This is a genomic window from Cupriavidus sp. 2TAF22, assembly GCF_052115045.1.
Lineage (GTDB): Bacteria > Pseudomonadota > Gammaproteobacteria > Burkholderiales > Burkholderiaceae > Cupriavidus.
In genome coordinates, this window is sequence record NZ_JBFRFX010000006.1 from 113,054 (window position 1) to 222,752 (window position 109,699).

114 protein-coding genes and 1 tRNA gene (2 of these 115 cut by a window edge) are annotated in these 109,699 nt (G+C 66.7%); 58 read left to right on the forward strand and 57 right to left on the reverse strand.

What is annotated here, in order from left to right:
* Window positions 1-123, forward strand: the end of a protein-coding gene (locus AB4Z48_RS09510; RefSeq protein ID WP_441613672.1) for a thiamine pyrophosphate-binding protein. It extends 1,503 nt beyond the left edge of the window; 123 of the gene's 1,626 nt are visible here — the last part of the coding sequence; the start codon falls outside the window, past its left edge; the stop codon is at window positions 121-123.
* A gap of 27 nt (window positions 124-150) precedes the next feature.
* Here the strand turns inward: AB4Z48_RS09510 and AB4Z48_RS09515 are convergent, their stop codons facing one another.
* Entirely contained in the window at window positions 151-921 is a 771-nt protein-coding gene (locus AB4Z48_RS09515) for a sulfite exporter TauE/SafE family protein (protein ID WP_441613673.1), read from the reverse strand.
* A 222-nt stretch (window positions 922-1,143) separates the two neighbouring features.
* On the opposite strand from AB4Z48_RS09515, the gene AB4Z48_RS09520 reads away from it, so the two are divergent.
* From AB4Z48_RS09520 to AB4Z48_RS09540, 5 genes are all read left to right on the forward strand, one after another.
* Window positions 1,144-2,094: a LysR family transcriptional regulator gene (locus tag AB4Z48_RS09520; protein WP_441613674.1), complete on the forward strand. Its 951-nt coding sequence runs from the start codon at window positions 1,144-1,146 to the stop codon at window positions 2,092-2,094.
* A gap of 163 nt (window positions 2,095-2,257) precedes the next feature.
* Window positions 2,258-3,241, forward strand: a complete 984-nt coding sequence (locus AB4Z48_RS09525) for a Bug family tripartite tricarboxylate transporter substrate binding protein (RefSeq protein WP_441613675.1) — start codon at window positions 2,258-2,260, stop codon at window positions 3,239-3,241.
* A gap of 37 nt (window positions 3,242-3,278) precedes the next feature.
* Entirely contained in the window at window positions 3,279-3,806 is a 528-nt protein-coding gene (locus AB4Z48_RS09530; protein ID WP_441613676.1) for an FAD-dependent oxidoreductase, read from the forward strand.
* Between the two features lie 38 nt (window positions 3,807-3,844).
* Window positions 3,845-4,303, forward strand: coding sequence for an FAD-dependent oxidoreductase (locus AB4Z48_RS09535; RefSeq protein ID WP_441613677.1), 459 nt, complete (start codon window positions 3,845-3,847; stop codon window positions 4,301-4,303).
* Window positions 4,304-4,595: 292 nt separating this feature from the next.
* A complete protein-coding gene (locus AB4Z48_RS09540) occupies window positions 4,596-4,808 on the forward strand; it encodes a hypothetical protein (RefSeq protein ID WP_441613678.1) in 213 nt (70 codons plus the stop codon).
* A 56-nt stretch (window positions 4,809-4,864) separates the two neighbouring features.
* Here the strand turns inward: AB4Z48_RS09540 and AB4Z48_RS09545 are convergent, their stop codons facing one another.
* Window positions 4,865-6,376, reverse strand: a complete 1,512-nt coding sequence (locus AB4Z48_RS09545; protein WP_441613679.1) for a class I adenylate-forming enzyme family protein — start codon at window positions 6,374-6,376, stop codon at window positions 4,865-4,867.
* Window positions 6,377-6,573: 197 nt separating this feature from the next.
* Here AB4Z48_RS09545 and AB4Z48_RS09550 point away from each other — a divergent pair, with 197 nt between their 5' ends.
* Window positions 6,574-7,257 (forward strand): Crp/Fnr family transcriptional regulator, encoded by a 684-nt coding sequence (locus AB4Z48_RS09550; RefSeq protein ID WP_441613680.1) that lies wholly within the window; start codon window positions 6,574-6,576, stop codon window positions 7,255-7,257.
* A gap of 33 nt (window positions 7,258-7,290) precedes the next feature.
* On the opposite strand, the gene AB4Z48_RS09555 is transcribed toward AB4Z48_RS09550, so the two are convergent.
* Complete coding sequence (locus tag AB4Z48_RS09555) at window positions 7,291-9,072, reverse strand: cytochrome c biogenesis protein DipZ (protein WP_441613822.1); 1,782 nt, start codon at window positions 9,070-9,072, stop codon at window positions 7,291-7,293.
* Window positions 9,073-9,318: 246 nt separating this feature from the next.
* On the opposite strand from AB4Z48_RS09555, the gene AB4Z48_RS09560 reads away from it, so the two are divergent.
* Both AB4Z48_RS09560 and AB4Z48_RS09565 read left to right on the forward strand, forming a co-directional pair.
* On the forward strand, window positions 9,319-10,062 hold the full coding sequence (locus AB4Z48_RS09560) for a response regulator (RefSeq protein WP_441613681.1): 744 nt from the start codon (window positions 9,319-9,321) through the stop codon (window positions 10,060-10,062).
* On the forward strand, window positions 10,059-11,390 hold the full coding sequence (locus AB4Z48_RS09565) for a sensor histidine kinase (protein WP_441613682.1): 1,332 nt from the start codon (window positions 10,059-10,061) through the stop codon (window positions 11,388-11,390). The genes AB4Z48_RS09560 and AB4Z48_RS09565 overlap by 4 nt, the downstream gene beginning before the upstream one ends.
* Before the next feature lie 38 nt (window positions 11,391-11,428).
* On the opposite strand, the gene AB4Z48_RS09570 is transcribed toward AB4Z48_RS09565, so the two are convergent.
* On the reverse strand, window positions 11,429-12,481 hold the full coding sequence (locus tag AB4Z48_RS09570; protein WP_441613683.1) for an alpha/beta fold hydrolase: 1,053 nt from the start codon (window positions 12,479-12,481) through the stop codon (window positions 11,429-11,431).
* 153 nt (window positions 12,482-12,634) lie between these two features.
* Window positions 12,635-13,198, reverse strand: coding sequence for a thioredoxin family protein (locus AB4Z48_RS09575; protein WP_441613684.1), 564 nt, complete (start codon window positions 13,196-13,198; stop codon window positions 12,635-12,637).
* Between the two features lie 442 nt (window positions 13,199-13,640).
* Here AB4Z48_RS09575 and AB4Z48_RS09580 point away from each other — a divergent pair, with 442 nt between their 5' ends.
* The 4 genes from AB4Z48_RS09580 (at window position 13,641) to AB4Z48_RS09595 (ending at window position 17,254) form a co-directional block, all read left to right on the forward strand.
* Complete coding sequence (locus AB4Z48_RS09580) at window positions 13,641-14,381, forward strand: response regulator (protein ID WP_441613685.1); 741 nt, start codon at window positions 13,641-13,643, stop codon at window positions 14,379-14,381.
* Window positions 14,378-15,694: an ATP-binding protein gene (locus AB4Z48_RS09585; protein WP_441613686.1), complete on the forward strand. Its 1,317-nt coding sequence runs from the start codon at window positions 14,378-14,380 to the stop codon at window positions 15,692-15,694. Before AB4Z48_RS09580 ends, AB4Z48_RS09585 begins: the two co-directional genes overlap by 4 nt.
* A gap of 414 nt (window positions 15,695-16,108) precedes the next feature.
* Window positions 16,109-16,702 carry a copper resistance protein CopQ gene (locus tag AB4Z48_RS09590; RefSeq protein ID WP_441613687.1) on the forward strand — a complete coding sequence of 198 codons (594 nt, stop codon included), beginning with the start codon at window positions 16,109-16,111 and terminating at the stop codon, window positions 16,700-16,702.
* 132 nt (window positions 16,703-16,834) lie between these two features.
* Window positions 16,835-17,254, forward strand: a complete 420-nt coding sequence (locus AB4Z48_RS09595) for an organic hydroperoxide resistance protein (protein WP_441613688.1) — start codon at window positions 16,835-16,837, stop codon at window positions 17,252-17,254.
* 130 nt (window positions 17,255-17,384) lie between these two features.
* Here AB4Z48_RS09595 and AB4Z48_RS09600 read toward each other — a convergent pair whose 3' ends face one another.
* Window positions 17,385-17,846 carry a MarR family winged helix-turn-helix transcriptional regulator gene (locus tag AB4Z48_RS09600; RefSeq protein WP_441613689.1) on the reverse strand — a complete coding sequence of 154 codons (462 nt, stop codon included), beginning with the start codon at window positions 17,844-17,846 and terminating at the stop codon, window positions 17,385-17,387.
* Between the two features lie 149 nt (window positions 17,847-17,995).
* Between AB4Z48_RS09600 and AB4Z48_RS09605 the strand changes: the two genes are divergently transcribed.
* Window positions 17,996-18,151 (forward strand): hypothetical protein, encoded by a 156-nt coding sequence (locus AB4Z48_RS09605; protein ID WP_441613690.1) that lies wholly within the window; start codon window positions 17,996-17,998, stop codon window positions 18,149-18,151.
* Here AB4Z48_RS09605 and AB4Z48_RS09610 read toward each other — a convergent pair.
* Complete coding sequence (locus tag AB4Z48_RS09610) at window positions 18,124-19,464, reverse strand: MFS transporter (RefSeq protein WP_441613691.1); 1,341 nt, start codon at window positions 19,462-19,464, stop codon at window positions 18,124-18,126. The genes AB4Z48_RS09605 and AB4Z48_RS09610 overlap by 28 nt on opposite strands.
* Before the next feature lie 284 nt (window positions 19,465-19,748).
* Between AB4Z48_RS09610 and AB4Z48_RS09615 the strand changes: the two genes are divergently transcribed.
* From AB4Z48_RS09615 to AB4Z48_RS09635, 5 genes are all read left to right on the forward strand, one after another.
* Complete coding sequence (locus tag AB4Z48_RS09615) at window positions 19,749-20,723, forward strand: chromate resistance protein ChrB domain-containing protein (RefSeq protein WP_441613692.1); 975 nt, start codon at window positions 19,749-19,751, stop codon at window positions 20,721-20,723.
* A gap of 40 nt (window positions 20,724-20,763) precedes the next feature.
* A complete protein-coding gene (locus tag AB4Z48_RS09620) occupies window positions 20,764-21,969 on the forward strand; it encodes a chromate transporter (RefSeq protein ID WP_441613693.1) in 1,206 nt (401 codons plus the stop codon).
* Between the two features lie 18 nt (window positions 21,970-21,987).
* Window positions 21,988-22,578 (forward strand): superoxide dismutase, encoded by a 591-nt coding sequence (locus tag AB4Z48_RS09625; RefSeq protein WP_441613694.1) that lies wholly within the window; start codon window positions 21,988-21,990, stop codon window positions 22,576-22,578.
* A 37-nt stretch (window positions 22,579-22,615) separates the two neighbouring features.
* Window positions 22,616-23,077: a chromate resistance protein ChrB domain-containing protein gene (locus AB4Z48_RS09630; protein ID WP_441613695.1), complete on the forward strand. Its 462-nt coding sequence runs from the start codon at window positions 22,616-22,618 to the stop codon at window positions 23,075-23,077.
* A 76-nt stretch (window positions 23,078-23,153) separates the two neighbouring features.
* Window positions 23,154-24,386, forward strand: coding sequence for an MFS transporter (locus AB4Z48_RS09635; protein ID WP_441613696.1), 1,233 nt, complete (start codon window positions 23,154-23,156; stop codon window positions 24,384-24,386).
* A 221-nt stretch (window positions 24,387-24,607) separates the two neighbouring features.
* On the opposite strand, the gene AB4Z48_RS09640 is transcribed toward AB4Z48_RS09635, so the two are convergent.
* Complete coding sequence (locus AB4Z48_RS09640; protein ID WP_441613697.1) at window positions 24,608-25,162, reverse strand: single-stranded DNA-binding protein; 555 nt, start codon at window positions 25,160-25,162, stop codon at window positions 24,608-24,610.
* Between the two features lie 205 nt (window positions 25,163-25,367).
* Window positions 25,368-26,636, reverse strand: a complete 1,269-nt coding sequence (locus tag AB4Z48_RS09645) for an MFS transporter (RefSeq protein WP_441613698.1) — start codon at window positions 26,634-26,636, stop codon at window positions 25,368-25,370.
* Window positions 26,637-26,974: 338 nt separating this feature from the next.
* Between AB4Z48_RS09645 and uvrA the strand changes: the two genes are divergently transcribed.
* The gene (gene uvrA / locus AB4Z48_RS09650) at window positions 26,975-29,836 is read left to right on the forward strand and encodes an excinuclease ABC subunit UvrA (RefSeq protein WP_441613699.1); all 2,862 of its coding nucleotides are present in this window, start codon (window positions 26,975-26,977) and stop codon (window positions 29,834-29,836) included.
* Window positions 29,837-29,967: 131 nt separating this feature from the next.
* Complete coding sequence (locus tag AB4Z48_RS09655; protein ID WP_441613700.1) at window positions 29,968-30,453, forward strand: adenosine-specific kinase; 486 nt, start codon at window positions 29,968-29,970, stop codon at window positions 30,451-30,453.
* Window positions 30,454-30,484: 31 nt separating this feature from the next.
* On the opposite strand, the gene AB4Z48_RS09660 is transcribed toward AB4Z48_RS09655, so the two are convergent.
* From AB4Z48_RS09660 to AB4Z48_RS09670, 3 genes are all read right to left on the reverse strand, one after another.
* A complete protein-coding gene (locus tag AB4Z48_RS09660; protein WP_441613701.1) occupies window positions 30,485-32,170 on the reverse strand; it encodes a Na/Pi cotransporter family protein in 1,686 nt (561 codons plus the stop codon).
* A gap of 271 nt (window positions 32,171-32,441) precedes the next feature.
* Complete coding sequence (locus tag AB4Z48_RS09665; RefSeq protein ID WP_441613702.1) at window positions 32,442-33,050, reverse strand: LysE family translocator; 609 nt, start codon at window positions 33,048-33,050, stop codon at window positions 32,442-32,444.
* A gap of 44 nt (window positions 33,051-33,094) precedes the next feature.
* Window positions 33,095-33,667 (reverse strand): adenine phosphoribosyltransferase, encoded by a 573-nt coding sequence (locus AB4Z48_RS09670; RefSeq protein WP_441613703.1) that lies wholly within the window; start codon window positions 33,665-33,667, stop codon window positions 33,095-33,097.
* 164 nt (window positions 33,668-33,831) lie between these two features.
* Here AB4Z48_RS09670 and AB4Z48_RS09675 point away from each other — a divergent pair, with 164 nt between their 5' ends.
* Window positions 33,832-34,410, forward strand: coding sequence for a DJ-1/PfpI family protein (locus tag AB4Z48_RS09675; RefSeq protein ID WP_441613704.1), 579 nt, complete (start codon window positions 33,832-33,834; stop codon window positions 34,408-34,410).
* Between the two features lie 57 nt (window positions 34,411-34,467).
* Window positions 34,468-34,860, forward strand: coding sequence for a ribbon-helix-helix domain-containing protein (locus tag AB4Z48_RS09680; protein WP_441613705.1), 393 nt, complete (start codon window positions 34,468-34,470; stop codon window positions 34,858-34,860).
* Between the two features lie 70 nt (window positions 34,861-34,930).
* On the opposite strand, the gene AB4Z48_RS09685 is transcribed toward AB4Z48_RS09680, so the two are convergent.
* Window positions 34,931-36,910, reverse strand: a complete 1,980-nt coding sequence (locus AB4Z48_RS09685) for a monovalent cation:proton antiporter-2 (CPA2) family protein (protein ID WP_441613706.1) — start codon at window positions 36,908-36,910, stop codon at window positions 34,931-34,933.
* A gap of 151 nt (window positions 36,911-37,061) precedes the next feature.
* Here AB4Z48_RS09685 and AB4Z48_RS09690 point away from each other — a divergent pair, with 151 nt between their 5' ends.
* The 11 genes from AB4Z48_RS09690 to AB4Z48_RS09740 all read left to right on the forward strand — a co-directional run bounded on the left by AB4Z48_RS09690 (window position 37,062) and on the right by AB4Z48_RS09740 (window position 46,136).
* On the forward strand, window positions 37,062-38,045 hold the full coding sequence (locus AB4Z48_RS09690; protein ID WP_441613707.1) for a KpsF/GutQ family sugar-phosphate isomerase: 984 nt from the start codon (window positions 37,062-37,064) through the stop codon (window positions 38,043-38,045).
* Window positions 38,046-38,060: 15 nt separating this feature from the next.
* Window positions 38,061-38,690 (forward strand): LPS export ABC transporter periplasmic protein LptC, encoded by a 630-nt coding sequence (gene lptC / locus AB4Z48_RS09695; protein WP_441613708.1) that lies wholly within the window; start codon window positions 38,061-38,063, stop codon window positions 38,688-38,690.
* 89 nt (window positions 38,691-38,779) lie between these two features.
* Window positions 38,780-39,424, forward strand: a complete 645-nt coding sequence (gene lptA / locus AB4Z48_RS09700; RefSeq protein WP_441613709.1) for a lipopolysaccharide transport periplasmic protein LptA — start codon at window positions 38,780-38,782, stop codon at window positions 39,422-39,424.
* Window positions 39,425-39,468: 44 nt separating this feature from the next.
* The gene (lptB, locus tag AB4Z48_RS09705; RefSeq protein ID WP_441613710.1) at window positions 39,469-40,254 is read left to right on the forward strand and encodes an LPS export ABC transporter ATP-binding protein; all 786 of its coding nucleotides are present in this window, start codon (window positions 39,469-39,471) and stop codon (window positions 40,252-40,254) included.
* Between the two features lie 147 nt (window positions 40,255-40,401).
* Window positions 40,402-41,877, forward strand: a complete 1,476-nt coding sequence (locus AB4Z48_RS09710; RefSeq protein ID WP_441613711.1) for an RNA polymerase factor sigma-54 — start codon at window positions 40,402-40,404, stop codon at window positions 41,875-41,877.
* Window positions 41,878-41,926: 49 nt separating this feature from the next.
* Window positions 41,927-42,277 carry a ribosome hibernation-promoting factor, HPF/YfiA family gene (hpf, locus tag AB4Z48_RS09715; RefSeq protein ID WP_441613712.1) on the forward strand — a complete coding sequence of 117 codons (351 nt, stop codon included), beginning with the start codon at window positions 41,927-41,929 and terminating at the stop codon, window positions 42,275-42,277.
* A 404-nt stretch (window positions 42,278-42,681) separates the two neighbouring features.
* Window positions 42,682-43,137 carry a PTS IIA-like nitrogen regulatory protein PtsN gene (gene ptsN, locus AB4Z48_RS09720; protein ID WP_441613713.1) on the forward strand — a complete coding sequence of 152 codons (456 nt, stop codon included), beginning with the start codon at window positions 42,682-42,684 and terminating at the stop codon, window positions 43,135-43,137.
* A gap of 77 nt (window positions 43,138-43,214) precedes the next feature.
* The gene (gene hprK, locus AB4Z48_RS09725; RefSeq protein ID WP_017230420.1) at window positions 43,215-44,186 is read left to right on the forward strand and encodes an HPr(Ser) kinase/phosphatase; all 972 of its coding nucleotides are present in this window, start codon (window positions 43,215-43,217) and stop codon (window positions 44,184-44,186) included.
* A 48-nt stretch (window positions 44,187-44,234) separates the two neighbouring features.
* Window positions 44,235-44,324, forward strand: coding sequence for a PsiF family protein (locus AB4Z48_RS09730; RefSeq protein WP_441613823.1), 90 nt, complete (start codon window positions 44,235-44,237; stop codon window positions 44,322-44,324).
* 124 nt (window positions 44,325-44,448) lie between these two features.
* Window positions 44,449-45,366 carry an RNase adapter RapZ gene (gene rapZ / locus AB4Z48_RS09735; protein ID WP_441613714.1) on the forward strand — a complete coding sequence of 306 codons (918 nt, stop codon included), beginning with the start codon at window positions 44,449-44,451 and terminating at the stop codon, window positions 45,364-45,366.
* 86 nt (window positions 45,367-45,452) lie between these two features.
* Window positions 45,453-46,136, forward strand: a complete 684-nt coding sequence (locus tag AB4Z48_RS09740) for an LON peptidase substrate-binding domain-containing protein (protein ID WP_441613715.1) — start codon at window positions 45,453-45,455, stop codon at window positions 46,134-46,136.
* 150 nt (window positions 46,137-46,286) lie between these two features.
* Here the strand turns inward: AB4Z48_RS09740 and mutY are convergent, their stop codons facing one another.
* The 3 genes from mutY to mutM all read right to left on the reverse strand — a co-directional run bounded on the left by mutY (window position 46,287) and on the right by mutM (window position 50,700).
* A complete protein-coding gene (gene mutY / locus AB4Z48_RS09745; RefSeq protein WP_441613716.1) occupies window positions 46,287-47,456 on the reverse strand; it encodes an A/G-specific adenine glycosylase in 1,170 nt (389 codons plus the stop codon).
* A 94-nt stretch (window positions 47,457-47,550) separates the two neighbouring features.
* On the reverse strand, window positions 47,551-49,494 hold the full coding sequence (locus AB4Z48_RS09750) for a dynamin family protein (RefSeq protein WP_441613717.1): 1,944 nt from the start codon (window positions 49,492-49,494) through the stop codon (window positions 47,551-47,553).
* A gap of 282 nt (window positions 49,495-49,776) precedes the next feature.
* Window positions 49,777-50,700 carry a bifunctional DNA-formamidopyrimidine glycosylase/DNA-(apurinic or apyrimidinic site) lyase gene (gene mutM, locus AB4Z48_RS09755; protein WP_441613718.1) on the reverse strand — a complete coding sequence of 308 codons (924 nt, stop codon included), beginning with the start codon at window positions 50,698-50,700 and terminating at the stop codon, window positions 49,777-49,779.
* A gap of 176 nt (window positions 50,701-50,876) precedes the next feature.
* Between mutM and AB4Z48_RS09760 the strand changes: the two genes are divergently transcribed.
* The 7 genes from AB4Z48_RS09760 to pth all read left to right on the forward strand — a co-directional run bounded on the left by AB4Z48_RS09760 (window position 50,877) and on the right by pth (window position 56,962).
* Entirely contained in the window at window positions 50,877-52,736 is a 1,860-nt protein-coding gene (locus AB4Z48_RS09760; protein ID WP_441613719.1) for a tetratricopeptide repeat protein, read from the forward strand.
* 114 nt (window positions 52,737-52,850) lie between these two features.
* Window positions 52,851-53,447, forward strand: a complete 597-nt coding sequence (lolB, locus tag AB4Z48_RS09765; RefSeq protein ID WP_441613720.1) for a lipoprotein insertase outer membrane protein LolB — start codon at window positions 52,851-52,853, stop codon at window positions 53,445-53,447.
* The gene (ispE, locus tag AB4Z48_RS09770) at window positions 53,444-54,322 is read left to right on the forward strand and encodes a 4-(cytidine 5'-diphospho)-2-C-methyl-D-erythritol kinase (protein WP_441613721.1); all 879 of its coding nucleotides are present in this window, start codon (window positions 53,444-53,446) and stop codon (window positions 54,320-54,322) included. The genes lolB and ispE overlap by 4 nt, the downstream gene beginning before the upstream one ends.
* A gap of 59 nt (window positions 54,323-54,381) precedes the next feature.
* Window positions 54,382-54,458, forward strand: a tRNA-Gln gene (locus tag AB4Z48_RS09775).
* 99 nt (window positions 54,459-54,557) lie between these two features.
* Window positions 54,558-55,511: a ribose-phosphate pyrophosphokinase gene (locus AB4Z48_RS09780; protein ID WP_441613722.1), complete on the forward strand. Its 954-nt coding sequence runs from the start codon at window positions 54,558-54,560 to the stop codon at window positions 55,509-55,511.
* Window positions 55,512-55,615: 104 nt separating this feature from the next.
* The gene (locus tag AB4Z48_RS09785; protein WP_441613723.1) at window positions 55,616-56,221 is read left to right on the forward strand and encodes a 50S ribosomal protein L25/general stress protein Ctc; all 606 of its coding nucleotides are present in this window, start codon (window positions 55,616-55,618) and stop codon (window positions 56,219-56,221) included.
* A 147-nt stretch (window positions 56,222-56,368) separates the two neighbouring features.
* Entirely contained in the window at window positions 56,369-56,962 is a 594-nt protein-coding gene (pth, locus tag AB4Z48_RS09790; protein ID WP_441613724.1) for an aminoacyl-tRNA hydrolase, read from the forward strand.
* Window positions 56,963-57,052: 90 nt separating this feature from the next.
* Here the strand turns inward: pth and AB4Z48_RS09795 are convergent, their stop codons facing one another.
* The 5 genes from AB4Z48_RS09795 to AB4Z48_RS09815 form a co-directional block, all read right to left on the reverse strand.
* Window positions 57,053-57,313: a YfhL family 4Fe-4S dicluster ferredoxin gene (locus AB4Z48_RS09795; protein ID WP_441613725.1), complete on the reverse strand. Its 261-nt coding sequence runs from the start codon at window positions 57,311-57,313 to the stop codon at window positions 57,053-57,055.
* A gap of 68 nt (window positions 57,314-57,381) precedes the next feature.
* Window positions 57,382-57,867, reverse strand: a complete 486-nt coding sequence (gene coaD / locus AB4Z48_RS09800; RefSeq protein WP_441613726.1) for a pantetheine-phosphate adenylyltransferase — start codon at window positions 57,865-57,867, stop codon at window positions 57,382-57,384.
* Between the two features lie 214 nt (window positions 57,868-58,081).
* Window positions 58,082-58,711 (reverse strand): 16S rRNA (guanine(966)-N(2))-methyltransferase RsmD, encoded by a 630-nt coding sequence (rsmD, locus tag AB4Z48_RS09805; RefSeq protein ID WP_441613727.1) that lies wholly within the window; start codon window positions 58,709-58,711, stop codon window positions 58,082-58,084.
* Between the two features lie 55 nt (window positions 58,712-58,766).
* Window positions 58,767-60,128, reverse strand: coding sequence for a M16 family metallopeptidase (locus AB4Z48_RS09810; RefSeq protein ID WP_441613728.1), 1,362 nt, complete (start codon window positions 60,126-60,128; stop codon window positions 58,767-58,769).
* A gap of 19 nt (window positions 60,129-60,147) precedes the next feature.
* On the reverse strand, window positions 60,148-61,674 hold the full coding sequence (locus tag AB4Z48_RS09815) for a M16 family metallopeptidase (RefSeq protein ID WP_441613729.1): 1,527 nt from the start codon (window positions 61,672-61,674) through the stop codon (window positions 60,148-60,150).
* Between the two features lie 60 nt (window positions 61,675-61,734).
* On the opposite strand from AB4Z48_RS09815, the gene ftsY reads away from it, so the two are divergent.
* Complete coding sequence (gene ftsY, locus AB4Z48_RS09820) at window positions 61,735-62,898, forward strand: signal recognition particle-docking protein FtsY (RefSeq protein WP_441613730.1); 1,164 nt, start codon at window positions 61,735-61,737, stop codon at window positions 62,896-62,898.
* Window positions 62,899-62,976: 78 nt separating this feature from the next.
* Here ftsY and maiA read toward each other — a convergent pair whose 3' ends face one another.
* Both maiA and AB4Z48_RS09830 read right to left on the reverse strand, forming a co-directional pair.
* Window positions 62,977-63,621: a maleylacetoacetate isomerase gene (gene maiA / locus AB4Z48_RS09825; protein ID WP_441613824.1), complete on the reverse strand. Its 645-nt coding sequence runs from the start codon at window positions 63,619-63,621 to the stop codon at window positions 62,977-62,979.
* 6 nt (window positions 63,622-63,627) lie between these two features.
* A complete protein-coding gene (locus AB4Z48_RS09830; protein ID WP_441613731.1) occupies window positions 63,628-64,329 on the reverse strand; it encodes a fumarylacetoacetate hydrolase family protein in 702 nt (233 codons plus the stop codon).
* A gap of 197 nt (window positions 64,330-64,526) precedes the next feature.
* Between AB4Z48_RS09830 and AB4Z48_RS09835 the strand changes: the two genes are divergently transcribed.
* From AB4Z48_RS09835 to ybiB, 5 genes are all read left to right on the forward strand, one after another.
* Window positions 64,527-65,174, forward strand: coding sequence for an ANTAR domain-containing response regulator (locus tag AB4Z48_RS09835; RefSeq protein WP_441613732.1), 648 nt, complete (start codon window positions 64,527-64,529; stop codon window positions 65,172-65,174).
* Between the two features lie 351 nt (window positions 65,175-65,525).
* A complete protein-coding gene (locus AB4Z48_RS09840; protein WP_441613733.1) occupies window positions 65,526-66,845 on the forward strand; it encodes a CmpA/NrtA family ABC transporter substrate-binding protein in 1,320 nt (439 codons plus the stop codon).
* A 62-nt stretch (window positions 66,846-66,907) separates the two neighbouring features.
* Window positions 66,908-67,846, forward strand: a complete 939-nt coding sequence (gene ntrB / locus AB4Z48_RS09845; protein WP_441613734.1) for a nitrate ABC transporter permease — start codon at window positions 66,908-66,910, stop codon at window positions 67,844-67,846.
* An 18-nt stretch (window positions 67,847-67,864) separates the two neighbouring features.
* Window positions 67,865-68,668 (forward strand): ABC transporter ATP-binding protein, encoded by an 804-nt coding sequence (locus AB4Z48_RS09850; protein WP_441613735.1) that lies wholly within the window; start codon window positions 67,865-67,867, stop codon window positions 68,666-68,668.
* A 104-nt stretch (window positions 68,669-68,772) separates the two neighbouring features.
* Window positions 68,773-69,786 carry a DNA-binding protein YbiB gene (ybiB, locus tag AB4Z48_RS09855; protein ID WP_441613736.1) on the forward strand — a complete coding sequence of 338 codons (1,014 nt, stop codon included), beginning with the start codon at window positions 68,773-68,775 and terminating at the stop codon, window positions 69,784-69,786.
* A 61-nt stretch (window positions 69,787-69,847) separates the two neighbouring features.
* Here ybiB and AB4Z48_RS09860 read toward each other — a convergent pair whose 3' ends face one another.
* On the reverse strand, window positions 69,848-70,726 hold the full coding sequence (locus tag AB4Z48_RS09860) for a pirin family protein (protein WP_441613737.1): 879 nt from the start codon (window positions 70,724-70,726) through the stop codon (window positions 69,848-69,850).
* Between the two features lie 355 nt (window positions 70,727-71,081).
* On the opposite strand from AB4Z48_RS09860, the gene rpoH reads away from it, so the two are divergent.
* Window positions 71,082-72,011: an RNA polymerase sigma factor RpoH gene (rpoH, locus tag AB4Z48_RS09865; protein ID WP_441613738.1), complete on the forward strand. Its 930-nt coding sequence runs from the start codon at window positions 71,082-71,084 to the stop codon at window positions 72,009-72,011.
* Between the two features lie 116 nt (window positions 72,012-72,127).
* Here rpoH and AB4Z48_RS09870 read toward each other — a convergent pair whose 3' ends face one another.
* The 5 genes from AB4Z48_RS09870 to AB4Z48_RS09890 all read right to left on the reverse strand — a co-directional run bounded on the left by AB4Z48_RS09870 (window position 72,128) and on the right by AB4Z48_RS09890 (window position 76,549).
* Window positions 72,128-72,754: an SCO family protein gene (locus AB4Z48_RS09870; RefSeq protein ID WP_441613739.1), complete on the reverse strand. Its 627-nt coding sequence runs from the start codon at window positions 72,752-72,754 to the stop codon at window positions 72,128-72,130.
* Window positions 72,755-72,935: 181 nt separating this feature from the next.
* Window positions 72,936-73,871, reverse strand: coding sequence for a heme o synthase (cyoE, locus tag AB4Z48_RS09875; RefSeq protein ID WP_441613740.1), 936 nt, complete (start codon window positions 73,869-73,871; stop codon window positions 72,936-72,938).
* A complete protein-coding gene (locus AB4Z48_RS09880; RefSeq protein WP_441613741.1) occupies window positions 73,868-74,971 on the reverse strand; it encodes a COX15/CtaA family protein in 1,104 nt (367 codons plus the stop codon). Before AB4Z48_RS09880 ends, cyoE begins: the two co-directional genes overlap by 4 nt.
* A 61-nt stretch (window positions 74,972-75,032) precedes the next feature.
* Window positions 75,033-75,689 (reverse strand): SCO family protein, encoded by a 657-nt coding sequence (locus tag AB4Z48_RS09885; RefSeq protein WP_441613742.1) that lies wholly within the window; start codon window positions 75,687-75,689, stop codon window positions 75,033-75,035.
* A 116-nt stretch (window positions 75,690-75,805) separates the two neighbouring features.
* Window positions 75,806-76,549 carry an SURF1 family protein gene (locus tag AB4Z48_RS09890; protein ID WP_441613743.1) on the reverse strand — a complete coding sequence of 248 codons (744 nt, stop codon included), beginning with the start codon at window positions 76,547-76,549 and terminating at the stop codon, window positions 75,806-75,808.
* Window positions 76,550-76,633: 84 nt separating this feature from the next.
* On the opposite strand from AB4Z48_RS09890, the gene AB4Z48_RS09895 reads away from it, so the two are divergent.
* On the forward strand, window positions 76,634-76,843 hold the full coding sequence (locus AB4Z48_RS09895) for a twin transmembrane helix small protein (RefSeq protein WP_441613744.1): 210 nt from the start codon (window positions 76,634-76,636) through the stop codon (window positions 76,841-76,843).
* 159 nt (window positions 76,844-77,002) lie between these two features.
* On the opposite strand, the gene AB4Z48_RS09900 is transcribed toward AB4Z48_RS09895, so the two are convergent.
* The 8 genes from AB4Z48_RS09900 to AB4Z48_RS09935 form a co-directional block, all read right to left on the reverse strand.
* Window positions 77,003-77,863, reverse strand: coding sequence for a cytochrome c oxidase subunit 3 (locus AB4Z48_RS09900; protein WP_441613745.1), 861 nt, complete (start codon window positions 77,861-77,863; stop codon window positions 77,003-77,005).
* A gap of 154 nt (window positions 77,864-78,017) precedes the next feature.
* Entirely contained in the window at window positions 78,018-78,230 is a 213-nt protein-coding gene (locus AB4Z48_RS09905) for a DUF2970 domain-containing protein (protein WP_441613746.1), read from the reverse strand.
* A 49-nt stretch (window positions 78,231-78,279) separates the two neighbouring features.
* On the reverse strand, window positions 78,280-78,891 hold the full coding sequence (locus tag AB4Z48_RS09910; RefSeq protein WP_441613747.1) for a cytochrome c oxidase assembly protein: 612 nt from the start codon (window positions 78,889-78,891) through the stop codon (window positions 78,280-78,282).
* A gap of 17 nt (window positions 78,892-78,908) precedes the next feature.
* Window positions 78,909-79,040 carry a cytochrome oxidase small assembly protein gene (locus AB4Z48_RS09915; RefSeq protein WP_441613748.1) on the reverse strand — a complete coding sequence of 44 codons (132 nt, stop codon included), beginning with the start codon at window positions 79,038-79,040 and terminating at the stop codon, window positions 78,909-78,911.
* Window positions 79,041-79,102: 62 nt separating this feature from the next.
* A complete protein-coding gene (ctaD, locus tag AB4Z48_RS09920; protein ID WP_441613749.1) occupies window positions 79,103-80,719 on the reverse strand; it encodes a cytochrome c oxidase subunit I in 1,617 nt (538 codons plus the stop codon).
* A 24-nt stretch (window positions 80,720-80,743) separates the two neighbouring features.
* Window positions 80,744-82,000 carry a cytochrome c oxidase subunit II gene (gene coxB / locus AB4Z48_RS09925; protein ID WP_441613750.1) on the reverse strand — a complete coding sequence of 419 codons (1,257 nt, stop codon included), beginning with the start codon at window positions 81,998-82,000 and terminating at the stop codon, window positions 80,744-80,746.
* Window positions 82,001-82,062: 62 nt separating this feature from the next.
* The gene (locus tag AB4Z48_RS09930; RefSeq protein WP_441613825.1) at window positions 82,063-82,572 is read right to left on the reverse strand and encodes a DUF2244 domain-containing protein; all 510 of its coding nucleotides are present in this window, start codon (window positions 82,570-82,572) and stop codon (window positions 82,063-82,065) included.
* A 242-nt stretch (window positions 82,573-82,814) separates the two neighbouring features.
* Window positions 82,815-83,759 carry a methyltransferase domain-containing protein gene (locus tag AB4Z48_RS09935; protein WP_441613751.1) on the reverse strand — a complete coding sequence of 315 codons (945 nt, stop codon included), beginning with the start codon at window positions 83,757-83,759 and terminating at the stop codon, window positions 82,815-82,817.
* Here AB4Z48_RS09935 and AB4Z48_RS09940 point away from each other — a divergent pair.
* Together AB4Z48_RS09940 and trmL are read left to right on the forward strand one after the other, a co-directional pair.
* Complete coding sequence (locus tag AB4Z48_RS09940; RefSeq protein WP_441613752.1) at window positions 83,748-84,623, forward strand: ComF family protein; 876 nt, start codon at window positions 83,748-83,750, stop codon at window positions 84,621-84,623. The two genes, AB4Z48_RS09935 and AB4Z48_RS09940, sit on opposite strands and share 12 nt — an antisense overlap.
* An 86-nt stretch (window positions 84,624-84,709) precedes the next feature.
* A complete protein-coding gene (trmL, locus tag AB4Z48_RS09945; RefSeq protein WP_441613753.1) occupies window positions 84,710-85,180 on the forward strand; it encodes a tRNA (uridine(34)/cytosine(34)/5-carboxymethylaminomethyluridine(34)-2'-O)-methyltransferase TrmL in 471 nt (156 codons plus the stop codon).
* A 12-nt stretch (window positions 85,181-85,192) separates the two neighbouring features.
* Here trmL and AB4Z48_RS09950 read toward each other — a convergent pair whose 3' ends face one another.
* The 5 genes from AB4Z48_RS09950 to AB4Z48_RS09970 form a co-directional block, all read right to left on the reverse strand.
* Window positions 85,193-86,191, reverse strand: a complete 999-nt coding sequence (locus AB4Z48_RS09950) for a Bug family tripartite tricarboxylate transporter substrate binding protein (RefSeq protein ID WP_441613754.1) — start codon at window positions 86,189-86,191, stop codon at window positions 85,193-85,195.
* A gap of 95 nt (window positions 86,192-86,286) precedes the next feature.
* Window positions 86,287-87,303, reverse strand: a complete 1,017-nt coding sequence (locus AB4Z48_RS09955; protein WP_441613755.1) for an NAD(P)H-dependent glycerol-3-phosphate dehydrogenase — start codon at window positions 87,301-87,303, stop codon at window positions 86,287-86,289.
* A gap of 133 nt (window positions 87,304-87,436) precedes the next feature.
* Entirely contained in the window at window positions 87,437-87,955 is a 519-nt protein-coding gene (gene secB / locus AB4Z48_RS09960) for a protein-export chaperone SecB (RefSeq protein ID WP_441613756.1), read from the reverse strand.
* A gap of 163 nt (window positions 87,956-88,118) precedes the next feature.
* Entirely contained in the window at window positions 88,119-88,376 is a 258-nt protein-coding gene (gene grxC, locus AB4Z48_RS09965) for a glutaredoxin 3 (RefSeq protein ID WP_441613757.1), read from the reverse strand.
* 100 nt (window positions 88,377-88,476) lie between these two features.
* On the reverse strand, window positions 88,477-88,890 hold the full coding sequence (locus AB4Z48_RS09970; protein WP_441613758.1) for a rhodanese-like domain-containing protein: 414 nt from the start codon (window positions 88,888-88,890) through the stop codon (window positions 88,477-88,479).
* Window positions 88,891-89,027: 137 nt separating this feature from the next.
* Between AB4Z48_RS09970 and gpmA the strand changes: the two genes are divergently transcribed.
* From gpmA to AB4Z48_RS09985, 3 genes are all read left to right on the forward strand, one after another.
* Window positions 89,028-89,774 (forward strand): 2,3-diphosphoglycerate-dependent phosphoglycerate mutase, encoded by a 747-nt coding sequence (gpmA, locus tag AB4Z48_RS09975; RefSeq protein WP_441613759.1) that lies wholly within the window; start codon window positions 89,028-89,030, stop codon window positions 89,772-89,774.
* Between the two features lie 162 nt (window positions 89,775-89,936).
* A complete protein-coding gene (locus AB4Z48_RS09980) occupies window positions 89,937-91,529 on the forward strand; it encodes a S41 family peptidase (protein ID WP_441613760.1) in 1,593 nt (530 codons plus the stop codon).
* 51 nt (window positions 91,530-91,580) lie between these two features.
* Window positions 91,581-92,351: a HesA/MoeB/ThiF family protein gene (locus AB4Z48_RS09985; protein WP_441613761.1), complete on the forward strand. Its 771-nt coding sequence runs from the start codon at window positions 91,581-91,583 to the stop codon at window positions 92,349-92,351.
* Between the two features lie 55 nt (window positions 92,352-92,406).
* Here AB4Z48_RS09985 and mnmH read toward each other — a convergent pair whose 3' ends face one another.
* The 11 genes from mnmH to AB4Z48_RS10040 form a co-directional block, all read right to left on the reverse strand.
* A complete protein-coding gene (gene mnmH, locus AB4Z48_RS09990; protein ID WP_441613762.1) occupies window positions 92,407-93,519 on the reverse strand; it encodes a tRNA 2-selenouridine(34) synthase MnmH in 1,113 nt (370 codons plus the stop codon).
* 268 nt (window positions 93,520-93,787) lie between these two features.
* Window positions 93,788-94,267, reverse strand: a complete 480-nt coding sequence (bfr, locus tag AB4Z48_RS09995; protein WP_441613763.1) for a bacterioferritin — start codon at window positions 94,265-94,267, stop codon at window positions 93,788-93,790.
* A gap of 111 nt (window positions 94,268-94,378) precedes the next feature.
* Window positions 94,379-94,675, reverse strand: a complete 297-nt coding sequence (locus tag AB4Z48_RS10000) for a (2Fe-2S)-binding protein (protein WP_441613764.1) — start codon at window positions 94,673-94,675, stop codon at window positions 94,379-94,381.
* 245 nt (window positions 94,676-94,920) lie between these two features.
* The gene (gene ptsP / locus AB4Z48_RS10005; RefSeq protein WP_441613765.1) at window positions 94,921-96,687 is read right to left on the reverse strand and encodes a phosphoenolpyruvate--protein phosphotransferase; all 1,767 of its coding nucleotides are present in this window, start codon (window positions 96,685-96,687) and stop codon (window positions 94,921-94,923) included.
* A gap of 136 nt (window positions 96,688-96,823) precedes the next feature.
* Window positions 96,824-97,093 (reverse strand): HPr family phosphocarrier protein, encoded by a 270-nt coding sequence (locus tag AB4Z48_RS10010; RefSeq protein WP_035861002.1) that lies wholly within the window; start codon window positions 97,091-97,093, stop codon window positions 96,824-96,826.
* Window positions 97,062-97,517: a PTS sugar transporter subunit IIA gene (locus AB4Z48_RS10015; RefSeq protein WP_441613766.1), complete on the reverse strand. Its 456-nt coding sequence runs from the start codon at window positions 97,515-97,517 to the stop codon at window positions 97,062-97,064. Before AB4Z48_RS10015 ends, AB4Z48_RS10010 begins: the two co-directional genes overlap by 32 nt.
* A gap of 80 nt (window positions 97,518-97,597) precedes the next feature.
* Window positions 97,598-98,551 (reverse strand): glutathione synthase, encoded by a 954-nt coding sequence (gene gshB / locus AB4Z48_RS10020; RefSeq protein ID WP_441613767.1) that lies wholly within the window; start codon window positions 98,549-98,551, stop codon window positions 97,598-97,600.
* Between the two features lie 75 nt (window positions 98,552-98,626).
* Window positions 98,627-99,922 (reverse strand): glutamate--cysteine ligase, encoded by a 1,296-nt coding sequence (gene gshA, locus AB4Z48_RS10025; protein WP_441613768.1) that lies wholly within the window; start codon window positions 99,920-99,922, stop codon window positions 98,627-98,629.
* 541 nt (window positions 99,923-100,463) lie between these two features.
* A complete protein-coding gene (locus AB4Z48_RS10030) occupies window positions 100,464-101,999 on the reverse strand; it encodes an ammonium transporter (protein WP_441613769.1) in 1,536 nt (511 codons plus the stop codon).
* 30 nt (window positions 102,000-102,029) lie between these two features.
* Window positions 102,030-102,368 carry a P-II family nitrogen regulator gene (locus AB4Z48_RS10035; RefSeq protein WP_006159494.1) on the reverse strand — a complete coding sequence of 113 codons (339 nt, stop codon included), beginning with the start codon at window positions 102,366-102,368 and terminating at the stop codon, window positions 102,030-102,032.
* 64 nt (window positions 102,369-102,432) lie between these two features.
* Window positions 102,433-103,233: a TorF family putative porin gene (locus tag AB4Z48_RS10040; RefSeq protein ID WP_441613770.1), complete on the reverse strand. Its 801-nt coding sequence runs from the start codon at window positions 103,231-103,233 to the stop codon at window positions 102,433-102,435.
* A gap of 373 nt (window positions 103,234-103,606) precedes the next feature.
* On the opposite strand from AB4Z48_RS10040, the gene AB4Z48_RS10045 reads away from it, so the two are divergent.
* Complete coding sequence (locus tag AB4Z48_RS10045) at window positions 103,607-103,870, forward strand: accessory factor UbiK family protein (RefSeq protein ID WP_441613771.1); 264 nt, start codon at window positions 103,607-103,609, stop codon at window positions 103,868-103,870.
* Between the two features lie 129 nt (window positions 103,871-103,999).
* Window positions 104,000-105,544 (forward strand): YifB family Mg chelatase-like AAA ATPase, encoded by a 1,545-nt coding sequence (locus tag AB4Z48_RS10050; protein WP_441613772.1) that lies wholly within the window; start codon window positions 104,000-104,002, stop codon window positions 105,542-105,544.
* A gap of 113 nt (window positions 105,545-105,657) precedes the next feature.
* Here AB4Z48_RS10050 and AB4Z48_RS10055 read toward each other — a convergent pair whose 3' ends face one another.
* From AB4Z48_RS10055 to AB4Z48_RS10070, 4 genes are all read right to left on the reverse strand, one after another.
* Window positions 105,658-106,476 (reverse strand): hypothetical protein, encoded by an 819-nt coding sequence (locus AB4Z48_RS10055; RefSeq protein ID WP_441613773.1) that lies wholly within the window; start codon window positions 106,474-106,476, stop codon window positions 105,658-105,660.
* A 384-nt stretch (window positions 106,477-106,860) separates the two neighbouring features.
* Window positions 106,861-107,028, reverse strand: coding sequence for a hypothetical protein (locus AB4Z48_RS10060; protein ID WP_441613774.1), 168 nt, complete (start codon window positions 107,026-107,028; stop codon window positions 106,861-106,863).
* Window positions 107,029-107,167: 139 nt separating this feature from the next.
* Window positions 107,168-107,824 (reverse strand): LysE family transporter, encoded by a 657-nt coding sequence (locus AB4Z48_RS10065; protein WP_441613775.1) that lies wholly within the window; start codon window positions 107,822-107,824, stop codon window positions 107,168-107,170.
* 106 nt (window positions 107,825-107,930) lie between these two features.
* Complete coding sequence (locus AB4Z48_RS10070; protein ID WP_441613776.1) at window positions 107,931-108,527, reverse strand: hypothetical protein; 597 nt, start codon at window positions 108,525-108,527, stop codon at window positions 107,931-107,933.
* A gap of 241 nt (window positions 108,528-108,768) precedes the next feature.
* Between AB4Z48_RS10070 and AB4Z48_RS10075 the strand changes: the two genes are divergently transcribed.
* Both AB4Z48_RS10075 and AB4Z48_RS10080 read left to right on the forward strand, forming a co-directional pair.
* Window positions 108,769-109,218: a thioredoxin fold domain-containing protein gene (locus AB4Z48_RS10075; RefSeq protein ID WP_441613777.1), complete on the forward strand. Its 450-nt coding sequence runs from the start codon at window positions 108,769-108,771 to the stop codon at window positions 109,216-109,218.
* A 134-nt stretch (window positions 109,219-109,352) separates the two neighbouring features.
* Window positions 109,353-109,699: the 5' portion of a TlpA disulfide reductase family protein gene (locus tag AB4Z48_RS10080; protein ID WP_441613778.1), read on the forward strand. The gene runs 193 nt beyond the window's last position; the window shows 347 of its 540 coding nt (coding positions 1-347); the start codon lies at window positions 109,353-109,355; the stop codon falls past the right edge of the window.

Consider the following 109,699-nt stretch of genomic DNA (forward strand, 5'->3'; position numbering starts at 1 on the left):
GAGCTTGTGCAGGCGCCGGACCAGCTCTTGCCTGCCGTGCGGCGCGCCATCGCATCGGGCCGTCCGGCCTGCGTCAACGTGCGGATGGAAGGCGTGGCGGCGCCCGTCGTGGCGCGCCGCTGAGCGACACGGCCGCGGCGCGCCCGGCGCTCAGCCCAGCGCGCTGCGATAGACCAGGCCGAGTCCGGCCATGACGAGGACGCCCCATACCGCGTGGATGACCTTCGCCGGCGCGATGCGCCGGTGCAGCCAGCCGCCGGCGAGATAGCCGGCGATCGCGCAAGGCATCAGCACGGCCGCCAGCACGAAGATGGCGGTATTGGCGTACAGTCCCGCCGCCGCGAACATCGCCAGCCTTGCGAAAGCGGTCAGCACGATCAGCGTGCTGGTGGTGGCCCTCAGCTGCCCGGGATCGCGCAGCCGGCCGGCCAGGTAGATGGTGTAGACGGGGCCGCCGGTGCCGAACAGCGCGGTCAGCACGCCGCCGGCGAGGCCGAACGGCACCGACAGCCGCGGATCCAGTTCACTGTAGCCGCGCTTGAACAGCAGGCTCCATGCGGAGTGCAGCAGCACGAACAGGCCAAGCACCAGCAGCAGCGGGCGTTCCGGCGCATGCATCAGCAATGCCAGGCCGCACGCCATGCCGGCCAGCACGCCCGGCACCAGCCGCCGCAACTCTGCCGTATTCACCTGCCGGCGGCTGCGCAGGCCCAGCAGCGTTCCGGCGACCAGATCGAAGAACAGGATCATCGGCACGGCCGTGCGCAACGGCACGATCTGGGTCAGCAGCGGCATGGCCATGATGGAAGAGCCGAACCCGGTGAGCCCGAATATCGTATAGGCCCAAATGACGATCGGCACCAGGCAGGCAAGCTGGAACAGCGACAGGTGCGTCTGCGACAGGAGGAATTCGGTCAGCAAGATGGGCAGCCGATGGGAAGGGGACGGGGGCGGGAGGGATCCGGCGCTGCGAAGCGTGCCCCATCATATGGGTCGCTCACCCTCACGTCAACCACATCATCTATATGACATGGGTGATTGGAGAAGCCTCGCGCGGTCGCCGGGGCCGGCGCCGCGCGGGCCTCGCCGCAAGGCGTGCACAATGCCGGCTGTTGCTTCGGGCACGGGAATCGGGAAAGGAACATGGAACTTCGACAGCTACGCTATTTCGTCCAGGTGGTGGAACTGGGCAGCATGGGCCAGGCGGCGCAGAAGCTGGGCGTGGTCACCTCCGCCCTGAGCCAGCAGATCAGCCGGCTGGAGAGCGAGCTGTCCACGCGGCTGCTGCAGCGCACCTCCAGTGGCACCGTGCCCACCGACGCGGGCCTGGCCTTCTGGCGCCAGGCGCAGCTGGCCATCCGCCATGCCGATGACGCCGTGCGCGCGGCCCAGCTCGCGCGCCTGTCCGGCCATGTGAGCGTGGGCATGGCGCCCAGCACGATCGCCGTGCTCGGGCTGCCCTTCATGCTGGCCATGCGCGAGCGCTATCCCGATATCCGCCTGCACCTGGTGGAGAACCTGTCCGGCAACCTGGCCGCGATGATCGGCGCGCGCCAGCTCGACCTGGCCGTGCTGTTCCAGATCGAGGGCAGCCAGCGCTGGAGCGTGACGCCGCTGCTCGAGGAACGCCTGTTCGTGATTGCGCGCACGGGCCAGGCCGGCATGCCCGCGGGCGCGCCGGTGGAGCTCGAACAGCTCGGCGCCCTGCCGCTGATCCTGCCAAGCAGCCCGCATGGCCTGCGCGCCCTGCTCAACAAGGCCTTCGCGCGCAGCCGGCACCAGCCCAATGTGGTGGCCGAGATCGACGGCCTGGCGATGCTGATGGACGCGGTGCGCGCCGGCCTGGGCGCCACCATCCAGCCCGGCGCGGCGGTGGCGCGGCTGCTCGGCGAGCCACTCGACATGATCGAGATCGCCGACGGCGGCGGCGCCAGTGGCACGAACGGCGCGGTGTGCCGGCCCAACATGCTGGTCAGCCTGTCCGACGACGAGCTATCCCCGGCCGGGCTGGCGGCGCGCACCGTGCTGGCCAGCGTGACCCGCACGCTGGTCAGGGAAGGCCGCTGGCCCGGCGCCACCCTTCACGAATCCTGAAGACCCCTTGCCGTAACGTGACTGGCGCCGCCTCGCCGCGCTTCGTACAGTCACGCCACCATCGCGCCGCGCCGGCGCATGCCCTGCATTGGCCCGGCGCCGCGCGCACGCGCGGCAGCCGGCCCGCGCGCCGACGACAAGAACCATCCCTCCAGGAGACACCATGCAGTCCACCGCCCGCCGCGCCGCGCTCGCCGGCATCCTCGGCACCATCCTCATGTCGGCAGGCGCCGCCTCCTTCGCGGCGGACCCGTGGCCCGCCAAGCCGGTCACGCTGGTGGTGCCCTTCGCCGCCGGCGGCACCACCGACATCATCGGCCGCACCATCGGCCAGAAGCTCGGCGAGGCGCTGCGCCAGCCGGTGGTGGTCGACAACCGGCCCGGCGCCGGCGGCACGCTCGGCGCCGGCATCGTGGCGCGCGCCCAGCCGGATGGCTACACCCTGCTGCTGGCCACCGTGGCGCACACCATGGCGCCCGGCATCTACAAGACCCTGCCCTACGACTTCACCAGGGACCTGGACCCGATCGGCCTGGCCGCGCTGACCCCCAACGTGCTGCTGGTCAACCAGTCCATCCCGGCGAAGACGGTGCCCGAACTGATCGCCTACATCAAGGCGCATCCCGGCAAGGTCAACTACGGCTCCGCCGGCACCGGCAGCACCGAGCACCTGTCCGGCGAGCTGTTCCGCTCGATGACCGGCACCGATATCGCCCACGTGCCCTACAAGGGCGGCGCGCCGATGATGACCGACCTGATCGCCGGCCAGATCCAGATGGCCATCGAGACCAGCCCGTCGGCCGCGCCCCATGTGCGCAGCGGCAAGGTCAAGGCGCTCGCCGTGACGACGGCCAGGCGCTCCGGCGCCTACCCCGGCGTGCCCACGCTGGACGAGAGCGGCGTGAAGGGCTTCGAGGTCACCACCTGGTACGCCGTGATGGCCCCGCACGGCACCCCGCCGGCCGTCGAGCAGCGCATCGGCGCCGAACTGGCGAAGGTGCTGAAACTGCCGGAAGTGCAGAAGCGCTTCGAGGAACAGGGCGTGACCGCCGGCGACATGACGCCCGCGCAGCTGGCCGGCTTCATTCGTGCGGAGACGAGCAAATGGACCAAGGTGGCCAAGGAGTCCGGCGCCAGCGCGGAGTGAGATGAACGCGGTGCGTCGCGGGCGGGGGCGGGGGCCAATGCTGTCCAACGCGCTGGCGCTGAAGAAGGCGCCCGCCGCGCTGGCGAACTTCGATGCCGCCGCGATGGCACGGCAACTCGGCGCGACGGTGCGCACGCACCAGGTGGTCGGGCGCATCCGTGCGGAGGCGCATGCCGTCGAATCGCACGGCACGGCGCTGGAATACAGCCGGCTGGTGCTGGCCGTGGGCGCCGATCCGCGCCGGCCGCCGCTGCGGGGCACGGGCRCCGCCGACGTGTTGTGCATCAACGACCTGCGCGACTACGCGCGCTTCCGCCTGGCGCTGGCGAACTGCCGCTCGGTCGCCATTCTCGGCGCCGGGCTGATCGGCTGCGAATTTGCCAACGACCTGGCCTCGGCCGGCTTCGTCGTGTCGCTGATCGACCCCGCCGCCGCGCCGCTGTCGCGGCTGCTGCCGCAAGCCGCCGGCCATGTCTACGCGCGCGGCCTGCACCGGCACGGCGTGCGCATGCTGCTCGGGCGCAGCGTCAGCACCATCGAGCACGAGGGCTGGGCTACCGCCTGACGCTGGCCGACGGCGGCACGCTCGATGCGGATCTCGTGGTGTCGGCCATCGGGCTGGCACCGCGCACCGCGCTGGCGCGCGCGGCGGGCATCGACACCGGCCAGGGCATCCGCACCGACGCCTGCTGCCGCACCAGCGCGCCAGATGTGTATGCCCTGGGCGATTGCGCCGAGATCGAAGGCAAGGTGCAGCCTTATGTGCTGCCGATCACGCACGCCGCGCGCGCGCTCGCGCGCACGCTGTGCGGCGAGCCGACGCCGGTGGTGTTCCCGGTGATGCCGGTCAGCGTGAAGACGCCCGCGGTGCCCGCCGTGGTGGCAGCGCCCCCGCCGGGCAGCGGCGACTGGCTGGTCGAACAGGCCGCCGGCCCGGTGGACGAATCACTGCGCGCGCTCTGCACCGATGCCGCGAGCGGCCAGCTCGTCGGCTTTTCGCTGCTGGGGAGCGCGGTGCAGGAACGGGCGGCCCTGACCAGGCGCATGGAGGCACGGAACTGAGCTGCCGGCATGCGCGGCGCATCGTCCGAAGGCTGTCAAGTCCGCGGTGCCGGGATCGGGTCTTTCCTGCCAGGCACGCACACCTGTGCAACCAGGCCCGCCAGGCATCGGGCGCCAGGCTGACGGCGCGCCGCCTGCTGGCGGCCGCCGCGCCGCCGTCCGGCGCGAGTGAGGCGGCGGCGCGACGGCCCGCACGATAAAGCCATGCCGTGCGGCGAAACACCTCTATACTGGATGAAATGCTGCACCACAGCATTTCCCGGCCCGCGTGGCCATCCAAACGGAGGCAGGCATGTCACTCTGCGATCTATGCATCACGCAAGTGGACCGACCCGGCCATTTCCCGCCACACCCCCGGCTGGCCAAGGTCACCATGCTGCGCGAAGCCATGCGCGGCACGGGCTTTGTCTACCGCTGCGAGGCGTGCGGGCAGACCCTCGTGTTGTCCGCCGCGAACGAAGACGCGCCGGACCGCTGGACGCTGCTCGATAGTCCGCAGCGCTGAGCCGGGCCAGCCACCGGCGCGCGTGCAGGCGCCCCGTGCCCGCACGCGCGCTGCGCTCAGCCGCGCAGCGCGCGCCGCAGGATCTTGCCCGACCCGGTCTTGGGCAGGTCGTCCACGAACGCCACCAGCCTTGGCACCTTGTAGGCGGCGAGCCGCGTGCGGCAAAACGCCAGCAAGGCCTCTTCCGTGACGACGTGCCCGCGGGCGGGAACGATGAATGCCTTGGCCAGCTCGCCCTTCAACGCGTCGGCCACACCGACCACCGCCGCCATCGCCACGGCGGGATGCTCGCACAGCACACTTTCGAGTTCGGCCGGATAGATATTGAAGCCACCGGTGATGATCATGTCCTTGAGGCGGTCGACCACGAAGATATAGCCGTCGCTGTCCATGTACGCGAGGTCGCCGGTATGCAGGAAACCCTCGGCGTCGATGGCCTGCGCCGTGGCATCCGGGCGGTTGAGATAGCCGTCCATCGTCAGCGGCCCCTTGAGCACCAGTTCGCCCACTTCATGCGGCGGCAGGACGGTGCCGGCGGCATCGGCGCGCACGATGCGCGCCTGCATGAAGGGCAGCGGGATGCCGATCGAGCCGAGCCGCCGCGGGCCGAGCAGGCAATGGGTGGTGCCCAGGCCGCCCAGCTCGGTCATTCCCCACAGCTCAAGCAGTGGTGCGCCGAAGCGCGCCTGCACTTGCTCCATCTTCGCCACCGGCATGGTCTGGCCGCCCACCGTGCAGCGCGTGAGCGAACTGATGTCGTAGTCGCCGAACTGCGGATAGTCCAGCAGGTACATGTACATCGTCGGCACGCCTTCGAAGAGGGTGGCGCGATGCGTGGCGATACTCTGCAGCACCACTTCCGGCCTGAACACGGCGTGCAGCACGAGCGTCATGCCATACGCCATCGCGCAGTTCATGACGATGTTGCCGTACACGTGCGACAAGGGCAGCGCGCTGACCACGGTATCCGCCTCGGTTCGCCCGTGCATGGTCGCGGTCATGGCGGTGTTCATCAGGATCGACCGGTGCGAGAGCACGGCGCCCTTGGGCTTGCCGGTGGTGCCCGAGGTGTAGCCGATCGTGCTGATCTCGCCGAGGCGGTCCTGGTCCAGGCGCAGGCCCGGGTCGGGCGGCGTGCCGGTCCAGTCGGCGAACGCTTCCATGCCTGCCGTGGTGCCCTGCAGCGAGACCAGTGCCGGGCAGGCCTCGCCCAGCGCCTCGCGCAGCGCCAGCAGCTTGTCGCCTTCCCCGAACACCACCGACGCGCCGCAGTCGCCCACCGCGTAGGCCGCCTCCGGCGCTGTCAGCATCAGGTTGAGCGGGTTGGCGATGCAGCCCGCCTTGAGGATGCCGTAGTAGGCCACGATCCATTGCGCGCAGTTGGGCGCGTAGAGCGAGATCGTGGTGCCATGGCCATGTCCGCGTTGCAGCAGGCGGGTGGCCACGCCGGACGACAGGCGGTCCAGTTCGGCAAAGGAATAGCGTTGCCCGTCGGCCACCAGCGCCGTCTTGTCGCCGAAGCGCGCGGCAGCCTGCGCGATCAGCGCGCCGAGTGAAGTCTCCATCATCGTCTCCGGTTGGCCGCGCGCGCGAATTCCCGCAGAATATGCGGCGGAACGCTTCGCGTCATGCCATGGCTGGCATTGCGCGCGTCTTCGATGGTTGCCACTCTAGGCATGGGCGCGGCGCAAGTCTGTCCCGTGCGCAACAATCCGCGGCAATCCCGCGCCGGAGCCGGCCGACACACAAGCCAACCCCGCAAGCCATGGACACGATCGACCAGTTGCTACTCACCGCGCCGTGGTTCGGGGCGCTCGACCCCGGGCTGCAAGCGCAGGTGCGCGCCGGAACCAGCCTGCGAGTGGTAGCGCCGGACGGCTACGTGTGCCGGCGCGGCGAGCCGAGCCATTGCTGGTTCGGCGTGGTGGACGGGCTGGTCAAGGTGTGCAATACGTCGAGCGAAGGCCGGCTGATGACGTTCGCCGGCATTCCGGCCGGCGCCTGGTTCGGCGAGGGCACGGTCATCAAGGCCGAAGCCTGGCACTACGACGCCGTCGCGCTGCGCACCTCGCGCGTGGCGTGCCTGCCCGCCGCGCTGTTCTTCAAGCTGCTTGACTGCAGCATCCCCTTCAACCGCTTCCTGCTCGAACACGTCAACGAACGGCTCGGCCAACTGATGGCCATGGTCGAGAACGACCGCCTTACCGAGCCCGTCCTGCGCGTCGCCAACTGCCTGCTGGCGATGTTCAATCCGCGCCTCTATCCCCTGGGCAAGGCCGAGATACCGCTGACGCAGGAAGAGATCGGCTATCTGTCCGGCGTCACGCGGCAAAAGGTCAATCTTGCCGTGCGCCGGATGGAGACGCATGGCCTGCTGGCGATCACCTACGGCCGCGTCACGGTGATCGATCTGCCCGGGCTGCGTGCCTTTGCCGCGCAGGCGGCCTGACCGGCGCCCGGCGACGCCTTCCGGGAAGGGCGGTCAGCCGAAGGTGAAGACGAAGGCCTGGACACCCGGGTCGAGGAAGCGGATCTCGAAGGTGCGTTCAGCGACCTCGCCCGACTGGCGCACGAGCTGGTAGAGGCGCGTCTGGGTGACGGTGCCGTTGCCCGCCGCGTCGATATCGGCACCGTGGCTTTCTGCCGGCGCCTTGCCGTCCACCTTCACCTGGAAGCGCACCGGCTTGCCGTCGGCGCCCGCGCCAAGGACCAGATGGAGATCGCGCGCGCGGAACCGGTAGGTGATGCCGCCATTCGCCCGGTTCAGCGTCGCCTGCTCGGCGCCCACCGTCCAGTTCCCGTCCAGCCCCCAGCGATTGAGGCGCGGAGCGCCGATGGTGTAGTTCCGCGCGACATCGCTCGTCAGTCCTTCGGGCGAGGCAAAGTTCGACGCCTGCTGATAGCCGATGTAGGTCTCGGCCGAGCGCACGTTGTCGAGGTCGGGTGCGGCCTGCGCACCCGTGGCGTCCGGCGTCACGGCAGGTGTCGCGGCCTTCGCGGCGCCCGCTTCGGCAAGCAAGTCCTGGATGACCTTCTCGGCCTTGTCGTAGTCGCCCTCGCCGAACTGGTGATAGCGGATCCGCCCCTTGGCATCGACGAAGTAGATGGCCGGCCAGTAGTGATTGTCGAATGCACGCCAGATCTTGAAGTCGCTGTCCACCGCGACGGGATAGCCGATACGGAAGCCATCGATCGCCTTGCGGATGTTTCCGGCGTTTCGTTCGAAGGCGAACTCGGGCGTGTGCACGCCGATCACGGTAAGGCCCTGGTCCTTGTACTTTTCCGCCCAGGCCCGCAGGTAGGGGATGGTGCGAATGCAGTTGATGCACGAGTAGGTCCAGAAATCGACCAGCACGACCCTGCCGCGCAGTTGCTCGCTCGTCAGCGGCGGCGAATTAAGCCACCCCACTGCGCCATCGAGCGACGGCAACGATCCCTCGACCGGCAAGCCGCTGCGAAACGCGGGGCGCGCGTCGGCGGCGACCCGCATGATGCCGTCGCGCACGCGCGCGGCCGTCCTGGTCGACGGCGGCTTTGCGTGCGCGGGGAAGGTATCGAGAAGCGCCTGCTCGAACCTGGCCGTGCCGGCGTTCGAAAACCGCGCAAGCAGCCCGGTATCCGCACCCAGCCCGATGGCTGCGACACCGCACAGGACCGCCGCGCCGAGGCCCCGGCGCACCCATTCGCCGGCACCCAGCGATTGCTTCATGGCGGTGAAGACCCGGCCGCCGATCAGCAGCGCAACCGCGAGCGACGTTGCCGCGCCCGCCGCATAGGCCACAAGCAGCAGCGTGGTCTTTGCGTTGGCGCCGTGCAGCGCCGCGCCGGTCAGCACCAGGCCGAGGATCGGCCCCGCGCAGGGCGCCCAGAGCAGGCCGGTGGCAATGCCGACCAGCAAGGCAGCGCCGGAGGTCGGCGCCTGCGACGTCCCGCCCGTCGATTTCATCAAGCGGTTGGCCAGCGCGACGACCGGCTGCGTCAGCGCGCCGGCAAGCCGTGGCGAGAGCAGCGTGACACCGGACACGGCCAGCAGCGCGAGCGCGGCGTAGCGTCCGTATTCGTTGGCCTGCACCACCCAGCCGCCGCCGACCGACGCCAGGGTGGCGACGAGGGCAAAGGTCATGGCCATGCCGGCGAGCATCGGCAGCGTGCTGCGCACGAAGGGCTGCTGCGCGCGCGCAAAGACGAACGGCAGCACCGGCAGGATGCACGGGCTGAGTATCGTCAGCACACCCCCGAGATAGGCAACGGCCAGAAGCGTAATCATGATCGTCCTTTTTGCGTGAATGCTGGGAGGCGCGGCTGTATCCCGGCCATGCATGTATGAAACACCACCGACATATCCCCGATGTATCGGGATCGGCCGCACGCGTATGGAAGTGTGCGCGGCGCCCCGGCAGATACATTGCGATACAAAGAGAAGCGCTTACAATCCCCGGAAACAGTCCGCGTTGACGCATTTCCCGGGCCGCTGCCAATCCGTATCCAATCCACGTCGAAGGTGCTTACGATGGACCCTCATATCGATCACATCCTGATCGTCGATGACGATCGCGAAATCCGGGAACTGGTCTCGACCTATCTCACCAAGAACGGGCTGCGCGTCACCGTCGCACCCGACGGCCGGCACATGCGGGCTTTCCTGGAGGCCAACACCGTCGATCTCATCGTGCTCGACCTGATGCTGCCCGGCGACGACGGCCTGGTCCTGTGTCGCGAACTGCGTGCCGGCAAGCACAAGGCGACTCCGGTGCTGATGCTGACGGCGCGCAGCGACGAGACCGATCGCATCGTCGGCCTGGAGATGGGCGCCGACGACTATCTGGCCAAGCCGTTCGCTGCGCGCGAGCTGCTGGCCCGCATCAAGGCCGTGCTGCGCCGCACCCGCATGCTGCCGCCGAACCTCCAGGTGAGCGAGGCCGGCCAGCTGCTGAGCTTCGGCACCTGGCAGCTCGACACCTCCGGCCGGCACCTGATCGACCAGGAAGGCACGGAGGTGGCGCTCAGCGGCGCCGAATACCGCCTGCTGCGCGTATTCGTCGATCATCCGCAGCGCGTGCTCAACCGGGACCAGCTCCTGAATCTCACGCAGGGGCGCGAAGCGGAACTGTTCGAGCGGTCCATCGACCTGCTGGTCAGCCGGCTGCGCCAGCGCCTTTGCGACGATGCGCGGGAGCCGGCCTACATCAAGACCGTGCGCAACGAGGGCTACGTCTTTTCCATGCCGGTCGAGATCACCGAGATCCGCCGATGAACGCCATCCCCGTGCCCCGGCGGTTCCTGCCCTGGCCCCGCACGCTGGCATCGCGGTTGTTCCTCATCCTTCTCGGCGGCCTGACGATTGCCTATGGCCTGTCCTTCGGCGTGGTGTTCCTGGAGCGCTACGTCACGGCCAGGGCGATGATGCTCGGCACGCTCGAGACCGACGTGGCGACCTCGATCGCCATTCTGGACCGCCTGCCGGCCAACGAGCGGGCAGACTGGCTGTCGCGGCTCAACCGCGGAACGTATCGATATGTGCTGGGCCCGGGCTTGCCCGGCGTCCCCGACCTCACCAGCCGGGGGGCCGACATTGCCGCGCGGATCCAGGACGCCGGCGGCCAGCGCTTTCCCGTCAAGGTCGAATCCATACCGGGCGACGGCAAGCGCCTGCAGGCCCACCTGACCCTGAGCGACGGCAATCCCCTGACGATCGACGTGCACCCCGCCGCCATGCCGCTGGCACAGTGGCTGCCCTATGTCCTGATCACGCAGCTCATTCTTCTGGTGCTTTGCTGCTGGTTCGCGGTGCGGCTGGCGATACGCCCGCTGGCGGACCTCGCCAATGCCGCCAATGCGCTCAACCCGAACAAGCAGGCACCGCGGCTGAGCGAAACGGGGCCAAGCGAAGTGGCGCATGCCGCCACGGCCTTCAACGCCATGCGGGACCGCATCGCCCACTATGTCGAGGAGCGGGTCCAGATCCTGGCGGCGATCTCGCATGACCTCCAGACCCCGATCACGCGCATGAAGCTGCGCGCCGAAATGGCGGAGGACTCCGTCGAAAAGGACAAGCTGGTTCAGGACCTGGCCGAGATCCAGCGACTCGTCCAGGAAGGCCTGGCCTATGCGCGCAGTACGCATGGCGATACCGAGAAGCCGTCCCGCATCGACATCGGGTCCTTCATGGAGAGCCTCGCCTACGACTACCAGGACACCGGCAAGGCCGTGACCATGGCGCAGAAGCTCGACGGCACCATCCTGACGCGTCCCCACGCCCTGCGCCGCATCCTCACCAATCTCATCGACAACGCCTTGAAGTTCGGCGGCTCCGCGGAGCTCTGCGCGCAGACAGATGCGCAAGGCTCGGTCATCATCAAGGTGATGGATCGCGGGCGCGGCATTCCCGAGGCGCAACTCGAGGCCGTCATGCAGCCCTTCTTCCGCCTGGAACAGTCGCGCAGCCGCGAGACCGGCGGGACCGGGCTCGGACTGGCCATCGCGCACCAGCTTGCGCTTGCGATCGGCGGCTCGCTCAAGCTGAGCAACCGCGAAGGCGGCGGGCTCTGCGCGGAAATCACCATCCCTTGCGCAACGCCTTGACCCGCGGCGCCGGGCCTCGCTGAAATGCCCGCGCCTGATCAGTACCGGTCGACTTCGACGACTGCCTCGGCGAAGGCCTGGGGCGCCTCTTGCGGCAGGTTGTGCCCGATGCCCTTGATGATCCGGTGCGTCCGTTTGCCGGTGAACATCTTCGCGTAGGCGGTACCGTCCGTAGCCGGCGCGACGCCGTCCGAATCGCCGTCCAGGGTGATCGTGGGCACGCCAATGGCGGGACCCGCCGCGAGCCGCTTTTCCAGCTCGTCGTATTGCGGATCGCCCTCGGCCAGGCTCAGCCGCCAGCGGTAGTTGTGGATCACGATGCTGATGTAGTCCGGGTTGTCGAAGGACGACGCGGCGCGATTGAACGTGGCATCGTCGAAATCCCACTTCGGCGAGTTGACCTTCCAGATGAGCTTGGCGAAGTCCTTGCGGTTTGCCTCGTAGCCGGCCTTGCCGCGCTCGGTGGCGAAGTAGAACTGGTACCACCATCCCCATTCGGCCTTCGGCGGCAGCGGCACCTTGTTGCGTTCGCGGTTGTTGATCAGGTAGCCGTTCACCGAGACCATGGCCTTGCAGCGCTCCGGCCAGAGCGCCGCGATGATGTTGGCCGTGCGCGCGCCCCAGTCATAGCCAGCGAGGATCGCGCGCTGGATCCCGAGGGCATCCATCAGGGCGATGATATCGAGCGCGACCACCGCCTGCTGGGCATTGCGCTGCGTCTGGGCGGAGAGGAAGCGCGTGGTGCCGTGCCCGCGCAGATGCGGCACGATCACCCGGTAGCCCGCCGATGCCAGCATGGGCGCCACGTCGACGAAGCTGTGGATGTCATAGGGCCAGCCGTGCAGGAGGATGACCACGGGGCCGTCGGCGGGGCCCGCTTCCGCGTAGCCGACATTCAGGACGCCGGCATCGATCTGCTTCAAGGCGCCGAACGATGTATTCGTACCCGGCTTGATGGCGGGCAGGCTTGCCGGTGCTGCCTTGCCGGCCTGCGCCCGGGCGGAGCCGGCCAGGCCGAACTGGGCGGCGGCGATAGTCATGGCCGCAGTCCCGAAGATGCGGCGGCGAAGGTGGTTGATTTCATCCGACATTCTCTCTCTCCCAATGGATTGCACTCGGACCGCAGAATAGGCATGCCGTGTATCCGGCATATTTCCGCGGCCCGGCGCGATTGCATGCGCATGTAGCTTTTGCGCCTCCGGATACATGGCGCTACAAAGGCCCAAGCCGACGGCACCGGCCGCTCATTGCGCGGCGCGCTCCTGCTTGCGCTCCGACAGCAGGCGCTCGATGGTCGCCTCCGTTTCCTTGTAGTTTCCTTCGCCGAAGTGCTGGTAGACGATCTTGCCGCTGGCGTCGATCAGGTAGAGGGCGGGCCAGTACTGGTTGCCGTACGCGCCCCAGGTTGCGTACGCGTTGTCCTGCGCGACCGGGTACTTGATGCCGAAGCGCTTGAGCGCGTCCTGTACGTTCGCGGTCGATCTTTCGGACGCGAACTCGGGCGTGTGCACGCCCACCACCACCAGCCCCTGGTCACGGTATTTTTCGTGCCACTGCTTGACGTACGGCAGCGTGTGAATGCAGTTGATGCAGCTGTAGGTCCAGAAGTCGACCAGCACGACCTTGCCGCGCAGCGAGGAAATGGACAGCGGCTCCGAGTTCAGCCATCGCTCGATGCCGGTGAACTCCGGCGCCATCCCGTGGCTGGCAGGCGCCGGGGTCGCCGTGTTGGCGTAGGTCGCGGCGAGCAGGGTGGCTGCGCCGAGAAGGGTGACTGCTGCGATACAGGCGCGGATTGCGTGGCGCATGGTTCAGGCTCCAGGGTTGGATGGGAAAATCGCCCGGTCTGCGAGGCAATGCATATCTGCCGGCACCGGCCGCCTGCATGGAAGCGGTAGACGCATTTCAACGCCCGCGCGTATCCCGCCTGTTTCGAAAACCGCCTGATTTGAAAAGTATCTTGTCTGGCGGCGGCCTGGATACACAGCGATACAAGGGGCCGCGCGACCCCACACATAATTGCCTCACCGCGCAAAAGCGCGCCTTCGCAACCTGTGAGGAGGACCATCGAATGACGCGTCCGTTGCTTGTCGTCGCCATGATCTTGTCCGCGTTCGTGTATGAGCTGCGCGGCTCCGTGACCTGCCGCTGGGGGCCTGCGAATCCGCCTGCCGTGCGGACCGTCGGCGCCCCCCGGCGCAAGACGCACTCCAGATGACCGGCCCCCCAACCTGCCCATGGAATGCGTAAATGATCCAGCCTGACCATATCCTCATCGTTGACGACGACCGCGAGATCCGTGAACTGGTCGCCACCTACCTGGAGCGCGGCGGGATGCGGGTCACCCTGGCTGAGAACGGCCTCCAGATGCGCTCGGCGCTCGAAACCGGCGCGGTGGACCTCGTCGTGCTGGACCTGATGCTTCCCGGCGAAGACGGGCTGACGCTATGCCGCGACCTGCGCGCCAGCGATCGCAGGAACATGCCGGTCTTGATGCTGACTGCCCGCAACGAGGAAACCGACCGCATCCTGGGCCTCGAGATGGGCGCCGACGACTACGTGGTGAAGCCGTTTGCGGCGCGCGAGTTGCTGGCCCGGATACGTTCGGTGCTGCGGCGCACGCGCATGCTGCCGCCCAACCTGCAGGTCACCGAAGCCGCTACCGTGCTGGCCTTCGGTACCTGGCGGCTGGACACGACCGCGCGGCACCTGCTCGACGAGAACGATGTCGTCGTTGCCCTCAGCGGCGCGGAGTACCGGCTGTTGCGCACCTTCCTGGATCATCCGCAGCGGGTGCTGAACCGCGACCAGTTGCTCAACCTCACGCAGGGCCGCGACGCCGAGCTGTTCGAGCGCTCCATCGACCTGATGGTAAGCCGGCTGCGCCAGCGCCTGCGCGACGACGCGCGCGAGCCCCGCTATATCAAGACAGTGCGCAACGAAGGCTATGTATTCGCCGCGACGGTGGCAATCCACGAGGAGCGCACATGAGCTTTGCCACCCACGCCTTGCGCATATGGCCGCGCACCTTGTTTGCACGCCTGATGGTCATCCTCGTGATCGGTCTCACGCTTGCGCAAGGGCTTTCCTTCGGGCTTGTCGTGATGGAGCGCAGGGAAGCCGCCGACAGGCTGATGCTGGACAACCTCGAACTCGACGTGGCGGGATCCGTCGCGGTCCTCGACCGGCTGCCGGCGGCGGAACGGCCGGCCTGGCTGGACCGCCTGCGGCGAGCGGCATATAGCTACAGGCTCGATCACGGAACGCCCGGCATGCCATTGCATTCGTCGGAATCGGCGCGGGCAGCCACGACCATCGCACAGGCGCTGGCGGGGCGCTACGAAGTGCAGGCAAACGCGCTGCCGGGCAAGCGCGAGCATCTCCAGGTGCACTTGCGGCTGAGCGACGGCAGCCCGCTCACCATCGATATCCTGCCGGCCCGCATGACGGTGTCGACATGGCTTCCGGTGCTGCTGTGCATCCAGCTCGCCCTGCTGGCGGGATGTGCGTGGATCGCCGTGCGCCTGGTCACGCGTCCGCTCAAGCAGCTGGCGAAAGCCGCCGAGATGCTGGGACCGGACCTGAAGGCCGAGCGGATCCCGGAACGCGGACCCGCCGAGATCGTGCACGCCGCCACAGCCTTCAACGCCATGCAGCAGCGGATCGCCGGATACCTCGCCGAGCGCATCGAGATTCTCGCGGCGATCTCCCATGACCTGCAGACCCCCATCACGCGCATGCGGCTGCGGCTGGACCTGATGGACGAATCCGAGACGCTGGGCAAGCTGCGCAGCGACCTGCGCGCGATGGAGCATCTGGTGCGCGAAGGCATCACTTACGCGCGCACGCTGCATGGCAGCGCGGAGACGCCGGTTCGCGTCGATGCCGACGCGCTGCTCGACAGCCTGGCGGGAGACTACCTGGACGGCGGGCATGCGATTGCCATTGACGGCAAGGTATGCGCGCCGATCGTGACGCGGCCGCAGGCGCTGCGGCGCATCCTGACGAACCTCGTCGACAACGCTCTGAAGTTCGGCGGCGACGTCGCCGTCTGCGTGTCACGGGAGGCCGACGGGCGCCTTGCCATCGCCGTTCGCGACCGCGGGCCAGGTATCCCCGAGTCCGAACTGGAGCGGGTGATGCAGCCGTTCTATCGCCTCGAGATGTCGCGCAACAGGGGAACCGGCGGCACCGGGCTGGGCCTGGCGATCGCGCAGCAACTGGCGCAGGCCCTCGGCGGCGGGCTGGTGCTTTCCAACCGCGAAGGCGGAGGTCTCCAGGCCAAGCTCACCCTGGCCGTCTAGCGGCCGGTTCCGCCCGGCGCCGGCGCCGGGCTCACCGCCTTGCCTCCTTTGCCCCGATCGTGGCCGTGGGCGTAACCGTGTGGAAGCACGGCTACGGTTGCGGCCCGCCATTCCTGGCGCGTCCTGCGTCGCCCCCCTCCCCCCGCCAGCCTGCCTTTTCGCCGCCTTCGTCACATGCCGCAGCCGCGGCCGACGACTTTGTATTCGCTTGTATCGGCTGCTCGACACGATACGTGTGATCACAGATGTGCTCCTGCACGGATACGGGCCAGATACTTCGGTCGCCTTAAATGCATCTCATGGCGCGGCGGGAACGACAAACCCCGGAAAAACCCGGACAACCCAGCGGCGGCAGCAACACAAGCCCCGGACCAGGACTGGTCCACGGACCCTGAATACAGCCTAGGAGTCATCATGAACACCATCATTGCAAAGCGCTTCGTTTCCGCCATCGCACTGGTCGCCGCCGCAAGCGGCGTGCAGGCGGCCTTCGCGGCGGACGCGGCCACGAATCACGGCTTTGGCCAGAGCGCGGCGGCAGCCCGCATCAGCGAACGCGACCCGTTCATCGACGGTGCCCGCACCAGCGAACGCGACCCGTTCATCGATGGTGCCCGCATCGGCCAGCGCGATGTCTTCACCGACGGTGCCCGCACGCTCGCCGGCCTGGACCGCAGCGGCCCCTCGGCCGACCCGGCCCGCGCCATCGACCCGTACCTGGACGGCGCCCGCATCGGCCAGCGCGATGTCTTCACCGATGGTGCCCGCACGCTCGCCGGCCTGGACCGCGCCGGCGTGTCGGCCGACCCGGCCCGCGCCGTCGACCCCTACCTGGACGGCGCCCGCATCGGCCAGCGCGATGTCTTCACCGATGGTGCCCGCACGCTTGCCGGCCTGGACCGCACCGGCGTGTCGGCCGACCCGGCCCGCGCCGCCGACCCCTACCTGGACGGCGCCCGTATCGGCCAGCGCGATGTCTTCACCGATGGTGCCCGCGCCGCTGCCTGAGGCCCCCGCGGGTCCCGCCTGCGCGCAACGGCACATCCACGCAATACCCACGCTGATTCTGTACCCCGGGCACGGCAGCCGTGCCCGCTTTCAAAGAATCCGAAGGCAGTTTTTTACTCTGAGGAGTCCATCATGACCCAAGTCGAAAACAAGGTCCTGTACACCGGCAAGACCCACACCACCGGCGGCCGCGACGGCAGCTCCCGCAGCACCGATGGCCACCTGGACATCAAGCTTTCGTCGCCCGGCACGACGGGCAGCGGCACCAATCCGGAGCAACTGTTTGCCGCCGGCTGGTCGGCCTGCTTCATCGGCGCGATGGGGATTGCGGCCGGCAAGCTGAAGGTCGCGCTCCCGGCCGACCTGGCCGTCGACGCCGAAGTGGACCTGGTCAACGGCGGCGACGCCTACTTCCTGCAGGCCCGCCTCAACGTCAGCCTGCCGGGACTGGAGCGCGACGTTGCGCAAGCCCTGGCGGACAGCGCGCACCAGACCTGCCCTTACTCCAAGCTCGCGCGCGGCAATATCGACGTCGTGATCAACGTGGTCTGAGCCACGCGCATCACGGCCCCGGCCCGCCCGCGCCGATCGGGCGGGCTGCCCCCTGCCTTGCAGGCCCCGCCAGACATCTCAGGCGTTTCCCCGGGCCTGGCAGCAAGCTTCTGACCGGCCGTGCCGGCCGTCACGCCTCGCTTCGCACAGCCTTGACGAGATTGTTGCGCAGCCCGACGATGTCCTTTTGCAGCTTCGTGAATCCCTGGGGCGTGAGGCCGCAGGCCTCCACCAGATTGACGTCCTGGGCCCGTTCGCGCAGGCGCCTCCCGCTTTTCGTCAGGCTGACCCGCACCTGGCGCTCGTTGGCCGCATCGCGCTTGCGCTCCACGTAGCCCACCGCTTCGAGTTTCTTGAGGATCGGCGTGAGGGTATTCGATTCGAGAAAGAGCTTCTCGCCGAGGCCGCTGACCGTCTGGTCGTCCTCCTCCGAAAGCGCGATGATCGTGACGTATTGGGTGTAGGTGAGGCCGAGTTTATCGAGGAGCGGCCTGTAGGCCTTGCCGAACGCCAGGTTCGCCGAGTAGACCGCAAAGCACAGGAAGTCGGCCAGTTTTACGTCTTCGGGATCGGCCCGTACATTCGATTTCATCTGTATCCCTCGCGTTAGCGCTGTCCGTTGAATGACACAGCATACATCGGATACGCGTTAATCGGAACCGCTATGAAAATCGGGAACGGAAACACCGGGGGTGCCTGTTCCGATGGCGTCACATCCGGGTTCACCGCTTCGGGCAGTGGATGTCCGAGGAGGCTCTGCCTGCTGACACGCTAAATATTGAAAGCCTGTTTCAGCAAGCTCTGGCCTCACTCGAAGCCGTGGAAGTTGAGGCCATCAAAGCGATCGCCCGCGAGGCGAGCGGCATCGATTACCACTTGCCGGGCCATTCCCGGTGAAGGTCGTCAATCGTGAAAGCGTGGCGATGCCTGCGTTGTCCGGTCCTCTCTCCTTCTTCCAGGTGGGCATCCAGTTCGTCGCCTTCAGGATGCTCGTGCTCCAGCATGTCGGGGTCATTGGCCGGCCATAGCCGCCATGCGCAAAGGACACCAATCAAGGAGATGCCGGCCAGCACTGCAAACGCTGCAGTCATGCCATACCCGGCGCCGATCTGGCCGGCCAGCGGATAGGCGATCAACCAGCATGCATGTGACAGGGAGAATTGCGCGGCAAACACCGCCGCTCGGTCGGGCGAGGTGGCGGATCGCCTGAGCAGGCGTCCGCCCGGCGTCTGCGTCATCGAGTAGCCAGCGCCGATCACAAACCACGTCAGAAGAAATGCCGGCCACTCGGCCGCCGGCGCAAGGCCGGTCAGCACCACGCCGAACGCAAGGCCAAGGGTCATGATGAACGCCCCGGTCAGCATTGGGGGCCGGTCCGGACGCGCATTGAGGAAGCGCGGCAGCATCAGCGCAACAAGCATCGAGCCGAAACCGAATGCCGCCAGTCCGAACGGCACGTCCGATGCCGGACGCTGCAGATTGCCCTGCACGTAGACAACCGTATTGACGATCACCATCGAACTGGCGGCTGCCGCGGCAAGGTTCAGCGCAAGCAGCCCTCGCAGGCGCGGGGTACGCAGGTAGATGGAGATCCCGCGAAAGGTCTTCGCGTAGATGCTGCCCGTACGGTCCACGGCACGGGACTGCGGCAGACGCACCGATACCACCAGTGCGGCCGAGCAAAGGAAGCCAATGACCGTGCCACCAAACAGCCAGTGAAAACTGATGACCGACAGCAATGCCGCAGCAAGCGCAGGACTCGCCAGACTCTCCATGTCGTAGGCCAGGCGCGACAACGACAGTGCACGGGTATAGTCCTTCTCCTCCGGCAGCACGTCCGGGATCGTCGCCTGGAACGTTGGCGTGAAGGCGGCGGAGGCCGATTGCAGCAGGAAGATCAGCACGTAGATCTGCCAGACCTGTGTCACGAACGGCAGCGAAATGGCCACGGCGGCACGCACGAGGTCCATCGCCACGAGAAATGCGCGGCGCGGCAGGCGGTTGGCGAAGGCGCCCACCACGGGCGCGATGCCGACATAGGCCACCATCTTGATAGCGAGCGCCGTGCCAAGGACGCTTCCAGCGTTTGCCCCGGCGAGGTCGTAGGCCAGCAGCCCAAGCGCAACGGTTGCYAGCCCCGTCCCGACCAGTGCAATCACCTGCGCCGCAAACAGGTGCCTGTACGTGCGATTTCCCAGTACTTCAAGCATGACGTCTCCGACGCTTCAAAACGCTCACTACACTTCGACCAGTGCGCTGTCGCCTGTGACGGCATGCCGTTGCCGGCCCAGGGCCACGCCGCGCCGCATGGGGCCGGCAGGACAAACAGCGTCGGCACGGTCGCCATGATGCGTCCACCAATGACGACTATCGCCAGCGGCGTCTGAACTTAAGCGCCCGTGCCTGTGACGATTGCGCATCTTTACCGGATTCCCGGAATTGTAGAGATATCTACAACATTGAAGAGGCGACTACGGCCAGCTACGCTTGGCGCATGAACCCTCTCCAATCAAGCCCCCAGGCCGCCTGGCTGCTGCTGATCGTCAGCCTGCCGACATCGGCCGCCACGCCGCGCATGCGACTGTGGCGCGGCATCAAGTCGCTCGGCGCAGCGCCGCTGCGCGACGGCGCCTATCTTCTGCCCGACCAGCCAGGATTGCGCGGCCAGCTCGAAAAGCTGGCCGGGGACGCGAAAAGCGAGGACGGCAAGGTCTGGATTCTTTCGGTCCAGACGAACGATGCGCATGAAGATGCCGAGTATCGCGCATTGTTCGACCGGTCTGCCGAGTATGCGACCTGGACGGCCGAACTCTCCGGCGCCCGTGCAACGTTGGGTGACGCGGACGAAGCGGAACTGCTGCGCCTGGTGCGCCGTCACGGCCGGGCATTCGACGCGATCCGGAATATCGATTTCTTCCACAGCGATGCGTCAGCCCGGGCGGAAGCGCAATGGCGCGACTTCAACGCGGCCGTCGACATCCTCCTGTCGCCCGGCGAACCGCACGGAGTAGCCGGCCGCATCCCGCGACGCGATCCCGCCCAGTATCAGGGAAGGCGCTGGGCGACCCGCCGGCACCTCTGGGTGGACCGAGTCGCCTGTGCCTGGTTGATCCAGCGCTTCATCGATCCCCACGCCACCTTCCTCTGGCTCGACGACGTGCGCCAATGCCCGGACGATGCGCTGGGATTCGATTTCGATGGCGCGACCTTCACCCATATCGGCGACCGCGTTTCGTTCGAGGTGTTGCTCGCCAGCTTTGGGCTCGACGAGGACAAGGGACTGGCGCGCCTTGGCCAGATGATTCACGTACTCGACATCGGCGGCACGCCCGTCGCGGAAGCGAGCGGCTTCGAGGCCATGCTGACCGGTGCCCGCGAGCGGCTGCCCGATGACGATGCCCTGCTGGGCGAGATGAGCCATGTCCTCGATTCGCTCCATGTGCACTTCTCCGGCAGCCGCAAACGCTAGGCCACTCCCCCCCAATCAAGCTCACCCCTCGAGACTAACGATGAACTCGCCCCAACCAGCCGATACCTCGTCGGCCCAGCCAACGCATAGCCGCCCCGGCTACACGCTGCGGCAACTGGTGCTCTACTTCCTGCGACTTGGCACCTTCGGCTTTGGTGGCCCGGTAGCACTGGCCGGCTACATGCACCGTGACCTGGTGGATGCGCGGCAGTGGATCACCGATGCCGACTACAAGGAAGGCATCGCGCTGGCACAACTGGCGCCAGGGCCGCTGGCGGCCCAGCTGGCGATCTATCTTGGCTATGTGCATTACCGCATCCTGGGCGCGACGCTCATCGGCATCGCCTTTGTGCTGCCATCGTTCCTGATGGTGCTGGCGCTCGGCTGGGCGTACCTGCGCTTCGGCGGGCTGACGTGGATGCAGTCGGTGTTCTACGGCGTGGGTGCAGCCGTCATCGGCATCATCGCGATCAGTGCCTACAAGCTGACCAGGAAAAGCGTGGGCAAGGACAAACTGCTGTGGTTCATCTACCTGGTCCTCGTCGCAGTGACGGTCATCACCGAGTCGGAGGTGGCCTGGCTATTTCTCGCGGCCGGCATTCTGGTCTGGTTCTGGCGTGCGCCGCCGAAATGGCTGCGTCAAGGCAAGCTGAATGCGATGGCAGCAACACCCTTCCCGGCGGCAAGCGGCCTGCTGAGTACGGTGGACTGGCCACTGCTCTCGCAGATCGGTGTGTTCTTTGCCAAGGCCGGTGCGTTCGTCTTCGGTTCAGGGCTTGCCATCGTACCGTTCCTGTACGGCGGCGTGGTGACTGAGCACCAGTGGTTGAACGACAAGCAGTTTGTCGACGCCGTGGCCGTGGCCATGATTACGCCTGGCCCGGTCGTCATCACCGTCGGCTTCATTGGCTATCTGGTCGCGGGACTGCCGGGTGCCTGCGTGGCAGCGGCGGCGACTTTCCTGCCCTGTTACCTGTTCACCATCCTGCCGGCGCCTTACTTCAAGAAGTACGGCAAGCTGCCCGCCATCCTGGCGTTCGTGGATGGCGTCACCGCAGCCGCCATCGGCGCCATCACCGGAGCGGTCATTGTGCTGGCCAGGCGCTCGATCGTCGATATTCCCACCGCGCTGCTGGCGCTGGTCACCGTTGCGCTGCTGCTTAAGTTCAAGAAGCTGCCCGAACCCATGATTGTTGCGGGTGCTGCCGTGATCGGCCTGGTGGCCTATCCGCTGCTGCATCACTGAGTCGCCAAAGGAGACACCATGACTTACCAGACGAAGCCGCTCTCATGCGATCCAACCAGGCTGCCGGGCCTGTCCGAGAAACTGATCGTCAGCCACTACGAGAACAACTACGGTGGTGCGGTAAAGCGGCTCAACGCCATTACGGCGGAGCTTGTCGCACTGGATATGGCGACCGCACCCGTGTTCTTGCTCAATGGCTTGAAGCGCGAGGAGCTGATCGCCACGAATTCGATGATCCTGCATGAGGTCTATTTCGACAGCCTTGGCGATGCCGGGCCGCCGGAAGGCAATCTGAAGGCCACCATCGAGCGCGATTTCGGCTCGTTCGCACGCTGGCAGGCCGAATTCACGGCCATGGGCAAGGCGCTTGGCGGCGGCTCGGGCTGGGTGCTGCTCACCTACTCGCCGCGCGACCATCGGCTTGTCAACCAGTGGGCGTCGGATCACGCTCATACGCTGGCCGGTGCCACGCCCATCCTGGCGCTCGATATGTATGAGCATTCCTATCACATGGACTACGGCGCCAAGGCCGCGGCCTATGTGGATGCATTCATGCAGAACATCCACTGGAAACGCGTGGCCGACCGACTGGCGGCCCTGCAGCAGTAGGCTGGATGCATCCTGCAAACCAACGGAGACTGTCACCATGCAGTGGATCACGCGGGAACGCCCCAAGATCGATCGCATCGCCTGCCCATGGCTGATCGCGCGCTTTATCGACGAGACACCGGACTTCCTGTACGTGCGGGCCGGGGACGTCGCGCGCATCGCCAGCGAAAGCGGCGCAATTCCTTATGACATCCCTGGTGTCGAACTGACGCATGTGGGCGAGCTTTGCAGCTTCGACGCATTCCTCGGCAAGTACAAGCTCGGCGGTGATCCGGCCCTGCAGCAACTGGCCGGCATCGTGCGCGGCGCGGATACATCACGGCTGGACCTCACACCGCAGTCGAGCGGCCTCTATGCCATTTCGCTGGGGCTGTCTCACGTTTTCACCGACGACCATGAAATGCTTGAACATGGCATGGTGATGTACGACGCGCTATATGCTTGGTGTCAGAGTTGCCAGGCGGAGACACATGCGTGGCCGCCGCAAATGTCCGCATGAAAAGCGCTGGGGCATCAGATGAAACGGATTTTCGCCGCGAGCTTGCGGAGTACAAGACGGGACTGAGGTGTCGGTAATGGCCACCGTCCACACCAAGCTCGCGGGGATTCTGCTTCCGCAGGGCATCGACGCACGTGTCACGCCGCTTCTCATTGGGCGAGCGCTGCGCGGATTGTGCGACGGGTTCGTCGCGGTACTCTTGCCGGCGTACCTGCTGGGGCTCGGCTTTGGCCAGCTGGCTGTCGGGCTGATCAGCAGCGCCACGCTGATCGGCTCTGCCCTCGCTACGATTCTGGTCGGGCTCGTCGGCAGCCGTTTTCCACAACGTCGCTTGCTGAAACTGGCGGCAGTGCTGATGGCGGCGACCGGGGTGGGCTTTGCCGGCCTGTCCTCGCTCTGGCCGCTGTTGATCGTCGCTTTCATCGGCACGCTGAACCCGAGTTCCGGCGATGTCAGCGTGTTCCTGCCGCTGGAGCAGGCCCGGCTGGCAGAGGCGGCGATACCCGACGCGCGCACCGCGCTATACGCCCGCTACAGCCTTGTTGGCGCCTTCTCTGCTGCCATCGGCGCCCTGGCCGCAGCCCTGCCCGGCTGGATTTCCTTGCATGCCGGCCTGTCGCTTCTGGCTGCAATGCGCCTGATGTTCGGCATCTACGCCTTGACCGGCATTGCGCTCTGGGGCCTCTATGCGCGGCTGCCCGAAAGCCCCCCGCAGTCGGTCTCGGCAACAACGCCTCTGGGCCCGTCTCGTCGCATCGTCATTCGTCTGGCGATGCTGTTCAGCGTGGACGCGTTCGCGGGCGGGCTGGTGGTCAATGCATTGCTTTCACTTTGGCTGATGCAGCGCTTCGGGATGTCTCCCGGCGCGGCAGGGCAGTTCTTCTTCTGGGCTGGAATGTTGACAACGGCCTCGCAGTTCGCCGCGGTGCCACTGGCACGGAAGGTCGGTCTTCTGAACACGATGGTGTTCACACACATTCCTTCCAGCGTCTTCCTGATCGCCGCCGCATTCGCGCCGTCACTGACGATGACCCTGCTGCTATTGCTCGCGCGCAGTGCGCTGTCGCAAATGGACGTGCCGACCCGGACGGCGTACGTGATGGCCGTGGTGACGCCAGCCGAGCGCACTGCGGCCGCGAGCCTGACTGCGGTACCGAGGAGCCTGGCTGCCGCCATCAGCCCGGTGCTTGCCGGTGGCCTGATGGCAATGGGCTGGATAGGCGCGCCGTTGCTGGCCTGCGGCGTGCTGAAGATTGGCTATGACCTCGCCATCCTGGCCGCTTTCAGGCGTGTCAGGCCACTCGATTAGCGTACATGGGCGTTGATCCGGCCCGCCTCCTTCCAACGGTGACGCTGGCGTGGAGAATGCGAATGGCAAAAGTCCCGGATGCGCAGGCGAGCGTGTAGCAATGCGTGGGGCACGGGCATCACCAGTCACATCAAAATAGCTCCGTGACGGTCACCAGAAACAAAAAAGCCCTCTAGAAAGAGGGCCTTGGCTACTTTTCTCCACTTCTGGAGATATGTATCTCAGAACGGAATATCGTCGTCCATATCCTCGAAGCCGTTCGACGGGGCTGGCTGCGGACGACGCGCGCCGCCACCCTGACCGCCACCCTGGCCGCCGCCCTGGCCACCGGAGGCCTGGCCGCCGCGGGCGCCGTAGCCACCACCACCGCCACCGCCCGATTCGCGGCCACCGCTGTAGCCGCCGCCCATGTCGTCACCGCCACCGCCGCCGCCCATGCCCTGGCGCGAGCCCAGCATCTGCATCTGTTCGGCCACGATTTCGGTGCTGTACTTTTCCGCGCCCGCCTGGTCGGTCCACTTGCGCGTGCGGATGCGGCCTTCGATATAGACCTGCGAACCTTTCTTCAGGTACTGGCCGGCGATCTCGGCCAGCTTGCCGAAGAAGGCAATGCGGTGCCACTCGGTGGCTTCCTTCATCTCGCCGCTTTGCTTGTCCTTGTAGCGGTCGGTGGTCGCCAGGCGGATGTTGGTCACGGCGTCGCCGCTGGGCATGTAGCGGGTTTCGGGGTCCGCGCCCAGATTGCCGACGAGGATGACTTTGTTGATCGATGCCATGTGAATGTTCTCCCAGGACCACGCCCTCTGCTGCAAGCGGCGTGGCGATGCCTTGACTGATGCGCAAACAAATGCGCGTAAACGAATAACGCGCCCCCGGCCATAGAGTCGGGCGCGCGGTCATGCTAGTGCCAAACAGCGGCGAAAAGCTTTACGAAGTGATGCGACAAACCCTTTCGGACCTGCCTTCCCGCTGCCGCCTGCTTCAGGCAGCGACGGCCGGCGCACTACTTTTCCGGGCCGGGGGCGACTTCATGTTCCAGGCGATTATAAGCCAGAGCAGGAGCACGACCGCGCAACCGATGAACACCGCGCTGCGACCTTCGTGCTTGAGCAGCCAGCCGCCGACGGCGCCGCCGAGAAACAGGCCCATCGCCTGCGTGGTGTTGTACACGCCCAGCGCGGCCCCGCGCGCCGCGGCGGCGTACCGCGACACCAGCGAAGGCTGCATGGCTTCGAGCACGTTGAAGGCGACGAAAAACAGCAGCAGCACGCCAACGATGCCCCACAGGCCGTGCACCGCGGCGAACAGCAGTTGCACGGCAGTCATCAGGCCGACCGAGCACAGCAGCACGGGGCGCACCTTGCCATAGCGCTCGGCCGCCATCATGGGTCCGAGCATCAGGACGAAGGAAACCAGCACCACGGGCAGGTAGACCTTCCAGTGCTGGTCCAGCGGCATGCCGGCGCTGCTGAGCATGGCCGGCACCACCATGAACATGGCGACCTGGGACGCATGCAGGGCGAGCACGCCCACGTTGAGGCGGATCAGGTCGGGGTTGAGCAGCACGGCACGGAACGGCAAGCGCACCGGGTGCGGCGGCGGCGGCGCGGGCACCAGGAACAGCGTGACCAGGATGGCGACCACGCCGAGCACCGACATCAGCGTGAAGATGCCCGGCATGCCGATGCTGTGCAGCAGCGGCGAGGCGATCACCAGCGACAGCGCGAAGGTCAGGCCGATGCTGCCGCCGACCATGGCCATGGCCTTGGTGCGGTGCTGCTCGCGGGTCAGGTCGGCGATGCAGGCGGTGATGGCCGCGGAAATCGCGCCCATGCCTTGCAGCGAGCGGCCGACGATGATGCCGGTCAGCGTGTCCGACCCGGCCGCCACCAGGCCGCCGGCGACGAACAGCAGCAGCCCCGCCACCATCACCGGCTTGCGGCCGACGCGGTCGGACAGCCAGCCCAGCGGGATATGGAGGAAGGCCTGCATCAGGCCATAGATGCCCATGGCCAGGCCCACGCGCTGGGCGTCGTGCCCGTCGGGCAGCCCGGCGGCGTATTCGGCGAACACCGGCAGGATCAGGAACAGCCCGAGCATGCGCAGTGCGAAGATGCTGGCGAGCGAGATGCTGGCCCGCAGTTCCATGCGGGTCATGCGGTCGCGACCGGCGGCCTGGGGCCTGGCGCCATCGGCCTTGGAATCGTCGGCCTTGGCCGCATCTTGGGAGGAGCTATGGATCGACGACATTGCGATCGTGGGGAATTTCCGAGACTGGTTGCCGGACCGGCCCATGCAGCACGCCGGATGCGGTGCCGCGCTGCACCCCCGGAAGCCCCCGGATGGCACCCATCGCGGGACCCTCGGAGACACCCTCGGAGGCATCGCCACACAAGGACGGGCAACCCCGGAAACCGAAGTTCGGTATATTAACAGGTTTGCTTCGCCGCGCTTTGGGCGCCGCAACGGGCGCCGCGCGGCCCGGAGCGGGCTGCCAGAGCCGTGCCTGGCATGCTTTTTTCTTGGAAATTCCGTGAGACCGGCCTGTCGACCTGACTGGCGGCCCGCCTGGCGAAGACATTCGGTATATGGAAGAAATCAGAATCCGTGGTGCCCGTACCCACAACCTGAAGAACATCAATCTCGATCTGCCCCGCAACAAGCTGATCGTGATCACCGGGCTATCCGGTTCGGGCAAGTCATCGCTGGCCTTCGACACCTTGTATGCCGAGGGGCAACGGCGCTATGTGGAGTCGCTCTCGGCCTACGCGCGCCAGTTCCTGCAGCTGATGGAAAAGCCCGACGTGGACCTGATCGAAGGCCTGTCGCCGGCGATCGCCATCGAACAGAAGGCAACCAGCCACAACCCCCGCTCCACGGTGGGCACGGTCACCGAGATCCACGACTACCTGCGCCTGCTGTTCGCGCGCGCCGGCACCCCCTACTGCCCGGACCACAACCTGCCGCTGCAGGCACAGAGCGTGTCGCAGATGGTGGATGCCGCGCTGGCGCTGCCGGAAGACACCAAGCTGATGATCCTGGCGCCGGTGGTGGCCAATCGCAAGGGCGAGCACCTCGACCTGTTCGACACCATGCAGGCGCAGGGCTTCGTGCGTTTTCGCATCCGCTCGGGCGGCGGCACCACGCACGAGGCGCCGGCCGTGGTCTATGAAGTCGACGCGCTGCCCAAGCTGAAGAAAACCGAAAAGCATTCCATCGACGTGGTGGTGGACCGCGTCAAGGTACGCGCCGACATCAAGCAGCGCCTGGCGGAATCGTTCGAGACGGCGCTGCGCCTGGCCGACGGCCGCGCCATTGCGCTGGAGATCGACAGCGCGCACGAGCACGGCTTCAGCTCCAAGTTCGCCTGCCCGATCTGTTCCTACTCGCTGCAGGAGCTGGAGCCGCGCCTGTTCTCGTTCAACAACCCGATGGGCGCCTGCCCGAGCTGCGACGGGCTGGGCCAGATCACCTTCTTCGATCCCAAGCGGGTGGTGGCGTTTCCCAACCTGTCGCTGGCCTCGGGCGCGATCAAGGGCTGGGACCGGCGCAACCAGTTCTACTTCCAGATGCTGCAGAGCCTGGCCGCCTACTACGACTTCGAGCTGGATACGGCCTTCGAGGACCTGCCCGCCGAGGTGCAGGAGGTGGTGCTGCATGGCTCGGGCGACGTCGAGATCCCGTTCACCTACATGAACGAGCGCGGCCGCACCACGGTGCGCGAGCATGCCTTCGAGGGCATCATCCCCAATCTGGAGCGGCGCTACCGCGAGACCGACTCGGTCGCGGTGCGCGAGGAACTGGCCAAGTACCAGAACAACCAGGCCTGCCCCGCCTGCCACGGCACGCGGCTGCGCACCGAGGCGCGCCACGTCAAGCTGGGCGAGAACGACCAGGCGCGCGCCATCTTCGAGATCAACGGCTGGCCGCTGCGCGATGCGCTGACGTATTTCCTCACACTGGACATGCACGGCGCCAAGCGCGAGATCGCCGACAAGATCGTCAAGGAGATCACCGCGCGCCTGAATTTCCTCAACAACGTGGGGCTGGACTACCTCTCGCTCGAGCGCAGCGCGGACACGCTCTCGGGCGGCGAGGCGCAGCGCATCCGCCTGGCCTCGCAGATCGGCTCCGGCCTGACCGGCGTGATGTACGTGCTGGACGAGCCGTCGATCGGCCTGCACCAGCGCGACAACGACCGCCTGATCGGCACGCTCAAGCACCTGCGCGACATCGGTAATTCCGTGCTGGTGGTGGAGCACGACGAGGACATGATCCGCGCCTGCGACTACGTGGTCGACATCGGCCCGGGCGCCGGCGTGCACGGCGGCATGATCGTGGCCGAGGGCACGCCGGCCCAGATCGAGCAGTCGCCCAACTCGCTTACCGGCCAGTACATGTCCGGCGCGCGCCGCATCGAGGTGCCGGCCGAGCGTGCCGCGCCCGACGAGGAAAAGCTGCTGCGCATCATCAACGCCACCGGCAACAACCTGCGCAACGTCAGCGCGGAGATCCCGGTGGGCCTGCTGACCTGCGTCACGGGAGTATCCGGCTCGGGCAAGTCGACGCTGATCAACGACACGCTGTACCACGCGGTGGCGCGCCACCTGTACGGCTCCACGGCGGAGCCGGCGGCGCACGACCGCATCGACGGGCTGGAACACTTCGACAAGGTCATCAACGTCGACCAGAGCCCGATCGGGCGCACGCCGCGCTCCAACCCCGCCACCTACACGGGCCTGTTCACGCCGATCCGCGAGCTGTTCGCCGGCGTGCCGGCGGCCAAGGAGCGCGGCTACGATCCGGGCCGCTTCTCGTTCAACGTCAAGGGCGGGCGCTGCGAGGCCTGCCAGGGCGACGGCGTGCTCAAGGTGGAGATGCACTTCCTGCCCGACGTGTACGTGCCTTGCGATGTGTGCCACGGCAAGCGCTACAACCGCGAGACGCTGGAGGTGCTCTACAAGGGCAAGAGCATCCACGAGACGCTGGACATGACGGTGGAGCAGGCGCACGAGTTCTTCAACGCAGTGCCGGTGGTACGGCGCAAGCTCAAGACACTGCTCGACGTGGGCCTGGGCTACATCCGCCTGGGGCAGTCCGCCACCACGCTGTCGGGCGGCGAGGCGCAGCGCGTGAAACTCTCGCTGGAGCTGTCCAAGCGCGACACCGGGCGCACGCTCTACATCCTGGACGAGCCCACCACGGGCCTGCATTTCCACGACATCGAGCTGCTCCTCAAGGTCATCCACAAGCTGCGCGACCAGGGCAATACGGTGGTGATCATCGAGCACAACCTGGACGTGATCAAGACCGCGGACTGGCTGCTCGACATGGGCCCCGAGGGCGGCGCCGGCGGCGGCCAGGTGATCGCCAAGGGTACGCCGGAAACCGTGGCCGGCAGCCGCGCCAGCTTTACCGGCAAGTACCTCGCGCCGCTGCTCGCGCGCTGAGCGCGCATCGGCCTGGCCGGCGCGCCGCCGTGCGCGCCCCCGCGGCGGTGGCGCCTTGCATTCGACACCGCGCGGCCTACCATGGACTGCGGAAGATCCCGATTCGCTCGGGTCGATGCAGGAGCATGGCCATGGAACTCAGCGTAGTACCGGTCTCCAAGCCGGAGGCGACCAACTTCATCTTCGGCCAGTCGCACTTCATCAAGACCGTCGACGACATCCACGAGGCGCTGGTCGGCGCGGTGCCGGGCATCCGCTTCGGGCTGGCCTTCTGCGAAGCCTCGGGCAAGCGCCTGGTGCGCTGGTCCGGCAACGACGACGGGCTGATCGACCTGGCCTGCAGCAACGCCATGGCGATCGGCGCCGGGCACAGCTTCCTGCTGTTCCTGGGCGACGGCTTCTATCCCGTCAATGTGCTGGGCGCGGTGCGCGCGGTGCCCGAGGTCTGCAGGATCTACTGCGCCACGGCCAATTCCGTCGAGGTGGTGATCGCGCAGACCGCGCAAGGCCGCGCGGTACTGGGCGTGGTGGACGGCGAGCCGCCGCTCGGGCTGGAAACCGACGCCGACATCGCCTGGCGGCGCGACCTGTTGCGCCAGATCGGCTACAAGCTCTGACATCCCGCGCCCGCCGGGCGCGGGCCGCGCCTCAGTGCGCCTGGGCGGACGGCACTGCCCGCACCGGCGGCTCGCCGTCGTCCTCCTTCATGCGGCTGCGGTTGAGCACGCCCGCCTCTTCCAGCACCGGGTAGGCCGTGGCGCAGAACAGCGAGTTCAGGCGCTTGAGGTCACTGATCACGTCGAGGTGCAGCGAGCTGGTCTCGATGCTCTCCGCGGTCTGCACGGCGATGCGCTGCAGGTGGGTGCGCGCGTACTGGCGCTCCAGGTCGCGGAAGGTGGCCTTCTCGGCCATCAGTTGCTGCGCGCTCCTGAGGTCGCCGGAGAGGAAGACCGACAAGCCCAGGCGCAGGTTCGCCACCACGCGCGCATGCATCTGCGCGATTTCCTGCATGCCTGCCTCCGAGAAGGCCAGGTTGTGGGCGATCTTCTTGTCGCGCGCATCCAGCAGGATGCGCTCGATGATGTCGCCGGCATGCTCGAGGTTGATGGTGAGCGAGATGATTTCGGTCCAGCGCCGGCCGTCGCGCTCGTCGAGGGCCTCCAGGCTGATCTGGGTCAGGTAGAGCTTGATGGCGGTGTAGAGGTCGTCCACCTCGTCGTCGATGCGGCAGGTGGCGGCGGCCAGCTTGGCATCGTTGTTGCGCAGCACCCGCAGCATGTTGTCGAGCATCTGCTCGATGCGGTCGCCGATGCGCAGCACTTCGCGCGCGGCGTTGGACAGCGCCAGCGCGGGCGTGGACAGCGCGGCCAGGTCCAGGTGGCGCGGCGTGACCTGGCTGTCGCCGGTATTGCGGCCCGGCAGCACCGCCTCGCACAGGCGCGCCAGCGGGCCGGTGGCGCCCAGCAGCAACACCGCCAGCGCCACGTTGAACAGCAGGTGGAAGTTCACCACCAGCCGCTGCGGGTCGGCATCGAACAGCGCGAGCAGGCTCTCGGCCTGCCCCAGCAGGGGCAGCGCGACCACGCAGCCAAGCAGGCGCGACAGCAGGTTGCCCAGCGTGACGCGCTTGCCGGGCTGGTTGTTGCCCGAGGTGGTGAGTAGCGCCGAGATCCCGGAGCCGAGGTTGGCGCCCAGCACCAGGGCCAGCGCCACGTGCAGCGAAACCACGCCGGCCGAGGCCAGCGCGCCGCAGAACAGCACCACTGCCAGGCTCGAGTAGCACAGGATGGTGAGGAAGGCGCCGATCAGCATGTCGAGCGTCGGATCGCCCGTCAGCGTGCCGAACAGCACCTTGACGCCGGCTGCCTGCACCACCGGGCGCGTGGCGATGGAGATCAGCTCGAGCGCCAGCGTGATCAGCCCCAGGCCGATCAGCACGCGGCCGACGTGGCCGGGCTTGTTGCCCTTCCAGGACAGGTGCAGGATCACCCCGACGAAGATCAGCAGCGGCGACAGCCACGACAGGTCCAGCGAGAACACCTGCACCATGATCGCGGTGCCCACGTTGGCGCCCAGCATGATGGCCAGCGCCGGTGCCACGGCAATCAGGCCCTGGCCGACAAAGGAACTGACGATCACCGCGGTGGCATTGCTGCTCTGCACCAGGCCGGTCACGCCGAGCCCGGCGGCAAAGGCCGAGAGGCGGTTGGAGATACTGGAGGAAAGCACGTGGCGCAGGTTGGCGCCGTACACGCGCAAGATGCCCACCTTGACGATGTTGGTGCCCCAAACCAGCAGCGCCACGCCGGAAAGCAAATGAAGTAAAACGCCCATGGTCCACCCTTCTGTGACCGGTGCCGCCGTTGCGATGGCAGGTGCCGGAGCCCGGCATGAAGGCTGAGGCAAATGCCGGCCGCAAGTTGCCGCCCGGTCATCGTATCGTTGTTGTCAATGGGGCATTATGCGCCCGCATGCATGTGCGGGCAACGCCATGGGGATGGCGCGTGGAACTGCGCAACAGTGCCGGCAGTCCGGGCGGCAGCGGGGCCGCGCGGACACCGGGCGTCCGGGCTGTTCGGGCGTCCGGATGCCCGGGCGTCCGGGCCTATAGCGCGACCTTGATGCCGAGCACCACGAAGATCGCGCCGGCAACGCGGTCAAGCCAGCGGCCGGCGCGCGGACGGTGCTTGAGCCAGTCGCCCAGCACACCCGCGAACAGCCCGAACAGCGAGAACACCACCGCCGTCTGCAGCATGAAGACCACGCCCAGCACCAGCATCTGCCAGCCCGGGTGGGCGGCATCGGCGCGCACGAACTGCGGCAGGAACACCAGGAAGAACAGCGTCACCTTGGGGTTCATCAGGTTGGCCAGCACGCTCTGGCGGAACACCGTGGACAGCGGCACCTCCGGCGTGTCGGCGGCCTTGCCCAGCGCCCCGCGCGAGCGCAGCGCCTGGATGCCGATCCAGATCAGGTAGGCGGCCCCCGCGAACTTGATGCACTGGAAGGCCAGCGGCGAGGAACGCAGCACGGCCGCCAGCCCCACGGCTGCCACCACGGTGTGGAAGAGACAACCGAAAGCAAAGCCCAGCGCCGCCGCCACGCCGGCGCGGCGCCCCTGCGCCATGCCGCGCGCCAGCACTTGCAGGTTGTCGGGCCCGGGAGCCAGGGTGATGGCCACCGAGGTGACGAGGAACAGCATGAGATCCGGCATGGAACAGGCTCCGGTGGTCTATCCAGGTGAGCGCGCGGCGCGCCTCAATGGCCGTCGAAGCGGCACACCGTGAACAGCGGCAGCCCGCTGTCGAGCAGATGGCGCGAACCGCCCAGCTCCGGCAGGTCGACGATGGCGGCGCCCTCCACCACCGTGGCGCCCAGGCGCTCGAGCAGCTTGCGCCCGGCCATCATGGTGCCGCCGGTGGCGATCAGGTCGTCGATCAGCAGCACGCGGTCGCCGGCCTTGCAGGCGTCGGCGTGGATCTCGACGGTGGCGCTGCCGTATTCCAGCTCGTATTCCTCGGACACGGTCTGGAAGGGCAGCTTGCCCTTCTTGCGGATCGGCACGAAGCCGAGGTTGAGCTCGTAGGCCACGATGGCGCCGAGAATGAAGCCGCGCGCGTCGATGCCGGCGACCAGGTCCAGGCGGGCGTCCATATAGCGGTGGACGAAGACGTCGATCAGCACGCGCAGGGTCTTGGGATCCTGCAGCAGAGGCGTGATATCGCGGAACATCACGCCGGGCTGCGGCCAGTCGGGCACGGTGCGGATGCGCTCGCGCAGGTAGTCGGTGACGTGGCCGAGGGCGGACGACTGGATAGTGGTATTGGGCATGGGAACTCGTTCTGACAGCCTGCCGCCGTGGCAGGCCGGATGCGGTAATGGGCTACCACCCGGGCTGCCGCGAACGGCAACACAATGGGCTGGTACCAGGGGGGCCGGGCGCGCAGGCTTGCGCGCCGTTCCGCCGGGCACCCGTAACCATACAGGAGACCGCGATGGCAAAAAAGATCTTGATGCTGGTTGGCGACTACGCCGAGGACTACGAAACCATGGTGCCTTTCCAGGCACTCCAGATGGTGGGCCATACGGTCCATGCGGTCTGCCCGGACAAGAAGGCCGGCGCCAGCTGCGCGACCGCCATCCACGATTTCGAGGGCGACCAGACCTATAGCGAGAAGCGCGGCCACAACTTCACGCTGAACGCGACCTTCGCCGAGGTCGACCCCGTCGCCTACGATGCGCTGGTCATCCCGGGCGGGCGCGCGCCGGAGTATCTGCGCCTGAACGACCGTGTGCTGGAGATCGTGCGCCACTTCGCCAGCGCCAACAAGCCGATCGCCGCGGTCTGCCACGGCGCCCAGCTGCTGGCCGCGGCCGGCGTGCTGGAGGGCCGCACCTGCTCGGCCTACCCGGCCTGCGCGCCCGAGGTGCGCCTGGCTGGCGGCAAATACGCCGACATCCCCGTGGACCAGGCCCACACCGACGGCAACCTGGTGACCGCGCCCGCATGGCCTGCGCATCCGGCCTGGCTGGCGCAGTTCCTTGCGGTGCTGGGCACCCGGATCGTACAGTAGAGGCTGCCGAAACGCGGCCCGCCCTTTGCGCCGGGCCGCGCCGAACCGGAGTCCCCCATGTGCGAAATCTTTATCCGGGCCAACCCGGAGTCGTACCTCTGCCAGTCGCGCTCGCTGCGCCTGCACGGCGTGGCCACCAGCATCCGGCTGGAAAGCCTGTTCTGGGAAGTCCTGGAAACGCTGGCCGGGCGCGACGGCATGAGCGTGGGCCAGCTCATCACGCGGCTGCACGACGAACTGGCCGCCTACCGCGGCGAGGCGGCGAATTTCACCTCCTTCCTGCGCGTGTGCTGCCTGCGGTACCTGATGCTGCAGGCAGAGGGCCGCATCCCGGCCGATCCGAGCATCCCGATCCGCTCGCTCGACGCGCGCTCCGTGCTCGAAGGCCTGCCGCCGTCATGGGCCGACAGCGTGGAAGGATCGAAAACCGCCAGCCGCGTGGCGGCATAGCGCCACAGCCGTGCCTTGCCGGGCGCTTGCGGGGCGTGCTTGCAGGCCGTCCTTGCGGGCCGTGCGCCCTTCAGCCCGTCAGCATGCGTTTTTCCGCCGCCTCCAGCGCCTCCGGCTGCCCGCGCAACACCACCACGTCGCCCGGCTCCAGCACGGTTTCCGGCTGGGGGTCGAAGGCGCGGATACCGCGCCGGCGCACTGCCGTCACCTCCACCCCGATGCGTTCCAGCCCCAGCGCGCCGAGGCTGCGCCCGAGCGCAGTGGCGTCGGGGCCGAGCGAGACCGAATGCAGGCGCACCGAGTCGCGCTCGACCATATCCTCTTCGTCGTCGCGCCCGTGAAAGTATCCGCGCAGCAGGCTGTAGCGCGCGTCGCGCGCCTGCTGCACGCCGCGCACCACGCGGCGCATCGGCACGCCGAGCAGCACCAGCGCGTGCGAGGCCAGCATCAGGCTGCCTTCGATGATCTCCGGCACCACCTCGGTGGCGCCGGCCTTCTGCAGGATGTCGAGTTCCGAGTCGTCCACGGTGCGCACGATCACCGGCAGGGCCGGCGCGAGCTCCTGCACGTGGTGCAGCACCTTGAGGGCGGAAGGTGTGTTGGCGTAAGTGATGATCATGGCGGCGGCCCGGTGCAGCCCGGCGGCGATCAGCGCCTCGCGCCGGCCGGCGTCGCCGTACACCACGGTGTCGCCGGCGCCCGCGGCCTCGCGTACGCGGTCGGGGTCCAGATCGAGCGCGACATAGGTGATGCCCTCGCGCTCGAGCATGTGGGCGAGGTTCTGCCCGCTGCGGCCGAAGCCGCAGATGATGGCGTGCTTTTCCGTCTGCAGGCTCTGCGCGGCGATGCGCGTCATGTTGAGCGACTGCATGAGCCATTCATTGGCGGCGAAGCGCAGCACGATGGCATCGCTGTACTGGATCAGGAAGGGCGCGGCCAGCATCGAGAGCAGCATCGAGGCCAGGATGACCTGGATCAGCACCGGATCGACCAGGTTCAGCCCGTCGATCTGGTTGAGCAGCACGAAGCCGAACTCGCCCGCCTGCGCCAGGCCCAGGCCGGTGCGGATCGCCACGCCCTGGCGCGAGCCGAACGCGCGTGCCAGGCCGGAGATCAGCAGCAGCTTGAAGAGGATCGGCACCGCCAGCAGCCCCAGCACCAGCCACAGGTGGTCCAGCACCACGTGGATATTGAGCAACATGCCGATGGTGACGAAGAACAGCCCGAGCAGTACGTCGCGGAAGGGCTTGATGTCTTCTTCCACCTGGTGGCGGTAGGGCGTCTCGGAGATCAGCATGCCGGCCATGAAGGCGCCCAGCGCCATCGACAGCCCGAGCCGCTCGGTCAGCGCCGCCATGCCGAGCGTGACCAGGAGCAGGTTGAGCATGAACAGTTCCTGCGAGCGGCGCGCGGCCACCACGTGGAACCAACGGCTCATCACTTTCTGCCCGACGAAGAAGATCAGGCTCAGGGCCACCGCGATCTTCAGCGTGGCCAGCGCCAGCGCCATGGCCATGTCGCCGGGATCGCGCGACAGCGCGGGGATCACGATCAGCAGCGGCACCACCGCCAGATCCTGGAACAGCAGGATGCTGATGATGTTGCGCCCGTGCTCGCTTTCCAGCTCCAGGCGCTCCGAGAGCATCTTGGACACGATTGCGGTGGACGACATCGCCAGCGCCCCGCCGAGCGCCACCGAAGCCTGCCAGGTCATCGGGAACGCCCAGTTGAACAGCCAGCTCGCCGGCACCACCACGAGCATCGACAGCACCACCTGCGAGCCGCCCAGCCCGAACACCTGGCGCTTCATGGCCTTGAGCTTGCTCAGGCTGAACTCCAGCCCGATCGAGAACATCAGGAAGACCACGCCGAATTCGGCCAGGTACTTGGTCTGCGCGGTATCGCTGGCCAGGCCTAGCGCGTGAGGACCGATCAGGATGCCGACCGCCAGGTATCCCAGCATCGGCGGCAGCTGCAGCATGCGGAATGCGACCACGCCGAACACGGCGGCGGCCAGCAACACGAGAGTCAGGTCCAGCGGAGAGTGCATCGACAAGGGCCTGGTACGCCGCCCCGGGACAGGGCCACGCCCGGCGCGGGCGACCCTGCCGGCGGATTACGGCAAGCGCGGCGGCCGCCTTTGCTGCCCGATCCCCGGAACAGGCAAGGCGCCATCGCATTCGTTGGTATACTTCGTCGCCATGATAGCTAATTTCAATGCGGATCGAGCACTTCGGCTTGCTCGCGAGACCCTCCAGATCGAAGCAGACGCCGTTGCCGCCCTTGCGGGCCGCCTGGACGGCGAATTCGCGCATGCCGTGCAGCTCACGCTGGAGTGCAGCGGCCGCGTGGTGGTGTCGGGCATCGGCAAGTCCGGGCATATCGGCCGCAAGGTGGCCGCTACGCTGGCGTCGACCGGCACGCCCTCGTTCTTCGTGCATCCTGCCGAGGCCAGCCACGGCGACCTCGGCATGGTCACGCGCGACGACGTGCTGATCGCCTTCTCCAATTCCGGCGAGACCGCCGAGCTGCTGTCGATCCTGCCGATCGTCAAGCGCATCGGCGCCAAGCTGATCTCGGTGACCGGCAATCCCGGCTCCACGCTGGCCAAGATGGCCGACGCCCACCTCAATGCCGGCGTCGAGAAGGAAGCTTGCCCGCTCAACCTGGCGCCGACCGCCAGCACCACCGCCGCGCTGGCGATGGGCGACGCGCTGGCGGTGGCGGTGCTCGACGCGCGCGGCTTCGGCGAGGAAGACTTCGCCCGCTCGCACCCGGGCGGCGCGCTCGGGCGCAAGCTCCTGACCCATGTGCGCGATGTCATGCGCAGCGGCAACGCGGTGCCCAAGGTGCGCGAAAGCACACCGCTGGCACAGGCGCTGATGGAAATCACGCGCAAGGGCATGGCCATGACCGCCGTGGTGGATCCGGACGATCACCTGATCGGCGTGTTCACCGACGGCGACCTGCGCCGCCTGCTGGAGACCCCCCGCGACTGGAAGACGGTGCCGATCAGCGAGGTCATGCACCGCGCGCCACACGCCGTGGGCCCGGACCAGCTGGCCGTGGAAGCGGTGCAGGTGATGGAGGCGAACCGCATCAACCAGATGCTGGTGGTCGACGCCGAGCACCGCCTGGTCGGCGCGCTGCATATCCACGACCTGACCCGCGCCAAGGTCATCTGAGGGCGGCCACAGCATATGCGGGATCTCCTGTCCTCCGTGAGCCGGCTCGGAATGCGGCTGCTGCCACTGCTGCTGATGGCGCTGGTGGCGGGCAGCACTTTCTGGCTGGTGCAGGTCAACTCGCCGCGCGAAGCCGCCACCGGCCCGGTCGGCAAGAAGCACGAGCCGGATTACTACATGATCCATTTTTCCGCCACGGAGCTTGCCGAGGACGGAAACACCAAGATGCGCTTCACCGGCGACAAGATGACCCACTTCGAGGACGACCAGACCTACGAAGTGACGCGCCCGGCCATGCGCGCCTATGAGATTGACCGCCCGCCGGTGACCGGCCACTCCGACCGCGGCACCATGAATGCCGAGGGCTCGGTGGTGGACCTGTTCGGCAACGCGCTGATCGTGCGCGCGCAGGGGCCCGATCCCGCCAAGGATCCGCAGATGACCGCTGCGTCCGAGTACTTCCAGGTGCTGGTCAACGACGACATCGTCAAGACCGACAAGGCCGTCAAGCTCACGCGCGGCCCGTCGGTGATGACCGCCAACGGCCTGATCTTCAACAACGTCACCCGCGAAGTACAATTGCTGGGTAACGTACACGGCACCATCATTACGGGGCCGCCGGCCAGCGCCGCGAAGCAGCCCTGACGAAGCCTGACGCGCCGCGCCCGGAAACAGCCAAGAAACGAAGCCGCCCGCGGGCCAGAGCCGCCCGCGCCAACCGCCACCACGCCAATATGAATCCATTCCTGACGACATCGTCCTGTCGCCGTCGCAGCACGGCTGCCCTGCTGACGCTGGCAGCCATGCTCGGCCTTGCGCTGGCCGCGCCCGCCCGCGCCGAGAAGGCCGACCGCGACAAGCCACTGGTGCTGGAGGCGGACAATGCCAGCTACGACGACGTCAAGCAGGTGTACGTACTGACCGGCAACGTGGTGCTGACCAAGGGCACCATGGTGCTGAAGTCCGATGCGGCCGAAGTGCGCACCGACCCCGAGGGCTACCAGTACGCCGTGGCCACCTCGAAGGCAGGCAAGCAGGCCTATATCCGCCAGAAGCGCGACAACGTCGACGAATACATCGACGGCTGGGGCGACCGCATCGAGTCCGACGGCAAGCAGGAAATCTCCAAGCTGATCGGCCGCGCCCGCATGGCGCGCCTGGCCGGCGCCAAGCTGGTCGACGAGATCCGCGGTGCCGTGATCACCTACGACAGCCGCAACGAGTTCTACACGGCCACCGGCGGCGCCGAGAACGCCACGGCAGGCAGCCCGTCCGGACGCGTGCGCGCGGTGCTCTCGCCGCGCCAGGAGCAGCCCGCCAGCGGCGCCGCCGCCAGTCCGCTGCCGCTCAAGCCGGCCCCTGCCCCCGCCAACCCCTGACGCCGGCGCGCAGCAGCGCCGCCCGATCCACGGATTCAGCCTTCATGACCGCTACCCAAACCGAACCGTCCCAGCCCAACGTCCTGACCGAGAGCAGCACCCTGGTCGTGCGCCACCTGAAGAAGCGCTACGGCTCGCGCACGGTGGTCAAGGACGTGTCGCTCGACGTGAAGAGCGGCGAGGTGGTCGGGCTGCTGGGTCCCAACGGCGCGGGCAAGACCACTTCGTTCTACATGATCGTCGGGCTGGTGGCGCTGGACGAAGGCGACATCGTGCTCGACGACAAGCACATCAGCGGCCTCGCCATCCACGAGCGCGCGCGCATGGGCCTGTCCTACCTGCCGCAGGAAGCCTCGGTGTTCCGCAAGCTCAACGTGCAGGAGAACATCCGCGCCGTGCTCGAGTTGCAGGTGCACGACGGCAAGCCGCTGTCCAAGGCGGATATCGAGCGACGCCTGGACTCGCTGCTCGACGACCTGCAGATCGCCCACCTGCGCGAGAATCCGGCGCTGTCGCTGTCCGGTGGCGAGCGCCGCCGCGTGGAAATCGCCCGTGCGCTGGCTTCCGCGCCGCGCTTCATCCTGCTCGACGAACCGTTCGCCGGCGTGGACCCGATCGCGGTGGGCGAAATCCAGCGCATCGTCAGCTTCCTCAAGGCACGCAACATCGGCGTGCTCATCACGGACCACAACGTGCGCGAGACGCTTGGCATCTGCGACCACGCGTATATCATCAGCGAAGGCACCGTGCTGGCGTCAGGCCAGCCCGAAGACATCATTGCCAACGAATCGGTGCGCAAGGTCTACCTGGGCGAGAACTTCCGCATGTAACGCGGGGCGCGGCCTACTGCCGCGCAGCCGGGATATTCGCGGCCAGGCGGCGTTCATGTCGCCTTTCATCCTGCAAACGATCACGGCGGCATCAGCGATAGCAATTTCCGTTCCAACGGCATGGAAGTTGCGCATAAAATAGGTCGCATGAAACCGTCGCTACAGCTCCGCCTCTCGCAGCATCTCGCGCTTACGCCGCAACTCCAGCAGTCGATCCGGCTGCTGCAACTGTCCACGCTCGAACTGCAGCAGGAAGTTGAGCAAGCGCTCACCGAGAACCCCCTGCTCGAACGCGAAAACGACTGGATCGAAAGCCCGCTGCGCGTGGGTGCCGATGGCTCCGTCAACCTGCAGAGCGCGCCCGCGCCTGCGCCCGCCGATGGCCAGGGCACCAGCGAGAACCGCCCCGACGGCGCCGCCGATGGCGACGACAACTACGCCGACAGCGGCGAGGATTACGGCAGCGACTGGAGCCTCGACGACTTTGCCCGCCGCCCGCAGGGCGACGAGGACGAAAAGACGCCGATGCAGCTGCGTGACGCCGAGCCGACGCTGCGCGAGCACCTGATGGAGCAACTCGCGCCGCTGAAGATTTCCATGCGCGACAAAGGGCTCGCGATCTTCCTGGTCGAGTCGCTGGACGACGACGGATACCTTAGCGCTTCGCTCGAGGAGATCTGCGCCGAACTGCCCGAGGAACTCGAGTTCGAGATCGACGAGGTACACGCCGTCCTGACCCTGCTGCAGAGCTTCGACCCGGCCGGCGTAGGTGCGCGCAACGCCGCCGAATGCCTGGCGCTGCAACTGCGCCGGCTCACCCATCCGCAGCGCGAACTGGCCCTGACCATCGTCACCAGCCACCTGGAGCTGCTCGCGGTGCGCGACTACACGCGCCTGAAGAAAGCGCTGCAGGTCGACGAGGCCGACCTCAAGGCCGCGCACGAACTGATCCGCTCGCTCGCCCCGTATCCCGGCCATGCCTATAGCCGCCCCGAGGCGGATTTCGTGGTGCCGGATGTTTTCGTGCGAAAAATGAGCGGCGGCTGGATCGCGCAACTCAATCCGGATGTGATGCCGCGGCTACGCATCAACGATATGTACGCGCAGATTTTGCGCGGTGCAAAAGGCGATTCAGGGGCTGCCGGACTGCAGCAAAAATTGCAGGAAGCACGCTGGTTGATCAAGAATATCCAGCAGCGCTTCGACACCATATTGCGCGTCGCACAAGCGATTGTCGAACGTCAAAAGAACTTCTTCACCCACGGGGAAATTGCGATGCGCCCCTTGGTTTTGCGGGAGATTGCCGATACACTGGGTCTACACGAGTCCACCATCTCTCGGGTGACAACCAATAAATACATGGCAACGCCGATGGGGACTTTCGAGCTGAAGTATTTCTTCGGCAGTCACGTATCCACAGAAACCGGCGGCGCGGCCTCTTCAACGGCAATTCGAGCGTTGATCAAGCAACTCATAGGAGCCGAAGATCCCAGGAATCCCCTGTCGGATAGCAGGATCGCCGAACTGCTCGGCGAGCAAGGCTTCGTGGTGGCGCGCCGTACCGTCGCCAAGTACCGCGAGGCGCTGAAAATCCCTGCCGTAAATCTCCGCAAGTCTTTGTAGCCGAGTTGCATCGCCTGCCTGATGCAACTCTTTCAGAAGGAGAAACGCTATGAACTTCAAGATCAGTGGACACCACTTGGACATCACGCCCCCGCTGCGTGAGTACGTGGAAACGAAACTGGAGCGTATCGTCAGGCATTTCGATCAAGTCATTGGCGTAAGTGTGCTGCTATCTGTCGACAATACAAAAGAAAAGGACCGGCGGCAGTACGCGGAAATCAATCTACATCTCAAGGGCAAGGACATCTTTGTCGAAGCGCATCACGAAGACCTGTATGCCGCTATCGACGCGCTAGTCGACAAGCTCGACCGGCAGGTGATTCGCCACAAGGATCGCGTGCAAAGCCACGACCGCGAAGCGGTCAAGTATCAATTGGCCGCAGCGCAGATGCAGCAATGACCGTGCCTGGCGGCCCACCTAGGGGGCCGTCGGTGTCAGTCCCTTGAAACCAGAACAAGCCGCGCCCGATGCGCGGCTTTTTTGCGCGCATTTTTGTGCCGTTCTTCCGCCTTTACGGCCGGTATCGAATCACGCAAGGGGATTCCGCAAGGCCACGCTCCCGGTGTATGCTGTGCAATACATAAGCAATAGCGCGGCAATTTTTCCGTGCGCGCGGCACCGCTTCCGCGCATCGGCTATTGCAATGCACAAGGCGGGGGCGGGCCTGCTCTATAATGGCCAGACGCCCGACACCGGCATGGGATAACCGGTGAAACGAGGGCACGAGCCTTTCTATCCCCTTTGCCTGGTGCGGCCCTCTCCTGGCCACGGGCCTGCTTACTAGAAAAACCTGCGCATTCCACATGAATCGTTTGGCTAAATTGCTGCCACCCGGCAACATCAACCTCGACGTCAGCGTCACCAGCAAGAAGCGGGTGTTCGAACAGGCCGGGCTCCTCTTCGAGAACAACCATGGCGTAGCGCGCGCTACCGTGACCGACAACCTGTTCGCCCGCGAATCGCTGGGCTCGACCGGCCTCGGAGCCGGGGTTGCCATTCCGCACGGTCGCATCAAGGGCCTCAAGCAGCCCCTGGCCGCCTTCATGCGCCTGGGCGAGCCGATCCCCTTCGAGTCGCCTGACGGCAAGCCGGTGTCGCTGCTGATCTTCCTGCTCGTGCCCGAACAGGCTACCCAGCAGCACCTGGAGATCCTTTCCGAGATTGCCCAGCTGCTGTCCGACCGCGAAATGCGCGAAGGACTCGCTACCCTGCCCACTCCCGATGCCGTGCACCAGTTGCTGACGCAATGGCATCCCTGACCCGCCGGGGCAAGCCCTGCCCGGCCAACAGGGCCGTTGCCTCCCCGGCCTGAAAGCCTGTCCCCCGAAAGCACCGCATGGAACTCACTGGCGTCACCTCGCAGTCGATCTTCGACGACAACGCAGCCGACATCAAACTCTCCTGGGTCGCTGGCCTGGAAGGGGCCGACCGGGCCTTCGACGTTGAGTTCGCGCGTGAAGCCACGTCCGCCGCCGATCTCGTCGGGCACTTGAACCTGATCCACCCGAACCGGATCCAGGTGCTCGGCAAACCCGAAATCACCTATTACCAGCGTCTCGACGACGAAATGCGCAAACGCCAGATGGGCGAGCTGATCCTGCTCGAGCCGCCCTTCCTGGTGATCGCGGACGGCATGGAGCCACCCCCCGACCTGGAACTGCGCTGCACGCGCTCGTCCACGCCCCTGTTCACCACGCCGGTATCCTCGGCCGCGGTCATCGACCACCTGCGGCTCTATCTGTCGCGGATTTCCGCGCCGCGCGTGACCATGCACGGCGTGTTCCTCGACATCCTCGGCATGGGCGTGCTGATCATGGGCGAGTCGGGTCTGGGCAAGAGCGAACTAGGCCTGGAACTGATCTCGCGCGGACACGGACTGGTGGCCGACGATGCGGTGGACTTCGTGCGCCTGGGGCCTGACTTCATCGAAGGCCGCTGCCCGCCGCTGCTGCAGAACCTGCTCGAAGTGCGCGGACTGGGCCTGCTCGACATCAAGACCATCTTCGGCGAGACTGCGGTGCGCCGGAAAATGAAGATGAAGCTGGTGGTGCAGCTGGTGCGGCGCAACGATGGCGAGTTCGAGCGCCTGCCGCTGGATTCCCAATACCTCGACGTGCTTGGCCTGCCGATCCACATGGTCAAGATCCAGGTGGCGGCCGGCCGAAATCTCGCCGTGCTGGTCGAGGCCGCCGTGCGCAACACTATCCTGCGCCTGCGCGGCATCGATACGCTGCGTGATTTCATGGACCGCCAGCGTGCCGCGATGCAGGCCGATGTCGCTTCGCGGGGCCAGGGCCGCCTGCTCTGACAAGCGGTTTCTGCGCCACTTCTCATTTGCTTACATTGCTGCCGCGCACTGGCGTCAACGTTTTCCACAGCCAGGAGAGCAAGCATGAAGAAGGGCGACGAGCGCAAGGCATTCATGAAGGAATGCCTGTCCAAGTAACAAGGGTCGCCCTTTCGTGGACGCATGTGCAAATGGCGAACTCCGGTTCGTCATTTTTTATGAGGCCTGCCCGTCACGATACCGTCATGACGGCGTCATCGCCTGATGTTATGCTTGTGACGCTATGCGCATCATACTTATCACCGGAATTTCCGGCTCCGGCAAATCCGTCGCCCTGAACGTACTGGAAGACGCAGGCTATTACTGCGTCGACAACCTGCCGGCCCAGTTCATCCCGGAACTGGCGCGCTACCTGGCCGCCCAGGGCTATACCCACCTCGGGGTCGCCACCGATATCCGCAGCCGCGAATCGCTGGACCAGTTGCCCGGCACGCTGCGCGACCTCGCCGCGGAGCACGAGGTCCGCGTGGTCTTCCTGACGGCCAATACCGATGCGCTGGTACAGCGCTACTCCGAGACTCGCCGGCGGCACCCGCTGTCGATGCGTGTCGACAAGGCCGGCCTGCCCGCCGCCACGGGCGACGATGCGGGCAATGCACCCGATGCCGATGCGCCGCTCAACGACACTTCGCTGATCGAAGCGATCGAGATGGAGCGCGAGTTGCTCAGTCCCCTGGCGGAGGCCGCGCACCGCATCGATACCAGCAATGTGCGCACCAACACCCTGCGCGCGTGGATCAAGGAGTTCGTGCGGGACGACGACCTGCGGCTCACGCTGCTGTTCGAATCGTTCGGCTTCAAGCACGGCGTGCCCAGCGACGCGGACATGGTGTTCGATGTGCGCTCGCTGCCGAATCCTTACTACGACCTCGCGCTGCGGCCGCTGACCGGGCGCGACGAGCCGGTGATCGATTTCCTGCAGAGCCAGCCGATGGTGCTGGCGATGGCCGAGGATATCCGCGCCTACGTCGAAAAGTGGCTGCCGAGTTTCATCGCCGACAACCGCAGCTACCTGACCGTGGCCATCGGCTGCACCGGCGGCCAGCATCGTTCGGTGTACATCGCCGAAAGACTTGCCAACTATTTCCGCGCGCATGGTAATGTGCTGGTGAGACACCGCGAGCTCGCGCCGGGCGGCTGACATGCCGCGACGCCAGGCTCCGCGGTCCCCGCCCGGGCCGCCGGTGTCCGGCATCGCTGCCCGGGCGCAACCTTTGCTGGCTCAGCATGTCCTCACGCGCCACGCCCACCGCTCCCGGCCCGTCGACCTCGCCGTCCTCATCCGCTACGCCGGCGCCGCCCCGGCTGGATAGCCTGCCGCTGTTTCCGCTGCACACCGTTCTGTTCCCCGATGGCCTGCTGCCACTGCGCGTGTTCGAGGCGCGCTACGTGGACATGGTGCGTGCCTGCATGCGCGACCGCACACCCTTCGGCGTGTGCCTGATCGCCAGCGGCAGCGAGGTCGCGCATCCCGGCGAGCCCACCATGCCGGAGACGGTCGGCTGCCTCGCGGATATCGTCGATTGCAATATGGAGCAGCTCGGCGTGCTGCTGATCAGTACGCGCGGGCGGCAGCGCTTCCAGCTGCTCAGCCACAGCGTGCGCGAAGACGGCCTGATGGTGGGCCAGGCCAGATTGCTGCCTGCGGACATCATCGACTGCAAGCTCGAATTGCTGGGCGAATGCCTGACCGTGCTACGCCGCATCGTCAGCTCTCTGCACGCCGAGCATCCCGGCAAGCTGCCCTTCAGCGAGCCTTTCCTGTGGGACGACCCGAGCTGGGTGGCGAACCGCCTGTGCGAACTGCTGCCGGTACCGCTCAAGGCGAAGCAGATGCTGATGGCCCTGCCCGATGCGGGGATGCGGATCGAGATCGTCCACAAATACATGCACCAACACCACATCCTCTAGGAAGGTTCAGGAAGGTTCAGGAAGGGACGAGCAAATCTGCTGCGCAAGCGGTGTCAGGCACTGTGGTGCTCGCCGTACCCATCTACGGCCGCGCTCCTCGCACCTCCACCTGCCACTCGCTGCGATTTCTTCACCCTTGCTGACCCACCCTTAGAACAAGCCTCCCCGCGCTTGCGTTTCCAGCAGCTTGCGTACCGGTGCGGGAGTGCCGACTTCATCCAGGTCGTCGAGCGAGATCCAGCGCAGCGCCGGGCCGTCGCCGCTATCGCGCACGGCCAGCGCGCCGCTCATGTCGACGCGGATGGCGCGGATGAGCAGGCGAAAGTGGGTGAAGACGTGGGTGAGCTCGCCGACCATCGCGGCACGGTCCGGGGTTCCGAATTCGCGGGCGCGTTCGAGCGCTGCGTCTTCGGCCTGCTCGGCATCGAAGGGCACGGTGTCGACCGGCATTTCAGGCAGGCTCCACAATCCACCCCAGATGCCGCTGTCCGGGCGCAGCGCCAGCAGGACCTCGCGGCCGCGCCGCACCAGCAGCATCACGGTGCTGCGCTCGGGGATGGCGGCGCGCGGCTTGGGCGTGGGCAGCACGGCAGTCAGGCCGTCGCGGCGTGCCACGCAGTCCGCCGACAGCGGGCACGACTGCGCCGCGCCCAGGCATGCAGGCTTGCCGCGCGAGCAGACGGTGGCGCCGAGATCCATCAGGCCCTGGGTGTAGGACACCATATCCTCGGACTGCGCAGGGCCCTCGGCCGGCAACACTTCGCCCGCCAGCTGCCACATGCGGGTCTCGACCGCCTTGACGCCGGGATGTCCGTGAATGCCGAAGAACCTGGCGAACACGCGCTTGACGTTGCCATCCAGGATCGGCGATCGCACGCCGGCGCTGAACGCGGCCACCGCGGCCGCGGTGGAGCGGCCGATGCCGGGCAGCGTCACCAGTACCTCCGGATCGCTCGGGAACGCGCCGCCGTGCTCGCTCATCACGGCCTTGGCGCAGCGATGCAGGTTGCGCGCGCGCGAGTAATAGCCGAGCCCGGCCCACAGGGCCATCACCTCATCGGCGCTCGCGGCGGCAAGCGCGGCGACCGTGGGAAGGCGGCTTACAAAACGCTGGAAGTACTCGATCACCGCGCTGACCTGGGTCTGCTGCAGCATGATCTCGGACAGCCAGATGCGATAGGGATCGCGTGTGTTCTGCCACGGCAGGTCGTGGCGCCCGTGCACGCGCTGCCACGCCACCACGCGGGCGGCAAAGTCGGCGCACGGCGGGGCTACGGCGGCGGGGGTATCAACAGGCAGGGCGGCGGACTTGCGGGGCATCGGAGACGTGACGGGAAAGGCGGCGGCGCCGGGAGCGGCGGCGCGTCATGATACCGCCTCCCGCGCCACGGCCCCGCCGTGCCTGTGCCCTGCCTCAGGCCGCAACCGCCCGCGCCGGGGCGGCGCTGCCCTCCGAGCCCAGGATCTGCCCGGCGAACGATTCGATCCGTCCGCTGCGGTCGTCAAGGCCGTTGAGCACTTCCTCGAGCTGCGCGATGCGGCTCTCGAGCGTGTCGGTGGCTTCGTGGATGCGCTCGATCGAATCGACCCGGCGGCGCAACTGCTTCTGGTGCTCGCGCACCTGCGCCTCCAGCGGCGTCATCACCGACTTGAGCCAGATCTCGATATCGCGGTTGAGGTCGCGGAAGGTCTCCAGCACGCGGCTGGAGATGGTGGAGAACGCGCTCTGCACCAGCTGCGGGCGCGAACGCGTCAGCATGCTCATGGCGCCGAAGTGCGTATTGGCCAGCGTCAGCGTCAGCTGCAGTTCGCTGATATAGCGCGCGGTGACGAACTGGATCGGCGCCGGCAGCGTGAATCCATGCTCCGCATTGAAGCGGCGGTACATGCTTTCGGTGAGCTGATGGAGCTGGACGATCTTCTGGTCGGCCTCGCTCACCAGTTCGCCGAGCCGCGCGAACAGGCTGTCCATGTCTTCGCGCAGGCCGCGCGAGAAGAACCTTTCCTTCATCTGCTCGCGCCGGTCGCGCATGGTGCGACGCACGTCGCGCAGCTGCAGGCTCTTGATGATGTCGGCGCTGTGCCGCCCGAACACCAGCCGCAGGGCCTGGAACTTGGCGATGCTCTGCTCGAACTCTTCCTTCTCGGACTGCACGCGCGAGAGCATGTGCTTGACCATTGCGTGGTTCTTGCCGCGCAGGCCGCGCAGCTCGAACAACTGCTCGACGATGCTGCGGCGGCGGCTTTGCAGCAGCTGCTGCGCGCCGCGCGCCATCTCCTCCACGGAGCGCTGCACCTGGTCGGCGACGATCTCGCGCCGCTGCGGGATCAACTGGTCCGACAGCACGTGTTCGAACTGCGGCAGGCCGCTGCGCGCAAGCAGGTCGTCGTCGTGCGTCACCTTGGCGACCAGCCCCTTCTGCGCCGACACCGGATAGACGCGCGATTCGTCGATGCCCAGCACCTGCGCGCTGGTGGTGACCTGGCGCGTGATCTCCGCCGCGGTCTCGGACGGCGTCTTGAGCGGGTCCCACAGGCCGTCGATCTTGTTGAGCACCGCCAGGCAACCCTTGCGGTGGCCGGCGCTGACATGGCTGCGCCAGAGCTCGAGGTCGCTCTTGGTCACGCCCGCGTCGGCTGCGAGCATGAACACCACCACATGCGCATCCGGGATCAGGCGCAGCGTCAGCTCCGGCTCGGTACCGATGGCGTTCAGCCCCGGCGTGTCGAGGATCACCAGGCCCTGGCGCAGCAGCGGATGCGGGAAGTTGATCACCGCATGGCGCCAGCGCGAAATCTCCACCATGCCGTCGGCGTCGAGCGCGTACGCGGCGTCGGGGTCCTTGTCGTTGTACAGGCCCAGCGATTCGGCCATCTCGCGCGTGACGCGGCTGGTCTCGATCACGTGGCGGAAGGCGGCGAGCATGCCGTCGGGCGACGACGGATCGAGCGGCACGGTATGCCAGTGCGAATCGACGTCGAGGAAGTCGGCGGTGGAGGCTTCCTGCATGCGCGTCTCGATCGGCAGCAGGCGTATGCAGGGCGCCTCGCTCTCGTCGTAGCGCAGCTCGGTCGGGCACATGGTGGTGCGCCCGGCCGACGACGGCAGGATGCGCCGGCCGTAGTCGGCAAAGAAGATGGCGTTGATCAGTTCGCTCTTGCCGCGCGAGAACTCAGCAATGAAGGCAACCTTGAGCCGGTCACTCTTGAGCACACCCTGGATGCGCTGCACGCGTTCGTCGGCCTGCGCATCGTAGAGATCGTGCTGCTGCAGCCACGAGCGGAATTCAGCCAGGGAATCGAGTACCCCGGTTCTCCAGGCACCGTATTGTTCGAATTGATGGGCGAGGGTTGTCATTGGTACTGGGATCTTGAGCGCTGAGCCCCGCGGCAGCGCCAGGTGCCACGCGCAGGAATCTACGCCGGCTCGCGCCAGGACGGGGGCTGTGGATGCTGTAACACTTTTTTACGTTCTCGACGATACAGGTTTCCCAAGCACTTTTGTGAAATTCGAAGCGCCTGTGCGCGCCCGGTGTTGCGCCGGCCCATCGGGCGCGCGCAACATATTCCGGAAGGTAACAAAACGCCACTTCTGCGTGGCGTTGCTCCGCGCGCCCTGCCGCGGCGAGCCGCAAGCCGTTCAACGCTGGCAGGTCGGGCAATAGAAGGTGGAGCGCTGCCCCTGGACGATCTGGCGGATGGTGGTGCCGCATACCCGGCATGGATGACCGGCGCGGTCGTACACGGCGCAGTCCAGCTGGAAGTAGCCGCTGCTGCCGTCGCTGCCGACGAAGTCGCGCAGGGTGCTGCCGCCGCGCTCGATGGCGCGTGCGAGCGTGTCCCGCACGGCCGCCGCGAGCCGCTCGCAGCGCGCCAGCGACAGCCGGCCGGCCGGCGTGGTGGGACGGATGCCGGCGGCGAACAGGCTTTCCGACGCGTAGATATTGCCCACGCCGACCACGATGTCGCCGGCCAGCAGCACCGTCTTGATGGCTGCGCTGCGCCCGCGGCCGTGGCGATAGAGCCAGCTCCCGTCGAAACGCTCGTCGAACGGCTCGATGCCGAGCCCGCGCAGCAGCGGATGCGTGTTCAGCGCGGCCTCTTCGAGCGGGCTCCACAGCACCGCACCAAAACGGCGCGGATCGCGAAAGCGCAGCACGAGCGAGTCAGCCCCGCCCGGCGCAAGCGGGTCGGCAAGGACCAGGTCGAGATGATCGTGCGCCCCCGGCGAGGGCGCCTGCGGCAGCACACGCAAGGTACCGGTCATGCCAAGGTGGATCAGCAGCCAGCCGCGGTCGCCGGCGGGCGCCGGGGCAACTGCGTGCGCTCCTGCGTGCTCCGCCGCCAAAGTACTGTCCGCGGCGGCGCGCACGCATTCCAGCAGCAGGTACTTGCCGCGCCGCTCGATGCGCGCGATCACGCGTCCGGCCAGTTGCGCCTCCAGGCCGGCTTCCACCGGCCAGCGCAAGCCGCGATGACGAACCACCACCTCGGCGATGCGCCGTCCCACCACATGCGGCAGCAAGCCGCGCCGGGTCACTTCGACCTCCGGCAACTCAGGCATCGAACCTCTCCCTTGCGCGCCACTCAAACCGCCAGAGACCCCATGTACGCTGGCGCCATGCGGACAAGCAAGGCATTGTAGCGGCAGGCTACAATGCCTTTAACTTTCCCATTGCATTTGCGCTTTTGCGTGCTGGAGCACCCCCCCACATGCCGGACCGCCTGGACCGTATCACGATGACCACCGCTGACTCCACCCTTATCCGGCGGCCCCTGCGTCACAGGCTCGCGGCTACCGCTGCGGCCGCGCTTGCGGTCTGTGCCCTGGCGCCGCTCGCCGGCCATGCTGCGCCCGCCGAGGGCAAGCGGCCGCTCACGCTGGCGGCGGAGGCCGCACCCGCGCCCATCCGCTCCAGCCCCTTGCCGCCCAGGATGCCGCTGCCGGCCGTGTCGCTGACCGGCGATATCCTGTACCGCGTGCTGGCCGCGGAAATCTCCGTGCAGCGCGGGGTGATCGGCCCGGCGTACCAGACCTACATGGAACTGGCCCGCAATACGCTCGACCCGCGCTTCGCGCAACGCGCCACCGAGATTGCGTTCAATGCACGCAGCGCGCAGCAGGCGCTGGATGCCGCGCGGCTGTGGACCGAACTCGCGCCGACCTCGGCCGGTGCGCGCCAGGTGCTGTCCACCCTGCTGGTGCTGAGCGCCAAGTGGGACGAGGCCGAGCCCCTGCTCGCGCTGCAGCTCAATGGCGTGCCGCCGAGCCACCGGCCGGAGGCAGTCCTGCAGATGCAGCAGCAATTGTCGCGCACCAGCGATCCCGCCGGCGCCGCGGCCCTGCTGCAGCGCCTGGTGGCCGACGATATGCGCTCGGCCGAAACCCACCTGGCACTGGCCCGGGCCAAGGAAGCCGCCAGCGATATCCCCGGCGCCCTCGCCGAACTCGACGAGGCGCAGCGCATCCGGCCAGACTACGAAGCCGCGGCGCTGATGGCTGCCGAACTGCGCGCGGATACCGCACCGGACCAGGCCATCGCCGGCCTGAAGTCGTTCGTCAGCAAGGCGCCGGCTTCGGTCAACGGGCACATCACGCTGGCTCGCCTGTACCTGCTGCAGAATGACCTGCCATCCGCGCGCGCCGAGTTCGAGACGCTGCGCAAGATCGCACCGAAGGATCCGCGCGTGCCGCTCGCGCTCGGGCTGACCAGCCTGCAGTCCAAGCGCTACGACGAGGCCGAGCAATACCTCAAGGAGTACCTGCAGCTGGCCGAGCAGGTGCCCTCGGCGAGCCCGGATATCGCCTACCAGTACCTCGCACAGATCGCCGAGGAAAAGAAGGACTACCCGGCCGCGGTGGCCTGGCTCGACCGGATCGACGACAGCCGCCTGGCGCCCGCCGCCGCCGTGAAGCGCGCGCAGCTGCTGGGCCGCATGGGCAAGCTCGACGATGCCCAAGCGGTCTTCAACGACATGCTGGCCGATGCCGAGGATATTGCCGAGCCCGACCAGCGCGCCCAGCGCATGACCGCGATCCGCCAGGCCGAGGTCGGCATGCTGATCGACGCCAAGGCCTACGACCGTGCCCGCAAGGTGCTGGAAGAACGCTCCGCGGCCGAGCCCGAGAACCCGGACTGGGTCTACGAGCTGGCCATGCTCGACGAGCGCGAGAAGCGCTACGACAGCATGGAGAAGCTGCTGCGCCGGGTGATCGCCATGCAGCCCGAGCAGAAGCAAGGCTACAACGCGCTCGGCTATTCGCTGGCGGACCGCAACGTGCGCCTGCCCGAAGCCCTGCAATTGCTGGAAAAAGCCTCGGCGCTGGGCCCGGACGATCCCTACATCATGGATAGCCTGGCCTGGGTCAAGTTCCGCCTCGGCCAGCTCCAGCCGGCGGCCGAACTGCTGCGCAACGCCTACGCCAAGGCGCCCGAGGCCGAAATCGGCGCCCACCTGGGCGAGGTCCTGTGGCAACTCGGCCAGCAAGACGAAGCGCGCAAGACCTGGACCGAGGCCGCCAAGATCGAGCCCGACAACGTGATCCTGATCGACACCCTGCGCCGCTACAACGTGCCGGTCTCCGCGCTGTCCAAGTAAGCCCTCGATCACCTTCCTTTCCGTCCAGCTTTCGATAATCCGCACCCTGTCCTCCCGGCCCGCGCCGGGAGGATGGCCCGGCGCCCGCGGTGGCGCCGCGGGCGCAAGATGCCTATGCCCATTTCCCGACGCCTAGCCCTGCTGGGCCTGACCGCGCCCCTGTGGCTCGCGGCCTGTGCCAGCATCACTCCCACGCGCCAGTTCGATGCCGGCGAGACCGCCCAGGTGCACGACCTCAAAGGCCGCTTTGCCGCCAACTACGTGCGCTACGGCCGCGAGGAAGGCGTGCAGGGCAGCTTCCAGTGGCACGAGCAGGGCCGCAACGTGCGGCTCGACCTGATCTCGCCGCTGGGCCAGACCCTGGCCGTGGTGACCTCCACGCCTTCGGGCGCCACGCTCGACCTGCCCAACCAGGCGCCGCGCAACGCCCCCGAAGTGGATAGCTTGCTGGAACAAGCCCTGGGCTTTTCGCTGCCGGTGGCCGGCATGCGCGACTGGCTGCACGCCAGGCCCGCGCCGGGCAGCCCCTCGCGCACCACCCGCGACGACAGCGGGCGCCTCGCCACGCTGGCGCAGAACGGCTGGACCGTGCGCTATGTCGCCTGGCAGGAGTCGGCCGCGCAGCAGCCGCGCCGCATCGACCTGGCACGCGACGGCGACAGCAGCCCGCTGTCGGTGCGCCTTGTGATCGACCCGGAGCAAGCCCAATGAATACCGCACGCGTCCTGCCCCCTCCCGAACTGCGCAACTGCCCCGCGCCCGCCAAGCTCAATCTCTTCCTGCATGTGACCGGGCGCCGTCCCGACGGCTATCACACGCTGCAAACCGTGTTCCAGCTGGTGGACTGGAGCGACACGCTGGACTTCCGCCGCCGCGACGACGGCCGCATCGAGCGCGTGACCGACGTGCCCGGCGTGCCGGCGGACTCCGACCTGATCGTGCGCGCGGCGCGCGCGCTGCAGCAGGCCAGCGGCACCGCCTTCGGCGCCGACATCGCCATCGACAAGCGCCTGCCGATGGGCGGAGGCATCGGCGGCGGCTCGTCGGACGCGGCCACCACGCTGATGGCCCTGAACCACCTGTGGGGACTCGGCCTGGGGCGCGAGGAACTCAAGCGCATCGGGCTGGCGCTGGGCGCCGACGTACCGTTTTTCCTGCACGGGGAGAACGCCTTCGCGCAGGGCATCGGCGAAGAACTGGCCACGGTGGAACTGCCCGACAGCTGGTTCGTGATCGTCCATCCGCGCCAGCACGTCCCTACTCCAGAAATTTTTTCGGACAAACTGTTGACAAGGGATACGCCCCTCTCCATAATTGCGGTCTTCGCTGCTTGCACAAACAAATTCGCTTTCGGTCGCAACGATCTGGAAACGATAGCAACAGCGAAGTTCGGCGAAGTTGCCCGAGCCCTTGAATGGCTGAGACAATTCAGTCCCCATGCAAGGATGACCGGTTCCGGAGCCTGCGTGTTTGCACGGTTTGATGACGAGCAGACAGCGCAGCAGGTACTAGACCGGTTGCCTCCCGGATGGGATGGCAAGTGTGCGCGGAGTTTATCGCGCCACCCGCTCGCAGCACTCGCTTAGAAAGTTTTTCGTTCGGCGTCACGCTGGCTGTATGTGACGATGGACGGACCCGGTTGTGTAGGGGAGTCGCCAAGTTGGTCAAGGCACCGGATTTTGATTCCGGCATTCGAAGGTTCGAATCCTTCTTCCCCTGCCATTACATTCCTATAGTGTCCTAACGGACCTGCACGAAAAAGCTGCCGGCACTAGCCGGCAGCAATCTTTCCCCCCTCCAGCAGCAAGACAGGTGCACCGAATGAGCAGCGAAGGCTTGATGGTTTTTACCGGCAACGCCAACCCCAAACTCGCGGAGGCTGTCGTGCAGCACCTCGGCATCCCGCTCGGGAAAGCCCAGGTCGGCCGGTTCTCCGACGGCGAAGTCCAAGTTGAAATCCAGGAAAACGTTCGCGGCAAGCACGTCATCGTGCTGCAGTCCACCTGCGCGCCGACCAACGATAACCTGATGGAACTGATGGTGATGGTCGATGCGCTCAAGCGCGCCTCGGCACGCAGCATCACCGCGGCCATGCCGTACTTCGGCTATGCCCGCCAGGACCGCCGCCCGCGTTCGGCGCGCGTCGCGATCTCGGCCAAGGTAGTGGCCAACATGCTGGAAGTCGCCGGTGTCGAGCGCGTCCTGACCATGGACCTCCACGCCGACCAGATCCAGGGCTTCTTCGATATTCCCGTCGACAACATCTACGCTTCCCCGGTCCTGCTGGGCGACCTGCGCGAGAAGAACTACGGCGATCTGCTGGTGGTCTCGCCGGACGTCGGCGGCGTGGTGCGCGCCCGTGCGCTGGCCAAGCAGCTGAACTGCGACCTGGCCATCATCGACAAGCGTCGCCCCAAGGCCAATGTGGCCGAGGTGATGAACATCATCGGTGAAGTCGACGGCCGCAATTGCGTGATCATGGACGACRTGATCGACACCGGTGGCACGCTGTGCAAGGCGGCCCAGGTGCTCAAGGAGCGCGGCGCGCTGAAGGTCTTCGCGTATTGCACCCACCCGGTGCTGTCGGGCGGCGCGGCTGCCCGCATCGCGGACTCCGAACTGGACGAAGTGGTGGTGTGCGACACCATTCCGCTGCGCGACGACGCCATCCAGTCCGGCAAGATCCGCCAGCTCTCGACCGCTTCGCTGCTGGCCGAGACCTTCACGCGGATCGTGAAGGGCGACTCGATCATGTCGCTGTTTGCGGATTCTTGATAGAATCCAAGGCTTTACTGCGGTAGGCCAGGGCGAATCAGCCTTTGCGTGCCGCTTCATCGGGCTGTCTGGTCGCGGACAGCCCTCTTACATTTGGAGTCATCATGAAAGTAGTAGCTTTCGAGCGTAGCGTACAGGGAACGGGTGCGAGCCGCCGCCTGCGCAATGCCGGCAAGACCCCGGGCATCATCTACGGCGGCGCCGCCGAACCCAAGATGATCGAACTGGATCACAACGCACTGTTCCACGCCCTGAAGAAGGAAGCGTTCCACTCGTCGATCCTCGACCTGGAAGTGGAAGGCAAGGCTGAGAAGGCCCTGCTGCGTGCGTTCCAGATGCACCCGTTCAAGCCGCTGGTCCTGCACGTCGACTTCCAGCGCGTGTCGGCAGCGGACAAGATCCACGTCAAGGTGCCCCTGCACTTCATGAACCAGGAAAACGCCCCCGGCGTGAAGCTGGGCCATGGCATCGTCAACCACATCCTGAACGAACTGGAAGTGTCGTGCCTGCCGGCCGACCTGCCCGAGTTCATCGAAGTGGACCTGGCCAGCGCAGAACTGGGCCAGACCCTGCACCTGTCGGACGTGAAGCTGCCGAAGGGTGTGAGCGCCATCACCCACGGCGACGAAAACCCCGCCATCGCCAGCATCTCGCTGCCGGCCGGCGGCGTGTCGGAAGCCAAGGAAGGCGGCGAAACGCCTGCTGCCTGAGTTGCCTGAACGCAGCCTGCTGGCTGCGTGGCAGCGACCGCAAGAAGAAGCCGCCGGCGTGTCCGGCGGCTTTTTTTCGCTCGCCGGTTTGCGAGCGGTTTCGCGTATGCTTGGCCTCTGGCCGCCCTCACCCAAGTAGTGCAACGCATGATCAAACTCATCGTCGGCCTCGGCAATCCCGGGGCGGAATACGAAGCCACCCGCCACAATGCCGGCTTCTGGCTGGTCGACCAGCTGGCCCGCATGGGCGGCGTCACGCTGCGCGTGGAAGGCCGCTTCCACGGCCTGGCGGCGCGCGCGCGCCTGTGGGACCAGGAGATCTGGCTGCTCAAGCCGTCCACCTTCATGAACCGCTCCGGGCTGGCGGTGGTGTCGCTGGCGCGCTTCTACAAGATCCTGCCGGACGAGATCCTGGTGGCCCATGACGAGATGGACATGCCGCCCGGCACCGTCAAGCTCAAGCGCGGCGGCGGCGCCGGCGGCCACAACGGCCTGAAGGACATCGCCGCGCACCTGACCACGCAGGACTACTGGCGGCTGCGCCTCGGCGTGGGGCATCCGCGCAATGCCCCCGGCGGCGCCGGCGGCCGCGAGGACGTGGTCAACTATGTGCTCAAGCCACCGCGTCGCGAGGAGCAGCAAGCCATCGACGAAGCCATCGACCGCTGCATCGCACCGCTATCGCTGCTGGCCAGGGGCGAGAGCGAGCGCGCCATGCTCGAGCTGCACACGGGACGCTAGGCTCCGGACGCACCGCAGCCGGCGCCAGACAAAAAAAACCCCGCCACCTCCCGGTGTCGGGGTTTTTTGCTGCCAGCCTGGCAAGCCGCCTCAGGCGACCCGCTTGGCCGCCGTCAGCAGGCGGTAGCGCTCCATCAGCGTATCCCGCGATTCGATCCGTGCCGGATCGTGCGGGATGCAAGCCACGGGGCAGACCTGCTGGCATTGCGGTTCATCGAAGTGTCCGACGCATTCCGTACATTTGCCGGGGTCGATCTCATAGATCTCGGGCCCCATCGAAATGGCTTCGTTCGGGCACTCCGGCTCACAAACGTCGCAATTGATGCAGTCGTCGGTGATCATCAGTGCCATACAATTTCCTTGACCTGGACATGTGCCGCGCCCGACTGGCCGCGGTTCGCATGTCGCAAGCCTCTATTCTATTCCGCTTTGCCGATCTTCTCCTGAAGCCAGCGCTCCACCGAAGGAAACACGAACTTGCTGACGTCGCCGCCCAGCACCGCGATCTCGCGCACGAAGGTGCCGGAGATGAACTGGTACTGGTCCGACGGTGTCAGGAACATGGTCTCCACATCGGGCAACAGGTAGCGGTTCATGCCCGCCATCTGGAACTCGTACTCGAAGTCGGAGACCGCGCGCAGGCCCCGCACGATCACCCGTGCGTTGTTCTTGCGGACGAAATCCTTGAGCAGGCCGGAGAAGCCTTCCACGCGCACGTTGGGATAGTGGCCCAGTACTTCACGGGCGATTCCGATGCGTTCTTCCAGTGCAAAGAATGGGCGCTTGTTGGGGCTCTGCGCCACGCCGACCACGAGCTCATCGAAGATATTGGACGCTCTGCGCACCAGATCCTCGTGGCCCCGGGTCATTGGATCGAAAGTGCCGGGGTAGACCGCGACGACCATGCTTCCTCCTTGTTCTGCCCGTTGCCGGTCCTGGATGGACCGCTTGGCCCCGCCCGCTATGGTGAGGGCTGGAGCCAAGGCTGCGTGACGAGCGTTGGCGACAGCGGCGTAGTGTAACCCTAAAAGCGGCACTTGGAAGCCGCCGGATGATGGTTTCGCGGCGGTGCCGCATCTAGCGTGCGATGGCCGGTCACGCCGCGCCGGCCCGCGCGGATCAGTTCGTCTTGTGCTGCAGCAAATGGAAGTGCACGGCGCCGGCGCGGGCATGCCGCACGATCTCCAGCGCGGCCGGCACTGGCGCGTCGGGTCCGATCAGGGCCCGGTCCGTTTCCACGTAGACCGCGCCACCCGGGCGCGACAGCCTGGCCGCATGCTCCAGCGCCGGGCCGAGCCAGTCTTGCGCGAAGGGAGGATCCAGGAAGACCACATCGAAGCTCGAGGCCGGCATCTGCGCCGCTGTTGCGAAAGCATCACCCTGCACGATGCGGATCTGCTGGGCATCCAGCCTGTACTGGTTGTCTCGCAACTGTTTCGCCACACGCGGATTGGATTCCACCATGGTGACCTGCATCGCCCCGCGCGAAGCGGCTTCGAAGCCGAGTGCGCCGGAGCCGGCAAACAGGTCGAGACAGGCCATCCCGGACATGTCCTGGCCGAGCCAGTTGAACAGGGTCTCGCGCACGCGGTCGGGGGTGGGACGCAGGCCTTCGGCATCGAGCACAGGCAGCGGCGTGCGCTTCCACCTGCCGCCGATGATGCGGACCTGGGTGGGCGAGCGCCGCGCCGCAGGAGCTAAGGATGGCCCGCCGGCGGCGGGCGAAGGAGATCGGGTACGCGAATTCATGCCGTGATTGTAGAGCCTGCGGACGCCGACCGCGCGCCGCATCTCGGAGCGAGCCTCACTCCGGCCCGCCCACGATCACGGTCGCCATGGCATCCGGATGCACATGGCGCTGGAAAGCGTCCTTCACCTGGCTGCGCGTCACCTTGCCGATCTGCGCGGTCCAGGTGTCCAGGTAGTCCAGCGGCAGGCCGTACCAGCCGATATTGGCCACATTGGTCAGCAGCTTGCGGTTGCTGTCGATACGCAGCGGAAAGCCGTTGACGAGATTGTCCCTGGCGGCCTTGAGCTCGGCGTCGGTCGGACCTTCCGCGACATATTGCGCGAGCACCTTGCGCACCAGCGCCAGCGCTTCGTTGGTCTGCTCCTTCTTGGTCTGCAGGCCGATGCCGAAGGGGCCGGCCTGCTTGGCCGGGGCAAAGTAGCTGTCCACGCCATAGGTCAGGCCGCGCTTCTCGCGCACCTCGTCGGTCAGGCGCGAGCTGAAGCCGCCGCCGCCGAGCACGTAGTTGCCCACCAGCAGCGGGAAATAGTCCGGGTCGCCGCGGGCGATGGCGGGCTGGCCGATCGCCACCGTGGCCTGCTGCGCCGGATGAGGCACACGCTGCTCGCTGGCCGCGATCTTGAGCTGAACCTGCGGCATGGCTGGCGGCGTGGCGCCGGGCGGCAGGCCGCGCGTGAGCTGCTCGGCGATGGTCTCGGCCTGCTTGCGATCGATCGCGCCGATCAGCGTCACGACGGCGCGCGACGCGGCGAAATTGTCGCGCCAGAAACGCTCGAGATCGGCCCGCGTGATGGACTCCACCGAGGCCACCGTGGCCGCAACGCCATAGGGGTGCGCCGGGTAGATCGCGCGCGACACCATCTTGTCGGCAATCACGCCTGGCTTGGTGTCGGCTTCGCGGATGGCGGTGATCAGGCGCTGCTTCTCGCGCGCGACCACGGCATCCGGATAGGCCGGCGCCTTGATCAGCTGCGCGGCGAGCGCCAGCGACTGGCTCAGCTCCGGCTCGCTGGTGAGCGTGCGCAGGCCGATGCCGCCGCGGTCGCCGCTGGCGGCGCCGCCGAAATCGGCGCCGGTATCGGCGAAGGCGTCTGCCACCTGCGCCTCGTTGCGGGCAGGCTGGCCGTCCTGCGCCGCCGCGCCCTTGTCGAGCAGGGCCGAAGTGAGCGTGGCCAGGCCCGCCTTGCCGGGCGGGTCATAGCGGCTGCCAGCGTCGAAATCCATGTTGACGTCCAGCATGGGTATGGACGGGCTGCGCACGAAGTAGACGCGCGCGCCGGTGGATGTGGTCCACTGCTCGATCGGGATGGCCGCCAGCGCGGCCTGCGAGGCAAGCATGACCAGCGCGCCGCAAGCCACGCCCGCAAGGCGGCGCAGCAGGCGCGGCGACGGAATCGTCGGGGCAAAGAGAGGCATCTTCGGTCCTCTTGGAAACTCAGCGCAGCGCACCGGCGTCGACCGGTGCCTGCTTCTTGTTGGGATCGATCGGCTGGGGCAGCAGCGTCGCCACAGTCAGGTTGTCGTCGCTGAAATACTTTGCTGCCACCGCCTGCACCTGGGCCGGCGTTACCTCCTTGATGCGCTCCAGCATGCGGTCGAGCTTGCGCCAGGAAATGCCCGAGATCTCCGACACGCCGATCTCCATGCCTTGCCCGAACACGGAGTCGCGCTTGTAGATCTGCGCGGCCACCACCTGCGCCTTGACGCGCTTGAGCTCCTCGGGCGAGACGCCCTCGCGCGCGATGCGGGCGATTTCGTCGCGCAGCGCGCGCTCGATCTCCTCGGTGGTATGTCCGGCGGCCGGGGTGCCGTCGAGCACGATGATGGATTCGGCGCGGTTGACGCTGTCGTAGCCGACGTTGACGTCGTCGGCCAGGCGCCGCTCGCGCACCAGGTCGCGCGTCAGGCGCGCATTGTCATAGCCGTTGAGCACGGCCGACAGGACTTCCAGCGCGTAGGGATCGACATCCTTGTCGACATCGTGCAGGCGCGGCACCTTGTACGCCATCACCACGTAGGGGTTCTCGGCCGGCGCCTTGACCCAGACCCGCTTGACGCCCTTCTGCAGCGGTTCGAGCTGCGTCTTGCGCAGCGGCAGCGCGCGCGGCTTGAGCTTGCCATAGGTGCGCTCGGCCAGTTTCCTGACTTCGGCCGCGGTGACATCGCCGGTGACGATCAGCAGCGCGTTGTTGGGCACGTACCAGTCGCGGTACCAGGCCTGCACGTCTTCCACGCGCATGTTGACGAGGTCGTCCATCCAGCCGATCACCGGGTGGCGATAAGGCGCCGCGGTAAATACCGTAGCCAGCAGCTGCTCGTAGACGGTGCCGCGCGCGGAGTCATCGGTGCGCAGGCGGCGCTCTTCCATCACCACCTTCATCTCGCGCTCGAACTCATCCTTCTTGATGATGAGGTTGGCCATGCGGTCGGCCTCCAGCTCCATCATGCGCGGCAGGTACTGCTTGCTGATCTGCTGGTAGTAGAGCGTGAAGTCGCGGTTGGTCATGGCGTTCTCGCGCCCGCCCAGCGCGGCGATCTGCTTGGAGAATTCGCCTGGGCCGACCTTGGGCGTGCCCTTGAACATCATGTGTTCGAGCATGTGCGCCACGCCGGTGGTGCCGCTGACCTCGTCCATGCCACCGGTGCGATACCAGATCTGGTGGGCCACGGTGGGCGCGCGATGGTCTTCCTTGACGATCACCCGCATGCCGTTGGACAGCGTGAATTCGGTGGTGGCCGCATCGGCTGCCGCGCTCTGCGAGGCGGTGGCCTGGCCGGTCGGCAGGGGCGGCGCCACCACGCCGGTCTGCGCGTAGGCCGCGCCAAACCAGGGCAGGGTGCTGATCAGCAGGACGGGAAGGAGGCGCCGGGCAAAAGCGCCGGCGCGGCTGGCACCGGCACCGGCGGCCGGCGATGCGGCACGGGCGGTGCCCGGCCTGGAGCTGACAGCACAATGGTTCATGCGACCCCGTCTGCTAGAATTTTGGCGATTGATTCTACCGGGGTATTGACCCCTTTCCCAATGTTTAGTTTCTGGAAGAAGCGCAAGGCCGAGCCGGCCGGTGCGCCAGTCGAGGCGCCAAGCCCCGCGCCCGCGGCCGCACCGGCCCCGGTAACGGCGCCCGCGCCGACCCCGAATGCAGCCCCGGTGGCGGCTCCGGTGGCCCCTGCGCTACCCGTGGCGGCCCCCGCCCCGGCGCCGGTTCCCATGCCGGCGGCAAGGCTGCCCGAGCCACCCGCTGGCGAGGAAATGGTCCTGACACCGCCTCCGGCCGCCAGCCAGGAGGCCAGGCGTGGCTGGGTACAGCGCCTGCGCACGGGGCTGTCCAAGACCAGCCGCAACCTGGGCACGCTGTTCGTCGGCGTGAAGGTCGACGAAGCCCTGTTCGAGGAGCTGGAAACCGCGCTGCTGATGGCTGACGCGGGAGTTGAGGCCACCGAATACCTGCTGGGCGAGCTGCGCCGGCGCGTCAAGAGCGAGCGTATCGAGACCTCCGAAGGCGTCAAGACTGCGCTGCGCGAGCTGCTCACCAACCTGCTGCGCCCGCTCGAGAAGACCATGGAGCTGGGGCGCGAACAGCCAATGGTGATGATGATCGCGGGCGTCAACGGCGCCGGCAAGACCACCAGCATCGGCAAGCTCTGCAAGCATTTCCAGAGCTACGGGCAGTCCGTGCTGCTGGCCGCGGGCGACACCTTCCGCGCCGCCGCGCGCGAACAGCTGACGATCTGGGGAGAACGCAACAACGTGACGGTCGTCTCGCAGGAGAGCGGCGACCCGGCCGCCGTGATCTTCGACGCGGTCAACGCGGCGCGCGCGCGCGGGATCGATATCGTGATGGCCGATACCGCCGGACGCCTGCCGACGCAGCTGCACCTGATGGAGGAGCTCAAGAAGGTCAAGCGCGTAATCGCCAAGGCCATGCCGAGCGCGCCCCACGAATCGCTGCTGGTGATCGACGCCAACACCGGGCAGAACGCACTGGCGCAGGTCAAGGCGTTCGACGACGCGCTGAATCTCACCGGGCTGATCGTGACCAAGCTCGACGGCACCGCCAAGGGCGGCATCCTCGCCGCGATCGCGCGGCAGCGCCCGGTGCCGGTCTACTTCATCGGCGTGGGCGAGAAGGTCGAGGACCTGCAGCCGTTCAGGGCCGACGAGTTCGCGGAAGCCCTGCTGGGCTGAACACCCGCGCCGGCGGAAAAAAAAGCCCCGCAATCGCTTGCGGGGCTTTTTCATACGGCCGCCTGAACTGCCGGCGCGCTACTCCGCGTCCGGCTGCGCCTTCGGCTCGGCCTGCTGGAAAGCCGGCAGCGCCATGCACGCATCGAACGCCTTGGCGATCGCCGGATAGCGGCTCACGTCGATATTGAAGCGCTGCGCGTTGAAGACCTGCGGCACCAGGCAGACATCGGCCAGCGTCGGCGTGTCGCCAAAGCAGAAGCGGCCTGCCTTGCCGGAACGCGCCAGGTTGGTGTTGACCGCCTCGAAACCCAGCTCGACCCAGTGGCGGTACCACGCGTCCTTGGCCTCTTCCGCCACGCCCAGCGTGTGCTTGAGGTACTTCAGCACGCGCAGGTTGTTGAGCGGATGGATCTCGCAGGCAACCTCGAACGCCACCGCGCGGATATAGGCGCGGTCGAGCGCGCTGCCGGGCAGCAGCGGCGGCTCGGGATGCGTTTCGTCGAGGTACTCCACCATCGCGATCGACTGCATCACGACCTGATCGTCGTCGAGCAGGGTCGGCACCAGCGCATCGGGATTGAGCGTGCGGTAGGCGGGCTGGAGCTGCTGGCCACCCTCGCGCAGCAGATGTACGGGCACGTAGTCGTACGGCAAACCCTTCAGGTTCAGCGCGATGCGCACCCGGTACGAAGCCGAGCTACGGAAGTAGCTGTAGAGCTTCAGCATGGGCTAGACCACCTTGACGATGAGCTCGCCCAGGCCTTCGATCTTGCCCTGCATGACGTCGCCCTTCACCACCGCGCCCACGCCTTCGGGCGTGCCGCTGTAGATCAGGTCGCCGGGATGCAGCTCGAACAGGCGCGAAAGATAGGACACCATTTCCGGCACCGACCAGATCAGGTCGGAGAGGTCGCCGCGCTGCTTTTCGGCGCCGTTGACGGCCAGCGTGACAGCGCCCTTTTCCGGATGGCCGATGGCGGACACCGGCACGATCGGACCGATCGGTGCAGACTTGTCGAAAGCCTTGCCGGTTTCCCAGGGGCGGCCGGTCTTTTTCGATTCGTTCTGCAGGTCGCGGCGCGTCATGTCCAGGCCGATGGCGTAGCCGAACACGTGGCTGGCGGCGTGGGCCTCGGCAATGTCCTTGCCGCCCTTGCCGATGGCGACCACCAGTTCGATCTCGTAGTGGCAGTTGCTGGTGCCCTGCGGGTACGGGAAGCTGCCTTCGGTGCCGTCGGCCACATAGCTCACCGCGTCGGCGGGCTTGCAGAAGAAGAACGGCGGTTCACGGTCGGGGTCCGAACCCATTTCACGGGCGTGGGCGGCATAGTTGCGGCCCACGCAGTAGACCCGGCGCACCGGGAACTGCGCGCTGCCGCCGCGCACGGGCACGCCGGTGGGCGCGGGCGGGGCGAATACGAATTCGGTCATCCAACTCTCCAGACTTTGTACTGTGTTTGTCAGGCCGCGCGTTGCCGGCAGACGCCCTGCCGCGCAGCAGGGCAATAGCATACACCGCCCCCTTCGGGCTTGTACGCCGGCGGACATTGAATGCGGGAAACCCCGCAATACAATAAAGACGTAGTCGGCGCGGATCTTGCATGGCAAGTCCCGACGCCAATGGAAACATGACCCGACGCCCTCCCGCCCCTCCCAGCCCGCCCCGTCCCGCGACGCCACCCGCGGCGGGTTCGCGCAGCCTGCGCATCCTGCTCGTGCGCGATCCGCACGACGCGGACCCGCTCAATGTCGAGACCATCCAGGCCGGCCTGGTATCGGCGGGTTTCACCGACATCGAGACGGCGGACGCGGACATGCGCCTGCCCGACGCCATCGCTGCACGGCAGCCTGATCTCATCATCATCGCCTCCGAATCGGCTGCGCGCGACACCGTGGAGCATGTGTGCGTCTCGACGCAGCACGCGCCACGGCCGATCGTGCTGTTCACGGACAACGACGACGCCCAGCGCATCAAGGCGGCGCTCACGGCGGGCATTACCGCCTACATCGTCGACGGCCTGCGCGCCGAGCGCGTCAAGACCGTGCTGGATGTGGCCTATGCGCGCTTCGAGCTGGACCAGCAACTGCGCGCCGAGCTGGATGCCACGCGCCTGCAGCTGGCCGAGCGCAAGGAAGTCGAGCGTGCCAAGGGCTTGCTGATGAAGGAGCGCGGCATGAGCGAGGAAGAGGCCTACAAGCGCCTGCGCAGCATGGCGATGGAGCGCGGCATCAAGCTGGTCGAGGCCGCGCGGCGTGTGATCGATGTGATGAGTTGAGCCCACGGCGCCGGCAACCGGCCCGCACGGGCTTGGTGCATTGCACAAACATGGCGCCGCGCCGGCGCACGCCGCGCACCGAGTGCGCTCAGGCCCGCCGCATTCCTCCCTCCCTTTTCCCGGTCGCCGTGCGCCCGATGCCCGCCTTTTGCCGCACCTGCCCCTCGCCGGCGAATGAACGCATGGCACGCCGCTTGCGTAGATACCATGACGGCCAACGAAGGCCGATCACTATCCGATGTGCGCCGCCAACGAAGGCTGCGCCGCATCACGGGACAACGGCGTCCTGACCTGCCCCGCATTCTGGCGAAAGCGGCGCGGTTCAGGACGCTTTTCATTTGGAGCCGTGGAATGCCCTCTCGCCTGAAGCTTGCCAAGCCGCTGCACGCCGCGGTCGCCAACGATGCCAGCACGGCCGCCGCCGACGCGGTGCCCGCCAGCAGCGGCCGCCGCCGCGCGCTGGCCACCATCGCCGGCGCCAGCGTGATCACCCTGGTCGACCCGCTGGTGCGCGCCGGCGCCTGGGCGGCGGGCTCCGACGCGCCGGAGAAGCCCGAGGTGCGGATCGGCTTTATCCCGCTGACGGACTGCGCTTCCGTGGTCATGGCCGGCACGCTCGGCTTCGACAAGAAATACGGCATCAAGATCACCCCCACCAAGGAGGCTTCCTGGGCCGGCGTGCGCGACAAGCTGGTCAACGGCGAGCTCGACGCCGCGCACGTGCTGTACGGCCTGATCTACGGCGTGCAGCTGGGCATCGGCGGGCCCAAGAAGGACATGGCCGTGCTGATGAACCTCAACCACAACGGCCAGGCCATCACGCTGTCCTCCAAGCTGGCGGAAAAAGGCGTCAAGGACGGCGCCAGCCTGAAGGCGCTGATGACGAAGGAAAAGCGCGACTACACCTTTGCCCAGACCTTCCCCACCGGCACCCACGCGATGTGGCTGTACTACTGGCTGGCCGCCAACGGCATCAACCCGATGCAGGACGCCAAGGCCATCACCGTGCCGCCGCCGCAGATGGTGGCCAATATGCGCGTGGGCAATATGGATGGCTTCTGCGTCGGCGAACCCTGGGGCGCGCGCGCCATTGCCGACAAGATCGGCTTCACCGCGGAAACCACGCAGGCCATCTGGAAGGATCACCCCGAGAAGACCCTGGGCACCACGGCCGAGTTCGTGCAGAGGTACCCCAACACCGCGCGCGCCATGGTGGCCGCCGTGCTCGAAGCCTCGAAGTACATCGACGCGTCGGCCTCCAACCGCCGTAAGACCGCGGAAACCATTGCCGCCAAGTCTTATGTCAACACCGACATGGACATCATCCTGGACCGCATGCTTGGCCGCTACAGCAACGGCCTGGGCAAGACCTGGGACGACCCGGACTCGATGAAGTTCTACCAGGACGGCAGCGCCAACTTTCCCTTCCTCTCCGACGGCATGTGGTTCCTCACGCAGCACAAGCGCTGGGGCCTGCTCAAGGACCACCCCGACTACCTGGCGGTGGCGAAGAAGGTCAACCGCATCGATGTCTACAAGCAGGCGGCCGAAGCCGCGCAGGTGCCGGTGCCCAAGAGCGATTTCCGCACGGCGCGCCTGATCGACGGCGTGACATGGGATGCCACCAAGGACCCCAAGGCGTACGCCGACGGATTCAAGATCAAAGCCTGAGCCGGTTCGATTGCAGCCCGAATGCCGGCGTGGCGACGCGCCGGCGCCTGAAGGAGCCTGATGTGAATGCACTAGCTCGACCGGCCGAACATGCCGGCAACCAAGTCTCCTCCACCGACGCCGGCGGCACCGCCGGACTCGCCGTGCTCGGCGACCAGCAAGCGCACGAGCGCGCCGAACGCCGCGCGCTCGAGGCTCAGGCCGATGCGCGCCGCGCCGCGCGGCGCGAGGCCGTCAGCGCCGTCGTGCTCAAGGCGATGCCGCCCGTCGCCGGCTTTGCGCTGTTCCTGTTGTTCTGGCACGGCGTGGCCACGATGAGCCCTGCGCTGCCCACCCCGGCCGCCACCTGGCACGCCGCCGTGCCGCTGTTTTCCGACCCGTTCTACCGCAACGGCCCCAACGACCAGGGCATCGGCTGGAATGTGCTGGCGTCGCTGGCGCGCGTCGCGGCGGGCTTCGGGCTGGCCGCGCTGATCGGCATTCCGGCTGGCTTCGCGCTGGGCCGCTTTGCCTTTCTCAACGCCATGATGGCGCCGATCATCAGCCTGCTGCGGCCGGTCTCGCCGCTGGCGTGGCTGCCGATCGGGCTGCTGCTGTTCAAGGCCGCCAACCCGGCCGCGATCTGGGCCATCTTCATCTGCTCGATCTGGCCGATGGTGATCAACACCGCGGTGGGCGTGACGCGCGTGCCGCAGGACTACCTGAACGTGGCGCGCGTGCTCGACCTGTCCGAGTGGAAGGTGTTCACGCGGGTGCTGCTGCCGGCTGTGCTGCCCTATATGCTGACCGGCGTGCGGCTGTCCATCGGCACCGCCTGGCTGGTGATCGTGGCCGCGGAGATGCTCACGGGCGGCACCGGCATCGGCTTCTGGCTGTGGGACGAGTGGAACAACCTGAAGGTCGAGCACATCGTGATCGCCATCTTCATCATCGGCGTGGTGGGGCTGCTGCTGGAATACGCGCTGCTGAGCCTGGCCAGGAAATTCAGCTACGGCAACTAAGGCATCCGGGAGATCGTCATGGAAAAGTTCGTCCGTATCGAAAACGTGGGCCAGACCTTCAAGACCAAGAAGGGACCGTTCGTCGCCCTGCGCGATGTCAACCTGACCATCGCCCGCGGCGAGTTCGTCACGCTGATCGGCCACTCGGGCTGCGGCAAATCGACGCTGCTGAACCTGCTGGCCGGCCTCGACCGCCCCAGCAGCGGCGCGCTGATCTGCGCCGAACGCGAGATCGCCGGTCCGGGCCCGGACCGCGCGGTGGTGTTCCAGAACCACTCGCTGCTGCCGTGGCTGACCTGCTTCGACAACGTCTACCTCGGCGTGGAACGCGTGTTCGGCGGCAGCGAGAGCCGCGCGCAGCTCAAGGCCCGCACGCATGACACGCTGGCCATGGTTGGCCTGACCCATGCCGAGAGCAAGTACCCGCAGGAAATCTCGGGCGGCATGAAGCAGCGCGTGGGTATCGCGCGCGCGCTGGCGATGGAGCCCAAGGTGCTGCTGATGGACGAGCCGTTCGGCGCGCTGGATGCGCTGACCCGGGCCCACCTGCAGGACGAGCTGATCAAGATCGTCGCCAAGACCCGCAGCACGGTGGTGATGGTGACCCACGACGTGGACGAAGCCGTGCTGCTGGCCGACCGCATCGTCATGATGACCAACGGGCCCGCCGCGACCATCGGCGAAGTGCTGCCGGTGGACCTGCCGCGTCCGCGCGAACGCATGGCGCTGGCCGACGACAAGACCTACCACGCCTGCCGCACCGCGGTGCTGGACTTCCTGTACCGCAAGCAGCGCAATCCTGCGCTGAAGGAAGCGGCCTGACCGGCGCGGAACGGCGAGGTGACGGACCGGGGCCGGCCGCCGCCATGGGCAGGGCCGGCCCGCTCCGCTATCATGAACCTCAAACAACACTGTCCCATCCCGCCATGACCGATACGTCCTCCACGCCCCAGCCCGCCGCCGCCTTCGCCGCGGCGAAGTACATCAAGGAGATCGGCCGGGGCGTCAATGGCGCCCGCGCGCTGCCGCGCGAAGACGCGCAGGCGCTGTTCGACGCCATGCTGGCCGGTCGCGTGGCCGATATCGAACTGGGCGCGGTGCTGATGGCCTATCGCATCAAGGGCGAGGCACCGCACGAACTGGCCGGCATGCTGGACGCCGCGCACGCGCATTGCCTGCCGCTGGCCGCGCCGCCCGAGCGCGTGGTGGTATCCATCCCCAGCTACAACGGCGCGCGCAAGCAACCCAACCTGATCCCTTTGCTGGCCATGTTACTGGCGCGCGAAGGCCATCCCGTGCTGGTCCACGGCACCCGGGAGTTCAACGGGCGCGTGACCAGCATCGCGCTGTTCGAGGCGTTGGGCATTGCGCCCTGCGCCACGGTGGCCGAGGCTGAAACCCTGCTTTGCGCCAAGGCCGGGCAGCCCGGGCCGCTGGCCGTGCTGCCGATCGATGTGCTGTCGCCGGCGCTGGCCCGCATGCTCGACCGGCGCATGCAGATCGGCCTGCGCAACTCCTCGCACACGGTGGTCAAGATGCTGCAGCCGGTGGGCGCGCATACGCCGGCCGAGGCCCTGCGCCTGTACAGCTACACGCATCCGGAGTACCGCGAGACCCTGACCGATTACTTCTCGCGCGAGCCTGCCAATGTGCTGCTGGCGCGCGGCACCGAGGGCGAGGTGGTCGCCGACGCGCGGCGCGGCGGCCGCATCGACTGGCTGCACGACGGGCACCAGCGCACCCTGGTCGACCCCACCGCGGGCTCGATCAGCGAGGTGCCGGAACTGCCACCCGGCAACGACGTCGCGCAGACTGCGGCCTGGATCCGCTCCGTGCTGGATGGCAAGGCGCCGGTCCCGGCCCCGATCGCCACGCAGGTCGAGGCCATCCGCAGCTGCCTGCAGCAGGGCACGCGCGTGGCCTGGGCCAGCCCGGTCTGAGCGGGGAATGGGGAACGGGGCGGCAGGCGAGGCTGGCGGCGCCCGCGTCGTCAGCGCGCCGTCAGCGCTTGCGCTGTGGCAGCGGGATGCGGTCGTCCTCGCCGGGCACGCGCGGGAACTGGTCGTCCTCCCATCGCTGGGATGCGGCTTCGATGGCTTCTTTGCTGCTGGAAACGAAATTCCAGAAGATAAAGCGGTGCCCGTCGGTGGGGTCGCCGCCGAGCAGCATGACGCGCGACGGCGCCTCGGCCGTCAGCGTGACCGTCTGGTCCGGCACCAGCAGCGCCATGTGGCGCTCAGGCAACACTTCCCCATCCAGCGCGACCACGCCGTCTACCGGGTAGATGCCGCGTTGCGCGTGCTCCGGCGGAATCTCGAGGCTTGCGCCCTGCTCCAGATCGATCGCCACGTACAGCGTGCGACTGAAGACCTTCACGGGCGCCTCGGCCCCAAACGCATCGCCCGCGATCACCGTCATCCGCACCCCGGGCCGCTCGAGCTTGGGCAGGGTCGCGGCAGGATGGTGAAAGAAGGAAGGCTCCACGGTCTCGTGCTCCTTGGGCAGCGCCACCCAGGTCTGGATGCCGTGCAGGCGCGGACCGGCCTCGCGGGCCGCCTGCGGTGAGCGCTCCGAGTGCGCGATGCCGCGGCCGGCCGTCATCCAGTTCACGTCGCCCGGCTTGATGACCTGCTTGCTGCCCAGGCTGTCGTGGTGAAGGATTTCCCCTTCGAACAGGTAGGTGACGGTCGCCAGCCCGATATGCGGATGCGGGCGCACATCCATCCCCTGCCCGGCCGGAAGCACCGTCGGCCCCATATGGTCGAAGAAGATGAACGGGCCCACGGTCTGGGCCGCCGCGGCCGGCAGCACCCGGCTGACGGTAAAACCGTCGCCCAGGTCACGTACGTGCGGTTTGAGCAAGTGTTCGATAGCAGACATGCATTTTCCCCGGTTAGGCCGATGCTGACGGCCGCATGAATGAAAAGAGTGTAGCCGCTGGTGAAACACAGCATCTCATTGCGCGACAGAACCGGGACCGGCGGCGCCCCTCTAATCAATGTCCGATGGCGTTGCGGGGGCTGCCGGATAGTGGTCGCTCCACATAGCAGGAAGAAAGCCAGAAAAAAGGCTATTTGAAAACAGAAGCCAATTACCTGGAACTATCAACCCTATAAGGACTCCAACTTAGCAGTCTCCCGGCTTGAGTGCTAATATGTGTTGCAATGCAGTGCGCGGACCCTTCAGGGCGAGCGCCGCGGGCAACCCACCCGCCGGATGCGAAAGGAGCAATCGAGTGAACGCGGTCCTATCTGCCGACCAAACCCAAACCAGCAGCCGCCTGCCTACGGCGCCTCAGGGCGCCGGGGCATTTGCGCTGACGTTTCCCGGAAACCTGGGAAACCTGGACAGCTATATCCAGGCTGTCCATCGTATCCCCATGCTCACCCCCGAGGAAGAGCAGCGGCTTGCACGCGATCTGCGCGAGCATGACTCCGTCGATGCGGCTCGCCGCATGGTGCTGTCGCACTTGCGCCTGGTGGTGTCCATCGCCCGCCAGTACCTCGGCTATGGCCTGCCCCACGCGGACCTGATCCAGGAAGGCAATATCGGCCTGATGAAGGCCGTGAAGCGCTTCGACCCGGACCAGGGCGTGCGGCTGGTGTCGTACGCCATGCACTGGATCAAGGCCGAGATCCACGAATATGTGCTGAAGAACTGGCGCATGGTCAAGGTGGCGACCACCAAGGCCCAGCGCAAGCTGTTCTTCAACCTGCGCAGCCACAAGCAGGGTGCCCATACCTTCACGCCGGAGCAGGTCGACGCGGTCGCGCGCGAGCTGAACGTCAAGCCGGAAGAAGTGATGGAGATGGAAACCCGCCTGTCGGGCGGCGACCTGGCGCTGGAAGGCCAGATCGACGACGGCGAGGAGGAGTTCGCGCCGATCGCCTACCTGGCTGACAACCACAACGAGCCGACCCGCGTGATCGAGGCCCAGCGCCACGACCGCATGCAGGTGCAAGGCCTGGAAGAAGCGCTGACCAAGCTGGACGACCGCAGCCGCCGCATCATCGAGGCGCGCTGGCTGCACGTCAACGACGACGGCTCCGGCGGCTCAACGCTGCACGAGCTGGCTGACGAGTTCGGTGTCTCCGCCGAGCGCATCCGCCAGATCGAAACCGCGGCGATGAAGAAGATGAAGGGTGCTCTGCAGGCCTTTGCCTGATAGTTGCGCGGGAGCGCGGCGGAACGAAAGCCGCGCGCCAGAATGGAACAGGGCCGGTCTCGCGACCGGCCCTGTTTTTTTGTCCGGAGACCCCGCCCCTGGCGGGCGGAGCCGCTTCAGGAAAGCAGCTGCTTCAGGTCGTGCGCGATCGGCTCGGGGCCCTGGCCGTGGCGGATGAACAGGCGCAACCGGCCGCTCGGATCGAATACATAGCTGCCTGCCGAGTGGTCCATCGTGTAGTTGTTCGGCGAGGTACCCGGCACCTTGGCGTAGAACACCTTGAAATCCTTTGCCACCTTCTGCAGCGCCGCGTCGTCGGCCGGGCGCATGCCCAGGAAGCGCGGATCGAAGGCGGGCACGTATTGCGCCAGCAGCGCCTGCGTATCGCGCTCGGGATCGACCGTGACGAACAGCACCTGCACGCGGTCGGCATCCGGGCCCAGTTGCTCCATCACCGCCTTCAGCTCGGCCATGGTGGTGGGACAGACATCGGGGCAGTGCGTATAGCCGAAGAACATCACCACGGCCTTGCCCTTGAAGTCGGCAATCGAGCGCACTTTGCCGTTGTGGTCGGTGAGGACGAAATCCTTGCCGAATTCGCTGCCGCCGCTGATGTCGACATTCTTGAACGAGGCGCGCTGCTGGCCGCAGGCGGCAAGCAGCAGCGAGCACAGCGCCAGCAGGCAGAAGCGGCGGAACAGCGCAAAGCTGGACGAAGAACCCGGAAAGAGACGGCTTGGCATGCGATTCGCTTGATTGGCGGCTTGATTGGCGGACAGGCCGGCCCGGGCGCCCCGGAAAGCCGGATGGAGGCGGACGGCGGCCTGGTCACATTGGCAGATGGATGCAGTATCGCCGATCGGCACCGCCCCGCGCCGGGGCCGCGACAAGATGCCGCAACCGCGCGGGTGCTCCCGGCATCGCTCAGGACTGCGGCAGGAACTTGAAATAGTGATCGATCAGCAGCGCCGCGAACAACAGCGACAGGTAGAGGATCGAGAAGCGGAACGTGCGCTGGGCCAGCGCATCGGAATAGTTGCAGAACAACTTCCAGGCATAGGCCAGGAAACCGCCGCCCAGGACCAGCGCTGCCGCCAGGTAGATATACCCGCTCATGCCGTACACGAAGGGCAGCAGCGTGGCCGCGATCATGATCAGCGTGTACAGCAGGATATGCAGCAGGGTGAAGCGCTCGCCATGGGTGATCGGCAGCATCGGCAGGCCGGACTTGGCGTAGTCGGCGCGGCGGTACAGCGCCAGGGCCCAGAAATGCGGCGGGGTCCAGGTGAAGATGATCAGCACCAGGAACCAGGCTTCGGCAGGCACGTTGCCCGCCACGGCCGCCCAGCCCAGCGCCGGCGGCATCGCGCCGGACAGCCCGCCGATCACGATGTTCTGCGGCGTGGCCGGCTTGAGCAGGATGGTGTACACCACGGCATAGCCGACGAAGGTCGCCACCGTCAGCCACATGGTCAGGTCGTTGGTGAAGACATGGAGTACCCACATCCCTGCCCCGCCCAGCACGGCCGAGAACACCAGGGTCTGCATCGTGGTGATCTCGCCGGTCGCCGACGGCCGCCACGCGGTGCGGCGCATCAGCGCATCCACTTTCTGCTCGACCAGGCAGTTAATGGCGAAAGCGGCACCCGCCAGCAACCAGATCCCGGCCGCGCCGCCGATCAGCACCGACCACGGCACCATGCCCGGCGTGGCCAGGAACATGCCGATGATGGCGCAGAAGACAGCCAGCTGCGTGACGCGTGGCTTGGTCAACGCGGCGTATTGCCGGGCCAGGTGGCGGAGTCGTCCGCCAGGATGGGGGTGGGTAGCAGTAACCACGGGGGAGTTCTTCTCTTTCATGTGGCGCGCACGGCAGCCGGCACGTCAGTAGCAATGTCAGCGGAGCGGGCCGCGAGCCCTATATTGTAGTTGAGGCGAACCAATAGCATCAGAAGCGCCGCCGCGCCGCCGTTGTGGGCCACCGCGGCCACCAGCGGCCAGTCGAAGACGATGTTGGAAAGACCAGTGGCCAGTTGCAGCGCCAGCACGGCCAGCAGCCACCCCGCGCCGCGCGACAGCCCGCCCAGGCGGCGCGCCCGCAGGCCGAACCAGGCCAGGTAGGCCAGCACCACGAAGGCAAAGCCGCGATGCACCCAGTGGATCGCCACCAGCGCCGAGTGCGGGATGTAGTCGCCGTCGGCGGTCATGCCGAGTTGGCGCCAGAGCGTGAAGCCGTGGCGGAAGTCCATCTCCGGCACCAGCTGGCCGTTGCATAGCGGGAAGTCCGTGCAGGCCAGCACCGCGTAATTGGTGCTCACCCAGCCGCCCAGGAAGATCTGCAGCACCAGCAAGGCCAGCGCGAGCCTTGCCGGCCAGCGCAGCGCGCCGGCATCCCGCGCCACGCCCAATGGCGGGTCGTTGCGCGAACCCAGCCAGATCAGCGCCGCCAGCAGGCTCATGCCGAGCATCAGGTGCGTGACCACGATGATGGGCTGCAGTTTGAGCGTGACCGTAAAAGCGCCGAACGCGCCTTGCACGCAAACCAGCAACAGCACGCCGGTGGCGAACCATGGCGACTGCCTGAGTTCGCGCCGCTTGACCCACGCCAGCACCATCAGCGTGATGATCAGCACGCCCACGGCCATGGCGAAGTAGCGGTGGATCATCTCGATCCAGGCCTTGGTGACGGAGACCGGGCCGCTCGGCATCGCCGTCTCGGCCGCGCGGATCGGCTCGCTCGCCGCGTGCGGGTTGGAGTGGCCGTAGCAGCCAGGCCAGTCCGGGCAGCCCAGGCCGGAATCGGTCAGGCGCGTGAAGCTGCCGAACATGATCAGGTCCAGCGTCAGGAAAGCGGTGATCCACACCAGCTTGCGGTACTTGTTGCGGTCTCCCTTGACCAGCACGTAGCTGAGCGGGAACAGCGCGATCAGGACGCCGATGATGGCAAGTTGGAGCAGCATGCGCGTTGGTCGTTAATCTTGGGCCGTTCTGGCGTCGGCCATCAGCCGGCATCCGCCGGGATCACCCGATGCGGGAGTACTTGAGCAGTTTCTTGAGGTCGGAAGCCATCTTCTTGGGATCCGGATCCCGCGGGAAACGCATCATCAGGTTGCCGAGCGGGTCCACGAGATAGAGCGTGTCCTCAATGCGCGCACCAGGCTCGAGCGGCAGCCATTTCTGCAGCGTGTCGCGAGGGGCGCGCAAGAAGCGCACGCCGGCATACGGCTCGTTGTAGGCCGAGGAAAGGCGTGCATCGATGGGGCCGTCGTCGCTGACCAGCCACACCGGGACGATGCGCTCGCGATCCTGGCCCTGGCCCGCGCGCAACTGGCGGATGGTGAACAGCTTGCGCGCGCAGGCTTCATCACATGCGGCGCCGTCGGCACTGATCAGCAGCCATTTGCCTTTGAAGCTCTCCAGCGGCACGGACTCGGCGCGCTCGTTGGCGACCTGCAGCGCGGGCATCGGGCGCTGCGGCTCGATGAGTGCGCCGTAGTTGGTGGTCCCGCCAGCCGGCCTGAACACGTAGTAGGTCAGGTAGGAAGCGATCACCGGCGACGCGCACACCAGCAGCAGCAGCAGCATCTGGATGCGGCCGCGGCGGGTGCGCGCATCGATGCGCGGGTCTTGCGGAGCAGCGCGCGCGGCCTGCGCCGGCGCGGGATCTTGTTGTTGCATCACGTTTCGTCTGTCTCTCTGTCTCGTCGTCTTTCATCGGAGCCGGCTGCGCTCGTCTGACCGCCGCGCCCGGCCGTGGTTCGCCGGCATGCCACCGCCCGGCTTGCCCGGGCCATCTAGGCCGCCATGCGCGCCGCGCGCCGCCAGCTCAGCGCCACCAGCAGCACCAGCGTCAGGGCGGCCAGCCCGAACCACTGGAAGGCATAGCCGTAATGCCGGTCGGCGCCCGTATCGGCCGGGGCCCAGTCGCGCGCCAGGCCATCGCCGCTTTCGCTACGCTGCTCCAGCACGAAGGGCTGCAGGGGTACGCCCAGTTCCCTGGCAAACGCCGCAATGTCCACATTCTGGCGGATCTTCTGCCCGGCCTCCGAGCCCGCGTCCCGGCCCAGGCTGAACACCCTGGGCACCGTTTCCAGCGCGGTACCGTCCAGCTCCACCTCGGCCTCGGGCGTGGGGAACGGCGCGATACGCGTGCGTTCCTGCGCATCGCGCGGCAGCCAGCCTCGCAAGACCAGGAGCGCCGGTGCGGCAGGATCGCCGTCCACCACGCGCAGCGGCGTCAGGACCATGAAGCCGGCGCGGCTGTCGGTGCCGTTTCCGTGCGGCCGGTTGTCCAGCAAGACGGTGTGCGCCGCGTCGAAACGGCCGCGCACATGCACGCGCCGCTCGGCCACCGGGCCCGCGATCAGCGCCTGCCCGACTTGTAGCGGCGGCTCGGCAGCCAGCGCCTGCTGGCGCGCGGCACGCGCGAGTTTCTCATGGGCGCGGTTGAGCTGCCAGTTGCCCAGCGCGCAGGTGACGGCGATCACCACCAGCGCGGCAATGGCCGGGACCGGACTCAGGGCGCGCCACGGCTTCACGGGCGGCTCCCGTGTGCCGGGAACGGCGCGCCGGTGCGATAATGGCAGCTCCTCTCCAGCCGATCCCGCGCGCGCGGGCTTTCCATGCGCATTGTCATCATCATCGCGTTCATCCTCATCATCGGCAGCCTGGCCTCGGCCCTGTTCTTCATGATGCGCGACCGCGGCAGGACGCCGAACATGATGCGCTCGCTGATGTTCCGGGTCGGCTTTTCCGTGGCGCTGTTCCTCTTCATCCTGTTCTCGCACTGGATGGGCTGGATTCAGAGCACGGGCATCCGCATGGGGCCGTGAAGCCGTGGACTCCGGCAAGCGAACCGGTGACCAGACCAAAAAAACAAGCGCCGCAGGCTGGCTAGACTCCTGCGGCGCTTGTTTTTTGTTGTTCTGCACGGGGAGGATGCCTCCCCGCGATGCCGCCGGCCGGGCCGGCGGGCACCGCAGCCGGGTGTCTTACAGCCAGTACACCACGATGTAGAGGAACAGCCACACCACGTCGACGAAGTGCCAGTACCAGGCGGCGCCTTCGAAGGCGAAGTGATGGTCGGGGGTGAAGTGCCCCTTCAGCACGCGCACCAGCACCACCGTCAGCATGATCGCGCCCATGGTCACGTGGAAGCCGTGGAAGCCGGTCAGCAGGAAGAAGGTGGAGCCGTAGATGCCCGAGGTCAGCTTGAGATTCAGCTCCGAGTACGCATGGTGGTACTCAAACACCTGGAAGCACATGAAGACCGCGCCCAGCAGGATGGTCAGCACCAGGCCCTGGATCAGCTGGCTGCGCTTGTTGGCCAGCAGCGCGTGGTGCGCCCAGGTCAGCGTCACGCCGGACATCAGCAGCAGTGCCGTGTTGATCGTGGGGATCGGCCACGGGCCCATGGTCTGGAAGCGTTCCACCACGCCGGCCGGGCCGGCATTGGGCCACACCGCGGCGAAGTCGGGCCACAGGATCTTGTTGTTCAGGTCGCCCAGCCATGGCATGGCGATGTTCCGGGCATAGAACAGCGCACCGAAGAACGCCGCGAAGAACATCACTTCGGAAAAGATGAACCAGCCCATCGACCAGCGGAACGACAGGTCGATGTTCTTGCCGTACTTGCCGGTCTCGGATTCGCTGATGGCTTCGGCGAACCAGCTCTTGAGCACGAACAGGAACCACAGCAGGCCGAGGCCGCAGACGTACGGTCCCCAGGGTTGCCCGTTTACCCAGCCGGCAGCCCCGCCGGCCGTCAGCAGCAGGCCGAAGCTTGCCGTGATCGGATGGCGCGATGGGCCCGGTACGAAGTAGTACGGAGCGTTGGCGCGATTCGCACTCATTCTTTTTTCTCCAGCTCAGAGTCTTGATTCAGTAATCGTTATCCGCACATCCGGCCCCGACTGCTGGCCGGCGGCATGCTTTTGCCTGCTTGTACCTGTTACCTGTTACCTGTTACCTGTTTCCTGCCCTGCGCCGTACCCGGACTGCGCGGCCTCACCCTACCACGACGCGCACGACGGTAATCAGCACCGCGATCAGGATGGCTACCCCGATCAGGCCGGCGATGATCACATGGACCGGATTGAGCTGTGCCATGTCGCGCTCATGCTCGCTGCCCTTGCGCAGGCCGATGAACGACCAGAACACCGCGCGCAGGGTCTGCGCAAAGGACAGCTTGCGCTTGACCGCGTCCTTCATCTCTTCCACGGCTACTCCCACTACTGCCTCGACCTCGGCCGGCGGTGCCGGCCGCTGCTCAAATGCCCTTGCCTGCCCCGGCCGGGGTCTCCAGGTCGCCCTGCGGCACCTGCGCCACCGGCGCACCGATCTCGAAGAAGGTATAGGACAGCGTAATGTTCTTCACGTCTTTCGGCAGGTCCGGATCGATCACGAACACCACCGGCATCTCGCGTGCTTCCTTTGCCTTGAGCGTCTGCTGCTTGAAGCAGAAGCACTCGATCTTCTTGAAATACTGCGTGGCCAGCTTGGGCAGGTAGCTCGGGATCGCCTGCGCCGAGATGTCGCGCGACTGCCCGTTCGCCACCTCGTAGACGATGGTGGCCATCTCGCCCGGATGCACTTCCATGGTGTTCTTCACCGGCCGGAATGCGAAGGGGCCGCGCGCGTTGGAATCGAACTCGACCGTGATGGTGCGGCTCTTGTCCACCTGCGTGTTCTTGACCTGGCCGCCATACAGATCACGCGTGGTCACCACATTGAGGCCGGTGATCTCGCAGATCTTCTTGTACAGCGGCACCAGCGCATAGCCGAACGAGAACATCAGCGCCACCACCACCAGCAGCCGCAGCATCATGCCGCGGTTGAAGCGCCTGTCGGTGGTGTCTTGTGACTGCTGGTTCGTGCTCATTCCAATACCCTGCAGCTTCAGCCCAGAAGAATCATCTTGGCGAAGAAACCCAAAAAGAAAACCATCACGATCGAAAAGAGGATCAGACCGAGACGGCGGTTGGCGGCCTTGCGGTCTGGCTGCGATGGACTTTTGTTTGGATCCTGCATGACACCCTGCTTGCTGGACGCGGAAGGACGGGCATGCCCGTCCTTCCTTGCCCGGTTGCGTCTTACCTGACGTGCGGCGGCACTTCAAAGGTGTGGAACGGGGCCGGCGACGGCACGGTCCACTCCAGGCCTTCGGCGCCATCCCAGGGCTTGTCCGCTGCCTTCTGGCCACCGCGATACGACGGCAGCACGACGAAGAAGAAGAAATACACCTGCATCAGCCCGAAGCCCAGCGCACCGATCGATGCGATCGCGTTGAAATCCGCGAACTGGGTCGGGTAGTCGGCATAGCGACGCGGCATGCCGGCCAGGCCCAGGAAGTGCATCGGGAAGAAGGTCACGTTGAAGAAGATCATCGAGCCCCAGAAGTGGATCTGCCCGCGGGTTTCGTTGTACATGAAACCGCTCCACTTCGGACCCCAGTAGTAGAAGCCCGAGAACATCGCGAACAGCGAGCCCGCCACCAGCACGTAGTGGAAGTGGGCCACGATGAAGTAGGTGTCCTGCAACTGGATGTCGATCGGGGCCACGGCCGGCATCAGGCCGGTGAAGCCACCGATGGTGAACACGAAGATGAAGCCGATCGCGAACAGCATCGGGGTCTCGAAGGTCATCGAGCCGCGCCACATGGTAGCGATCCAGTTGAAGATCTTCACGGCCGTCGGCACCGCGATCAGCATCGTCGCGTACATGAAGAACAGCTGGCCGGTCACCGGCATGCCGGTCGTGAACATGTGGTGCGCCCACACGATGAACGACAGGATGGCGATCGAGGCGGTGGCGTACACCATCGAGCTGTAGCCGAACAGGCGCTTGCGGGCGAAGGTCGGCACGACGTGCGAGACGATCCCGAACGCCGGCAAGATCATGATGTAGACCTCGGGGTGGCCGAAGAACCAGAAGATATGCTGGTACATCACCGGATCGCCGCCGCCCGCGGCCGAGAAGAAGCTCGTGCCGAAGTGGCGGTCGGTCAGCACCATGGTGATGGCGCCGGCCAGCACGGGCATCACGGCGATCAGCAGGTAGGCGGTGATCAGCCAGGTCCAGCAGAACATCGGCATCTTCATCAGCGTCATGCCGGGCGCGCGCATGTTGAGCACCGTCACGATGATGTTGATCGAGCCCATGATCGACGACGCGCCCATGATGTGCATGGCGAAGATGGCCATGTCCATGCCCGGGCCCATCTGCACCGACAGCGGCGCGTACAGGGTCCAGCCGGCGGCGGTGGCGCCGCCCGGCGCGAAGAACGACAGCACCAGCAGCAGCGCCGCCGGCGGCATCAGCCAGAAGCTGAAGTTGTTCATGCGCGCGAACGCCATGTCGGACGCGCCGATCTGCAGCGGAATCATCCAGTTGGCGAAGCCCACGAAGGCCGGCATGATCGCGCCGAACACCATGATCAGGCCGTGCATGGTGGTGAACTGGTTGAACAGTTCGGGGCGGAAGAACTGCAGGCCCGGCTCGAACAGCTCGAGGCGGATCAGCAGCGCCAGCACGCCGCCCGACAGCAGCATGGTGAAGGAGAACAGCAGGTACAGCGTGCCGATGTCCTTGTGGTTGGTGGCGAACAGCCAGCGCCGCCAGCCGTGCGGATGATCGTGATGCTCATCGTGCGCGTGGTCGTGCGCATGATCGTGCGGGTGCGCAAGCGCGTCCGGGGTAGCAGTACTCATCGCGAAAAACTCCTGTAATCCTGATCAGCCTGCCGCGCGGTCGCCCGCAACGCTGGCCTGCTTGGCGGCGGGCTTGTCTTCCGCCTTGGGAGCGGCATCGCCGCCGGCGGCGCCGCCGCCTTCCGGGAACTTGCCCGCACGGGCGTTCACGAAATCGCTCGGTTGAATCACTTCGCCAGTCTTGTTACCCCAGTTGTTGCGGGTATAGGTCATGACGGCAGCGAGTTCGGTATCGGAGAGATGCTTCCAGACCGGCATGGCACCCTTGCCTTCGAGCAGGATGTGCATCTGGCCAGCCTTCGGGCCGTTGACGACCTTGGAGCCGTCCAGCGCCGGGAACGCGCCGCCGCCCTTGCCGTTCGGCTGGTGGCAGACCGCGCAGTTGGCCGTGTAGACCTTCTCGCCGCGCGCCTTGAGCTCCTCGAGCGTCCAGGTCTTGTTGGGGTCGTCGGCCTTGGCGGCGAGTTCCTTCTTCTTGCCCTCGACCCACTTGGCGTAGTCGGCGTCGGACACCACGCGCACGACGATCGGCATGAACGCATGTTCCTTGCCGCACAGCTCGGCGCACTGGCCGCGATACACGCCGACCTTCTCGGCCTTGAACCAGGCATCGCGCACGAAGCCGGGGATCGCATCCTGCTTCACGCCGAAAGCCGGGATCATCCACGCGTGGATCACATCGTTGGCGGTGGTGACGACACGGATCTTCTTGTTGACGGGCACCACCATCTCGTTGTCCACCTCCATCAGGTAGGTGTTCGACTTCGGTGCCTCGTTGTTGATCTGCTCGCGCGGCGTGGTCAGCGTGGAGACGAAGGAAATGCCCTCGCCTTCGCCCTTCAGGTAGTCATAGCCCCACTTCCACTGGTAGCCGGTGGCCTTGATGGTGATGTCGGAATTGGTGGTGTCCTTCATCGCCACGACCGTCTTGGTGGCGGGCAGGGCCATGCCGATGACGATCAGGAAGGGGATGATGGTCCAGATCACCTCGACGGTGATGCTTTCATGGAAGGAGGCAGACTTCGCACCCTTGGACTTGCGGTGCTTGAACACGGAATAGAACATCACCCCGAACACGCCGACGAAGATCACCGTGCAGATGATCAGCATCATCCAGTTCAGCCAGTGAATCTGTTCGGCGATCTTGGTAACGGGTTCGGTCAGATTGAGCTGGCGCACGGCTGGACCGCCCGGCATGTCTTCCACTGCCAGAGCTGCCTGGCTAACGAGCAGGGACGCGCCCGTTAGACACGCTGCGGATGCCTTCTTCCACATTTTCATTTGTTATCTACCCAATTTACAGATTCAAATCTGCCAGCCCGCCTGACCGTCGCCGCCCCAGTTCAGAGACAGCGCAGGGCAGAAACGAGCTCCTGCGCGAACTTTCGCCGCTTGTACGGGTCCAGAAAACACCCCACCTGCACAGCGCACTTACCCGAGCGCAACTGCACCAGCGCCCGTAATGATTCACCCAGTTCGACCCGCACCCAGAGCGGGTTGAATTCATGCCGCGTCACCTGCCCGGCGCTGACGGCCTCGACCACCAGCAGGCCGTCTGCCAGGCTGACGCGTTCGTAGTCAGCCGCATGCCGCGCGTAGACCAGCAGCGCAATACCGAGCCCCAGCAGGTCCAGCCCGGCAAAAGGCAGCACGAGCCACGACCCTCGCCACGCAAAGAACAGTGCGATGGCGAGCGAAACACAGACGATTGAGAGGTAGAACCAGCCGACCTGGCGTGGAGAAAGCGAACAGTTCCGCTTCATCAGCCAGTCTTTGTCCGGCGCGCCGGATCCACCGGAACCACCGCCGGACCCGTCTTGCGCCGTCTGGAATGCGATACCCAAGTCTTGCATCGCCAACCACTCTGCATAGGATGCACACCTGGGACGATCGCCTGGGCCGCACTGACTTAGTGCGATTCCGGGGCACATGTGCCAGGGGAACCACTGCGACAAACTGGCGCATTATAGGGCGCTTCGCCTACTCGAACAAGGCCGTCCCTTGACGGCGGGGCTGGCGCGCGACACGTTTCTGTGCATCGGTGCGGTGCATGCGATGGAGTAGGCGGACACGCCAGCAGGACCATTGCGCCACGCTAGCGACGCGGCCGCGCGCGCCCGATCTTGTCGATCGGCACCACCGCGTGGCCCAGTTCATCGACGTCCTGCTTGCCGCGCGGCGCCAGTTTCCACGCATGGCCGTAGACGATTTCGAAGGTGAGCGGGATCAGCCCGTCGGCGTTGCGATGGCGCTCGAGCGCCGCCAGCAGCGCATCGAGCCAGCGCCGTCCACGCAAGCCCCGGCTTGGCGATGCGGGCAGGCGCAGGCCACCGAAGGCCTGCACTTCGCGCAGCAAGGTAAGCGGCGACTCATAGGTAACCGTGATGGTTTCCATGTCCATCACCGGCGTGGACCATCCGCTATGAACCAGCATGTCGCCGATATCGTGCATGTCGACGAAACGCAGCGAGTGCGTACCGCTATCCACATGCGCAAAGGCGTCGCGCAGCTCGGCCAGCGTATCGGGCCCGAACAGCGAGAACAGCACCAGGCCGTCGTTACGTGCGACACGATGCCACTCGGGAAATACCCTATGCGGCTCTGGATGCCAGTGCAGCGCAAGGTTGGACCAGAGCAGGTCGAAGCTGGCGGGCGCGAATGGCAATGTGGCAAGATCGCCCTGCACCAGGTCGAAGATCGGGCGCTTGCCCAGCATGCGTCCCAGCCAGCCGGCCTGGCGCTGGGGGTCGCGCTGGGCCGCCTCGCGCAACATGGCGCCCGAGATATCCAGCCCGGCGATCTGCGCATCCGGATACTGCGCGCGCAACGCCGCCAGCCCGCGCCCATGGCCGCAGCCGATATCGAGCGCGCGCACGGGCGAGAGCCGGATCATCTGCATGCGCTCCTGCATGCGCTGGCTGATCTCGCCCAGCAGGAAATCCAGCTGGCCGAAGCCGGCGCTGCGCCGGTCGAAGGCCAGGCGGGTCAGCCGCGCAGGCGGCAAATAGGCATCGGGGGAGTCGGCGTCATGCAGGGACACGGGCAAGCGGGGCAGCAGGAGGATGAGGATGAGGAGCACGGCCGGACGCAGGCGCCCGGGCGGAATACGGCGTGCGCGCCAGCGGGCACGGCGGCCGGACCGCAAGTATACGCGCCTGCCGCGATGGCTGCCGGCGGCGCCGGCGCGGCAGGCAGGCTGCGCCGCCACGCCCGGCGATTGTGGCGAATCATGCTGCCGTCGGCATGCGCATTGTGCGGCGAAGTGCAGGAAGACGCCGTGTGCGCCGGTTGCGCCGGCGAACTGCTCGCGCCGGTGCCACGTTGCGCTTGCTGCGCCCGCCCCGCCGCGCGCGGCACCTCGCGTTGCAACCACTGCCGGCTCGAGCCTCCCGCATTCGACGCCGCGGTCGTCCTGGGCGACTACGCGAGCCCGCAAGATGGCCTGGTGCTGGCCCTCAAGTTCGGCGGCGCGCTGCCGCTGGCGGACTGGCTGGCGACGGAACTGGCGCGCCGCTGGCAAGCCGCGAGGCCGCCAGCGAGCACCGCCCGCCCCGCCTTGCTCGCGCCAGTCCCGCTCTCCGCACAGCGCCTCGCGGTGCGCGGATTCAATCAGTCCTGGGAAATCGCCAGGCCGCTGGCACGCCTCCTGGGTGCGCGCGCCTCGCCTACGCTGCTGGCCCGCTTGCGCGATACGCCGGCCCAGGCTTCGCTGGACCTGTCCGCGCGCCAGGCGAACTTGCAGGGCGCCTTCGGGCTGGCGCCGGGCAGCGATATCACGGGCCTGCATGTGGGGCTGGTCGACGATGTGATGACCAGCGGCGCCACCCTGGGCGAAGCGGCGCGCATATTGAAAGCCCATGGCGCGGCGCGCGTCACATTGTTCGTTGCCCTGCGCACGCCCTAGCCCGCGCTAGCGTGACATGCGCCCCTTGCCCGGGGTAAGCTGCGCAGCGTTTTATGGCTGCGGCGCCGCGAGGCCCGCCCGACACCATGTTCAATGTCGTCCTGGTCGAACCAGAAATCCCGCCGAACACCGGCAATGTGATCCGCCTGTGCGCCAATACCGGCGCGCGGCTGCATCTCGTCAAGCCGCTTGGCTTTCCGCTCGAGGATGCGCGCATGCGCCGCGCGGGCCTGGACTACCACGAGTACGCCAGCATGCGCGTGCATGAAAACTGGGACGCACTGATGGCCAGTGAGCAGCCCGATCCGGCCCGCATGTTCGCCCTCACCACGCACGGCTCGACGCCGTTCGGGCAGGTCGGCTTCCGGCCCGGCGACTGGTTCGTGTTCGGATCGGAGACGCGCGGCCTGGCGCCCGAGCGGCGCGAATGGTTTCCCGCCGCGCAGCGCATCCGCCTGCCGATGCGGCCCGACAACCGTAGCCTCAATCTCTCCAATACCGTGGCGGTCGTGGTGTTCGAAGCGTGGCGGCAAAACGGCTTCGCCGGCGGCGCCTGAGCGCTCTCCCGCCTATTCCGGCTCGACGCCGGCGATCCGGATCACCTTGTCCCAGCGCGCCTTCTCGCTCGCCATGGTCTGGCGCAGCGATTGCGGCGCCGTGCCTGCCGGCACGAAATACTGCGCGCGCATCTTGGCGCGCACGTCCTCGCTGCCGATGATGGCCACCAGTTCGCGGTAGAGCCGGTCGATCACCGGTGCCGGCGTACCGGCCGGCGCCAGCACGGCCTGCCAGGAAATCGCCTCGAAGCCCGGATAGCCGGACTCGGCCACGGTGGGCACGTTGGGCAGCAGGCCGGTGCGCCCGCTGGTAGTGACCGCGATGATGCGCAGCTTGCCGGCGGCGACCAGCGGCATGGCGATCGCCGGCACCATGAAGCCGGCCTGCACCTGGCCACCGACCATGGCCGTGGTGATCTGCGCAAAACCCGGGTAGGGAATATGGGCGAGGTCGATCTTCGCCATCGCCTTGAGCTGCTCCATGGCCAGGTGCGCGGCGCTGCCGTTGCCCACCGAGCCGTAGTTCAGCACGCCGGGCCGCGCGCGGGCCAGCGCCACGAACTCGCGCACGTCGTGCACCGGCAGGCGCGCGTCCACCACCAGCACATTGGGCGAAGTCGCCACAAGCGATACCGGCGCGAGCTGGCGCACGGGATCGTAGCCAAGGTGGCGCGACAGCGTCGGCGCGGTGACCAGCGGCCCGTTGATGGTGAGCAGCAGGGTGTAGCCGTCGGGCGCGGCGCGCGCCACCAGGCCGGTGCCGATATTGCCGCCGGCGCCGGGGCGGTTTTCCACCACCACGGGCTGGCCGAGCGACACCGACAGCTTCTCGGTAAGCAGGCGTGCGATCAGGTCCGGCGAGGAACCGGCCGGAAACGGCACCACCATGCGGATCGGGCGTACCGGCCAGGATTGCCCGGCGGCAGGCGAAGCCAGCAATGCGCCGGGCACAGCGCTGGCGGCAAGGGCGATCAGGACGCGGCGGCGGGCCGCAATGGAGTCTGGGGGCATGGGGCGGAGCGATGGCGGCACGGCATCCGTGGCGGCGCGGGAATCATTGGTCATTATGGAAAACGGGAAGACGCGAGGCGCGCTCACTCGTGCGCTCACTCGTCCCGGGCATCGCGTTGCAGCAGGCGCGCCACCGCATCGGCGACAGGCAGGCCTTCGAACAGCACGGCGCAGACCGCGCGCGTGATCGGCATCTCGACACCCTGTGCCGCGGCCAGCGCCGCTACCGCCTGGGCGCAGCGCACGCCTTCGGCCACATGGCCCAGGTCGGCCAGGATCTGTGCGAGCGTCTTGCCTTCGGCCAGCTGCTGGCCGACCTTGCGGTTGCGCGAGAGGTCGCCGGTAGCGGTCAGGATCAGATCGCCTATGCCGGCCAGCCCCATGAAGGTCTCGACCCGTCCGCCCAGCGCCATCCCGAGGCGCGTCATCTCGGCCAGGCCGCGCGTCACCAGCGCGGCGCGCGCGTTCAGGCCCAGCCCGAGCCCGTCGCTGGCGCCGGTGGCGATCGCCAGCACGTTCTTCACCGCCCCACCCACCTCGGCGCCGACCAGGTCATCGCTGCCGTAGATGCGCATCGCATGATGATGAAAGCCCTGCTGCGCCAGCTCGGACAGCACCGGCGACGTGCCCGCGACAGTCAGCGCGCATGGCAGTCCGAGCGCCACCTCCCGGGCAAAGCTCGGTCCGGTCAGCACGCCGTACAAGGTTTCGTCGAGGCGGCCGGCGGCATCCAGCTCCTCCCGCACCATCTGATGCGGGAGGGCGTTGGTGCCGGCTTCGAAGCCCTTGCACAGCCACAGCATGCGCAGGCCGCCGTTGCTGCGCGTGGCCAGCCGGCGTGTCATCTCGCGCAAGCCGGATACCGGCGTGGCCACGATCACGAGGCCATCGGGATCGGCATCGACGTGCGCCGCGGCCCGCTCGAAATCGGCCTCGAAGGCGAGCTTTTCCGAAAGCGCCACGCCAGGCAGGTAGGTGGCGTTGACACCGGCGGCGCCGATCGCAGCCAGCTCGGCGGCATCGCGCCCCCACAGCACCACCTCGTGGGCCGCGGCGGCATGGCTGGCCAGCGCGGTGCCCCAGGCGCCGGCTCCGAAGACAGTGATTTTCATGACGGTTTGCCTCGCTCGTTTGGTGGCCTGGACGCTCGGCCGCCGGCCGCTTGCGTCGCACATGGGCGGGCCGGAATGACAAAACGGGGCACGTGGCCCCGTCTTTACTGCATACCGCGCCAGGATCCGTGGATCAGTGGCGGGCCTGGCTGCCGTCGGGCATCACGATGCCGCTGTTGCCGCCCTGGGCGGCTTCGGCTTCCTGCATCGCAGCCTGCAGGCGTTGCTCGTACAGTGCCTGGAAATTGATTTCCGACAGGTGGATGGCCTGGAAACCGGCGCGCGTGATCACGTCGGCGATATTGCCGCGCAGATACGGGTAGAGGATGGTCGGGCACGCAATGCCCAGCAGCGGGTCGAGCTGCTCCACCGGCACGTTGCGAATATCGAAGATGCCGGCCTGGTGCGCTTCGACCAGGAAGGCGACCTTGTCCTGCACCTTGGTGGTCACGGTACCCGTCACCACCACTTCGAAGATGCCTTCCTGCAGTTGCGAGGCGCCCACGTTCACCTGCACTTCCACGGCCGGGGCTTCCGTCTCGAGGAAGATGCCGGGCGAATTCGGCTGTTCGAGCGACATGTCCTTCAGGTACACACGCTGGATATTGAAGAACGGCTGGTCTTCCTGCTGATTGTTTTGCTCGTCGCTCATGAAAGGCTTCCGGGAATGGGCATTGGACGCCAGATACCCAGGCCGCAAGCGCTGCGGGCGGCAATGGCCCAGGCTGGCGACCCGGGCAGGCACCCGGTTGGAAAACGCATATGGTACATGACGCGGGTGGCGAATTCACCCGCGTCGCGGCTAGGAATTTGCCTCAGGCCGCCAGCAGCGGCGTCAATCCGCCCTGGCGGTCGAGTGCGGAGAGATCGTCGAAACCGCCCACGTGGGTTTCGTCGATATAGATCTGCGGCACCGTGCGGCGCCCTGTGCGGCTCATCATTTCTTCGCGCCGTCCGGGCTCGCGGTCGATCAGGATCTTCTCGATCGCATCCACGCCCTTGGCCTTCAGAAGGCGCTCGGCCATCTGGCAATACGGACAAACTACCGTGCTGTACATCACAACGCGGGCCATGCGGTTCTCCTTTGAAACTTGGCTTTGGCTTGGCTCGGGGCGGCCGGCAGGTGGCCGGTCAGGTACGCTGCCGCGCCCTTTGCTGCGCCCGGCGCGCGTTTTACTTGACCACCGGCAAGCCGGCTTGCTGCCACGCGGCCAGGCCGCCTTCGAGCGAATAGATCTCACTGTAACCGGCTTCCTTCAGGACTGCTTGACCCTTGCCCGAGCGCTGGCCGGTCTGGCACACGACGATGATGGGGACGGACTTGTCCTTTGCAAGGCCGGCGGCGCGGTTGGCCAGGTCGGCAAGTGGCGCACTCTTGGCCTGCGGCAGGTGCCCCTTGGCATATTCGGTGGCTTCCCGGATATCCACGACCACCGCATTGCGCTTGTTGATCATCTGCGTGGCGCTGGCCGGATTGACGGATTTGCCGGAGGTGCCGCGCGAGATGGCGGGCCAGGCCAGCAGGCCGCCCGACACCACGGCAATGGCGATCAAGGCAAGGTTGTTGTAGTCGGCGAAGAAATTCACGTTGGCATTCCGGTGGGTTGAGTCGGCGGCATTATAAAATAGACGGTTTAGCGCCCGCGACCGCCATTGTCTCCTACTTGACACATGAAGGCGCAAGTGGCACGGCGCGCACAGGTTTCTCACGCTTTGGAAGCAGCATGTACAAACTCGTTCTCATTCGCCACGGCGAATCCACCTGGAATCTCGAAAACCGCTTCACCGGCTGGGTCGACGTCGACCTGACCGACACCGGCGTGGCCCAGGCCAAGCTGGGCGGCAAGCTGCTGCGCGAGGCGGGCTTCGCCTTCGACGTAGCCTATACCTCGGTCCTCAAGCGCGCCATCCGCACGCTGTGGCACGTGCAGGACGAAATGGACCAGATGTGGATCCCGGTGCGGAACGAATGGCGCCTGAACGAGCGGCACTATGGCGCACTGTCCGGCCTCAACAAGGCGGAAACCGCGGCCAAGTTCGGCGACGAGCAGGTTCTGGTATGGCGCCGCAGCTACGACACCCCGCCGCCGGCGCTGGAACAGGACGATCCGCGCGTCGCGTACGACGACCCGCGCTACGCCAGCGTGCCGCGCAACGAGATCCCGCTCACCGAATGCCTCAAGGATACGGTGGCCCGCGTGCTGCCGCTATGGAACGAATCCATCGCACCCGACATCAAATCGGGGAAGCGCGTGGTGATAGCCGCCCATGGCAACAGCATCCGCGCGCTGGTGAAGTACCTGGACCAGATCTCGGATGACGACATCGTTGGCATCAATATCCCCAATGGCACCCCGCTCGTGTACGAGCTGGACGCCGAGCTGCGCCCGCTGCGTCATTACTACCTGGGCGACCAGGAAGCGCTCGCCGCCTCGCTGGCCGCCGTGGCCAACCAGGGCAAGGCACGCTGAGGCAAGGGCCGGGCACGCGCCTCCGCGTGCCGCCCGGCCGTTGCCGGCAGCGGAACAGACCTTTTTTTCCGCTCCCTCTTATACTGTCGGACAAAACCGGCCGGTGTGACGCACCAGGCCGGCTCCGACATAGCATAATCCTCACACGTTCAGGCAGCCCTCATGCGTAAGACGCTCAAGAACATCAGTCTTGTTTCTGCCGGACTCGTTGCCGGCGTGCTGGCCACGCTGCAGCTCTCGGCCACCGCGCAGAATTCGTCCGGGCCGCTGCCGCTGGAGCAGTTGCGCCTGATGGCGGACATCTTCGGCCAGATCAAGCGCGAGTACGTAGAGCCGGTCGACGACAAGAAGCTGCTGACCGAAGCCATCAAGGGCATGGTCGCCAGCCTCGACCCGCATTCGGCCTACCTGGACGAGAAGGATTTCAAGGAACTGCAGGAAGGCACGCGCGGCCGCTTCGCCGGCCTCGGCATCGAGATCTCGCAGGAAGAAGGGCTGGTCAAGGTGATCAACCCGATCGAGGACACCCCCGCCTTCCGCGCCGGCATCCAGCCCGGCGACCTGATCACCCGCATCGACGACAAGCCCGTGCGCGGCCTGCCACTGGAACAGGCGGTCAAGCGCATGCGCGGCGAGCCGGGCACCAAGGTCACGCTGACCATCTACCGCAAGAGCGACGAACGCACCTTCCCGGTCTCGATCACGCGTGCCGAGATCCGCGTGCAGTCGGTCAAGGCCAAGCTGATCGACAACGACCGCCTCGCCTGGGTGCGCCTGACCAGCTTCCAGGAACGGACCGTGGCCGACCTGGGCAAGAAGCTCGATGATCTGGCCAAGAAGAATCCCAACCTCAAGGGCGTGATCCTCGACCTGCGCAACAACGGCGGCGGCGTGCTGCAGGGCGCCGTGGGCGTGGCCGCGGCCTTCCTGCCCGACGACGTGACCGTGGTCTCGACCAACGGCCAGGTGCCGGACGCCAAGCGCGTCTACAAGACGACCTTCAACAACTACCGGCTGTCGTCGATCGAGGATGACCCGCTCAAGAGCCTGCCGGCGCTGTACAAGAAGATCCCCATGGTGGTGCTGACCAACGCCTACTCGGCCTCGGCGTCGGAGATCGTGGCCGGTGCGCTGCAGGATCACAAGCGCGCGCTGATCATGGGCAAGACCACCTTCGGCAAGGGCTCGGTGCAGACCGTGCGCCCGCTGACCAACGAGACCGGCATCAAGCTGACCATCGCTTACTACTACACGCCGACCGGCAAGTCGATCCAGGCCAAGGGCATCCGCCCGGACATCCCGGTCGACCAGAATCCCGAGGGCGATCCCGACGACGCGCTGATCACGCGCGAGATCGACACCGAGCGCCACCTGCACAACAAGCAGGAATCGGAAGAGCCGGAGATGAACGAGCGCGAGCAGCGACGCGTGGAAGAGCTGCGCCGGCTCGAGGAAGAGAACGCCAAGAAGACACCGGAAGAGCGCGAGAAGGAACGCAAGAAGAAGCCCATCGAGTTCGGCTCGGCGGATGACTTCATGCTGCAACAGGCCGTCGCCCAGCTCGAAGGCCAGCCGGTCAAGCGCTCCAAGTCCAAGCTCGAAGCCGTCGCGACCTCGGACAAGCCGGCCAAGCCCGCCAAGAGCGCAAGCCCGGCCAAGCCCGCTGCCCCGGCCGGCAAGACCCCGGCAAGCGCACCGCCGGCAAGCGCCCCGATGGGAACGCCGCTGGGCACGCCCACCGGCAAGGCTCCCTGAACTCCTCTCGAATAAAGGCGGCCCTGCGGGGCCGCTTTTGCATGGCACCGCATGAACGACGATCAACTGCTGCGCTACTCGCGGCATATCCTGCTCGACGAACTCGGCATTGAAGGTCAAGGCCGCCTGCTGGCCAGCCGTGCGCTGGTGATCGGCGCCGGCGGGCTGGGCGCGGCCGCCCTGCCCTACCTCGCTTCGGCCGGGGTCGGCACCATCACGGTGGTCGACGACGACGTGGTAGACCTCACCAACCTGCAGCGCCAGGTGATTCACACCACTGCCAACGTCGGCCGGCCCAAGGTGGAGTCCGCGCGCGAAGGCATGCTGCGCATCAACCCGGACCTCGATGTACGGCTGGTAGCCGCGCGCGTGGGCCCCGATCAGCTGGCGCAGCTGGTCGCCGATGCCGACGTGGTACTCGACTGCTGCGACAATTTCGCCACGCGCCAGGCGGTCAATCGCGCCTGCGTGCAGCACCGCGTGCCGCTGGTTTCGGGCGCGGCGCTGCGCTTCGACGGGCAGGTCAGCGTGTTCGACCACCGCCAGCCGGACGCACCGTGCTACGCCTGCCTGTTTCCCCCGTCGCAGCCCGCGCAGGAAGTCGCCTGCGCCACCATGGGCGTATTCGCGCCGCTGGTGGGCATGGTCGGCACCGTGCAGGCAGCCGAAGCGCTCAAGCTCCTGATGGGGGTTGGCACCAGCCTCGCCGGGCGCCTGCTGATGGTCGATGCGCTCGGCATGGAATGGACTACCATGCGGCTCGGCCGCGCGCCGGACTGCGAGGTCTGCGGTGGCGGCCATGATGGCCACCCAGGCGCCTGATGCCGATCCTGATGCCTTCCGTCAAGGGCCGGCGCAACAGACACGCGCCACCGTTTCAGGCGCGCGTGCGTTCGCGCAGGTAGGCCAGCACGGCCGGGCGCGCGCCGCGGAACACGATCCTGGACTCGCGCTGCTCGCGCTGGTAGGCATACATCGGGTCGTAGTACTGGCTTAGCAGCACGGCGATCCAGGCCCGGTGCATGTCAGTTTCTCCGCTGCCCTCCTGGCGCGCCAGTGCCTGATCCAGCAATGCCGACAGCCTCGCGTAGCGTACCCCGCCAAGGCGCCCGGCAATCGCTGCCATGGCCTCGCGCAGGCGCGCGGCGTAGGCCGCAAACCCGGCCTGCCCGCCAAACGCCGCCATGAACTCGCCGGACAGGCCGAGCACATAGTCGTCGAGCACCCGGCTCACGCGCGCCTCGAATGGCTCCTCCAGCCAGACCAGCGGGGCCGCCTGCATGGCGAGATAGAAAGGCAGCGGCAAGGTGCGCCTGCCGATATAACGCCCTTCGTCTTCCACCACCAGGGCCGGGTGCCCGGCCGCACGGCGGCGCAACAGGTCGATCGCCATGCCATTCTCGAAATCGATCTGCGTGGGCTGCGCCACGGCCCGCCGGCCGAAGCTCGATCCACGATGCCGGGCATGCCCTTCCAGATCGATGGCGGCGCCCTCCCCGGCGACCAGATCCGTGATCAGTTCGGTCTTGCCGCTGCCGGCGAGGCCGCCAAGCATCAGCAGGCCGCAGCTCGCCGCGGCCGCATCCAGGGTCTCGATCAGGAAGGTGCGCATCGCCTTGAAGCCGCCGGCCACGCGCGGACAGGCAATGCCGGCATCATCGTTGAGCCACTGCTGCACGATCTGCGAGCGCAATCCGCCGCGAAAGCAGTACAGGTAGCCATCCGGGTGGGCGCGGGCAAAACCCGCCCAGGCGGCGACGCGCGCGGCGCGGATCTCGCCCGACACCAGGCGGTGCCCCAGCGCAAGCGCGGCGGCCTGCCCTTGCTCCCTGAAGCACAGGCCCACCTGATGCCGCTCGGCGTCATCCATCAGCGGCAGGTTGACGGCATCGGGAAAGGCGCCTCGCGCGAATTCGGCCGGCGCGCGGACATCCAGCAACGGCGCGCCGGAGAGAAAGAGCCGCCTGAGATCAGCCGTATCTGCGCGCATCGCGAACCAGAGCCTTCAAGTGAAAGAGAGAGACGGCGTGCGGGGGAGGATTTGTCGTTCGATTTGTCGTTCGATTCGATTGTACGCACGCGCAAGGCACAGGCATGCAAGGTACCGGCGACCGCGTGCGAAAACCGCCTCGAATGGGAATCTAAATCCGAATGATAAGGGTTACTACCAGAATGCAGGCAAGAGCGGCAGCACCGGACGGCACCGCGCGTGTGCGGCCACCAGGTTCTTGCGAACGTGCGGCCGACTGCTGGGCGGCTTACTGCTCGCCCGGCTCCATCTGCGACTGCAGATAGTTGGGCAGGCCAACCTTGTCGATCAGGTCGAGCTGCGTTTCCAGGTACTCGATATGCTCTTCGGTGTCGGTCAGGATATCGACCAGGATGTCGCGGCTGACATAGTCGCCCACCGATTCGCAATATGCGACGCCTTCCTTGACCGTGGTGTGCGCGGCTTGCTCCAGCTTCAGGTCGCACTTGAGCATTTCCGGGGTGTCTTCACCCAGCAGCAGCTTGTGCAGGTCTTGCAGGTTGGGCAGTCCGTCGAGCATCAGGATGCGGTCGATCAGGCGATCCGCGTGCTTCATCTCGCCGATGGATTCCTTGTATTCCACGTCGCCGAGCTTCTTCAAGCCCCAGTGGCGATACATGCGGGCATGCAGGAAATACTGGTTGATCGCGGTCAGCTCGTTCTTCAGCTGCGCGTTCAGGTGTTGGATGACCTTCTTGTCACCTTTCATTGGAGGCTCCTGTTGCATCGGGCCCCCGCAAAAACGCGAAGCGGCGCAAGGTGCGCCGCGTGCAGTCTGGAAATGGGAAAACGCGCCGCAATCTAAAAATTGCGGGCGAGTTCAGGCAACCAGCTCAGTTTGCTGGTCGTTCGCGACTGCCGGGTCCCGAGTGTCCATTATGGCACGCGGACCAGAGGACGAACAGGAGGAAATGTCCACCACCTGGATGGTGGCGACCGTTACGTTGCGCACCGCCGCCACGCCTTCGCACAGGACCTGGTGGGCGCATTCGCGGCAGCGGCCGCAGCAGGTGCCAACACCCAGCGTTTCAGCCAGCTCTTCCAGCGTTTGCACGCCAAGATGGGCGGCTCCATGGATTTCTCGGTCGGTAACCTGATTGCAGATGCAAACGTACACAAATGCCTCCTTGGGGCAGGGGTGACACCGGCATGTCACCCTCGATGTACGCCAGAATATCAGAGATCGAAAATGATAACAATTCCCATTAAGGCACAAAGGGTACATGCCAGGAGAGCGCCACTTTGCACCAGTTTCCGGCATGCGGGGGTCGTCACACTCCCGCCGAAAAGTGGCGGATTACCCCCAATCACGGTGCCGGATCCGAGGCAAAAACCCCAACCACATCAGGGTTGTCCGAGCCGTCACAGCTGCTTCAGCGCGCAGGCCAGTTCCTCCGGCTCGTAAGCACACAGGACCTGCTCCACCAGCCGCTCCAGCCGCTGGCAGTCGGCATGCAGGACTTCCTGCTTGACCCGCAGCAGCTGCGAAGGATGCATGGAGAATTCGCGCAGCCCCATGCCCAGCAGCAGCCGGGTCATGGCGGGGTCGCCCGCCATCTCGCCGCACACCGCCACGGGCACGCCGGCGCGGTTGGCCTCGCGGATGGTGCGGGCAATCAGCTGCAGCACCGCCGGGTGCAGCGGGTCGTACAGATGCGCCACGGCGTTGTCGGCACGGTCGATGGCCAGCGTGTACTGGATCAGGTCGTTGGTGCCGATCGAGAGGAAATCCATGCGGCGCAGGAACAGCGGCAGCATCAGCACGGCTGCCGGAATCTCGATCATGGCCCCGACCTTGATGTTCGGGTCGAAAGCCTGGCCGCGCGCGTCGAGCTGGCGCTTGGCCTGGGCGATCAGGTCCAGGGTCTGGTCGATCTCGCGCGCGTGCGCCAGCATCGGGATCAGCAGGCGCACCGGCCCGAAGGCCGAGGCACGCAACAACGCCCGCAGCTGGGTCAGGAACATCGCCGGTTCCGACAGCGACCAGCGGATCGCGCGCAAGCCCAGGGCGGGATTCAGCGCGGTCTCGAAATCGTCGCCCCGTCCGTCGCGTCCGTCCAGGGGCTTGTCGGCGCCGATATCGATGGTGCGGATGGTGACCGGCAGGCCGTGCATGGCATCCACGGCGCCGCGGTAGGCATGGAACTGCTCCTCCTCGTCGGGCAGTTCGCCGCGCCGGTTCATAAAGAGGAATTCCGAACGGAACAGCCCCACCCCGACGGCACCGGCAGTGAGCGCCGCGCTGGCGTCTTCCGCCATTTCGATATTGGCCAGCAGGTCGATCTCGAGCCCGTCCAGCGTCACCGCCGGCGTATGGCGCAGGCGCTGCAGGCGCTTCTTCTCCAGGGCCCGCTCGCTCTGGCGGTGGCGGTATTCCTCGAGGATGATGGCCGACGGGTCGACGATCACCAGGCCGGCGTCGCCGTCGATGATCACCCAGTCGTCCTGGCGGATCAGCTCGCTCGCGCTCTGCACGCCCACGGCGGCGGGGATGTCCAGGCTGCGCGCCACGATGGCGGTGTGCGAGGTGCGCCCGCCCAGGTCGGTCACGAAGCCGTGGAACACGGTATGGCGGAACTGCAGCATGTCGGCCGGCGAGATATCGTGCGCGACCACGATCACGCCCGGCGCGGGCTCGCCGTCGGGGGCGAGCGTGGAAGGCGGCGCCGGGGCCGGCGCCAGCATCGCCGCGCCGGCCAGCACCTTGAGAAGGCGCTCGACCACCTGGCGGATGTCCGCCTTGCGCTCGCGCAGGTATTCGTCTTCGATTTCGTCGAACTGCCGCATCAGTTCTTCGAGCCGCGTGGTCAGCGCCCATTCGGCGTTGTAGCGGCGGTTGCGGATCAGCGCCTCGGGTTCGCGCGCAAGCGCCTCGTCGTCGAGGATCATCGCGTGCACGTCGAGGAAGGCGCCCATTTCCTCCGGCGCCTCGCGCGGCAGGTCGCGCTTGAGCGCGGCCAGTTCGGCCCGCACCACCGCGCGCGCGGAGCGCAGGCGCTCGACCTCGTCGTCGAGCCGGTCTTCATCGACCAGGTAGTGGGAGACATCGAGCGCGGCAGGCGCGAGCAAATGCGCGCGGCCGATGGCGACGCCGCGCGAGACCGGGATGCCGTGCAGGGCAAATGGCATGTACCGCTCCGTCAGGAACGTTTAAGAAGTCTGGCCGTGGCCAGCAGCCTCGAGAGCCGTCGCAGGATGCGGCAAGGCGGCCCCGGCCGGGCGCGCCATGGCGGACGGTGCCGCCGCACTCATCCTGGGCCGGCCCTTATTCTCCCTCGCCGAAGCGGTTGGCGATCAGCGCCAGCAGCGCGTCCATCGCCTCCTGCTCGTCGGGACCGTCGGTCTCGATGGTCACGGTCGAGCCAATGCCGGCGGCCAGCATCATCACGCCCATGATGCTCTTGGCGTCGACCTGCCGGCCGTTGCGCGACATCTTGACCTGACTCACGAAATTGCCGGCCAATTGCGTCAGCTTGGCGGATGCGCGGGCGTGCAGCCCGAGCTTATTGATGATGTTGGTGTCCCTCTGCAGCATATTTGTCGGGATGATTAGCGATCTGGTTCTGGACAGTGGTGGAGCCTACCTGCAATACCCCCTGCGAGCCGCCGGCCAGGGCCTTGAGGGCGAGCTGGTCGAGCTTCTCGGTACGGTAGCAGATGGCGCGCACCAGCATGGGAAGGTTGACGCCGGCGAGTACCTTGACGCGGCCCGGCTCGGCGAGCCGGGCCGCGATATTGGCCGGCGTCGCGCCAAAGATATCGGTCAGCACCAGCGCACCGTTCTCTTCACAGATCTCGGCGAGACGGCGCCGGGCTTCGGCCAGCACGGCGGCCGGCTCGGCGTCCGGCGTGACGTCGATCGCTTCGAGCCGTTGCGGCTGGCCACAGTAGACGTGGGCGGCGCAGTCGCGCAATGCCGAAGCCAGCGGGGCGTGCGCGATGATCAGAATGCCTGCCATGGTGGTGAATCCGTTGGATTGACGCGATTGTAGCAGGCACTCCAGCCGGCGAAGTCAGCCGCGGCTGACTTCGCACCGGCTTAGCCCGCGCGGGCCTGTACCGCCTGCTCCAGCGCGTCGATGAACATGGCGGCCACCTGGAAGCCGGTCTGCTGCGTGATTTCCTGGAAACAGGTCGGACTCGTCACATTGACTTCGGTGAGGTAGTCGCCGATCGCGTCCAGCCCGACCAGCAGCAGGCCGCGCTCCCACAGGCCCGGCGCCAGCGCCTCGGCGATCTCGCGGTCCCGCTGCGAAAGCGGCTGCGCCCGCCCCGTGCCGCCCGCGGCCAGGTTGCCGCGCACTTCGCCATCCTTGGGGATGCGCGCCAGCGAGTACGGCACCGGCTTGCCGCCGATCAGCAGGATGCGCTTGTCGCCGTCCTTGATCTCGGGGATATAGCGTTGCGCCATCAGCGTGCGCGCGCCGTTCTCGCCCAGCGTCTCGATGATGGAACCGAGGTTGAGGCCATCCGCGCCGACCCGGAAGATCCCCATGCCGCCCATGCCGTCGAGCGGCTTGAGGATGACGTCGCGGTGCTCGGCGTGGAACTCGCGGATGCGGTCGGCATCGCGCGTGACCAGAGTAGGCGTGGTGAACTGGGGATACTTCGCGATCGCCAGCTTCTCGGAAAAGTCGCGCACCGCCTGCGGCTTGTTGAACACATTGGCGCCATGCGACTCGGCCAGCTCCAGCAGCCAGGTGCTGGTCACGTATTCCATGTCGAACGGCGGGTCCTTGCGCATCAGGACGGCGTCGAAGCCCGTCAGCGGATGCAGGGCGGGCTCGCCGGCGCGATACCAGTCATGCGCATCGCCGGTCAGTTGCAGCGGACGCACCACGGCCTCGACCCGGTGCGCCGACAGCGAGAGCTGCGACTGCAGGCAGGCAAACAGCTCGTGGCCGCGCTCGGCCGCCTCCACCATCATGGCGTAGGTGGAGTCCTTGTAGGTCTTGAAGGTGTCCAGCGGGTCGGTAATAAACAGAATGCGCATGTTGGCTCGTCCCGGATCGCAGGGGCCGCGCACTGCGCGCGGCACGTCAAGGCGCTGCCACACGGCAGCGCCGCCTCACAGAATCGGATTGGGGTCGGTCTTCTCGAGTTCCAGCGAGGCAGCCAGCAAGGCCAGCCGCGCCACCACGCCGTACATATAGAACCGGTTCGGCACCGCCGCGCCAGGCTTGGCATGACTGTCCGGAATGCCGTTCGGCGCAAACGCCAGCGGCACGAAGTGCATGCCCGGCGCATTCAGGTTCTCGTCGTTGCCGCGGCCGGTATGGACGCGGTAGAAGCCGCCGACCACATAGCGGTCGATCATGTACACCACCGGCTCGGCCACCGCCTCGTTGACCTTCTCGAAGGTGTGCACGCCTTCCTGGATGATGACGTCGTTGACCTCGAGGCCTTCCTTGACGACGCTCATCTTGTTGCGTTCCTTGCGGTTCAGCCCCTTGACCTCGGCCGGATCGCGCACGGTCATGATACCCATGCCATAGGTGCCGGCATCGGCCTTGACGACCACATAAGGCGTTTCCTTGATGCCGTACTCGCGATATTTCTTGGCGATCTTCTTGAGCACCGCCTCGACCGAGTCGGCCAGCGCGTCCTCGCCCACGCGCTCGTGGAAATCGATGCCCGAGCACTTGGCGAAATACGGATTGACCATCCAGGGATCGATGTCGATCAGCTTGGCGAACTTCTTGGCCACCTCGTCGTAGGCGGCGAAGTGGCTGGTCTTGCGCCGCGTCGACCAGCCCGCATGCAGCGGCGGCAGCAGGTACTGCTCGTTGATGTTCTCCAGGATCGGCGGGATGCCGGCCGAGAGATCGTTATTGAGCAGGATCGAACAGGGATCGAAATCCTTCAGCCCCAGGCGGCGCCCGCGCGCACCCAGCCGCGCCAGCGGCTCGACCACCAGCGTCTGGCCGTCGGGCAGATCGATCGGGGTGGGTTCGGTGATGTCCTCGGACAGCGAGCCCAGCCGGACATTGAGTCCGGCCTGGCGCATGATCAGCGACAGGCGCGCCACGTTCTGCAGATAGAACATGTTGCGCGTGTGACGCTCGGGGATCAGCAGCAGGTTCTTGGCATCCGGACAGATCTTCTCGATCGCGGCCATGGCCGCCTGCACCGCCAGCGGCAGCATTTCAGGCGCCAGGTTGTTGAAACCGCCCGGGAACAGGTTGGTGTCGACCGGCGCGAGCTTGAAGCCGGCATTGCGCAGGTCGACCGAGCAGTAGAACGGAGGCGTATGTTCCTGCCATTCCAGCCTGAACCAGCGCTCGATGGACGGCGTCGCGTCCAGGATCTTTTTTTCCAGCTCGAGCAGCGGACCGTTCAGCGCGGTGATGAGATGCGGGACCATATACATCCTATTGATCGTCTTTATCGTTCGCCCAGATTGTAGAGGAACGGCCAATTGGCTGCTGGCGCTACCAGAATAAGCATATGCGAGCGCCGGCTAGAGGAAGAAGGATATGGGGATGCCGGCGTGGATTAAAAGGGGCGCCTGGCAGGCGCCCCGGCGACATGCGCAAATCGGCGCCCGGGCCAGGCGCGGCGGCCGGCGAGGCAAAAAAAAAGCGCGACAGTGTCGCGCTTTCAAATGGCCTGACAGATACGGGGAGCGTTCTGCAGGTGGAGGAAACTGCCTCACTCGCACTGTATGTGCGCTGCCCTCCTAAAACAATTGAAGCTTTTTAAGATCGGATTTAAGCACCTGGCGAAAAGTCCATGCCGGCAGTGTGCCCAAGGCGCCGCGGCGCGCCGGTGCCGAACGATGCAGGCTATTTCGTCGCAGATGCCATCACGATACCGGCATCACAACGAAAAAAGCCCGGCACAAGGCCGGGCGAAACTCCTGAGAGAAGATTCCCAATCAGCTCTCCAGCACAACTCCTCTGCGATCAGGCTTCATACGCGGTCTCGCCGTGCGAGGTGATGTCCAGACCCTCGCGCTCTTCTTCTTCCGGCACCCGCAGGCCGATCAGCATATCCACCAGCTTGTAGGCGACGAAGGCCACCACGCCGGACCACACGATGGTGGTCAGCACGCCTTCGAACTGGATCCAAACCTGGCCGGCGATCGAGTAATCGTCGGCCACCTTGTTGGCCACGTAGTCATAGATGCCCGTGCCGCCCAGGCTCGGGGATGCGAACACACCGGTCAGCAGCGCGCCCAGGATGCCGCCCACGCCATGCACGCCGAACACGTCCAGCGAGTCATCCATGCCCAGCAGCTTCTTCAGGCCGGTCACGCCCCACAGGCACAGCAGGCCAGCGGCGATACCGATCACGATCGAACCCATCGGGCCGACGAAGCCGGCCGCCGGGGTGATCGCCACCAGGCCGGCCACGGCACCCGAGGCACCGCCCAGCATCGACGGCTTGCCCTTGCTGATCCACTCGCCGAAGGTCCAGGACAGCACTGCCGCGCAGGTCGCCAGCAGCGTGTTGACGAAGGCCAGCGCGGCCGAGCCGTTGGCTTCCAGCGCCGAGCCGGCGTTGAAGCCGAACCAGCCGAACCACAGCAGCGAAGCGCCCACCATGGTGAAGGTCAGGCTGTGCGGACGGAGCGCCTCGCGGCCGAAGCCGATACGCTTGCCGAACATGAAGGCACCCACCAGGCCGGCCACGGCCGCATTGATGTGCACCACGGTACCGCCGGCGAAGTCGAGCGCGCCCTTCTGGAACAGCCAGCCGGACTTTGCGGTGGCAGCCGTCGCGGCTGCCGCGTCGGTGAAGCCGTCCGGGCCGGGCCAGAACCAGACCATGTGGGCCATCGGGATGTACGAGAAGGTGAACCACAGCACCACGAACACCAGCACGGCCGAGAACTTGGCGCGCTCGGCGAAGGCACCGATGATCAGCCCGCAGGTGATTGCCGCGAAGGCGCACTGGAAGGCGAAGTAGGCCAGCTCCGGCACCACCACGCCCTTGCTGAAGGTCGCTGCCACGGCGTCTACGTTCAGGCCCTTCATGAAGAGCCGGTCGGTGCCGCCGAAGAACGCGTTGCCCTCGGTGAAGGCGAAGCTATAGCCGTAGATGGCCCATAGCAACGACACCAGAGAGAAGATCACCAGGCACTGCATCAGCACCGACAGCATGTTCTTCGAGCGGACCAGGCCGCCGTAGAACAGGGCCAGGCCGGGCAGCGTCATCAGGATGACGAAGGCGGTCGATACCAGCAGCCAGGCGGTGTCGCCCTTGTTCGGCACGGGTGCCGGGGCGGCGGCGGGAGCCGCTGCCTCTGCCGCGGGAGCAGCCGCTGCAGGCGCCGCGGCGGCCGGAGCCGCTGCCGGGGCCGCGGCGGCAGCCGGAGCCGAGGCTTCCGCGGCGGGCTTGTCCTGCGCCACGGCGTGGGTGGCCACGCCGATGCCGGCCGTGCCCAGGGCCAGCGCCAGGGCGCCGGTGCTCAGGATGCGCTTGATCCAGGATTTCATGTGATTAACCTCTTGTCGTTGGGCTGTGCGTCACAGCGCATCGCCGCCGGTCTCGCCGGTGCGGATGCGGATGACCTGCTCGATCGGAGCAACAAAGATCTTGCCGTCGCCGATCTTGCCAGTGCGCGCCGATTTTTCGATCGCCTCGATGGCCCGGTCGACCACGTCGTCCGGGACGGCCACTTCGATCTTCACCTTGGGCAGGAAGTCCACGATGTACTCCGCGCCCCGGTACAGCTCGGTATGGCCCTTCTGGCGGCCGAAGCCCTTGACTTCGGTCACGGTGATGCCGGACACCCCGACGTCCGAGAGCGCTTCGCGCACCTCGTCGAGCTTGAACGGCTTGATGACAGCGATGATCAGTTTCATCCGATTTCTCCTCTGAGCGGGTCGGCCCGGTATCCGCCCGGCGCCCGCTCTACCTCATGCTGGTTTAGAAAGTCTTGGTGATCGAAGCCCAGGCCGTGGCGCGGCCGACATAGCGACCGGACGTATTCGTATAGACCGAGTTGTGCGCGTTGGTGTCGATATAGGCGACCGCCAGCGCGAAGCCCTTGCCCAGGTCCTTGGTCAGGCCGATCTTCCAGTCCGTGTACGAGGCGCTGTTGATGTGCTTCACGTTCTGGTAGCCGACGTGCGCGTTCACCGTCAGGTCCCAGAAGTTCAGCGGCACGTTGGCCGTCAGGTCCACGTAGTAGCTGTACTTGCTGTCGGCAAAGCCGAACAGGTTGGTCAGCGACTGCGAATACTTCAGGAACACCGGGCCGTAGCCCGCGCCGACGTACAGTTCCGTGGTGTACGGGCGCGTGAAGCCGGCCGGGTAGTCGCCCGGGTAGTAGTACTGCAGCACGCCGGCGTCGTAGTTCCATTCCAGCCCGGCGATCGTGACGGTGTTCTTGAAACCGCCGTAGAAGTCCATCTCGATCGGCGCCGAGACCTGCGAGTTGCTGTCGCTGAGCCAGCTGATGTTCGAGTTCCAGTTACCGATGTAGAAGCCACTCGAATGCGAGTAGTCGAAGCCACCCTGGATGGCGGGGCGGTGATTGGTCTGCATCAGGCCGCGATAGCGATATTCGGTAGCCAGGGTCACATTGGCCGTGAACGTATGCGGCGAGGCCTCGGCCGCGGCGGCAGGAGCCGCCGCGGCGTCGGATGCGCTCTGGGCAAAAGCTGCGGAGCTGAGGCCGCAAAGCACAACTGCACTGGCACTGACTGCAAGGGCCAACTTCTTCATGGATTTCTTCTCCTTTTCCTCTGGCTCGGTACTCGTGTGTTTGGATTCGATAGTGAAACAAGGCTCCCGGATTCATTACTGCAACTGCCGTGCCAGGTCTGCCGCCATGCAGGAACCGTATTTTTGTGAAGAAAGGACCTCTCCCCTGCGTCATTGGAAAGCCAGCTGAGCGGCGGCGGCACGTTAAAAGGTGTTACCAGGCCTCGCCGGCGCTTTCCCGGCGGCGCATGAAGCGCGATAATCGGCCCAAGCCGGCGGCAGGTGCCGTGCACGCACCGCGTTTGCCCGCGTTCCGGCCGGGTGCACCGTGATGCAGCACGCGAAATCCGCCCACCCATCATCCGCACCAAGGCGGTGCAAAAGGAGAATCACCATGAAACCGACCGACCTGTTCAACGATTTCCAGGCCAAGGTCAGCGAAGCCTTGCGCAACTCGCCCGCCAAGGACATCGAGAAAAACGTGCGCAGCATGATGACCCAGGGCTTCTCCAAGCTGGACCTGGTCACGCGCGAGGAATTCGACGTGCAGTCGCAGGTGCTGGCCCGTACCCGCGCGCGCCTGGAAGAACTGGAAGCCCGCGTGCTCGAGCTGGAGCGTCGCGCCGCCGGCGGCTCCGACAAGCCGGCTGCCGGCTGAAGCGCTTGGCGCGCCGCGCATCCGCCCCGGGTCGCCGATGACGCCGGGCAAGCGTCTTGTTCGCCATCATGGCCGCCGCACTCCGGCGGCCATTTTCGTTAACACTTCCTTGAAGTTTGCGGAGCAACGATGAGCCTCGCCCTGCTGCGCAGCCGGGCGCTGACCGGACTCGAGGCGCCACTGGTGTCGGTCGAGGTTCACCTCGCCAACGGCCTGCCTGCCTGCAGCATCGTCGGCCTGGCCGACACCGAGGTCCGTGAAAGCCGCGAGCGGGTCCGCGCGGCCATCATCAACAGCCGCTTCGAATTCCCGAACCGGCGCATCACCGTCAACCTGGCCCCGGCCGACCTGCCGAAGGAATCCGGACGCTTCGACCTGCCCATCGCCCTGGGCATCCTGGCCGCGAGCGGCCAGATCCCGCTGGACGGGCTGGATGCCAGCGAGTTCGCCGGCGAGTTGTCGCTGTCCGGCGATCTGCGCCCGGTGCGCGGCGCACTGGCCATGGCGATGAGCCTGCAGCGCGACAATGCGCTGCGGCAGGCCAGCGATGCCGGGCCGCCGCGCACCTTCGTGGTGGCAGCCGAGAACGGGCCGGAATCTGCCCTGATCGACGGGGTCACCGTCTATGCGGCGCGCTCCCTGCTGGAAGTCTGCGCTCACCTTGGCCCGCTCCCCGAGGGCCGGCTGCCGCGCGCCGAACCGCTGCTGGCTGTCGGCGGCGCCGAGCCCGCCCGCCCCGACATGCGCGACGTCCGCGGCCAGGCGCAGGCGCGCCGCGCCATGGAGATCGCCGCCGCCGGACAGCATTCGGCGCTCCTGATCGGGCCGCCGGGCACCGGCAAATCCATGCTGGCGCAGCGCTTTCCCGGCCTGCTGCCGCCCATGACACTGGAAGAAGCGCTGGAATCCGCCGCGGTGCAAAGCCTCACCGCCGCCGGCTTCCACCCCGCCCGCTGGCGCGAGCGGCCCTACCGCGCGCCGCACCACACCGCCTCGGCGGCGGCGCTGGTCGGCGGCGGCGGTAATCCCCGCCCCGGTGAAATCTCGCTCGCCCATCACGGCGTGCTGTTCCTGGACGAGCTCCCCGAATTCGACCGCAAGGTGCTCGAAGTCCTGCGCGAGCCGCTGGAGTCAGGGCGCGTCACCATCTCGCGCGCCGCCCGCCAGTCCGATTTCCCGGCCCGCTTCCAGTTTGTCGCGGCCATGAACCCCTGCCCCTGCGGCTACCTCGGCCATCCGTCCCGGCCTTGCCGCTGCACGCCCGACCAGGTGCTGCGCTACCAGTCCCGGCTCTCCGGCCCGCTGCTCGACCGCATCGACCTGCAGATCGAAGTGCCCGCCCAGGACCAGCAGGAAATGCTCGACGGCCCGCCCGGCGAGCCCAGCGCCGAGGTGCGCGAGCGCGTACTGGCGGCGCGCGCCCGCCAGCAGGCGCGCCAAGGCAAACCCAACGCCGCCCTGGCCGGCCGCGAAATCGACGAGCATTGCCCGCTCGCGCCCGAAGCGCAGGCGATGCTGCGCGGCGCCATGACCAAGCTGGCCTGGTCGGCGCGTGCGTATTTCCGGGTCTTGAAGATCGCCCGCACGTTGGCGGACCTGGAAGGCGCCGAGCTATTGCAGCCCGGCCATGTGGGCGAGGCGATCCAGTACCGGCGTGCTTTGCGCACGCCGTGATTGCATCGTGAAAGACTGGGAACTGGCACGGGAGAGAGGTACTCGCGCGGTCGGCGCGAGCTTACGATATTCGCCGCTTGATTTTCATTTACACGAAGGCCGGCAAACGCCTTCTAGGCTGCACACGGAAACACTGCGATCCCGTGAAAAATGGCGCCGTTCTCCAGTCTCACCCGATATGGCATGGCGACATGAATGCCACCGTCGGCCGCCGATCCCAGCATGATTTTGGCGCCGATGCCACCCGAATCGAAATCCTCGTGGCTCTGCACTGCATCACTGCGCGTGAAAATCGACTTCCCCTTGAGCCCTCCCTTTTTACCACCCGCCATTGCCACCAGTTGGAAATCGACGGTTGCAACAGAATTGAGGATCGAGAAGCTTGCCTTTCCACCGACCGTGCCGGCCTGCTGATTGCTATCGATATTGGTGCCGTTAACAAAAGTTATCGTGGTGACACGTGGCGCGCCGCACCGATAGGTCCAATTGCCAGGCATCGCCCTTAATGGCTTGATGAGCAGGTAATGCCATGACCACCGAGGGCTCCCATCAAGAATCTCCGTGCTTCCTTGCGGGGTAGTCAGCGTACCGGCCGACCATCGGCCTAATGCGAAATCCGCGTTCCCCGAAACATCGCCCAACTGCATCGACGCACCCGATAATCTAAAGTTAGCCAGGGAAGTCAATGCGCCGCTGTCCACCTGTCGATAAGTAGTCAACGGAGCCAACGTAAATCCGGAGGGACCGATGAGCGAGAAAATAGCCGGATTGTCATTTCGGAAAAGCGCCGACACGCCGCCCAAAATGCCGTTCGGCAATTCCGACTCGGACGATCCGGGTTTATCGGTGCGCCTTTCCCATCCGTCGCAGGCGCTCATGCCACTCGCCGCCATCAAAAGCAATGAGCAGAGAAATAAATCCCTTGGTTCCATGAAGTTGTGCGCTTGGTTCAGGGCTCTCAATGATTGCGAGGTTGAGACCCACCACAGCGGAGAACAATCGTTCCTAAACAGTGGCTTACCTGCGTGCGCAAGCCCATCAGAAACCGCTCAAAGTTGCATGAGAAATTTCCGCATGCATGGGGCGTAAACGTGTGGTGTGTCGACGTGCGAGGAGAAAGATATGCAGTCAGCAGGCAGCAGTAGGCTGCTGGAAGCAGGGAGTACGCTACAGAAAGACGAGCGCCGCAAAACCGGGTCGCGCCGGCGGCCACGCAGAACCGCTATTGGGATCTCGGACCGACCCCTGTCTGCTGGCACGCCGGACGCTGTCATCCGAACTTCACGGCATTTCCCGGTCCGGCGCGCGATGTACCTTCACCCGCGCGGCGGCACCGCGACGGGCGGCTCCGCGGGCGGCGGATCCTCTTCGGGCGGCAGCGGCAGGTCGGGAGGGACGCCCGGCGGCGCGGGCTCATCGGCCGGCGGCACGGTATGGGCGGGATGGCGGCGCGGCTGGGCCTGCACGGCGTGAGAATGGGGCATGGCTGGTCTCCGCGTCGGACGATTCACCTCACCTATTTAAGCAAACGCCCCCGCCAGAAGCCAGCGGCATGCTGAAAGCCGGCCCGCGGCACCCGGCCGCCGGAGGGCACGCCACTTCGGCCGCTTCGGTCATCAGGCATCAGGCCGGATGCCGCCTGACGAAGAACAGCGCCGCGCCTACGGCCACCAGCACGCTGCCGAACACGCGGTTCTGCCAGCGCATCGCCCGCGCGTTGCGGAACAGGCCGCGCATGCGCGAGGCGAGCAGCGCGTAGCCGTGCATCACCACCAGGTCCACGCCGCACATGGTCGCGGCGAGGATCGCGAGCTGGGGCGCCAGCGGGTGATTGGGATCGATGAACTGCGGCAGCACCGCGACCATGAAGATGATCCCCTTGGGGTTGGTGACATTGGTCAGCAGGCCGGTGGCAAAGCGGCGGCGCGGGCTCAGGGCGGCCACGCGCGGCGCGCCGGCTTCGTCGCCCTGGTCCGCGGCGGCCGGGCCGTCTTCCACGCGCGCGCGCCACTGCTGCACGCCCAGGTAGACCAGATATAGCGCGCCGACCGTCTTGACCACGACAAAGGCGTGTTCGGAGGCAAGCAGCAGCGCGCCCAGCCCGCCGCCCGCCACCAGCAGGATGATCACCAGCCCGGTCTGCAGGCCGAAGATGGTGGTGGTGGTCTTGCGCAGCCCGTAGGACAGGCCATGGCTCATCGACAGCACGGCCCCCGAACCCGGCGACACGGCAATCACCCAACAAGCTGCGAAATAGGCCAGCCAGACTTCCAGACGCATGACATCACTCCTTGAATAGAATCCAGAATCGCGCCCGCACGGGCGCTTGCAAACGTTATCTCATCGGCCCCGCGCGCGGCATGGGGCACAACCGGCCCGGCGCAGCTCAAAACGGATGGAAGCTGGTGAGGAACTGATCGACCTGCTCGGCCTGGCGCTGGTCGCGCGCCGCGTCGCCCGCTTCCAGCACCACCGCCTGGTAGACATGCACGCCCGAGGCCACCAGCCTTGCCGTCAGCCTGCGCGCCGACTTGTCCTGCGGCGACACTGCCGCCACCTGCACCTCCACGCCCTCCAGCGCCACCGCCGGCGTGGCGGCGGACATCACCGTCACCTGGCGGGTCTTGACCGCATCGGCCGGATGCGGCCCGAGATTGCCGAGCAGCCCGGCCTGCATCGATGCCAGCGCAGCCTGCCGCATGGCGGCATCGTCAGCCGGCAAGGTCACCACGCCCACGGCGAACAGGGTCTCGTCGACCCGCGCCGCCTCCATCGTCATCGGCAGCTTGCGCCCGGCAATCGACACCTCGCGCGCGGCGCCGCTCGGCTTGCCCGGATAGAGCGCGGCATAGGCCCCGTCGTTGGACTGGATGGTGCGCCAGTCATAGCGCGGCGAGCAGGCAGCCAGCGCACAGATGGCCGCGATCGCAACAAGCCCGGCGAGCGAGGGCGACGAAAAACGGGAAAACCAGGCGTGTGGCATCGCGGCAGTCGGGGGGGCTGAAAGCCTGGCAGCGGTCCTGCGAACCCTGCCCGGGAATGTGCGGTCCCGCACCCCAAGGCATGCCGGCACGGCGCCTCGGGTTCGGGCAGAAGCCGCTATTATCGGGGAACCCGCGCGCCAGCGCGCATTCATTGCCCAACCCATGCCACGCTCTTTGCAAACCTTGCCACCGGCGCCGCCATCGCCAAGGACGCGTGCGCGGCTGGCCGCGCGCGCCGCGATGCTGGGCGCAGTCCTGCTTGCCATCGGCACCGCGGCGATGGCCGCCTCCACGCACCTGCCGCCTGCCACGGACCTCGCCGCCCAGGCCGCGGCGGCCGCCAGCAGGGGCGAGCCGCTGGTCGTGCTGGTCACCCTGCCCGACTGCGTCTACTGCGAGACCGTGCGCCGCAACTATCTCGGCCCGCAAGCCGCCAGCGGCGAGATCGTCGCGCGGGAAATCGACATGACCTCGAATGCGCCCCTGCGCAACGCGGACGGCACCATGACCACCGCGCGCGAATGGGCACGCAGCCGCAATGTGGCGGTGGCGCCTACGGTGCTCTTCCTCGATGCACGCGGCCGCTCGCTGGCCACGCCGCTGCGCGGCCTGCAGCCTGACTTCTACGGCGCCTACCTGGAACAGGCGCTGGACCAGGCCCGCTCTGCCCTGGCAGCGACGCCGCGGTGAGCCGCGGTCCGGGCCGGGCCGCGCGGATTCCTGCGGCCAATCGCCGCACCCTTGACGGCGCCGGAATTGCCTCCGGCAGCGCATCGGCGGCGGCAGTAGAATGAGAGCTTGTCCCTGACCTGTCGGCACGCATCATGACGACCTCGGCTTCCCCCTCGCCTTCCTCCCAGCGCAAGCTCTGGCCCGTCATCGCGGGCGTGCTGCTGGCCGCCGTGCTCGGCTGGTTCGGCTATCGCGCCATCGCGCCGGCCAACGCGGCGCCGCCTGCCACCTTCACCCTGCTGTCCGGTGAAAAGGTGAGTACCGCCGATCTCAAGGGCAAGGTCTACCTGGTCAACTTCTGGGCCACCAGCTGCGTCACCTGCGTCAAGGAGATGCCGGAAATGGTCCGCACCTACGACAAGTTCAAGGACAAGGGCCTGGAGTTCGTGGCCGTGGCGATGAGCTACGACCCGCCGATGTACGTGATGAACTATGCGCA

What these genes read in the sequence shown, in the direction of transcription:
- AB4Z48_RS10015 (WP_441613766.1), bottom strand. Translation starts at nt 97,517, where the DNA reads ATGGCAGGCATTCTGATCATCGCGCACGCCCCGCTGGCTTCGGCATTG.
- AB4Z48_RS09900 (WP_441613745.1), bottom strand. Translation starts at nt 77,863, where the DNA reads ATGAGTGCGAATCGCGCCAACGCTCCGTACTACTTCGTACCGGGCCCA.
- AB4Z48_RS09540 (WP_441613678.1), top strand. Translation starts at nt 4,596, where the DNA reads ATGTCACTCTGCGATCTATGCATCACGCAAGTGGACCGACCCGGCCAT.
- ctaD (WP_441613749.1), bottom strand. Translation starts at nt 80,719, where the DNA reads ATGAGTACTGCTACCCCGGACGCGCTTGCGCACCCGCACGATCATGCG.
- cyoE (WP_441613740.1), bottom strand. Translation starts at nt 73,871, where the DNA reads ATGAAAGAGAAGAACTCCCCCGTGGTTACTGCTACCCACCCCCATCCT.
- lolB (WP_441613720.1), top strand. Translation starts at nt 52,851, where the DNA reads ATGCCCATTTCCCGACGCCTAGCCCTGCTGGGCCTGACCGCGCCCCTG.
- AB4Z48_RS09915 (WP_441613748.1), bottom strand. Translation starts at nt 79,040, where the DNA reads ATGCAGGATCCAAACAAAAGTCCATCGCAGCCAGACCGCAAGGCCGCC.
- AB4Z48_RS09930 (WP_441613825.1), bottom strand. Translation starts at nt 82,572, where the DNA reads ATGCAAGACTTGGGTATCGCATTCCAGACGGCGCAAGACGGGTCCGGC.
- AB4Z48_RS09760 (WP_441613719.1), top strand. Translation starts at nt 50,877, where the DNA reads ATGACCACCGCTGACTCCACCCTTATCCGGCGGCCCCTGCGTCACAGG.
- AB4Z48_RS09785 (WP_441613723.1), top strand. Translation starts at nt 55,616, where the DNA reads ATGAAAGTAGTAGCTTTCGAGCGTAGCGTACAGGGAACGGGTGCGAGC.
- AB4Z48_RS09595 (WP_441613688.1), top strand. Translation starts at nt 16,835, where the DNA reads ATGACCCAAGTCGAAAACAAGGTCCTGTACACCGGCAAGACCCACACC.
- pth (WP_441613724.1), top strand. Translation starts at nt 56,369, where the DNA reads ATGATCAAACTCATCGTCGGCCTCGGCAATCCCGGGGCGGAATACGAA.
- AB4Z48_RS09575 (WP_441613684.1), bottom strand. Translation starts at nt 13,198, where the DNA reads ATGCGCCACGCAATCCGCGCCTGTATCGCAGCAGTCACCCTTCTCGGC.
- AB4Z48_RS09635 (WP_441613696.1), top strand. Translation starts at nt 23,154, where the DNA reads ATGGCCACCGTCCACACCAAGCTCGCGGGGATTCTGCTTCCGCAGGGC.
- gpmA (WP_441613759.1), top strand. Translation starts at nt 89,028, where the DNA reads ATGTACAAACTCGTTCTCATTCGCCACGGCGAATCCACCTGGAATCTC.
- AB4Z48_RS09590 (WP_441613687.1), top strand. Translation starts at nt 16,109, where the DNA reads ATGAACACCATCATTGCAAAGCGCTTCGTTTCCGCCATCGCACTGGTC.
- secB (WP_441613756.1), bottom strand. Translation starts at nt 87,955, where the DNA reads ATGAGCGACGAGCAAAACAATCAGCAGGAAGACCAGCCGTTCTTCAAT.
- AB4Z48_RS09860 (WP_441613737.1), bottom strand. Translation starts at nt 70,726, where the DNA reads ATGTCTGCTATCGAACACTTGCTCAAACCGCACGTACGTGACCTGGGC.
- AB4Z48_RS09620 (WP_441613693.1), top strand. Translation starts at nt 20,764, where the DNA reads ATGAACTCGCCCCAACCAGCCGATACCTCGTCGGCCCAGCCAACGCAT.
- AB4Z48_RS09950 (WP_441613754.1), bottom strand. Translation starts at nt 86,191, where the DNA reads ATGCCCCCAGACTCCATTGCGGCCCGCCGCCGCGTCCTGATCGCCCTT.
- ybiB (WP_441613736.1), top strand. Translation starts at nt 68,773, where the DNA reads ATGACCGATACGTCCTCCACGCCCCAGCCCGCCGCCGCCTTCGCCGCG.
- AB4Z48_RS09850 (WP_441613735.1), top strand. Translation starts at nt 67,865, where the DNA reads ATGGAAAAGTTCGTCCGTATCGAAAACGTGGGCCAGACCTTCAAGACC.
- ptsN (WP_441613713.1), top strand. Translation starts at nt 42,682, where the DNA reads ATGAATCGTTTGGCTAAATTGCTGCCACCCGGCAACATCAACCTCGAC.
- mnmH (WP_441613762.1), bottom strand. Translation starts at nt 93,519, where the DNA reads ATGCGCGCAGATACGGCTGATCTCAGGCGGCTCTTTCTCTCCGGCGCG.
- lptB (WP_441613710.1), top strand. Translation starts at nt 39,469, where the DNA reads ATGACCGCTACCCAAACCGAACCGTCCCAGCCCAACGTCCTGACCGAG.
- AB4Z48_RS10060 (WP_441613774.1), bottom strand. Translation starts at nt 107,028, where the DNA reads ATGCCCCATTCTCACGCCGTGCAGGCCCAGCCGCGCCGCCATCCCGCC.
- AB4Z48_RS10010 (WP_035861002.1), bottom strand. Translation starts at nt 97,093, where the DNA reads ATGCTGCAGAGGGACACCAACATCATCAATAAGCTCGGGCTGCACGCC.
- bfr (WP_441613763.1), bottom strand. Translation starts at nt 94,267, where the DNA reads ATGAAAGGTGACAAGAAGGTCATCCAACACCTGAACGCGCAGCTGAAG.
- AB4Z48_RS10040 (WP_441613770.1), bottom strand. Translation starts at nt 103,233, where the DNA reads ATGAAGAAGTTGGCCCTTGCAGTCAGTGCCAGTGCAGTTGTGCTTTGC.
- AB4Z48_RS09645 (WP_441613698.1), bottom strand. Translation starts at nt 26,636, where the DNA reads ATGTCGTCGATCCATAGCTCCTCCCAAGATGCGGCCAAGGCCGACGAT.
- AB4Z48_RS09740 (WP_441613715.1), top strand. Translation starts at nt 45,453, where the DNA reads ATGTCCTCACGCGCCACGCCCACCGCTCCCGGCCCGTCGACCTCGCCG.
- AB4Z48_RS10075 (WP_441613777.1), top strand. Translation starts at nt 108,769, where the DNA reads ATGCTGGGCGCAGTCCTGCTTGCCATCGGCACCGCGGCGATGGCCGCC.
- AB4Z48_RS09605 (WP_441613690.1), top strand. Translation starts at nt 17,996, where the DNA reads ATGTCCGAGGAGGCTCTGCCTGCTGACACGCTAAATATTGAAAGCCTG.
- AB4Z48_RS09870 (WP_441613739.1), bottom strand. Translation starts at nt 72,754, where the DNA reads ATGCCAAGCCGTCTCTTTCCGGGTTCTTCGTCCAGCTTTGCGCTGTTC.
- AB4Z48_RS09680 (WP_441613705.1), top strand. Translation starts at nt 34,468, where the DNA reads ATGTGCGAAATCTTTATCCGGGCCAACCCGGAGTCGTACCTCTGCCAG.
- AB4Z48_RS09640 (WP_441613697.1), bottom strand. Translation starts at nt 25,162, where the DNA reads ATGGCATCGATCAACAAAGTCATCCTCGTCGGCAATCTGGGCGCGGAC.
- AB4Z48_RS09525 (WP_441613675.1), top strand. Translation starts at nt 2,258, where the DNA reads ATGCAGTCCACCGCCCGCCGCGCCGCGCTCGCCGGCATCCTCGGCACC.
- ptsP (WP_441613765.1), bottom strand. Translation starts at nt 96,687, where the DNA reads ATGCCATTTGCCCTGCACGGCATCCCGGTCTCGCGCGGCGTCGCCATC.
- lptC (WP_441613708.1), top strand. Translation starts at nt 38,061, where the DNA reads ATGCGGGATCTCCTGTCCTCCGTGAGCCGGCTCGGAATGCGGCTGCTG.
- AB4Z48_RS09670 (WP_441613703.1), bottom strand. Translation starts at nt 33,667, where the DNA reads ATGCCCAATACCACTATCCAGTCGTCCGCCCTCGGCCACGTCACCGAC.
- gshA (WP_441613768.1), bottom strand. Translation starts at nt 99,922, where the DNA reads ATGGTCCCGCATCTCATCACCGCGCTGAACGGTCCGCTGCTCGAGCTG.
- AB4Z48_RS09570 (WP_441613683.1), bottom strand. Translation starts at nt 12,481, where the DNA reads ATGTCGGATGAAATCAACCACCTTCGCCGCCGCATCTTCGGGACTGCG.
- AB4Z48_RS09625 (WP_441613694.1), top strand. Translation starts at nt 21,988, where the DNA reads ATGACTTACCAGACGAAGCCGCTCTCATGCGATCCAACCAGGCTGCCG.
- mutY (WP_441613716.1), bottom strand. Translation starts at nt 47,456, where the DNA reads ATGCCCCGCAAGTCCGCCGCCCTGCCTGTTGATACCCCCGCCGCCGTA.
- AB4Z48_RS09615 (WP_441613692.1), top strand. Translation starts at nt 19,749, where the DNA reads ATGAACCCTCTCCAATCAAGCCCCCAGGCCGCCTGGCTGCTGCTGATC.
- AB4Z48_RS09830 (WP_441613731.1), bottom strand. Translation starts at nt 64,329, where the DNA reads ATGACCGAATTCGTATTCGCCCCGCCCGCGCCCACCGGCGTGCCCGTG.
- AB4Z48_RS09585 (WP_441613686.1), top strand. Translation starts at nt 14,378, where the DNA reads ATGAGCTTTGCCACCCACGCCTTGCGCATATGGCCGCGCACCTTGTTT.
- AB4Z48_RS10055 (WP_441613773.1), bottom strand. Translation starts at nt 106,476, where the DNA reads ATGGAACCAAGGGATTTATTTCTCTGCTCATTGCTTTTGATGGCGGCG.
- AB4Z48_RS09880 (WP_441613741.1), bottom strand. Translation starts at nt 74,971, where the DNA reads ATGCTGCTCCAACTTGCCATCATCGGCGTCCTGATCGCGCTGTTCCCG.
- hprK (WP_017230420.1), top strand. Translation starts at nt 43,215, where the DNA reads ATGGAACTCACTGGCGTCACCTCGCAGTCGATCTTCGACGACAACGCA.
- uvrA (WP_441613699.1), top strand. Translation starts at nt 26,975, where the DNA reads ATGGAAGAAATCAGAATCCGTGGTGCCCGTACCCACAACCTGAAGAAC.
- AB4Z48_RS09630 (WP_441613695.1), top strand. Translation starts at nt 22,616, where the DNA reads ATGCAGTGGATCACGCGGGAACGCCCCAAGATCGATCGCATCGCCTGC.
- AB4Z48_RS09685 (WP_441613706.1), bottom strand. Translation starts at nt 36,910, where the DNA reads ATGCACTCTCCGCTGGACCTGACTCTCGTGTTGCTGGCCGCCGCCGTG.
- AB4Z48_RS09895 (WP_441613744.1), top strand. Translation starts at nt 76,634, where the DNA reads ATGCGCATTGTCATCATCATCGCGTTCATCCTCATCATCGGCAGCCTG.
- AB4Z48_RS09655 (WP_441613700.1), top strand. Translation starts at nt 29,968, where the DNA reads ATGGAACTCAGCGTAGTACCGGTCTCCAAGCCGGAGGCGACCAACTTC.
- coxB (WP_441613750.1), bottom strand. Translation starts at nt 82,000, where the DNA reads ATGAAAATGTGGAAGAAGGCATCCGCAGCGTGTCTAACGGGCGCGTCC.
- ftsY (WP_441613730.1), top strand. Translation starts at nt 61,735, where the DNA reads ATGTTTAGTTTCTGGAAGAAGCGCAAGGCCGAGCCGGCCGGTGCGCCA.
- AB4Z48_RS09690 (WP_441613707.1), top strand. Translation starts at nt 37,062, where the DNA reads ATGATAGCTAATTTCAATGCGGATCGAGCACTTCGGCTTGCTCGCGAG.
- AB4Z48_RS09675 (WP_441613704.1), top strand. Translation starts at nt 33,832, where the DNA reads ATGGCAAAAAAGATCTTGATGCTGGTTGGCGACTACGCCGAGGACTAC.
- AB4Z48_RS09665 (WP_441613702.1), bottom strand. Translation starts at nt 33,050, where the DNA reads ATGCCGGATCTCATGCTGTTCCTCGTCACCTCGGTGGCCATCACCCTG.
- AB4Z48_RS09710 (WP_441613711.1), top strand. Translation starts at nt 40,402, where the DNA reads ATGAAACCGTCGCTACAGCTCCGCCTCTCGCAGCATCTCGCGCTTACG.
- grxC (WP_441613757.1), bottom strand. Translation starts at nt 88,376, where the DNA reads ATGGCCCGCGTTGTGATGTACAGCACGGTAGTTTGTCCGTATTGCCAG.
- AB4Z48_RS09940 (WP_441613752.1), top strand. Translation starts at nt 83,748, where the DNA reads ATGCAGGGACACGGGCAAGCGGGGCAGCAGGAGGATGAGGATGAGGAG.
- AB4Z48_RS10065 (WP_441613775.1), bottom strand. Translation starts at nt 107,824, where the DNA reads ATGCGTCTGGAAGTCTGGCTGGCCTATTTCGCAGCTTGTTGGGTGATT.
- AB4Z48_RS10050 (WP_441613772.1), top strand. Translation starts at nt 104,000, where the DNA reads ATGAGCCTCGCCCTGCTGCGCAGCCGGGCGCTGACCGGACTCGAGGCG.
- mutM (WP_441613718.1), bottom strand. Translation starts at nt 50,700, where the DNA reads ATGCCTGAGTTGCCGGAGGTCGAAGTGACCCGGCGCGGCTTGCTGCCG.
- AB4Z48_RS09955 (WP_441613755.1), bottom strand. Translation starts at nt 87,303, where the DNA reads ATGAAAATCACTGTCTTCGGAGCCGGCGCCTGGGGCACCGCGCTGGCC.
- AB4Z48_RS09835 (WP_441613732.1), top strand. Translation starts at nt 64,527, where the DNA reads ATGACCCGACGCCCTCCCGCCCCTCCCAGCCCGCCCCGTCCCGCGACG.
- ispE (WP_441613721.1), top strand. Translation starts at nt 53,444, where the DNA reads ATGAATACCGCACGCGTCCTGCCCCCTCCCGAACTGCGCAACTGCCCC.
- AB4Z48_RS09660 (WP_441613701.1), bottom strand. Translation starts at nt 32,170, where the DNA reads ATGGGCGTTTTACTTCATTTGCTTTCCGGCGTGGCGCTGCTGGTTTGG.
- AB4Z48_RS09600 (WP_441613689.1), bottom strand. Translation starts at nt 17,846, where the DNA reads ATGAAATCGAATGTACGGGCCGATCCCGAAGACGTAAAACTGGCCGAC.
- AB4Z48_RS09985 (WP_441613761.1), top strand. Translation starts at nt 91,581, where the DNA reads ATGAACGACGATCAACTGCTGCGCTACTCGCGGCATATCCTGCTCGAC.
- AB4Z48_RS10030 (WP_441613769.1), bottom strand. Translation starts at nt 101,999, where the DNA reads ATGAAATCCTGGATCAAGCGCATCCTGAGCACCGGCGCCCTGGCGCTG.
- AB4Z48_RS10070 (WP_441613776.1), bottom strand. Translation starts at nt 108,527, where the DNA reads ATGCCACACGCCTGGTTTTCCCGTTTTTCGTCGCCCTCGCTCGCCGGG.
- AB4Z48_RS09980 (WP_441613760.1), top strand. Translation starts at nt 89,937, where the DNA reads ATGCGTAAGACGCTCAAGAACATCAGTCTTGTTTCTGCCGGACTCGTT.
- lptA (WP_441613709.1), top strand. Translation starts at nt 38,780, where the DNA reads ATGAATCCATTCCTGACGACATCGTCCTGTCGCCGTCGCAGCACGGCT.
- AB4Z48_RS09750 (WP_441613717.1), bottom strand. Translation starts at nt 49,494, where the DNA reads ATGACAACCCTCGCCCATCAATTCGAACAATACGGTGCCTGGAGAACC.
- trmL (WP_441613753.1), top strand. Translation starts at nt 84,710, where the DNA reads ATGTTCAATGTCGTCCTGGTCGAACCAGAAATCCCGCCGAACACCGGC.
- AB4Z48_RS09795 (WP_441613725.1), bottom strand. Translation starts at nt 57,313, where the DNA reads ATGGCACTGATGATCACCGACGACTGCATCAATTGCGACGTTTGTGAG.
- coaD (WP_441613726.1), bottom strand. Translation starts at nt 57,867, where the DNA reads ATGGTCGTCGCGGTCTACCCCGGCACTTTCGATCCAATGACCCGGGGC.
- gshB (WP_441613767.1), bottom strand. Translation starts at nt 98,551, where the DNA reads ATGCGCATTCTGTTTATTACCGACCCGCTGGACACCTTCAAGACCTAC.
- rapZ (WP_441613714.1), top strand. Translation starts at nt 44,449, where the DNA reads ATGCGCATCATACTTATCACCGGAATTTCCGGCTCCGGCAAATCCGTC.
- AB4Z48_RS10045 (WP_441613771.1), top strand. Translation starts at nt 103,607, where the DNA reads ATGAAACCGACCGACCTGTTCAACGATTTCCAGGCCAAGGTCAGCGAA.
- AB4Z48_RS09840 (WP_441613733.1), top strand. Translation starts at nt 65,526, where the DNA reads ATGCCCTCTCGCCTGAAGCTTGCCAAGCCGCTGCACGCCGCGGTCGCC.
- AB4Z48_RS09810 (WP_441613728.1), bottom strand. Translation starts at nt 60,128, where the DNA reads ATGCCTCTCTTTGCCCCGACGATTCCGTCGCCGCGCCTGCTGCGCCGC.
- rsmD (WP_441613727.1), bottom strand. Translation starts at nt 58,711, where the DNA reads ATGAATTCGCGTACCCGATCTCCTTCGCCCGCCGCCGGCGGGCCATCC.
- AB4Z48_RS09520 (WP_441613674.1), top strand. Translation starts at nt 1,144, where the DNA reads ATGGAACTTCGACAGCTACGCTATTTCGTCCAGGTGGTGGAACTGGGC.
- AB4Z48_RS09550 (WP_441613680.1), top strand. Translation starts at nt 6,574, where the DNA reads ATGGACACGATCGACCAGTTGCTACTCACCGCGCCGTGGTTCGGGGCG.
- AB4Z48_RS09560 (WP_441613681.1), top strand. Translation starts at nt 9,319, where the DNA reads ATGGACCCTCATATCGATCACATCCTGATCGTCGATGACGATCGCGAA.
- AB4Z48_RS09565 (WP_441613682.1), top strand. Translation starts at nt 10,059, where the DNA reads ATGAACGCCATCCCCGTGCCCCGGCGGTTCCTGCCCTGGCCCCGCACG.
- AB4Z48_RS10035 (WP_006159494.1), bottom strand. Translation starts at nt 102,368, where the DNA reads ATGAAACTGATCATCGCTGTCATCAAGCCGTTCAAGCTCGACGAGGTG.
- hpf (WP_441613712.1), top strand. Translation starts at nt 41,927, where the DNA reads ATGAACTTCAAGATCAGTGGACACCACTTGGACATCACGCCCCCGCTG.
- AB4Z48_RS09885 (WP_441613742.1), bottom strand. Translation starts at nt 75,689, where the DNA reads ATGCAACAACAAGATCCCGCGCCGGCGCAGGCCGCGCGCGCTGCTCCG.
- AB4Z48_RS09815 (WP_441613729.1), bottom strand. Translation starts at nt 61,674, where the DNA reads ATGAACCATTGTGCTGTCAGCTCCAGGCCGGGCACCGCCCGTGCCGCA.
- AB4Z48_RS09545 (WP_441613679.1), bottom strand. Translation starts at nt 6,376, where the DNA reads ATGATGGAGACTTCACTCGGCGCGCTGATCGCGCAGGCTGCCGCGCGC.
- AB4Z48_RS09910 (WP_441613747.1), bottom strand. Translation starts at nt 78,891, where the DNA reads ATGAGCACGAACCAGCAGTCACAAGACACCACCGACAGGCGCTTCAAC.
- AB4Z48_RS09580 (WP_441613685.1), top strand. Translation starts at nt 13,641, where the DNA reads ATGATCCAGCCTGACCATATCCTCATCGTTGACGACGACCGCGAGATC.